Here is a 93,495-nt window from a genome sequence, read left to right as displayed (position 1 = left end):
GAGATCGAAAGTACATGTATGACGGGCAAGAGAACTAAGTTCTCTCCCTTTATAAATTAATACCCTATCCAATTTATAAACTTGAAAACATTGTAATGAACTTTTACACAGAAAAATGGACTTGACCTTATTCACACCCTGGACCGGCTAGAGAATCATCAAAACCAGGCCAAACCGTGCACCGCAAGTCCAAAATGGCTTGCTGAATGTGCAGAAACGGCAATCCAAGGGAAAAAAATGCATAATAGAAACGCCACAATCATTCGAAGGTCTCTGACCCCGCTTGCATTAATGCGGAGCCTGTCTCCATTTTCGCAGCCCTGCTGAAGCTACGGCAATTTCAGCTCTGCCGGCCCATGCTGCATAAGGCCTGACAGTGTCCGTTCCCAATTTCCCTGCCTTTTACAGCTGTAAAGATATTCCCGCATAACCGTCCGCTAAGTATTCTTAAGAACTGAACTTTTCCCGAGATCACCCTCCTTGACTTTATACCCCCTAAGGTATATTATGAACGTATTGAACCCGATGGCAGGAATATGGAAGCTATTCGGGAAGCAGCTGCTAAAACTTAATGTTTAAGGAGAGAGTGAATGGAATATCTTAATTATTTTTTTATCCTGATTGCGGTTATTCTGCTGATTCGTTTTTTAGCTCCTGTTAAAGGAGTGAGACAAATCACTGCAAGCGAGCTGAAGAATGAATTGAACGATAAAGACAAACAGTATATTGATGTGCGGACGCAAAGTGAGTTTAAAGGCAATCATATCCCAAGCTTTCGAAACCTGCCGCTTCATCAGCTTGGAGAAAAGTCAAAATCCCTTTATAAAGATAAAGAAGTCGTCATCATCTGCCAAAGCGGGATGAGAAGCAGCAAGGCGGCATCGGTACTGAAAAAACAAGGCTTTACGAAGATAACAAATGTTAAAGGCGGCATGAACGCCTGGTCATAAGGAGGAATGGGAAATGAAAGAAATGACAGCAGCCGAAGTTAAAGCGAAATTAGAAGAAGGCACCAATCTAAACATTGTGGATGTAAGAGAAACGGATGAAGTGGCAGAAGGGAAAATTCCAAATGCGGTGAATATCCCGCTTGGCCTTCTTGAATTCCGCATGAACGAACTGGATAAATCCAAGGAATATGTGCTTGTATGCCGGTCAGGCGGAAGAAGCGGCCGGGCCCATCAATTCCTTGAAAGCCAGGGCTTCAATGTGATCAATATGACCGGCGGAATGCTTGCATGGGAAGGTCGCACAGAGAAATAATAAAGGAATGGCCTATTACCGGGATCCTTTTTTAGAAAGGAGGCCAATATGGATATTTTCTTTATCACGGCAATTTTCCTTCTCGGAGGGATTGGGTCTTTTATGTCAGGTCTGCTCGGAATCGGCGGTTCCATCATTACCTATCCGCTCCTGCTGTTTGTTCCGGCTGCTGTGGGGGCTGCCCATTTTACAGCACATGAAGTATCAGGTATTACATCTGTACAGGTTTTGTTTGCTTCCATTGGCGGAGTATGGGTATACAGAAAGAGCAGTTTTCTGAACAAACAGCTGATTATCTGGATGGGCATCAGTGTTTTACTTGGGAGTACTGCCGGCGGGTTGGTATCAGCTGGAATGCCGGAAACAGTCATTAACTTCATCTATGGGATTCTGGCACTGCTTGCTGTAGTGATGATGGTTGTTCCTGGAAGCAAGCAGAATGAACAGCCTTTAGAGGGTGTGATATTCAATCGCTGGCTGGCAGCTGTTATTTCTTTTGTAATTGGAGCTGCGGCGGGGATTGTTGGAGCGGGTGGAGCCTTTTTGCTTGTTCCTGTTATGCTGGCTGTTTTGAAAATCCCTGCCAAAATGACCATCGCGTCGTCTCTTGCGATTACGCTTATCGCTTCGATAGGATCAGCGGCGGGGAAAATTTTCACTGATCAAGTAGAGTGGGGACCAGCCAGTATCGTTATTGCAGCAAGTCTCCTCGCTTCTCCGCTCGGGGCAATGGCCGGCAAAAAGGCAAATCCAAAGGTGCTGAAGGTTATTCTATCGCTATTGATTCTGGCTTCAGCTCTAAAAATCTGGGCCGATATTTTTATTCAATCTTAGTGTTGTCCGTGAAGCGGATGGAAGATGATTCCTTATAATATCACAGAAAACCAAGGAGGCAATGAATATGTTTTTACGTTATTTTTACGATGAAAAGCTGGCGCAGGCATCTTATATGGTCGGCTGTCAAAAAACGGGAGAAGCCATCATTATCGATCCGGCAAGAGACATCTCTCCCTATGTGAAAACGGCTGAAGAGCAAAGCTTTCGGATCACCGGTGCTGCAGAAACACACATTCATGCCGATTTTGTTTCAGGTGCTAGAGAGCTTGAGGATGCATTTAAGGCTAAGATGTATCTGTCGGACGAAGGTGATCAGGAATGGAAGTACGAAAACCTTTCTGGAGTGAATCATCAGCTCTTGAAGGATAAAGATACATTCACAGTCGGAAATCTGCTTTTTGAAGTCATTCATACGCCTGGACATACACCGGAAAGCATTTCTTATTTGCTCACGGATAAAGGCGGCGGAGCAAGTGAACCTATCGGGATCTTCACGGGGGATTTTGTGTTTGCAGGGGACATCGGGCGTCCGGATCTTCTTGAAAAAGCTGCTGGAAAACAAGGAACGGCTGAAAATGGAGCAAAGCAAATGTTTCAATCCCTTAAAAAGTTTAAAGAGCTGCCGGATTATTTGCAGGTCTGGCCCGGACATGGTGCTGGATCAGCCTGCGGTAAATCGCTCGGTGCGGTCCCTTCAACTACTGCAGGATACGAAAAGATGGTGAACTGGGCTTTAAACTATGAGAGCGAATCTGATTTTACGCGGGCCTTGCTCGAGGATCAGCCGGAACCGCCCGTCTATTTCGCTGAGATGAAAAGGGTCAATAAAGTGGGGCCTGCGCTCCTTCGCACTCTTTCTGAAGTGAAGCTTACCGGAAAATCCGAGCTTGAAGACGAGGGCATTCAAATTATTGACACAAGAACGTCCGCAGAATTTGCCAAGGGTCATCTGAAGGGGACCATCAACATCCCATTCAACCAATCATTTACGAATTGGGCAGGATGGCTGATCGATTACAGGAAGCCCATGGTATTCCTTACGGATATGGAAAACCCTTCTGAAATAACAAAAGCTCTCCGTTCAATAGGAGTGGATGAAGTACATGGCTATGGCCATGCTGGTGATATCGTGGCGAAAGCTTCATCGCTGGAATCCTATGACGAGGTTTCCCCAAAAGAAATCGAACAAAAAGTAAAAGAGGGCTCTGTTCATGTGCTTGACGTGAGAAGCCAGTCCGAATGGCAGGCAGGACACATTAAAGGGGCCCAGCATATTATGCTCGGTACCCTTCCTGACCGCGTGAACGAAGTGAAGGATGATAAAGAAGTCATCGTCCAATGCGGATCAGGAATGCGTTCCGCAATCGGGGTCAGCGTTCTGCAGGCTCATGGAATGAAGAACGTAAAAAATTTAACAGGCGGCTTCACTAAATGGAAAAAAGAAACCGATTCTGAAACGATTGAGAAGTGATGCAGCCGGGGCTGATTCTTACAGGAATCAGCCCCGTTGCTGTATGCAATTCACACTATAGAAAAAACCTTCTATGTTTATAGCTTGTAAACTATGATAAAAGGAGAAAGATTATGAGCAGCTGGGAAGAGAGATTTAAGGCGGACCATTACATATACGGAACAGAAGCGAACGCCTTTCTGAAAGAAATGCAGCCATTGCTAAAGAGTGATGGAAACGCTTTAGCCCTAGCGGAAGGAGAAGGGCGGAATGCGGTCTTTTTAGCCCAGCAGGGAATGAAGGTTACGGCTTGGGACTACGCTGCTTCCGGTCTGACTAAAACGGAGCGGCTAGCTCAGGAAAAAGGCGTCGAGGTCAAAACGGAAAAAGTAGACTTAAATGATGCGGTGTGGGAGAAGGGAAAATGGGATGCCATTACTTGTATCTTCGGGCACTTTCCTGAAAAACTTCGCAGACAAACGCTGGCTGGTGTAAAGGATGCTGTGAAGCCAGGGGGGTTTCTTGTGGCGGAGGTCTACTCTCCATATCAGCTATCCTATGGAACTGGAGGTCCTAAGGATGAACAGTTTCTATATAAGCCGGAGGAATTTCTGCAGGTGTTTCATGATTGGCGGATTGTCCATTTTTTTATGGGGGAAGCTGAGCGCCATGAAGGGGACCTGCATAACGGATTGTCCCACGTGATTCAATTTGCCGGACAAAAAAATAACTCCTTAATGAACCGTTAACATTGATCTGAAATGATAGAAGGAAAAAGGAGTGATTGTATGGATGTCAGCCTATGGTTTGCCTTCGCTGCAGGTGTTTTGTCTTTCTTTTCACCATGTGTGTTCCCGCTTCTGCCCGCGTATGTCAGCCACTTAACGGGAGGAAGCGGCCTGAGAGATAATAAAGCTGCCGCTGGGAGAGGGATTTTATTAAGCCGGTCAGCGGGCTTTATTATTGGCTTTTCTGCCATCTTCATCATAATGGGAGCCTCAGCGAGCGTAGTAGGACAATTCTTTTCTGACTATCGGAAGCTTATTGAACAATTGGCAGGGATATTGATTGTCGTCTTCGGTTTGCAAATGGCTGGATTGCTGAAGATCAGGCTGTTAATGACGGAAAAAAGAGTGATGACGGACAAACCGAGCATGAATTTGACGGGCTCCATTTTTCTTGGAATGGCGTTTGCGAGCGGCTGGTCCCCTTGTGTCGGTCTTGCCTTGTCTTCCATCCTTTTGCTGGCGAGTTCAACGGATACCCTTAACCATGGAATCCTGCTTCTTTCTGTTTATTCCCTCGGTCTTGCTATCCCGTTTGTCATCATATCGTTTGTTCTCTCTCATTCCCTTGCCATTATGAAAAAAATCAACCGGCAGCTGAACAAACTGGCCTACATAAATGGAGGCATTATGATTCTGCTTGGAATTCTTGTGTTTAGCGGACAAATGCAAGTAATCAGTGCTTGGCTGTCTTCTTATTCATTATTTTCTTTATAAGGATTGTGATGCTGATGGAGCAAAAACTAAAAGGGAAAACCATTTTAATTATTGAGGACAATGAAAAGATCCGGAATCTGATCGGAATTTTTCTTTCTAATGACGGCTATGAGGTTCTTGAGGCAAAGGATGGACTGGAAGGAAAGGAAATGATTGAAAAGTTCGATCCCTGTTTCATTGTACTCGATCTTATGCTCCCTTATATGAGCGGAGAGGAACTGTGTACTTGGATTCGGAATGATATAAGGAGCAATGTACCGCTCATTATGCTGACTGCTAAATCCTCGGAACAAGAAAGAATTAGAGGGCTTAGGCTGGGTGCGGATGACTATATTGTCAAACCATTTAGTCCAAGTGAACTTGTAGCGAGAATCGAGACAGTATTAAAGCGGACTGAGAATCGCTGCAACAAAATCAGCTACATGGGTTTGACTATCAGACCATATAAAAGAGAAGCGCGCTTTCAGGAGTTTCCGCTCGAGCTAACAGGCTTTGAATTTAATCTTCTATTAACCTTCATGAAACATCCGGGTCAGATTCTTACAAGGGAACAACTGCTGAATATCATCTATGCCAATCATGAAAAGTCCGTTACAGAGAGGACAATTGACGTTCATATTAAACATATTCGGGAAAAGCTTGCCGGTTATACAGATATTGAATTCATCCAGACAGTAAGGGGAATGGGGTATAGATTTGCAGCATGCTAGGAGCAGCAGCCTAAGTCTTTCGTTCAAATTGGTGATCTTGAATAGTATTGTCATCGGGCTGGTTATTTTTATTTCAGGCTATACCGTAAAGGAGTACGCCTGTTACGTCGTCAATTCCGGAAATGTAACAGGGCCTCAGCTGAATGCCATACTTGATCATTTTCTCGTTCAGGTGTCAATCCTGGCTTTTGTTATCGCAGGCTTGGTGCATCTGTTTATTTTAAAAAGAATATTTGCCCCGTTACACAAATTAAAGGAGTCTATTCAGAGTATTCAGAACGGATCCTTGCCCCGTAAAATTAAACCCTCTAAACAGGATGAAATTGGAGAGCTGACAGAAAGCTACAATGCACTGATTGAATCGCTCGTCGACATTCAGAAAAATCAGGATCAGATGCTAAAAGATCTATCTCATGAACTGCGCACTCCGCTTACAAATTTAAATGGATACCTTGAGGGATTGATGAAAGGAATCATTGAAGGAGATGCTTACCTGTATCAGTCATTGCTTGATGAATCAAAACGGATTACAAGACTGGCAGAACAGGTCTCGGAATTCAATGCATGGCATGCCCGCGAAGGATTTAACATTCCATCCTTTCACCCCATTTCTGCTGAAAAGTTAATCGGACAGTCTCTCTACGGATTTGAGCTTAAATTCCGGTCCCGAATCAAGACAACGGTCTCGGTCCAGCCTGCAATGATCCGTGTCCATGAAGATGGCATAAAGCAAGTCATCAGCAATATTCTTCAAAATGCAGCTGACTATGATACAGGCAGGTGGCTCTCTGTAAAAGGGTACGTAAAGGATGGCTTCTATCTGTTTGCATTTCAGCAGGAAGGAAAACGGATTCCACCTGCAGAATCTGAAGCGGTTTTTGATCGTTTTTACCGCACAGACATTTCCCGGATTGAAAAAACTGATGGGGCAGGGCTGGGTTTAGCCATTGCTAAAGAAATTACCGAAAAACACGGAGGAACCATCTATTTGGAAACAGATGGAAAGATCCATACATTCTATATCAGGCTCCCATTGGAAAACTCTTAGATTTCCCCCATTTTTAATCCATTCTTAACATTAATGGAAGAAGATACATACAGGGAGTGAACAGAATGGACTTTGTGATGAAAGAAAATGGTGAAATAGCAGGAGATTTTCCCTGTGGAACGCTGTCTATTTCTACAGAAGAAGAACGTGGACTCAAGCCGCTTCAATTATTTGTTTCCTCCATTGCAGGCTGCAGCGGGACTATTCTGGCAGCCCTATTAAATAAGAAACGAATTCCCGTAGAACACCTCCGCCTCTCAGCGAAGGCAGAAAGGGAACGCGGTGGGAAGGCAATAAAAGCTTTAAAACTTGTCGCCGTTCTAGATACAACTGCCGCCCATTCACCAGAGCAGCTCACCAAAATATGTGAGCTTGTCCTTAAAAACTGCGGAATGATTCAGACCATTCTTCCAAGAGTTGATGTGAAGTTCTCCATCGAATGCAAGGGAGTCAGTAAATGAATTACATTCAGTTTGGGCCTGTGACGCTGCCATCAGGCTGGATCAGCGTACTCATCGGTGTTTTTGCGGTCAGCCTTATTTTTCAATGGTTTTATAAAAAGGAATTGAATTGGCTGATCAACGCCTTTCTGCTTTTTATTCTGATCTGGAAGCTCAGTTATTTCATAATCGATTGGGAAATAGCCTGGAAAAATCCGCTCTCCGTTCTTTATTTTCACGGAGGGAAAGCTGGACTGGCAGCCGGTGCTTTGGGCGCTTCCGTATATATATGGCTAAATGACAAGAGAGAGAGGATAAATTTATACGAATTTGCACAGAGCTATGCTCTTTTCATGTTTTTTTATGAAATATCCTCTCTTATTTTATCCGGAAGGCCGGACGCTGTTCCGATCATCCAGTCCGCTGTCATTCTGATCGGCTGGCGGCTGATGAAAACAAGCAGCAGAAAATCCGGAAAGCAGGATTTGCTCCAGCTCGTCGTTCTATTCGGACTGGTTAATCTCCTGTTTTACAGTTTAAGGGGTTTATTCTTTGCAGTCCCATCCTACACCCATATATGGATTGTTGCTGTATTTCTGATTTTATTTAAACGGGAGGAACGAATTTGAAAAAAACCTGGTTTTCAATGGCCGTTGTTATTTTGCTCGTTGGTATTCTAGCCTTTAATATCGGGAAAGAATTTTCAAAAGAAGAGACAAAGCCTGCTGAACAGGCTGAAACGAAACCAGCTGTATCGGAAACGACGGATACAGTCCCGGCTGCTTCAGGAATTGCGGAAGGGGAGGCGGCACCCGACTTTGAATTGAAAACCTTAAGTGGTGAGAGTGCTAAGCTTTCAGATTACAAAGGCCAAAAGATCATCCTCAATTTTTGGGCTAGCTGGTGCCCGCCATGCAAAGCAGAAATGCCCCATATGGAAGAGTTTTATGAAAAAAACAAGGACAGCAAATTCACCATCCTTGCTGTTAATCTCACCAATATGGACCGCGGTGAAGACAGCATTAAGAGCTTTGTCGAGGACTACCAGCTCACCTTTCCTATCCTCCTGGATGAAAAAGGGGAAATAGGCGCAGAGTATCAGGCGCATGCCATTCCAACCAGCTATGTCCTGGATGAGGAAGGAATCATCCGAAATCGAATTACAGGCCCGATGAGTGAAGAAATGATGGAGGACTTGATCCTAAACATGGAGTAAACTAGCTGGTTTATGAAGCAGCTCTTATAATAAGGGCTGCTTTTTTGGCAAAACAAAATGACAACAATCATTTACATTTTGCAACGGATCATATACAATTTGGGTAGTGAAATGAAAGGAAGAATGTGGAATGCTGAAAAATTCCGTTCGTGAGCTGCGGGCAAGATGCCGGCTAACCCAGCAGGAATTGGCAGATAAAGCGGGGATCTCCAGACAGACGGTCGGGCTGATTGAAAAAGGGGATTATGCTCCGTCTATCACGCTTGCGCTTAAAATTGCCCAAACCTTCGGCGTTTCGGTAGAGGAAGTCTTTTATCTGGAAGGAGAAAACTAGCAAATGCTGAAAAAAATCTTTCAATCTCCCTTATTTAACGCCCTTCTTCTTGCAGGATTAGGCATTATTATGGTTGGCAATCATTATTCGGAGTATGTGCCGCCCTGGATCATTCTGGATCCGATGGTGCTTGGAATTCCTATCTTAGTGCTTCTCGGTGTGATCCCTTTTTACAATCGAAAAAACCCTGAAAATCCAATCAAGCCAAGTATTCTTCCGATGGAATTCAGGGAAGCGGATGAGGGGCAGCAATGGATTACGTTTAAAGCAACCAGAAAGGTGTACATTTTCTTTGCATCCTTTATTCCGGTTGCAATAGCGGTCACGGCTTATTTGAGCCACCTGCCTTACATGCCGGTTATTTTGCTTGCTGTAATGGGGATTGCTCAGTATTTGATTTACTGGAGGGAATTGCGCAGATATTCTTGAGGAGGAAGAGCACATGCTATATTCTGTAGTTTTTCTGGCAGCAGCAATGAACGGATTTCTCATCTTGCTCTTCATAAGGTATAAACAGGGAAAGCTCATCCGAAACCCGTTCAAGACAATCTTGATAAAAGAAGGAAGTATCTTATTTTATGCCTTTTTCCGCTGGAAAAGAAAGAAGAATAAACCAGCGGAATCGTTTTGTTTACATAAAAATTCAGGCTATTTCTTTTTGTTTCTCGCTCTTCTCCACGAGCAGGTGATTGAAATGGTCATCTTCCACATTTACCTTCACCATGAAGACCCAGCCTTCGCCTATATCTTTACAGCCTTGCACCTGTACAGCATCCTCTATATGCTTGGTGATTACAACTGGGTGAGAAACTCTCCAGTCCGCCTCAATCATAACCGGGTGGAGATGAAAATTGGAGCCAGGAGGGAACTGGTGTTTAATCTGGAGGATATCGCAACAATTGACAAAGCCTCGATCCAATACCGGAAAAGCGGCGAAATGATTCATGAAAAGCAAGTGTTCCATGCGACGGGCTTCCCAAGAATCCTAACGTTGATCTTTGGGATGAGCGACCCCTTGAAGTATGAGATTGTTTTTCATGAGCCTCAGCAGGCGATCGGTTATTTCGGCACGAAAAAGACCGTAACGAAAGCGCTCCTTTATCTGGATCAATCAGACGGGCTGGTCCGGCTTCTTCAGACACAAAGGGCAGAGCTCGGGAATAAAGCTGGGGGCACTTCCGTATCCTAAAGGGGACCATTTAGGATAGGGTGAGGTATGTGCAGAATGATTGGCTTTCGGTTATCCCCTTTTTAATTGCAATTCCTATTGCAGTTAAAACAAAACAAGTGCTGCCTGGTTTGTTTGCAGGTCTCCTCGCCGGTTCGTTTTTGCTTGAGCCCTCTTTTGCTGGGGGATTGGAAAAGATGATTGCGATTTTAGTTAAAGGGATTATTGACCCTGGAAATATTAAGATTTTTATGTTCCTCTATGCTTTCACAGGCTTAATTGGCATGATAAAAATCGCCGGCGGAATCCGCGGTTTTGTGGAAGCTGCATCAGCAAGAATTAAAACGAAGAAGGAAGCGCTGTTTCTAACCTACATTTCCACGATTGGAACGTTTGCTGCGCCGAGCTTCCGGTTTGTCACGATTGCCCCGATAATGAGAGCCCTGTTAAAAAAGGTAAAAATGTCTACCCAGGAGCTTGGCTTTGTCATTGAAACGACGGCCACCCCGATCATCGTCCTGATTCCAATTGCTACTGCGTTTGTCGGCTACATGACCTCCCTTATCGATCTTGCCACTGAAAATGAGCAGATCAAGTCAGATGCTTACCAGTTGTTTCTCCAAAGCATCCCATTTAATTTTTTTTCCTACGTGCTGATTCTCGTCGGCATCTATTTAAGCTTTTTTCACCATTCCAAATCTACAGAAGAGAGCGACCCTGAGAAGATTGGCGATGCTTCTGGACAGCAGGAGGACTGGCATAACTGCGACCCTTCTGTGGGGAAAGATTTGCCTGAAAAGCCGTGGAACTTGTTTCTCCCGCTGATTCTCGTCATTGGTCTGACCTTTATCTTTACATGGTGGGACGGATTTCAAAAAGAGAAAGGCTTTTTTACGGCATTTATCAAAGCAGATGTCATGACAGCTATGCTGACGGCTCTCCTGGTCGCTTTGATCCTGACCTTTCTGTTTTTCCGCTTCCAGAAAATCAAAACAGGAGAGCTGCTTAACAGCTTTATCCTTGGCGGAAATGATTTGATGTCTGTCATTATTTTGCTTTCCTTTGTATGGGGGCTTTCCTCTGCAAGTGAGGAACTCGGGTTTTCGCGTTTTGTCACAAGCCATTCGCAATGGATACCGCCGTCCCTCCTCGTTCCGATTCTCTTTGTTTTCGGGGCGGCCGTCTCTTATTTTATCGGATCCGCCTGGGGAACATGGGGGATTCTTATGCCGCTCGGTGTATCGATCGCAGTCGCTTCGGATTTATCCCTGCCGCTTGTTATAGGAACGGTATTCGCCAGCGGCACATTTGGAGCCTTTGCCTCACCCTTAAGCGACGATACCAACACCATTGCCCGGATTTTGAACTTGTCCGTTATAAAATATGCACGGTATAAGCTAAAGCCTGCGCTTATTGCAGCAGGAATAACGGTTGTTTTGTACGGTGCGGTATCATTTTTTTTGTAAAGTAGTGGGTGTAATTGTGGTTGGGGTCAGTCCCCAAATCCTTCACCGCAGAAGGCGACAGAGGTCTAAGTCATTGGAACCTTGTGTGCCAACGGCTTCAAGAGTCGGTGCCGGAGCTTTCTTTCTTTAGCAGACTGCGGGTCTGGCACACATATCTAAAAACTCGAGGCCTCGCTGGTGTACTGGCTGAGCGAGGCCTTCAGTATTGGCGGGAGAAGAGAATTCCCTTTTTAAAAAGGACTTTTGGAAGCCACTCTTGAAATGATTAATAATGAAAGGAGTGTATGTGCATGTCCAATCCAATTACACCATTCTTCAGGTTTTCCGGCCAGGCAGAGGAGGCGATGAACCACTACCTCTCCATCTTTGATGATTCAATTATTCAGCAGATTTTCCATCATGAAGATGGCAAAGTGATGTATGCTATTTTCACACTTAAGGGTCAAACGTTTATGTGCATCGACAACACGAATGGCGACCATCATGCTTTTACCCCGGCTTTGTCGTTGTTTGTGGCCTGCGAATCTGATGAGGAAATCGAGACCGTTTTTCAAAAGCTATCTGATCATGGACAGGTGCTGATGCAGCTTGCCCCAACACCCGTGAGCGAGAAGTTCGGCTGGGTGGAGGACAAATATGGTGTCTCATGGCAGCTGAATCTGGAGAAAAAACGATGAGCACAGTAATAGAGAGCCTCTTAAAGCATAGCGGACCAATAGCGGTCATGATGTGCGGAGTCGCGGGCTCAGGAAAGACGACCTTTGCCCAACAGCTTGAAAAGGGAGGTTTTACCAGAGTTTCTATTGATGAAGAAATATGGGCCGTTCATGGTAGGTTTGGAATTGACTACCGTGAAGATAAGTACGAGAAGTTCAAAGAGGAAGCAGAAATAAAGCTTCGTAAACAACTAGAGGAGCTAATACAAAATGGACAATCGGTTGTCATTGATTTTAGTTTTTGGCAGCGTGCTAGGAGAAATACATATAAACAGCTGATTGAAGAAGCAGGCGGTGAGTGGAAGCTCATTTATTTGAAGGTGCACCCGGATGAACTGAGAAAAAGGCTGAAGATACGAAGCAAGCGCTTTGATGCCAACGCAGCCTTTCCGATTACGGAAGAGATTCTAACTGATTTTTTAAATGGGTTCGAAGTACCGTCAGGGGAAGGGGAAATCGTGATTGAACCGTAGGCCCTGAATTGGGCTTTTTTTGTATTAGCTATGTTAAAGCTTGGTGTTGTTTTTTAACACCTGTTGATTGAAGTGGAAGACGTGAGACCCCGCAAGCGCTTGGCGCTGAGGAGGCTCACCACCCGCCCCGCGGAAAGCGAGCGTCTGCAGCGGAAATCAACAGCCAAATTTGACAGAGCCTTTATATTTATAAAATTCCTTATACATACTCTTCGATTTTCTAATTTGTATTATGGATCAAATGGGTCTAAAATAGGTCCTGTAAAACAAATTCAACTATTCACATGAGGAGGAACCAAATCATGGCGAAACATATATTAATGGTCGTAACAACGGCTGATAAAATGAATGAGGATCACAAAACGGGTCTTTGGCTTTCAGAATTCGGTGAAGCGTATGTCGAATTCAAAAATGCAGGATACGATGTAACAGTGGCAAGTCCGCTTGGAGGCAAAGCTCCAGTTGACGATCGCAGTCTGGAAGGCGGAGAAACTCCGCAGGAAATCCTTGATACAGCGAAACACCTTGAAAACACAATGAAGCTTGAAGACATTGAGGACCTTTCCATCTACGACGCAGTTTTCATGCCTGGCGGACACGGTACGATGTTTGATCTGCCGGACAACGTTAAGCTCCATGAAATTGTCCGCAGTCTTTATGAAGCGGATAAAATTGTCGCTGCTGTCTGCCATGGGCCAGCGGGTCTTGTAGGAGTGAAGCTTTCTGACGGAACTCCGCTTGTCGCTGGAAAAACCGTTACAGCTTTTACCGATGAAGAGGAAAGAGAAACAACACTCGACCAGTTTATGCCATTCCTTCTTGAAACTCGCCTTCGCGAGCTAGGTGCGAATGTTGTGGTAAAAGAGAACTGGGTGGACCATCTTCAAGCTGACGGAAAATTGATCACAGGTCAAAATCCGCAATCCACAACGAGTGTGGCAAAAGAAGTCGTTAAACAATTGGGATAATAGTTCCCGGGACCTTCTGGTTATAGCAGGAGGCCGGCTGTATAAAAGCACTCAGAGCATGTCTCTGAGTGCTTTTTTTTATTTGATATTTTCCTGGATGGTGCCGGAGCTTTACTGCTGTAAAGGGAAGAGGGTCAGAGACTTTGTGTTGTCAGCCCTTGTGCGCCAAAGCCTGCCGGATCAGGTGCCGGAGCTTTAGTACGGCAGCGAAAGTGGGGCCAGGCACGGTGCCTGGCCCGCACTGCATTAACGCGGTGCGGGTCAGAGACCAGTCCCTGTAAACCTTGCGGCACAACGGCTAGGAGAGATGGTGCCAGAGCTTTAGCTCTCTAGCAGAGTGGGGGACTGGCCCCTCTTAATACTGGCTGCAGGCCCGAAAAATTCATAGTGGATTCGATTATCCGGAATCCCCATCTCATGGAGAGCTGCAATCATTACCTCCATAAAGGGAATCGGACCACACACATAAAAATCCCCGGCTGTCGTCTCAAGAGTTCTGTGCAGACGTTCGGCGCTGATTCTCCCTTGCCGGTTTTCGTAAAAAATGGCTGCACTGGAATTTGGCATTCTTTGAAGAATCCCGTTAATTTCGTCTTTAAAGGCATGGACTTCTTCGTTTTGCGCGGCATGTATATACTGGACTGGCTTTTCTGGCTGAGTTTCGGCAAGCCGGTGCATCATACTGAGAAACGGAGTTGTGCCTACCCCGCCGCTAATAAAAGTAGCAGGCTGCACCGTCTGTTCGATGAGTACAAAATCACCAGCGGGAGGACTTGCATCCAGCAGACTTCCAGCATGGATGTGTTCGTGCAAATAGGCAGATACCGTTCCATTTTCTTCTTTTTTTACTGATATCCGCAAGCAGCCTGTTCCCGGTGCATTGGAAAGACTGTACTGGCGATTATGCCAATATTCTTCTCCCGGCGGCTTTACACGGATGGTCACGTATTGTCCGGGAAGAAAATGAGGAATGGCCCGGTCATCTGCAGGAGCTAAGTAAAAGGAAGTGATGACGCTGCTTTCCTTTACTTTCTTTATGACCCGGAAGGCTTTAAAGCCGCTCCATCCGCCGTTTTGATTCTCCGCACTCGCGTAAAGCTCTTCCTCCGCCTGAATAAATACCCCGGCGATTACTCCATACGCCTCTTCCCAGGCTGAAAGAATCTCATCTGTTGCTTTTTCCTGAAGAATTTCCTTCATCGCTTTCAGCAAATAATCGCCTACTATTGGATAATGTTCTTTCTTAACTCCAAGGCTTCGATGTTTGTGGGCGATTTTTTCAACAGCAGGCAAAATGGCCTCAAGTCTATCGATATTTGCCGCTGCAGCAAGCACAGCCTGGGCCAGGGCGGCCTGCTGCCTTCCTTGCTTTTGATTGGATTGATTAAATAGATTTAAAAGATCTGGATGGTCGTTAAACATATTCTTGTAGAAGGAAGCCGTAATGTCTAAGCCATGCTGCATCAGTGCAGGGACAGTGGATTTTACAAGCTGCTTCGTTTTTTCGTTCAGCAAAAGGACCCGCTCCTTAATTAAAGAAGTATTTTTTATACATCTTAAAGGTAATGCTTTGCCGGAGTTAAAACAATATCAAGAATACATCTTTAAGTGCTTTGTCATAAAGCTATGACGTTTTTGTGAAAAATCAGTTATTTAGGAAAATTGACCAATTGGTTATTGACAGAATAAAGACAATCCAATAATGTATTAAGTGTACTAATTGTATTAATACACGTAATTCAAATAAAACCATAAGGAGTGTTTGGTGTGACGTTTCGAAAGCTGGCGCTGAATAACGTGCTCCGCAACTGGAGGACGTATGCCGCCTATTTTTTGAGCAGTGCGTTTTCGGTATTTGTATTCTTTATTTATGCGGTTCTTGCCTTTCATCCAGAGCTGACTGCATCCAGGCTGAGAGATGCTTCCACAGGCATGCATTTTGCAGAATCCATTATCTATGTGTTTACTTTTTTCTTCATCCTATATTCCATGAGTGCGTTTTTGAAAACAAGAAAGAAAGAGTTCGGGCTGCTGATCATGCACGGAATGACAAAGCTTCAGCTCAGAAAGCTCGTCTTTCTTGAAAACATTGTGATCGGAATTCTTTCCACTTTATTTGGAATCGGGGCTGGAATGCTCGCTTCGAAGGGGCTTCTCATGCTCGGGTCATACGTGATTGGCCTCACTCCGGAACTTCCGTATTATTTTCCTCAAAGTGCCATTGTACTGACCCTGTCGGCCTTTACCCTTTTGTTTTTCACAATTTCGCTTTTTACCGCTGCCGTTCTGCGGGGGAATAAGCTGATTGACTTGCTGACCGGAACTGAAAAACCGAGACCTGAACCGAGGGCATCCAGATTTCGGACATGTCTTGCTGTTGTCTTGCTTCTGGGAGGCTATGGAGCGGCAATTGCTGTAAAAGGAGTCATGGTCGTAACGGCGATGATTCCAGTTACGATCGTGGTCGTCATTGGCACGTACTTTCTTTTTACACAAGCCAGTGTATGGGTTCTGACCAAGGTGAAAAAGAACGAACGCATCTATTTGAACCGAACGAATATCCTGACCTTTTCAGATCTCTCCTACCGGATGAAAGACAACGCACGAATGTTTTTTATTGTCTCCATCGTTTCAACGGTTGCTTTTGCGGCAATCGGATCGCTTGTTGGCTTCCGTGCGCTGATGACAAACTCGGTCATACAGCAGGAGCCTTATACATTTGTCTATCAATCCACTCCATTGGATCAGAAAAAATCAGAGCGGATCAGGGCGATTGAGAATGGGCTGAGCGGGCTGGATTATGAAAAGCTGAGCGTTACCTACAAGCATCTTGAAGATGAAAACCAAGCGTATACGTTCATGAGCCAATCTGATTACAATCGTGCGGCTGCATTATGGAAAGAACCCAGCCTGTCCCTTCAAGGAGGGGAAGCCGCCATTATGCAGGATGATCTTTTATATCCCAGGGGCGTAAGTCAGAAGGAGGAGCCTGGGCCGGTAAAAATCAATGGACTTCCGGGTGAGACGGCCAATCCTCAAGTATTGGATAAGCTTCTTTTTTCAATGGGATTGTTTAAAGGAGACTTAGTCATTTTGCCAGACCGGAAATTTGCACAAATAAAAGCAGATGAAAAATTCTACACGGCGTATCGGACAGAAAAACCTTCTGAATCTCTGGCAGCCGGGAAAAAGCTTGTACAATCTTTTAACCTGGAAGAGGATACAGCCTTTCTTTTTACTTCTTCAGCCGTACAGGTTGACCAAGTGAAACAGTCCATCAATCTATTTTTATTTGTCGGGCTGTTTATCGGTCTGGTGTTTTTCGCTGCAGCCGGAAGCTTCCTTTACTTCCGCCTTTATTCAGATTTTGAAGAAGATGTGAAAAAGTATCAGGCCATCTCGAAGATTGGTCTGACAGGCAAAGAAATGAAACGAATTGTCACTGTCCAGATCTCGCTGCTGTTTTTTGTCCCGGTTGGAGTAGCGGCCTTGCATGGATTTGTAGCGCTGATTGCCCTTGGCAATATGTTCGGTACGAGTATTTGGACAGAGATTGCGATGGTGCTTGGAAGCTTCATGCTGATCCAGCTTGTTTATTTCCTCATCATCCGCTTCGGTTATGTAAATAAAGTAAGGCATGCTATTTAAAGGAGGAGCTATTATGCTGGAAGTGAAAAATGTCTCAAAACTATATGAAGGGAAGGTTTCCTATCGGGCACTTTCCAAAATTGATCTGACTGTTCAGAACGGAGAATTTGTCGGGGTCATGGGTCCATCGGGAAGCGGAAAAACAACGCTTTTGAATATGGTGTCCACAATCGATGCTCCGACATCCGGGGAAATCCTGATTGACGGGGCAAATCCGAATCAATTGTCCTCAAAGAAGCTCGCGCTGTTCCGCAGAAGAGAGCTCGGTTTTATTTTTCAGCACTTTAACCTGCTCCCGACACTGACGGTTAAAGAAAATATCGTGTTAAGCCTTACGCTTGATGGAATTCCTGTTAAAGAAATGAACCAAAAAGCAGAAAGGATCGCCGAAAAACTTGGAATCGCATCGATTCTTGATAAACGAACCTATGAGATTTCCGGCGGGCAGGCCCAGAGAACAGCGATTGCGAGGGCTGTCATCTATCAGCCCAAGCTGATTCTTGCGGATGAACCTACTGGAAACCTGGATTCGAAATCAGCTAAAGATGTCCTTGGAATTATGGAAGCCATTCATAAAGAAGCGAATGCCACTATGATGATGGTTACCCACGATGCTTCAGCCGCCAGCTATTGCGACCGCGTTGTTTTTATTAAAGACGGCAAGCTGCACAACGAAATAAAGAAAGGTGAAAGCAAGGAACAATTCTATAAAAAGATTATGAAGGTTCTTGGACAGCTGGAAGCAGGGGCTGCAGATTCTGTGGTGAATGATTAGATGATGCCTTATAAAAGGCAATAAGGGGGAACCATTATGGGGAGAGTCATCGGTTTTGAATTGAACAGTCAGGAGCCTGAGGTCACGGCTTCATTCTATGAACGGATGTTTGGCTGGAAAGTCGGGAAGGCGAAGTGGGATTACCGTGCTGTCACGACCGGCAGTGGCAACAGCACGGGCATCGACGGGGGAATTGCTAAAGGTCCGGCAGAATTTCCGAACGGCATCCGTCTTCAGATTGAGGTAGAGTCAATCGATCAAACCATCGGGCAAGCGGTGAAACATGGAGCGGCAATCGTCAGGGATAGAATGGAGTTTGATGGGTTTTATCTGGCGTATCTGGAGGATCCGACGGGTTTAGGAATCGGGCTGATAGAAAACAAAAAATAACCTGGCGGAAAGCAAAAGTATTGCCCGGCTTAGACACAGAAGGAGTCAATGGGGTCTGGAGGGAACTTAGCAGGATTTGAGGACAGGCACACGGGGCCTGTCCTCTTCTCAGCTTTCTCTCAGTGTTTCCTTCAAAGCCTTATTCTGATAGTCTGCTACATTAATCGGATGGTTGTTCAGCACTTCGATCCCTTTAATCTTTTTCTCTGCGAAGATCCCATACCGGCCATTTGCCAGAGTATTGTTTGAAACGGTGATATTGGCGCCGGTTCTTGGCTTGTCAGATGTAATCGATACCACAGACGAGTCCCTGTAATTTGCCCGGTGACCGTTCTGGATATAGTTTGCGTCTATTTTTACGTGGCTTGCGTTGGCCACATCAATGATTCTTCCATAGTCCCCTGAGCCGCTGATTGAGTTTTGCTGAATTACCGTATGATCAGCGTATACCGATATCGCCGCCCACATGTCGTATTTGTGAGGGTCATAATAGGTTGTATAGTGATTGTTTTTCCGAAAACTGTTGTAGATGATGTTTTTCTTGATTACCGCTCCGGGGGACTGGATTTTGATTGCCCGCTTATGAACATTCGTAAAGGTGTTGCCTGAAATTATCAAGCCTACCCGTTCTTTAAAGCCTTGAACAACAATTCCGTCTCCATCATCCTTTGGTCCGATGCTTGTTATGGTTGAGTTGGAGATGGTGATGTTCCGGGCAGGAGGCTGATCGTCTGAGCCGGGGCTGATCAATACTCCGCGGGCTACTTTATGGTTCCAGCCTTTAATCGGATTTCTGGCAGCCGCGTTGGAGATCCGGCTTTGATCAAGCGTGATATCGCTGGTGCCGCCTTCCACCCGGAAAGCACTGACCGTCTGCTGTGATAATTCAGGGCCGTTCGGCTGGTTGAAATTTTTGAGAATACCTTTAGAAACGTGAACGCGGGAAGAGCCGGGCTCGACCGTGATCCCTCTAAGCGACTTTTCTTTTCCATCAATCGTTAAATCATGTATGTGCACGCTGCTGCCTTTAATCCGCATGACCGATTCCATGCCGGATGAAGGGAAAATGCCGGCATGGTCGCCGTATACTTCTGTATGGGAAGAGACCAATAAATCCTTGCTTACTTTATAGGTTCCTTTCGGAAAATAAACCCTTTTATGCGCTCCGTCTTTTAAAGCTTCCTGAATGGGTTTCGTATCATCCTTCTTCCCGTCGCCTGCAGCACCATACTCTTTTACATTGAGGATATCCGTTTTCTTTTCATCATCTTTTTGCATAACAAGTACAATCAGCGTCAGGATCGCAGCAGATATAATAATCAGCCCTGCTTTCTTCTTCAAAACGAACCCTCCTTGCGGTTTGCTCATCCCCAGTTTACCTCATTCCCCAGTGCGGCGAATCCAAACTAAGTCATAGGATGGGGGAGGACCATGCACATATTTTAGGAGTTCGACAAAAAGTACCAGGTTAAAATATCTATAATTTTTGAATTTTGTAGTTAGACAGCTATGATTTACTAGTTTATAATTCTAATGGAGTAGATAAAATGTACTATAAATCAGATTGAAGGAGTGATTTGTTATGGAACTGCAGAAATTATCCCTATTTAACGAGTGTTTTGGAGCTGTCGACGGTGAAGTGGAAAAACTGGAAAATGCGCCGCTTTCAAGAATGAATGCATCATCTTTAAAATATGAAACAAGCGTCCCTCAGCTGGAGTATATGTGTCTAATGATGGAGAATATGGTGCTGACGAAGAAGCTCAAAGGAAATGTGTACGCTGGATTTCAAAAGTTTTCCCGCACTAAAAATGTACTTGACCGGTTTCAGGCGATGACAGAGTTTGCCAATGTCCATATTTTTGGGGAAGAGGATGTCAAAATGGATTCTTCTGACGGCATCAGCTATATCGCCCTTCCTCCAAACAGCGAACTGATGAGAGAATGGTTTTTAATCATTGATTCCCCTATGTTCAAGTCCATGATGACAGCCTATGATATGGAAGGCTTCGGAGTTCATGAAGTAGAAGAAAGCCGTAAATTCAAGGGCATTAAAACATCCAGCCCGGCTGTTGTTAAACAGGCTGTCGGACTTCTTGCCCCTCATATTAAAACGCCGTTGGAAACTCGATAACCGGCAGCTGAAAAGCTGCCTTTCTTTTGAATCAGAGAGGTGTGTGAACGTGTCTAAATTACAAAAAATGACCTCAATTTCCATTATGGCATCGTGCAGCCTGGTGCTCTATTATTTTAAATTTCCTCTCCCGATTTTCCCAGCCTTTCTAACCTTGGATTTGAGTGATATTCCAGCTTTAATCAGCGCCATTACTCTTGGACCGGCAGCGGGGATTCTTGTCCAGTTCATAAAAAACATACTGGAGTATGTGCTTCATGGCAGCTACGTCGGGTTCCCGGTCGGACAAACGGCCAACTTTCTTTCCGGTTCATTAATGGTTGGCCTGATCGGTTTTTTCTATCATGCAAAAAAAACCATCACCTGGAAAAGCATAACGCTCTCTATCGTCCTGTTTTTAACCGCTATGTACGCTCTCAACTATTTCTTCATTTTGCCGGCGATTATGAATCTCCTTGGGTTGAGTGCTGAGCAATATACGGCTTCATTCACTCCATTTAACCCGCTCGTCCAAAATATGGAGACAGCTGTTCTTTTCATTATTGTGCCATTTAATTTAGTGAAAATTACACTCGTTTATTCAATTGGAATTCCTTTTGCGGTAAAACTTCAGGGAATTTTGCATAAAAGGAGACTTGTTTTATGAAGAAGGATATATGGATTATAGCCGGGGTCATCATCCTGGCAGCTGCCGTTTCGCTATACAATTATTATGTGCCTTCTTTAATTGCGGCTCTTGGAGGGACGATTGCGGCAGCCGGTATTCTGGCGGCTGTGTATAAAAAATTGTCCCAATCTGCTGAGGTTCAGATTGAAGCTGCTGAGACCCCATCGGATTCGGGCCTCCAAGCTTCCCTTGAAGAGCTTCGTCATCTGGAGGCGCATGGCGGTCATCTCCAGCTGATGAACACACAGGTCAGTTCGTCCTCAGAGCAGGTCGGAGGCCAGCTGATCGAAATGTCAGAAGATATTGGACAGCAGAAGGAAATCATACATTCCTTTGGAGACCGTTTAGGGAAAATTAATGGAATGATTCAAAATCTGGATTCCCTTATCGAAGTAACCTCCAAATCCGCGGCAGATGTAACAGAGTTATCGAACAGCGGGAAGCAGAAAACAGAGGCTTTCAATCTGGTTTTTAATAAAATTATTGAAATCACAAACGAGTTTGGGACCTATAACGAAGAGCTTGCTGTAAAAATGAAGGAAGTGACAAAGGCCCTTGGCGCCATTGACTACATTTCCACCCAGACCAATCTGCTTTCTTTAAATGCTGCGATTGAAGCGGCGCGTGCAGGGCAGCACGGTGCAGGTTTTGGAATCGTTGCCGATGAAATCCGCAAGCTCTCGGCACAGGTAAAGGAAAGTGCCGTCGCGATTGAATCGATTGTGGAGGAAGTTCATGAGAGCATAATGGTTCAGGAAACATCCTTTGATTTGAATAAAGAGGTGCTTGAGGAAGGCAAGCTCAAGGGGGCAGAGATGAATGAAATTTTTCAGGAAGTTCTTTCTGCCATCCATGTTATTGCTGAGCAGTCGCACGAAGTGAAAAAAGACTCCAACGAAGTAGGTGCGGAAAATCAGCAGCTTATTGACCGTATGAATGAAATATTGAATCTCACCGAAAACCTGAGCCTGCGAACAGAAGGTTCAGCTGAACTCACCATGGAGCAGCAATCCAATCTGATGGAATTGGAAATGACCGCATCCTCCATCCAGCAGCACATCCAAACCATCCAGCAGCATCTGGAGAAAAGGGCAGGCGTGGAAGGGGAAGTTGCCTGGATAAGGCCGGCGGACCTGGTGAAGCGAACCCAGATCGCAAACTAATTCAGCAGAATCAGCCAAGTAGAAGGGAAGGCGGCCGGGCTGTTACAGACAGAGGCTTTGCCGCCTCCTGCCGGCGAACAGTAAAAAAGTGCTCTGAGCCATTGCTCTGAGCACTTTTTGCTTTGAATGATCGAACAGCATCCAGGTCAGGCCTCCCGGAATAAGGAAAGGGAGGTTCACTTTGATGGATAGCAGACCTTTTCCAGCTCCTGGTGGAGGGAAGCACAGCCTTTACCTCCGACCCTCACTCTGCTAAAGCACTAAACCTCCGTCCCCGATTATGTCTACTATTCAAGCTCTGTCCCCTAAGCATCGGAAGTATTGGGAGAGTAAGGATAAGGAGCAGGTCCCTCCTGCCCCCGGTCCTTTACCGTAGCGGGGGACGGAGGCGTAAGCGAAACCGATTATAAAGCAGGAACCGCCTCCTTAAAATTTACCCAATCGCCTGCAGCCCGGCCTGGTTCAGGAAATTCCAAGGCTTGTTATAGTGAGGCTGGAAGAAAAAGTCGACAAAGCCGAGTTCATCAATGGTCATCTCGTTTTGGATACAGACGGAGAGCGTATTGACCGCCTGGGTGACATCCGCCTCCGACATCACTTGAGCGCCGACGATGCGGTTTGTCCCTTCTTCGTACACAACCTTCAGCATAATCTCTTTGTATTCAGGCATGAATTCCGGCTTATCATTTTCTTTAATTGTGATGGATCTCACATTCATATCTAAATGAGAAGCCGCTGCCTCTGTTACACCGGTAGAGGCAATGTTCAGATCGTAAATTTTTATGCCTGACGTTCCCTGGGTCCCCATATAGCGGACCGTTGGTTTCATAATGTTCTTCGCAACAAGCGTCCCCATGCGGACGGCGTTTGTGGCAAGCGGAATATACGCAGGCTGCTTCGTCGGATTATAACGGATAGCACAGCTGTCGCCTGCGGCAAAAATGCTGGGATCGCTCGTTCTCATGTATTCATCCACGATAATGGCGCCGTTTGGAAGCATATCCACTTCGCCTTTTAAAAGTCCGGTATTCGGTTTAAACCCGATGCAGAGAATGACAAGGTCCGCTTCATATTCTCCCGCTGACGTAATGACCTTGGATACGCGGCCTTCCATTCCTTCAAAACGCTGGACGGTTTGGCTAAGGGCAAGGTTTATTCCCTTAGATACGAGCTTCTCTTCAATAAGATCTGTATATTCAGGATCCAGATATTTGTTTAATATACGATCTTCTCCATCAATGAGCGTAACCTGTTTTCCGGCTTGTTCGAATGCTTCTACAAGCTCAATGCCGATGTACCCTGCTCCAACAACGGTAATGTTCTTTGCATCCTTTGCTTTTTCAATAATGGTTCTGGCGTGTGAATAATTTTTGCACAGCTGGATGTTTTCCAGACGAATTCCCTCAAGCGGAGGAATAATAGGCCATGATCCGGTTGTCACAACAAGCTTATCGTAAACATCCTTCCTTGATTCGCCTGTCTCCATATTCGTTACGGTAATTTCCTTGTTCGTCCGGTTTATATTTGTAACCTCATGTTTTAATTTCATTTGAATTCCCTGCGATGCCAGCTGTTCAGGAGAAGAGTAGAATAAACTTTCCGCTTTTTCTACAACCCCGCCCACATAAAGGGCAATTCCGCAGGAAAGGAAGGAGACATTATCATTTTTCTCATAAACCGTGATTTCTGCTTCCGGGTATTGCTTTTTCATATTCGAAACCGCTGCAGTACCAGCATGAGTGCACCCAATGACAATAACTTTCATAAAAGAAAACCTCCTAAAGTGTATGTTGTGAAGTTTTTCACAAGTATATGTGAAGAGTTTCACATGTCTTACTTACAGTATACTCCTTCAGACAAAAAATGCAACACCATGTGAAGAGTTTCACATAATAGACATATTGTTTAATTTTTTATGTTAAGGCATCATAAAAAGTAGAACAGCACAGGAGGAAGGAACCGATGATCCGCATTTTAGCAGCAGATGATGATGCTCATATTCTAAAACTAATCACCGTGTATTTAAAAAACGAAGGCTTTGTTGTTTTGCCTGCGAGAGATGGGGCTGAAGCCCTTCAGCTTCTGGAAAAAGAAAAGGCGGATTTGGCCATTATCGATTTAATGATGCCGAAAATGGATGGGTATGAGCTGTGCCGCGAAATCCGCACCTATTATGATATGCCGATTTTGATGCTTACTGCCAAGGGGGAGCCGGAGGATAAAATTAAAGGCTTTCAGCTCGGTACAGATGATTACGTTGTTAAACCCTTTGATCCAATCGAGCTCGTGCTGAGGGTAAGGGCACTATTGAGGCGGGCAGCCATTCAATCCTCACACAAACTTGAAGCAGCAGATATCACGATGGATGCTTTAAGTAAGGAAGTTTGGATGGATGGGCGCAAAATGATGCTCCCTTTAAAAGAATTTGAAATTCTTTTTAAAATGGCGAGCTATCCGAATCGGATTTTTACCCGGGGAGAGATGATCGAACAATTCTGGGGAGCTGATTATGAGGGGGATGATCGGACCGTGGATGTTCATGTGAAAAGGGTCCGGGATCGGCTTCGTGAAGCGGGTTCCTCAGTGAAAATAGCAACAGTTAGAGGACTCGGCTACAGGCTGGAGGCTTGGGAATGATTAAAAAGCTGTATTGGCAAATCGTTTTAACCTTTATAGGATCCATTTTATTAAGCCTTGTTCTGGCGTTTGCCATAGCCGATCACCTTTATTTGCAAAACAGGGTGGATCAGCTTAACGGACAGGTTACTTCTCTGGCTAAGGAAGTCGCCGGTGCTTATGAAGACGGGGACACCAGCCAGGGGAAACAATCCCTCGATTTGCTCGCCAAGCTGGATGTGAAATCTGTGATTTACAGGAAGGACGGGAGCGTAGAATACAGCAGTTCGTCATGGAGACCGGAAGAAAAAGCGGTAAAAAAAGTGTTAAACGGGGGCGTTTACAAAAGTGACTCGAACAGGCGGCCGGCTCCGCCTTCTCCGCTCGTATATAATGGCTATCCGATTTGGATGGGCGAGGAGCGCTTTGCCCTCTTTATTTCTCCCAATTTGGTTACGCTTCTTAGTGACTTTAGAAGGGTGCTCAGCATTATTCTTATATCGATCCTAGCCATCGGGAGTATGCTGTTTTTAATCACCAGCCGCTTCATCACAAAACCGATCCAGCAGCTAACAGCCGCCTCAAACGAACTTTCCAGAGGGAACTTTGCTATTCAGCTCGGTTCAAGAAGAAAGGATGAACTCGGCAATCTTACGGCAAGCTTTAATCAGATGACCCGGGAGCTTGGAAAGCTTGATTCCATGAGAAAGCAGTTTGTAGCAGATGTATCGCATGAAATACAGTCCCCGCTGACATCAATCCGCGGCTTTGCACAAGCCCTGAAAGATGGCGTCATAGAGAATGAGCAGGAGCAGAAAGAATATCTTACTATTATTGAAACGGAAAGCAGGAGGCTGTCGGAATTAAGCCAAAACCTGCTGAAGCTCGCAGCATTGGAAAGCGAGCATCCGCCTTTTGAACCCGAGAAGATCCAGCTGGATGAACACATCCGGAGAACGGCCGCATCCCTTGAGCCGCAATGGAAGGCGAAGCAGCAGAACGTAGATTTGAGGCTTAATCCGGTGGCGATTTCAGGAGATTCCCGGCAGCTGAATCAAGTATGGATGAATTTGCTGACAAATGCGATCCGGTATACTGACGAAAGGGGAACCATCTGTGTCACTGCTGAATCAGATGAAAAGCAGGCCATAATCCGGATTTCGGACAATGGAGCGGGTATTTCCAAAGAGCATCAGGAAAAAATATTCCGCCGCTTTTACAAAGCTGATCCAGCGCGGACCCGTGAAAATGGTGGCAGCGGACTCGGGCTATCGATTGTCAAGCGGATTGTGGAGCTGCATGATGGCGGCATTCAAATTGAAAGTGAGCCTGGAGAAGGGACGCTGGTTACAGTAAGATTGCCGAAGGATAAGAATTAATCACTGAAGGCTGCAGCTGATAAAAAGGATCACAAGTTCATATCCAGTTCATATTTCCGGACTATATTGAAGATGTTCCCAAATATAGAGGAGGAAAGAACATGAACTTGAACCGGTTTACAAAATTCAGTCTAAAAAATGCAATTGCCGTCCTGATCCTAACCGTGCTTGTACTGGCAAGCGGCTTGGCGGCAACTCAAAGCATAAAAACAGAAACGTACCCTGATGTCACGTTCCCGGTCATATCAGTACAGGCCGTTTACCCAAACGCTTCGACTGAGGAGGTTGAGGAATCCGTAACGAAGCCGATTGAGGAAAAGCTTCTCAACGTAAAAGGCTATGAATCGGTTTCGAGTGAAAGCTCTGAAAATGCAGCTGTCTTCCAAATCATGTACGAATACGGGAAAGACCTGGATGAAGCAAAAGCAGAAATAGAGGAAGCAATCGGACAGGCCAGCCTTCCTGAAAAGGCCAATGAACCAGAAGTCCGAACGCTTTCAATCGATATGCAGCCAATCTATAAAGCCGCCTTCTCAGGGAATGACCTGAGGGAAATGCAAGCCTATATAGAGGACACAGTCGTTCCAGAATTGGAGGAGAAAGAGGGAGTCCAGCAGGTGACGCTGACCGGTGTGGAGACTGACTCCTTAAAGATTGAAGTGGACGAAGAAAAAGCGGCCGAGAAAGGTATCAGCCTTGCAGACGTACAGTCTGCAGTGGAAAATCAGCAATACAAAATACCCGCAGGGACCCTTACAGAGGATGGAGAAAAAACACCGCTGCAGGTCGAAGGCAGCATCGGGGATTTGGAGGAGCTGAAAAATATTGAAGTGAAAAGCAGCGCCTCCCTCAGCCGGCAAGCTCAGCCCCCTCAGCAAGCTCCTGCTCAAGGTACGGAAACCGGCCAAGCCCGGCAGCAGAGCCAAGGTTCAGAACAGGCCCAGGGTGAGTCAGCCCCTGTTCTTTTATCGGACATATCGGACATTACCACGGTAAAAAATAAATCAAATATAGCCCGTTATAACGGTAAAGACAGTATTATTCTGCAGGTAACAAAGACGCAGGAAGGCAATACCGCGGAAACCGCAAAGCTTGTAAGAGAAACGGCAGAAAAAGCCGCAGCCGATCAGGACTACACCCTTCATACCGTAGCCGATCAAGGTGCGGAGGTGGAAGAATCAATCGAGTCCCTTCTAAAGGAAGGCGGATACGGAGCGCTGTTTACGGTTCTCATCATTCTGCTGTTCCTCCGTAATTTCAGGGCAACCATTATAGCGGTTGTATCATTGCCGGTCTCCATTCTCGGTACAATTCTTTTGCTCAATCAATTCGACTACACCTTGAACATCATGACGCTTGGAGGAATGGCGGTTGCCATAGGACGGATTGTAGATGACAGTATCGTTGTCATCGAAAATATATACCGATGGAAACAAAAGCATCCGGATATGCCTCAGAAGCCTCTCGTTTTCAAGGCCGTTAAAGAAGTAATGGGACCAATCGCTTCCTCTACAATAGCAACCTTGATTGTTTTTCTGCCGCTCGCTTTTGTAGGCGGAATTCTGGGAGAGTTTTTCCGGCCGTTTAGTCTGGCCGTCGTATTTTCCATCTCCATTTCTCTTATTGTCGCCATCATGCTTATTCCGGTTCTCGGAAGCGGGCTGTTTAAAAAAGTGAAGCCATTAGAGCATAAAGCGAAGTGGGCCGGAGCATATGAGAAATTTCTTCGTGGTGCGCTAAAGCGGAAAGTGCTTGTATTTGCGGCGTCTATTGTGCTTCTAATTGGTTCATTCGCAGCGATCCCTGTAATCGGGCTTTCCTTTATCCCGACCGGTCAGGCAACATCGCTAGAGGTGAAAGTGGAATTGCCAGAGAGTGCAACCCTTGAGCAAACGAATGAAACAGCAAAGAAAATCGAAGAGGATTTAAACGATGAAAAGGATATCGCCTACAGCCAGGCATCAATCGGATTCTCGGAAATACGTTCCTTTGAAGATGCTGGAAAAGGAAGCTCCGAAAACACAGCGGTCTTTTTCATTGAATTAAAAGAAGGAACAGATATGAACCAGGCTCTTGAAAAATATGAAAATAAAATCAGCAGCCTGGCAAAAGAAGATGCTAAAGAAGCAATCGTTACCGCTGCAGAAGTCCAGGAAGATGGACCGCCATCCGGCAACAGTGTTGAGGTAAGCCTTTACGGTAATCATCTCGAAAGCCTCCGCAGCGCATCCGGACAAGTGGAAGACTTGCTTGCAGAAGACGGACGTTTAAAAACCATTCAAAATGATATGGAAGAAACCCAGACAAAATATAGTTTCGCCTTGAGTGAAGAGGGCAGGAATCTGAACATCCAGCCAACCCAAATCTCACAGCCAATCAGTGAGCGCGTTAATGGCATCAAGGATGGCACGGTGACCATCAATGAAGAAGAATGGGATTTAGAACTGGCCTTTGACGAAACTCCCGCTTCAAAAGAGGACATACAGAGCTTGACGATCCAGACACAGGAAGGAGAAAAAGAACTGGGGGTATTAATGGAGATCACTGAGGCTGAAGTGCCAGTTTCGATCCGTCATGAAGATGGACGTACCCAGGCCATGGTTTCCGGTATCATCAAAACAGGAGACACTGCCCGGGTCACAGAGGACCTTCAGCAGGATCTTCAATCTCTGAAGCTCCCCGACAATGTAGATTTAGAGGTAGGCGGCGGACAGGAAATGATTTCTGAAGGGCTTGAAGACCTCGGACTTGCGATGCTTGCAGCAGTTGTCCTCGTCTTTCTGGTGCTTGGGATAACATTCGGAGGAATACTCACTCCGCTAGTCATTCTGTCATCCCTAATTTTTATTCCGGTGGGGTCACTTACAGCACTGCTCATTACCGGAGAAACGTTATCCATGCCGGCAATGATTGGTATGCTGATGCTCATTGGAATTGTTGTGACAAACGCCGTGGTGCTGCTCGACAGGGCGGAAAGCAACAGGAAAGACGGAATGGGGCTGACTGATTCCATTATAGAAGCTTCTGTAACCCGTCTTCGCCCGATTCTAATGACTGCACTTGCAACGATATTTGCGCTCGTGCCCCTTTCCTTATCTGATTCTGCATCAGGAGTCATCTCGAAAGGACTCGCTATTGCGGTCATCGGAGGATTGACAACATCCACTCTCCTGACGCTTGTCTTTATTCCCGCCCTTTACAATGCGGTTGGAAAATGGAGAACCATTTCTGCTGAGGATGAACTTGAAGACAGATAACATTTCATTTAACTCTTGATCGGAGGGTGCCGGAGATTTCGTGCTGTATAGGAGTGAGGGGACCCCGCAAATACGGAAAAAGTGCTCAGAATACTCTGAGCACTTTTTTTGCATCGGAAGACCGGGGTGGAGGCGCCCCCCACGTTTGAAAACTGCCGGATTTCACCCCTGAAATCGATTACTTCAGTTTAATCTGAACAGGCTTCGATTCCTGATTAATGGTTTTCGGCTTTGGCTTCTGAGCCGTAGCCCTCTTTACGGAGCTTGTTACATTCTGGATGACCTCGCCAACGTCATGTGCTGATTCCACTAATGGATCCACTGCTTTCATTTTTCCTTTTAAATCATCCGAAATCTGGTTCGCAGAATGGATTAAACCTTCCGCTTCTCCCGTCAGACTGTTTACAGCGCCCCGTGCATCAGATAGCGTCTTTTCTGTTTCGGCAAGGGTTTTCATGACCTTGCGCAGCGTACGAATCAGGTAGAGTACCAGAATCGTAAAGGCGGCCGCCGCTATAGCAGCACTCCACTCAAGCATCTGTCCCAGCTCCCTTCTGTACTCTCAGTCTATGAGGACAGCATCTTAGACATTCCTTTTACCTGCTTTCAGGAAAAGGTATGATAAAGAAGTATCTTTCTAGATAAAGGAGCGAACACAGTGCTTTCTTCCTTAAACGCTATCAGCAGCCTGAAATCCGGTCATACCCTATTGCTGCGGGAGTATCCATGGCTAAAATACCTTTCTTTGACTAAAGAAAAAAATGTGAACCTCGAGCAAGTGGAATCATTGGGATCCATTGCCGAAAATCCAGTGCTGGATTACGTCGAGCAAACCTTGAAGATTTTAAACAGCCTCGCATTGAAGGAAGAGGAAAAAAGGATAATCGAGGAGGTCCTCGTCTGGAGTGAAACCGCAAAATGCGGCCTCCCCCATCAGCGAAGGGAGTGGCTGGAGAAAGGCTTTCAGCTGGCCATCCATAATATCGGATCTGCTCAAATTTACGCGGATGAAATGGAAAAGCTCCCTGCATGGAAAAGAAGCAGAGAACGGGAAGAACTGGTTTACCTTCTAATATTGACTCACGGTTTGGCTGGCCAGTACATCCGGGGAGAGGTCCGCTATACCTCTATTATTCCGCTGGCACAACGGGTGACGGAGAGCAAGGAAAATATGAAAGACCTTCTTTTTGCTTTAAATCGCTGCATTGTTGAGGGAGTGGCAAAAGAAATCTGGAAATCGGCCGAGGGGGAAATGGAACAGGTTATCGGCTGGATTAGTGCGGGGGAAACGGACAGGGAGCAGAGCCTTGAAGAAAGAATGGGAAGACTGAGAACAAAAGCATCTCATTCCGGCGAAGACTTTTCTGCCGTTTATCAAACGTACATAAAAGAAATCCCTCACGCGGAAGACCGGCTCTCGGCTTTTTTTAAAGATGTGGACTTGTGGTATGTAGAAGCGGCACTCCATGATTTTACCTTTGAAGAATTCGTGAAAATCTTTCTGCTGTCTGAAAGCCAGACGCGCGGCTACATCGTTAAGCAGCTTTCCTTTGAGCTCATGATGAAGGAGCTTTACTATGATTACAAAGGGAAGAAGACCGTGAACATCTACAAAAAAAGAATCATCGAATCCTTTTTGGCCGAGCGTTCGATTGAGGACATCCTTGCCGGCAGCTGGCCCGCAAATGCCCATGTCCAGCTCTCGGCTGTTCCTTTGCATCCCGGGAATGAAATGATGGCCGTCCGTTTTGCTTTCTCATCAGCAGGAGAGAAGCTGATCGAGTTTTGCCAGGAGGCCGAGAAATCACCGCTATATGATCGTGCCATTGTTCTCCTGTATGATTTGTTTCGTTTTAGGAAGGATGCGTATGACCGCCTTAACAATGAGCAGACGTACTTGAATGATATGAACAGCTCCCATGATTTTAAAAAGAAAATTTCAGATTACGCAGTCGGAAGGACAATGATTGACATTGGCCCTGGGGGTGGGGTGATGCTGGACCTTCTCACCCGCCATCATCCTGAAGCAAGGGTGATTGGAATCGATATTGCCGTCAATGTCGTTGAAGAGCTGAAGCGGAAAAAGCAAAGAGAGAACGCAGCATGGGAAGTTATGCAGGGGGATGCCCTGAAGCTTGAGCAAAATGTATGGGAACAGGGAGTAGATACCATTGTTTTCTCATCTATACTCCACGAAATGTTTTCCTATATTCCCTATAATGGAAGGAAATTCAATCATGAGGTGATTGCCGAAACCTTGCGGAGCTCGTTCAGGACCCTTAGCAGCAAAGGCCGGATTATTATTCGTGACGGCATCATGTCAGAGCCTGAAAATCAGGAAAGGATCATTCGTTTGCTGGAGCCGGATGGCTTTCCCTTTTTCGAAAGGTATGTTCAGGATTTCAAAGGAAGGCAGATCGATTACCGCGGAGCTGGAAAAGACACCATCCTCTTGAATATAAACGATGCAATGGAGTTTCTCTACACGTACACATGGGGAGAAGAAGCGTATCCCCATGAAGTGCAGGAACAATTCGGTTACTTTACACCGTCCGGTTTTCGGCAGTTCATTGCCGAAACGCTCGGGAGCGAAGCTGAAATCCTGGTTTTTGAGCATTATTTGCAGGAAGGCTATGAAGAGCATTTACTTAAAAAGATTGAGATTTTTGATAACGGCATGAACCGGGTCAGTCTTCCAGACAGCACCTGTTTTATCGTCATTGAGAAAAAATAGCAGAACAAAAAGCCGTCCTGTCTTCTAGCGCTGGACGGCTTTTGCTTCAATCGGTACAGCAGCGTGCCGAACGCTTATTTGATGGGCTCTGTAAAGCAGCGGAACGCCAATGGCCGTCATCAAAGCAAGTAATCCAAAAAGGAGAAATGGCTGCGCAGCTCCGAAAAAATCAAGCAGTACTCCTCCCGCAAAAGGGCCGATCACTCCACCCAGTCCTGTGAAGCCCATGGCTCCAAAATAAGAGCCCTTGAGCCCGGGTTTCGCGAGCTGGTCTACAAAAAGATCGGTCATCGAAAACATTAAGACCTCTCCAATAGTAAACAAAACAACAATGCCAAGGATTCCAGCAAGCTGATCCGTTAAGCTGAAGCAGATAAGGCTAATCGATATGAGAAGGTTGCCGGCCATGATCGAAACAACAGGGCTGTATTTTTTCCCGAACCGGATCAGCGGATACTGAATCAAAATCACAATGACCGCATTGAATGTCAGCATATACGAAAAGAACTGGGCGCCATCCTCTATTTTAGGCGAGCTCGCGAAAAATTGCGGCAAAGTAGAGCTGAACTGTGAAAATCCCGCAATCGATAAAATGATCCCAATCAATCCGAGTAAATAAACCGTATCTTTTCTCAGGACGCCGACTGCTTCCTTCACTGTTACAATAGGTTTTCCTGCGGAAGGTGACCCGATTTTGTAAGCAGTCAGCATATAAACAAGAGTCAGCCCGTAAAGAAAACTGGTTCCGGCTGCATAATAAAAGGGTGTGAGATCCGTAGAAGCGCCAAGGTGCAGTCCGATGATCGGACCGAATACAACCCCGACATTAATAGCCGTATAGCGAAGATTAAAAATCACCAGCCTGTTTTTCTCCTCTGTAATTTCCGATAAAATGGCCCTTGAGGTCGGCTCAAATACGGCCCGGCACAATCCATTCAGCATATTCATGATAAAAAACATCCACACACCTGAAGACTGGGCAAAGCCCGCAAACACGAAGCTCCATAAGAAAATAGAAATCAGCAGCACAGGCTTCTGGCCAAACCGGTCCGCCAAATACCCCCCATAAAAACTGGCTCCAATCCCGACAAGCGAGCTGGCGGCGATAATGGTCCCTGTCATTGAAGGGGAAACCCCCAATTTGCCGGTTAAATAGATGGCCAGAAACGGAATGCTCATAGACGTCGCCATTCGGCTGAACAGCGTGCCCAAAATAATATTCCATGCAATCGGGTGAACCAATCTCAGCCTGCTCACATTCATGTAAAAAACTTCCTTTCCAACTCCTGACTCTATTCTAGCAGACCGATTTATCCCCGTCATCCATTCAGCGATGGAGAGGCTGACGGAAAATAAGTGGAGGATCATACAGGATTTTTTCGCCCAAAAGGACTGGCATCACAAGCTTAAATCGTTTAAACAAACGTTCAATTAACGCATCCGCCAAACAGGTTGTTTGAACGCAATGCTCGTTTTTGCCAAAATAGGGACAAGCTAAAAACAACTGAAGGGAGAGGAATAAGATGAAAGTATTAATCGCAGGTGCAAATGGACAAATTGGAAAGCAGGTTGTCGACATCCTTAAAAACGAAGGGGAGCACACCCCGGTGGCGATGGTTAGAAAACAGGAACAGGCAGACGCTTTTGCTGAAAACGGCGTAGAAACGGTACTGGCTGATCTGGAAGGAACAGTCGGAGAACTTGAAAATGCGGTAAAGGGGCATGACGCAGTCATCTTTACAGCGGGCTCAGGAGGAAGCACAGGCTCGGATAAAACGCTTCTAATTGATCTTGATGGTGCGGGAAAGCTGATTGAAGCCGCAAAAAACAGCGGAGTTCAGCGGTTTATCATGGTGAGTGCCTTACAGGCCCATAACCGTGAGAACTGGAATGACAAGCTTCTTCCTTACTATGCGGCTAAGCATTATGCGGACAAGGAGCTTGAGCGGAGCGGTTTGGACTATACAATCGTCCGGCCCGGAGGCCTGCTCAATGAAGCAGGGACCGGAAAAATAGCCGCTGCTGAAAACCTGGAGCGCGGTTCCATTCCGCGTGCAGATGTAGCGAGAGTGATTGCAGAATCGCTGACTGCTGAAACCACGATTAACCGGTCTTTTGATTTAATCAGCGGCAGCAAAGATATAAAAGAAGCGCTGCGGGATATATAAAGCTAAAGCCGGGACATTTCCCGGCTTTTTACATTCAAAAACAGATGATTAGACAGGCTCCACCATCCTTTTTACAATAAGTTTATTGCCCGGTAACACAATCCGGGAATAAGGAGGAAGAGAAATTGGCTGCTAAAAAATTAACGATTTATTCAGATTTTATCTGCCCGTTTTGCTATATAGGAAAAGTAAATGCAGAACGTGTCCAGGAAATGGTTCCAGATCTTGAAATTGAATGGAAGGAATTTGAACTCCATCCTGAAGGTCAGCCGGATCCAGGCAGTCCTTATATGAAGCAAGCCCAGGATAGTGTAAATCATTTGGCTGAAAAGTACGGAATTGACATGAAGCCGGATGTACTGACAACGGTAACGAGCGATTCCAGAATAGCTATGATGGGACTTCATTATGCTGAAGAAAAAGGGAAATCAGCTGAATACCGCAATGCCGTTTTTCATGCTTACTGGATTGAAGGGCATGATATAGGAAATCTTGACGTACTAGGCGGTGTGGTTTCCTCATTGGGTATGGACGAAAGTGAATTTTTAGAAGCACTCAGACAGGAAAAATATTTGCCGGCTGTACTGGAAGAAATTGAACATGCTCACAAAATTGGGGTGCAGGGTGTACCAACCTACGAGTATGAAGGTGAAATGACAATGGGTGCTCAGTCACCAGAGAGATTGAAACGCTTCGTTGAGGCGGTAGATGACTTAAAACAAGCTAAAAACTCTGATGATGCAGCGCCAGCTTGCGGTCCTGAGGGGTGTTAAATAGCTGTTTATTGCTTCTTGGGGAGTGAAACAAATGTCTAAAAGAGAAGAGATCATCAGGCAGGCAAGAGAAGTCATCCATTCAAAGGGCTATAAGGCTGCCGGGGTAAATGATATTATGACTTACGCCCACATTGGAAAGGGCCAGTTTTATTCTTCGAAATATGATTTAGGGCTGGCTGTCGTTGAACAGCTTACACGGAAGTGGGAAGAGAAGATTGTGGGAATCATTCAAGCGGATGGTGCTCCTCAAGAAAAATTGAGTGGAATGCTAAACTGGATTATTGGATATCATAAGCAGGCAAACGACTATTCGGAGTGTCCAATTGGGAATCTTGCATTAGAAATGAGTGAGCACGATGAAGAATTCAACGCTTTTTCCGAAAGTGGGCTAAAGCTCTGGAGGCCGTGCTAAAAGATTTGTCTGAGTGCACTTCATTTAAGCCTTTTGTCAATCTTCGCAGTCATGCCTTATCAATTGTAGCGCAAATAGAAGGCGGGATTATGCTGATGAAAAATGACAGAGATTTGAAAACCTTAGAAGAGGTAGTTTCTGTTATTCGCAGCCAGCTAGAGCTTAAGAAAGTATAAGCATTTTCTTCGCTCGGAGAGAAACAAATATGATATTCTCACATTGTACCTACCAGTTGGTACAATGTGATGTTAAGGAGGAAGAATAATGAGTAAAATGATCGAACGTATAACATCCGTTTCTGAAGGTGTACAAACGAAAGTAACCTCAAAAAACCATACCTTGATTATAGATGAGCCTGCCTCAATGGGAGGAAAAGACGAAGGACCTAATCCACTGGCAACACTTCTTGGTGCACTATCAGGCTGTGAAACAGTCGTTGCAGGAATGGTGGCAAAAGAAATGAACTTTGACTTGCAGGGCATTGATTTTGATATCAGCGGTGAATTGGACCCAAGAGGCATGATGGGTGATGAAAACGTACGCCCTTACTTCAACAAAATTACAATTAATGCGAAAGTTAAAACAACTGAATCCGATGACCGCATTCAGGAATTAAAAGAAAAAACAGATTCAAGATGTCCGGTATTTACAACCCTCAAAGCAGCGGATATTGAAATGATCGCAAATTGGGTCAAAGAGTAATCATTATCGGATATCAGGAAATAAAAAAGGGATCAGAGCCTTACGCTCTGGTCCCTTTTTACGTTACGCCGGATGAAAAGAAGCGCTGAGCTTATGTCCTTAACGGCGGTGTCATCTTATCTAATCAGCCCATCAGCCCGGCTGCAATGAAGTTCGGGTTTATTCGTTTTCAAAATTTAGAATGGGGTATCTATATAATAAGCTATTGTCATGATCTCTTAAAAACGGTTTTGGAGGTGGGAACTGTGGCTCAGGACGTATTGTGTGAAGTCAGCAATTGTGTCTACAACATGAAAGGCAGCAAGTGCGGTGCTAAGCAAATCTACGTAGTCAGTCATAAAGGAACCAAAGCCGATTCAAGTCATGAAACGGATTGCCAAACATTTAAACCGGAAGAATAATATTCGGGAAAGAAGGAGCTGATGATGTCAGCTCCTTTTTGGTTCCAAAAGGAAAGAAATGACGAATTTTGTCGAAAAGTCTTTATATTGAAAGTACCGACAATAAAAAGGAAGTTGAGACAATAAAAGCAAAGTACGGACAATAAAATTCGAGTTCGGACAATATATCCTGCAATACGGACAATAAATGAAAAATTCCTTCTGAAATAGGAACACGAACCGGTCGAATTTCTGTCATCCCGGGGCAAATCCGCTGATATCAGTTGGATTCGGTACTCGTGCAGCTGAAAAAGCCCTTTAAAATAAAAAAAGCCCATTCTTCAAGAAAAAACTTCGAAAAATAAGAGACACCACCCTTTCTGATAAATAGGCATCCCCCGTATCCCAATGACCCAAGATAAGCAGTCTCGAAGTGTTCAAAAACCCCTTGACAGCGTTCTCACCATTCACGGGTATACAGCAACAGTGGGGCACGTTTCAAAACCCCGCAAAAATCGTCAGCTAATAGAAAAGAGGCTTCCTTAACCAGGAAGCCTCTAACCATTTATAAAAACAGCAATCCCAGGGAGATGATGATTCCGCTTGCGAGAAGAACAAAGACGCAGAACCCCATAATGTCTTTTGCTTTCAGTCCCGCAATGGCAAGGGCTGGGAGTGCCCAGAATGGCTGGATCATATTGGTCCAGGCGTCGCCCCAAGCAACAGCCATAGCCGTTTTAGCCATAGAGACATCAAGGGTTTTCGCCGCATCCAGCATAACCGGTGCCTGTACAGCCCATTGCCCTCCACCGGACGGAACGAAGATGTTCACAATTCCTGCACTCCAAAATGCGAATAGCGGAAATGTCTGAGGATTTGAGATGGACACAAAGCCTTCAGAGATGACAGCTGCCAGGCCCGATGTCACCATCATACCCATAATACCCGCGTAAAAAGGGAACTGAATGATAATCCCGGCTGCTCCTTTTACTGCTTCATTTACAGCAAGAAGGTACTGTTTAGGTGTACCGTGAAAGAGAATCCCGAGGAACAGGAAAAGAAAGTTTACTATATCGAGATTAATCAAGAACCCTTCGCTGATGAAGTAGCTGATTAGGAAAACCAGACCTAACCCCCCAATCAGAAGGGAGAGGAGCCGGCTGTTTTCAAGACGAAGAGCGGGAGTCATGGCCTCTTTTTCTATGGCTGCGGCTTCATATGACGATTCCTCCAAAAGAGCAGGATCAACCGATACGGTTTCATCTCTGCCCGGCATCATAAGCCTGTTAACGATGGGGAGAGTAATGAATAGCGCAGCCATTATCATCAGATTAAATGGGGCGAAAATCGTTTCACTTGTCGGGATGACTCCGATTAGATTTTCAGAAAAGTGGCCTTCTGTTGCAATCGTAAGCGGAATCGAACCGGAGAAGCCCCCATGCCAGATTACAAAGCCGCTGTAAGCACTGGCAATCAGCAGGCGATAGTCTACTTTCTCTACTTTTTTGGCCAGCTCTTTTGCATAAAGGGCCCCGATGACTAATCCAAATCCCCAGTTGATCCAGCTGGCGGCCATAGAAACGAGGGTTACATATACAATGGCCTGGCCAGGCGTTTTTGCGGTACTGGCCATCGCACTCAACACCTTTTTGAAAAATGGGCTGCTGGCAAGAACATGCCCGGTCACTAAAACCAAAACCATTTGCATGGAAAAACTGAGAAGCGCCCAAAAACCGTCTCCCCAAAACTGAACCATTTGCAAAGGAGAGCTTGGGGTGAACAGGAGTCCCAGCAAAAAGACAGCGAAAGTCAGGATGACGACAAACAAGAATGGGTCGGGCAAATAGCGCTGCATCAATCGGTTGGATAATGAAATCATTGTTTTCAAGGTAGCATCCCTCCTATAGGCACTCTCTAATGTATTCGCTTACAAAAGTGGATTTCCTTGTTGTTTATTAATTCTGTAAAATATCCCGCCGGATTCAGCACCTGAAATACAAAAGAACGAGAGCCAAGGCCCTCGTTCTGCTTTTCATTTTTCAGTTTTATCTTTTATTCCCTGATCGATGGTTCCGGCTGAATAGTGGTCACTGATTTGATCGTGGGTAATCTCTAAACCTGTTGACGTATGCTCCTGCGTTTTCTCTGCCGGATCGAATGACTTGCCTGCTACCTCTTCTGCCAATTCGGTAAGTTTGGTGCTCAAGCTGAATCGCTCCTTTCGATGTCCATGCACCGTTGCTAAGATGCATAGTAAACCATTCCCTTTTTGCCTTCCTCATACACACGATATTTCATTGTCAGTGGAAGTTGTGTATAATCCGGGTGAAAGGATGGTGCAAAAAATGCTTGCGATTAAAAGCCATGAAGCCGAATTGCTTGAGGATCCGTTTGGGATTTTACCAGGTGAACGGTATGAATTTTTGCTTGATCTGGAGGTTCCTGAGGACGATGAGCTCTTCTCTGAAAACGGAATTTACTTACGGGTTATTTATCTGATAGAGGATGAACAAGGACGCATAACCCACTATCAATTTTATGAAAAAGAAACCGGACAAAGCTTTGACTTTGCTCTCGATGAGGAAGAGGAAGCAATAGTTGCCGCATACTGTCTTCAGCATTTGCCTGAGGAACCGGGAGAAGAATAGAAAAAGGCTGCCCGATTTGTGCAGCCTTTTTGCTTAGATGGATTTATTTGCTTCTTCCACAATATGAAACATCAGATGAGCCAGATGATGAATCGGTCCGTACACTTCCTCATCTTCGCCGGCTGCTTCCTGTTCTTCGTTAAACTCCAGGTCGTTCAGATAAAGAGCGGTGAACTGATAAAAGTCTTTAAGTTCAAAGCCATAGCATGCAGATGGGTCCTCTTCGTTTTCCTCATAATGAAGGACCAGGTAGGATTCCTTGCCATTTTGGTCTGCCGCATCAAAAAATACGAAATACCCTACATTTGTATCCAAATCGAATAAATGGCGGGTGCCGCCCTCCGTTTGCGTGCTGAAGTCTTCCTCTGATAAATGGTAAACCGTCATATCCTCTGTTTGATCTTCTTTGTGGAACGTTACCGTAAATGGTTTCATTTTTTCAGCCTCCATCATTGTTTTTTCTTGTGTAGTATACCCTTTTTTCAAGTACTGCAGATCAGTTCACCTCTCAGGGCTTGAAAAAAACGTGTTTAGCATATATTTCTTCTTCCAGCCTTATGATCCCATATGAAAAAAGGGCCTGTCTTCTTTTATCCGTAGGAGAGCCGGGATTAAAAAGAAGAACCCCATCCTGCTGTTTGCTGATGGGAATATGGGAATGGCCAAAAATCAAACTGTCCAGCTTCTCGTTACCGAAGGCATTCAATGCCCGCTTTTCGGTAGTTGCCCCTTTTCCCTCATGCCCGTGGACAACACCGAGAGCAAAACCATTTAGGTTCAAAATCAGCCGGGATGGAAGCACTTCTTTCAGTTCTTTATCATCGGCGTTCCCATAAACAGCATATACGGGAGGTCCATATCTGCACAGATCATAGTACGCATCCAGGTTAAGGAAATCCCCAGCATGAATAATCGCATCAGCAGATTTAGCCTGAGCTTTAACGTGGTCCGGGAGAGCTTTGGCCCGTTTCGGTATATGAGTATCGGAAATGACGAAAAGGTTCATTTCTTCACCTGCATGCAAAAAGCTGACAAAACTGTCAGCTTAGCTTTAGCCAAGAGAATTTAAATTGGCCCATTCTTCTTTGCTTGGGCCATATACCCCCGGCACTTTAAGGCCTGCCTGGCGCATCAGAACAGTCATTTGTCCTCTGTGATGGGCCTGGTGCTGAATTAAATCACGGAGGATGGATTGAACAGGACGCTCGTTTCCGAAGAACTCCCGGGTTTCATTTAATGTTTCGTCAGACCATTGTTCCTGAACGGCTTTAACCATTGACTTGCTGGTGCTGCTGTAGGCGGAAGCAATTTCTTCAGCCGATTCCGGCACCGTTTCAATATGGGCGGGATGCTGGAATTGAAGTCCTGTTTGAGAAAGCAAGCTGTGTATGGCTACGGTTATGTGCCATCCCAGTCCCCCGAGATGATTGTAGCCCGGAGAAATTTCCTGTGCCAATGACTCATCGGTAAGCGTGTTCAAAATTCGTTCTGTCGCCTGGGCTTCCCGGTTCCATTCATCTATAAACTCCTGTTTTGCTGTAAACATCCAGCATTCCTCCTTTAAGATAAACTCTGTGCAGAGTGGTCAGATTTTAAGTTCATACTCTCTTTATACCCGTTTGCTGCGAAAAAAGGCAAGCAGAACCAAATTTAAGCCGGAATGCCCAAGTAAGTTATAATGGGAGAAAAAAGAAAGGGAGGGCATCCGTTTGTTTTTGAGAAGCATCCGACTAAGGCATTCCAACAGCAGCTTACCGAATGCCTATCCATTCTCGATCCCGGCAATCCGGAATATAAAAGAGCTTGTATTTGACTCCAGTGTGACTTTTTTCTGCGGTGAAAATGGATCCGGGAAGTCAACGCTGCTCGAAGCCATTGCCTATCAATGCGGATTTAATACAGCAGGGGGAAGCCGCAGCAATTTTTACGATGCGGATGCTTCCCAATCGGATCTCGGGGAGTACCTTCAGCTGTCATGGTTTCCGAAAACGAGCAGCGGGTTCTTTTTTAGAGCGGAATCGTTTTTTCAATTTGCAAGCCACATCGATGAGCAGGCAAAAATGCATCCGTCCGCACTGGAAAGCTATGGCGGCAAATCCCTTCATCATCAATCCCACGGGGAGTCTTTCCTGTCTCTTTTCACGAACAGGCTCGGGAGCGGAAATGCCATTTACCTCTTAGATGAACCGGAGGCCGCATTATCCCCTCAACGGCAGCTCAGCTTAATAAGGATCATCCATGATCTGACCAGAGAAGGAGAAGCGCAGTTTATCATTGCGACCCATTCTCCTATTCTGCTCGGTTACCCTAATGCCTCAATCCGTCTTTTTGGTGATGGGGAAATTGTTGAAACGGAGTATGAGCGAACGGAGCATTATCAGCTGACCAAGTATTTCCTGGATCACCGGGAGAAGCTGCTCGCAGAAATCTTTAAGGATGAAGAATGAAATGATAAAAAGCCCCAAGAGCCTATGCTCTCGGGACTTTGAATTAAAAGGTCACGTCTTCTCCATAATAAGCAGCCTGGAAAAGCTTCTTCATTTCGTTTTCTGATGTTTCGCGAGGATTTGTTGACGTGCATGGATCCTCTAGTGCATTTTTAGCCATTTCATCCACATGTTTAGTGAACAGCTCTTCTGAGATGCCGTATTCTTTCAAAGAGTTAGGGACATTCATTGCTTCATTCAATGAACGAACCCAGTTTACAAGTGCATCCGTCAATTCTTCGCTCGTTTCGCCGTTTAAGCCGAGCCGTTTTGCGATAGCCGCAAACCGGTCTGCAGAAACGGTACGGTTAAACTGAATGACATATGGCAAATAAATGCCGTTTGCACAGCCATGCGGGACTTCAAAGGTCGGGCCGCTTTTATGCGCCATGCTGTGCACGTTTCCGAGGACGGCGTTGGAAAAAGCCATTCCAGCCATTGCCTGTGCATAGTGTACCTGTTCCCGGGATTCCTTATTGCCTTTATAGGAAGACACAAGATGATCCTTCAATATTTCAGCTGCTTCAATGGCAAGGGAATCGGTGAAAACCGTTCTGGGCTTCGCCACATATGATTCAATACTATGGGTAACGGCATCCATTCCACTGTAAGCAATCAGTTTTTCAGGTAAATCTTCTACCATGACCGGATCAATAATTGCCATATCCGGAGTCAGCTCAAAGCTTGCAATCGGATATTTGATTCCGGTTTTTCCATCCGTAATGACGGATAGATTTGAAATTTCAGATGCCGTACCGCTCGTGGTCGGTATGCCGATGAATTTAGCCTTCTTCCGAAGCGGAGGCAGATTGAACAGTTTAATGGTTTCTTCAAATTCTATTTCCGGATATTCATAGAAAATCCATATGGCTTTGGCAGCATCCATAGGGGATCCGCCGCCGACACCAATGATCCAATCCGGGTCAAAGCCGTCAAGCTCTTTCGCCTTTTCGCGTGCCATCTCAACTTCAGGTTCGCCTGAAAAGCCTTCAATGACTTTTGTTTCAATATCTTTCTCAGAAAGATAGGATAGAATTTTATCCAGGTGCCCGTTTTCTTTAACGGAGCCTCCGCCGATGACAACGGCTGCTTTTTTCCCCTCAAGCTCCTTCAGTTTTTCAAGAGCATTTTCTCCAAAAAAGATGTCGCGGGGTATAGTAAACCGATTCATGTATAAAACTCCTTTTTATTAAGTGACTTTTAGCCATAGTGTTTGAATAACCGAGTTGGTGAAAGATTAAACATTGGAATGTACAAGCAGATGGTTACCTAACCCGGAGTATTTTGTTTTATAGTGAAATCGTAAAAGCTAGGAGGAATGAGCATGTCCCAAATCACGATCAACGCCATCATGAAGGCAAAACCTGGAATGGAAGAGAATCTTTTTAAAGAAATGAAAAAAGTGATTGCCCCTTCCAGAGCAGAAGAAGGCTGCATCAGCTACGATCTTCACCGCTCAAAGGACGACCCGGCCATTTTTGTCTTTTATGAAAACTGGAAAGATCAAAAGGCAGTAGACGCCCACATCGCTTCAGATCATTACAAAGCTTACCGGGAAACCATCGCACCTCTTATCGAAACGAGAAATGTGTATTTTCTGGAAAAAGTATAGTGAGATGCGCACACCGTATTGGATACGGTGTGTTTTTTTGTTGTGTAGGAAAGGATGAAACAGGTCCTAGCGGATGCATCGCATTTCCTGATCCAGTTCAAGGGACTAGCCCCTCGAAGTGCTGAGGACCTCAGGATGCTGGTCAGTTAGTTCTTTACTGCAGAAGGACGTCGCGCATTTAGCAGAACTTCATTCCTTCCAGGCGCTTGCGGTTTGTCCCGTCCTGTTGAAAAATTAAATGAAAAGATTATAATAAGAAATGCTTAAAGTAAACTTTTAGTAAGGGAATACAAAACTTCTTCAAGCCATTCTAAAAAGAAAAGAAGGATCCTGTATGCAAATTGGGAAGAAAATAAAGAACCTGCGATTAAAAAGCGGATTGACTCAAGGGGAGCTTGGGGAACGCACAGATTTAAGCAAAGGGTATATTTCGCAGCTGGAAAGAGATTTAAGTTCACCTTCGCTGGATACATTTTTTAATATACTGGAAGTTTTGGGGTGCAGCCCGGAAAAGTTCTTTCATGCAGGAGATGACGTTCAAAAAGTCGTTTATGCTGAAGAGGAACAAACCGAATATAAGGATGAAGAAAAGGGCTATTCCATAAGATGGCTGGTTCCTGAATCCAACGAAAAAGAAATGGACCCGATTATCCTCTCTTTTGAAGAAAAAGGAGAGTTTAAACAATTCGAAGCGTCTTCCTCTGAAACATTCGGATATGTGCTGAAAGGAAGGGTATCCATACGAATTGGCACCCGCTCCTATCAGGCAGAAGCAGGGGAATCCATCTATTTTTCTGCTTCCGATTCCCATCAATTTATCAATGATTTTAGTGGCGAGACAGAGATCATCCTCGTCGCAACTGAATCCTACTTATAATCAAACGTTTGTTTAACCACTAAAGGGAGGCTGCTATGAATAACGAGACGATCATACGATTTGAGGGAGTAACAAAGCAATTTGATGAAGCGGCTGTGCTGAATCATGTCAGCTTTGAAATTGAGCGGGGCAAATTTTATACACTGCTTGGACCATCAGGATGCGGGAAAACAACCATTCTCCGCCTGATTGCCGGATTTACCGAGCCGACTGGCGGCAGCATCTATTTTAACGATAAATTAATCAACAAGATACCGGCCAACAAGCGCCAGGTAAACACGGTTTTTCAAGATTACGCCCTTTTCCCGCACTTGAACGTATTTGAAAACGTTGCGTTCGGATTACGGATTAAAAAGGTGAAAAATGAGAAGATTACAGAAAAAGTGAAGGAAGCCTTAAAATTTGTTAATTTAGAAGGCTATGAAACCCGGGAAATTGCAGAGATGTCCGGTGGGCAAAGGCAGCGTGTAGCCATTGCACGGGCTATCGTCAACGAGCCGGAGGTCATTTTACTTGATGAGCCGCTATCTGCCCTTGATCTTAAGCTTCGGACAGAGATGCAGTACGAATTGAAAGAGCTGCAGCGAAGACTTGGCATTACGTTCATTTTTGTTACACATGACCAGGAAGAAGCGCTCGCAATGTCCGATGAAATCTTTGTTCTGAACAAAGGGAAAATCCAGCAGAGCGGAACACCGACAGATATATACGATGAACCGATCAATCGGTTTGTTGCAGATTTTATCGGCGAATCCAATATTGTCCCTGGAACAATGGTGGAAGATTACCGGGTGGAATTTGCAGATAAGGTCTTTGAATGCGTGGATCGCGGATTTCATCCGAATGAAAAAGTGGAAATTGTAGTAAGGCCGGAGGATTTAGCCATTACGGTAAAAGATGCCGGGAAGCTTCAGGTTCAGGTAGATTCCCAATTATTCAGAGGCGTTCATTATGAAATTTGCTGCTACGATGAAGCCGGCAATGAATGGCTCGTTCATTCTACGAAAAAAGCGTCTGTAGGAGAAGAAATCGGACTGGACTTTGAGCCTGAAGCCATTCATGTCATGCGGTTTAATGAAACGGAAGAAGAATTTGATAAGCGTCTCGAATCCTACGAGGGAGACGGCTATGCAAACTAACACCCGCAACCTGTATTTAATCCCTTACATTTTATGGATGGTGCTGTTTGTAGCAGCGCCGGTCGTTCTCATTTTTTATTATTCCCTCTTTGATATTGAAGGAAATCTGACACTATCCAACTATGCGAATTTCTTTACGCCTGTTTACATGCAAATGACACTGAGCTCTTTCTGGTATGCATTCCTGATTACATTGTTCTCGCTGCTCATTGCTTACCCGACAGCCTATTTCCTTACAAAAACGAAGCACAAACAGCTTTGGCTGCTGCTCATCATTCTGCCTACCTGGATTAATCTTCTGCTGAAAGCTTATGCGTTCCTGGGAATCTTCGGCACATATGGAACGGCCAACAATTTGCTGGAATGGCTAGGAGCCGGAAGACAGCAGATTCTGTTTACTGATTTCAGCTTTGTCTTCGTTTCCGTCTATATCTTTATCCCTTTCATGATTTTGCCGATTTATAATTCGATTGAGAAATTGAATCCATCCTTACTGGATGCAGCGAGGGACCTCGGTTCTTCCTCATGGACAACGTTTAAACGGATCATTTTCCCGTTAACCATTTCCGGTGTGAAATCAGGCTGCCAGGCTGTATTCATTCCAGCCCTCTCGCTGTTTATGATTACAAGGCTGATTGCAGGCAACCGTGTCATTACTCTTGGAACGGCCATTGAGCAGCATTTCCTTGTGACCCAGGACTGGGGGATGGGAGCCACCATTGCCGTATTCCTGATCCTCGCAATGGCGATTATCATTCTATTTACCAACACGGGAAGGAGGAGCGCAAGATGAGGAAAAACAGCAAGCTTTCAAACCTTTACTTAGTCCTGGTCTTTGCCATCCTCTATGCGCCTATTTTTTACCTTATGTACTACTCCTTTAACAGCGGCGGAACAATGAGAGAATTTGAAGGCTTTACACTTGATTGGTATAAAGAGGTTTTCCAGGATACGAGGCTTCTGATCATCGTTCTGAACACACTGATCATCGCTTTGCTTTCATCTGCCATCTCTACAATCATCGGGGTACTGGGAGCATTAGCGATCACCTATGTGAAAAGAAGGCGTATAAAAAACACACTGCTTACCTTAAATAATGTCTTGATCGTTAGTCCGGACGTTATCATCGGTGCTTCCTTCCTGATTTTGTTCACCATGATCGGCATCAGGCTTGGATTTACATCCGTTCTGCTTTCCCACATCGCATTCAGCGTTCCCATCGTTGTCATCATGGTCCTGCCAAAGCTTGAAGAAATGAGCTCAAGCCTTGTCGATGCGGCAAGGGACTTGGGAGCAAGTAAATGGGAGGTCCTGTCCAAAGTCGTGATCCCCTACATCACACCAGGCATTTTCGCTGGCTTTTTTATGGCGCTGACCTACTCGCTGGATGACTTTGCCGTCACATTCTTTGTAACCGGCAGCGGCTTCTCTACCTTGTCGGTCGAAATCTACTCGCTGGCAAGGCAAGGGATTTCACTAACCATTAATGCGCTCTCCACTTTAATTTTCCTGGTAACCATTAGTCTGGTCATCGGCTATTATTTCATTACTCAGCGCAGCAATCGCATGAAAGGGGTGGAAATCCGAAAATGAATCAGCTTCTGCGTGCTTTTCTTATCATTTCCATCCTTTCTGCCGTTTTATTAATTTCCATTAATCAGCTGAACCGTTCCCAAGGCTATTCAGGCGGAAACACGCTCACCATCTACAACTGGGGGGACTACATTGATCCCGAGCTCGTGGATCGGTTTGAAAAAGAGTCAGGTATTAAAGTAGTCTACCAAACCTTCGATTCCAACGAAGCTATGATGACAAAAATCTCCCAAGGCGGAACAACGTTTGATATCGCGGTCCCGTCCGAATACGCCATCAGCAAAATGAAGGAAGAGAACCTGCTGCTCCCGCTCGACCATACGAAGATTCCTAATCTGAAAAACATCGATGAGCGGTTTCTGAATTTATCCTTTGATCCCGACAATCAGTACTCCATCCCTTATTTTTGGGGAACGGTCGGCATCGTTTACAATCCCGGCATGCTCGGAGGAAAACAAATCACGAGCTGGGATGACTTGTGGAGAAAAGATTTGGAAAATCAAATCCTGCTGGCTGACGGAGCAAGAGAAGTGATGGGAATGGGCTTAAACAGCCTCGGCTATTCACTTAACGACACCAATGAAGCTCATCTTCAAGAAGCGAAAACGAAGCTGACTGAGCTCACCCCTAACGTCAAAGCCATCGTCGGTGACGAAATCAAAATGCTCCTCGCCAGCGAAGAAGCCGCTGCAGGCGTCGTCTGGTCAGGAGATGCCTCAGAAATCATGAGCGAGAATGAGAAGCTTGACTATGTCGTACCGGAAGAAGGCTCCAACTTGTGGTTCGACAACATGGTCATTCCAAGCACCGCCGCCAATACGGAAGCAGCCCATCAATTCATCAACTTCATGCTTCAGCCCGAAATCGCTGCTCAAAATGCTGAATATGTCGGTTATTCCACACCGAACAGAGAAGCCCTCCCGCTTCTTCCCGAGGACATTTCAGGAGATAAGCGCTTCTACCCGGATCCGGAAACAACAGCTAAGCTCGAAGTCTACGACAACCTCGGCAAAAAAATGCTCGCTCATTACAACGAACTGTTCCTGGAATTTAAGATGCACAGGAAGTAAAGAGTCCGGGCGGCAGAACGTGAGCTTTACGGAAACTTTTTTATGGCTCGTTTTTGCAGACATTAAACAGCAGGCAGGTTTCTTCTGCAAACAGGGCATGTGGCTCCTCCGACCCCCGGCGCGGTAAAGCATTGGGGGCTGGAGGGAGAAACCCCTGATTCCTACTCCCCCAGCGCTTTTAAGGGTTAGGGGACGGAGCTGGATTAGTAGACATAATTGGGGTCGGAGCCATGCTCCGACCCTGTTTTTCTGCCTTTTGGGGGACAGAGCAGAGACCTTGGGAATCCTTGTGCTGCAGCATGTCAATCAGATTGGGGACGGAGGTTTAGTGCTTTAGCAGAGTGGGGGCCGGAGGCAGTAATGGCATCCGGAGTTATCAAACGAAGTCAGACGCCTGGCAAAGAGATAGCACAGAACGGTACCGAAACTTTACTGCTGTAGAGGGGCGAGGGATGGAGGCGTCACGGGGTCGGGCCTTTCTCACCAAGAACTGGCAGGCTTGGTGCCGGAGCTTTAGTACGAGCCAGCGAAAGCGGGGTCAGGCGCGGTGCCTGTCCCCTGCTGCTTCACCGCATCAGGGGACAGAGGCGTGACTTCGCAATCCCTTGTCCGCCAACGTTTAAGAGAAATGGTGCCGGAGCTTTAATACTTTAGCGAAAGCCGGGCCAGACCCCACCCGAAAAATCCCGCTCCAAAACCCAGAAAAATTTACCACAAACCTCATTTCATCAAAAAACGAAACCTTTCGTCAGGCTTGGCCGTATAATCAGCCTATAGGCGTTATCACCCGCAGGAAAGAACGGGAGGATTGTCGCTCAAAGTTGAATGCTTTGGAAAATATGTGGTATCATTTTCTTGGAATGCTGTATGCAGCTTCATTACAGTTTGCATGCTTGCTGGACAAGGTTTTAAAGGCTTTATAACTGGGAAGGAGTGTTGAAGAATGGCTATATCCTTGCAAAAAGGACAGAAGATTGATTTAACAAAAGGCAGAGCCGGTTTATCTTCCATAACGGTTGGGCTAGGCTGGGATCCAGTTAAGAAAAGCGGCGGGTTCTTTGGTTTCGGCGGAGGAAGCAGCAATATCGATTGTGATGCATCTGTGCTGATGCTGAATGAGAACGGCAAGCTGGCGGATAAAAAGGATTTAGTTTATTTTGGAAATAAAACAAGCAGCTGCGGGAGCGTCCAGCACTCAGGGGACAACCTGACTGGAGAAGGGGAAGGCGACGATGAGCAAATCAGAGTGGACCTTGGCCGCATCCCTGCACATATACATAGGCTGGTTTTCGTTGTAAATATTTATCAGGGTGTTCAGCGCAAGCAGGACTTTGGGATGATTCAAAATGCGTTTATCCGTGTCCTGGACAACTCAAACAGCAGTGAGCTTGTTCATTTTAACCTGACAGACAATTTTTCCGGGCTGATGGCTCTTGTTCCAGGCGAGATTTACCGTCATAACGGGGAGTGGAAGTTCAACGCGGTTGGCGATGGAACAAAAGATGCGTCGATCAGCGAGATTGCGAACCGTTACGTTTAATAGAATAACAGTCTGATAAAAATCCAATTAAAGCGAGGTTATTAAAATGGCAATCAGTTTAGCAAAAGGACAAAAAGTAGATTTAACTAAATCAAATCCGGGTCTGACGAATATTGTTGTAGGTCTTGGATGGGACGTAAATAAGTATGACGGCGGACAGGACTTTGACCTTGATTCCTCTGTATTCCTTTTAAACGCGGAAGGAAAATGCTCTTCCGAAGCAGATTTTGTTTTCTACAACAATACAAAAGGTGCGAACGGTGCGGTTGAGCATACAGGAGACAACCGTACTGGCGAAGGGGAAGGCGATGATGAGCAGGTAAAAGTGAACCTGCCTGGCGTTCCGGAAAACATTCAGAAAATCGCATTTACGATTACGATTCATGATGCGGAAACACGCAGCCAGAATTTTGGACAAGTCAGCAATTCTTATGTGCGTATCTTAAACGAAACAAATGGCGAAGAGCTGATCCGCTACGATCTTGGCGAGGACTTCTCTATTGAAACAGCTGTTGTTGTAGGTGAGCTATACCGTCATGGCAGCGAGTGGAAGTTCAGTGCAATCGGCAGCGGCTATCAGGGTGGCCTTGGTTCACTGGTAAGCGACTACGGCTTGAACGTCTAAACGGCGATTGCATGAAACAGGGGTGACTTTACGCGAGCGGTCAGCCTTCTCTATTAAGCTGGGCATCACGGATCTGACAGGTGTACAGCAAAGGGGGGGCTGCTGTTTGCAGGTCTCCCCTTTTTTAAACTGCAGAGCGAACATTAAAAATGAATGGAGGATACCCATGACACTCTCGTTATCTAAGGGACAGCGCATTGACTTGACGAAAACCAATCCAGGGCTGACTAAAGTAGTGGTTGGGCTTGGCTGGGATACGAACCGTTATAGCGGAGGCAATGATTTTGATTTGGATGCAACTGCATTTATGGCGGATGCTTCAGGAAAAGTTCAAAATGACAGTGAATTTATTTTTTACAATCAGCTGAAAAGCCCGAATGGTGCAGTAGAGCACACAGGAGATAATCGTACAGGTGAAGGGGACGGGGATGATGAGCAGATTCTCGTAGACTTCTCGCTAATGCCTGCCCATATCCAAAAAATTGGAATTGCCGTTACCATTCACGATGCAGAGTCCCGCAGACAGAATTTCGGACAGGTTTCCAACGCGTTTGTCAGGATTGTGGATGCCCAAACGGATAAAGAAATCCTCCGCTACGATTTAGGAGAAGATTTTTCCATTGAAACAGCTGTTGTTATTTGCGAGCTTTATAAACATGGTTCTGACTGGAAATTCAATGCAATCGGCAGCGGGTTTTCAGGGGGGCTGGCATCTCTTTGCCGAAATTATGGTTTAGAAGTTTAAGATGTATGCGGGGAGACAGCATGTCTTCCCTTCTGCCTTTTAAAAGCGTTTTTCAAATAGCAGATCATTAGAAGAGGAGGGATTCAATGAGACATTTTCAATATTTGCCGTCCCCGGCGCTGGATGAGATTTTTTTCCGCAAGCCGGTTTCTTTCAATTATTCCTCCTCTAAAGAACAGCTGGCTTATGCACTGGGCGCTACACTGTACATGCCGGGAACAAGAGAGCAAATTTCTAGTGATGTGCTATCTGGAAAATTTCTTGAAGGCAAACACGAAGGGTTGACAAGCATGGCCATCTGTCTCGAGGATTCGATCGGGGATGACGAGGTGAAGACGGCAGAAGCTAACACCGTTCTGCAGCTTAAAACCATTCACACCAGTACGAAAAATGGTGCTTTCAATACAGATTTTCTGCCGCTTATCTTTATAAGGGTAAGAACTGTTCAGCAAATGACGGAGATGGTCAGCCGGCTTGGCGATGCAGCCTCACTTCTTTGCGGCTTTATTTTTCCGAAATTCACAGCAGTAAACGGAAGGGTTTATTTGGAGGCACTTTCTCAAATAAATGAAGCTTTTTCTATGAACCTTTACGGAATGCCAATTCTTGAATCCTATGAAATTATTTATAAAGAAACGAGAATGGAATCGCTGCTGAGTATTAAACAGCTGCTGGATGAGTATTATTCCCTTATTCTTAATGTCCGGATCGGAGCCACTGATTTTTCCGGACTGTTCGGAATAAGAAGAAGCAGTGATACGACGGTTTATGATATTTCCGTGATCCGTGACTGCATTTCGGATATCATCAACGTGCTCGGGCGCAGTGCCAGCGAGTATGTCATTTCCGGCCCCGTATGGGAATACTTTTCCGGTTCAAAAAGAATTATGAAGCCCCAGATCAGGCTGTCGCCCTTTCAGCAGGCCTTTGGCAGGAACGGACTGCAAGTGCGGACGGAAATGATTAATCGGTTTGAGGACGCCCTGATTCATGAAATCATGCTGGACAAGACAAATGGGCTAGTCGGCAAAACGGTTATTCATCCCTCGCACAGTAAAGTTGTACATGCTCTTAATGTCGTCACCCACGAAGAATATATGGACGCGAAGTCCATCCTTGACAGCCATGATGGTTTGAACGGGGTTTTCAAGAGTGCTTATGCCAACAAGATGAATGAAGTCAAGCCACATACAAACTGGGCGCGGAAAGTGCTGCTCAAATCTTCCATTTACGGGGTGCTCCATGAACAACAATCCTTCATTGACCTACTTAACACAAGACAAGGGGAGCATGGTTTCGCTGGAAATCTTAAATAAAATCCAGGTGAGCATCGAAATGAACGAAAACCCTCTTCAGCTTTCACTGTCCAGCCTTTTTCAAATGGGTGCGAGAATCAATAAGAAAAGAAGCTTTTTGTTCATCAGCAAAGTCCTGGGCAAGCATTTGCCTGTTTCTCCAAAGGTTTCTCTCATTGCGGGAGCGGCGCTTGCCTCCAGGTATATGGAAGAAGTGCATGGTGCTGTTCATCCCGCCAGGCAGGAAATGCACGGGGCAATTGAAGCGGGCGAAGCGGGAGAACAGCTGCTGCAGACTGTTTTGGAGGAAACGTATGCTTTGCCGGAAGAGACCGTTTTTATCGGGTTTGCTGAAACTGCAACCGCACTAGGACATGCCGTTTTTCGGTGCTTTGAAAATGCGAAATTTCTCCACACGACCCGTGAAGAGATAGAGGGGCTGCGCTCCGCAATAAACTTTGAAGAAGAGCACTCCCATGCGACTTCCCACAGATGCTATGCAGGAACGGAATTTTTTGATCATCACCACCCGATCGTGCTTGTCGATGATGAATCCACAACGGGGAAAACAGCTTTGAATATCATTGAATCGATACAGGAGGTGTATCCGAGAAAAGAATACGCCATCCTGACGCTTCTGGACTGGCGGACGGAGAAGCATCGGGAAGCCTTTAAGAAAATGGAAGAAAAGCACGGAATTACGATTACTGCCATCTCGCTGTTATCCGGTTCAATGGAAGCGGAAGGCAATTCGATCGAGGAGGAATTTGTCTTCACATCTGATGCCTCGGAAGGAAAGCCTGGAGATGCAGAAGTGACCGTCACCGGGCTGGACGCAGCCGCCGCTTATCAAACGGAGTGGGTATCCAGAGGCGAAGGTCCGGAAGCCCCTTCCTATCTTTCTGTGACCGGCAGATTCGGGATGAGTGACCGGTTCGAAAAGGAAGCCGGACAATTTGTGAACCGGGCTGCAGAGGAACTGCGGATGAGAAGAAAAGGGGTGCGTACACTCTGTCTTGGAACCGGTGAATTTATGTACATACCGATGAGAATAGCGGCGGAAATGGGCGAAGGGATCCGCTACCAGTCTTCCACAAGGAGTCCAATTCACTGCACTAAAAAAGAGGGGTATCCGATTTTTTCAAAGTTTGCCTATCCGAATCCAGAGCAGCCAGCCGTGCAGCATTTCTTTTATAATATCGAGCAGGGCATGTACGATGAAGTCTTTGTTTTTCTTGAAAGAGAGGTTCCAATCGAGCAGCTTGAGCCGATGCTCAAGCAGCTGAAAACGGTTGTTCCGATTATTCAGGTTGTATACTTCTGCAGAAGGAAAGGTGATCAGCATGTCCGTTAAAACAATGCTCCCCCCCACTCCAATGGGGAGCTACTCCGAAAAAGATGTCATCTTTTTACTGAAAGATATCAGCAGCGTCATGCCTGAGAGCTCCACACAGGACAGGGAGGAAGCGGTTCAATCCGGAACACATTATTCAGAAATGCTGCCGATTGAATATAAGCCTTCAGAGGACTATATTAATCTCTTCCACCTTTCACTTGCGCAATATAAAGAGAGGCTCGCCATAGCTGCCGGTGTCGTAGCTGAGCAGATTATCAGAGAAAGAGGAAAAGGCGCCGTCCTTGTCTCCCTTGCCAGGGCAGGAACACCGATTGGAATTCTTATTAAACGGTATATTCAATTTAAATATGAGATTGATGTCCCCCATTACAGTGTTTCGATTATCCGCGGACGCGGAATCGATGAGAACGCGATGAAATACATTTTTGAAAATCACCCTTCAGAATCCATTCAGTTTGTGGACGGCTGGACGGGAAAAGGCGCAATTAAAAAAGAATTGAACGAGGCTGCCGCCCATTTAAACAAAAAGTACGGAACGAACGTAAGCGACACCATGGCCGTTCTTGCGGACCCGGGGTATTGCGTTTCCATTTACGGAACGAGAGGTGATTTCCTTATTCCGAGTGCCTGCCTGAATTCGACCGTATCCGGGCTTGTCAGCCGTACCGTATTGAACAGCGCATACATCGGACCCGATGATTACCACGGTGCCAAATATTACCGCGAGCTGGAAGAAGAAGACTTGTCCTTGTATTTTATTGAGACGATTACTAAGCAATATCCGCTTGTAAAAGAAGAAGTAGACAGGCATCTGGATAGCCATCATGTCAGCGAGCCAACCTGGAAGGGGCTTGCGGATATCAAAAAAATTCAGGATGACTATGGGATTGAAAACATCAATCTGATCAAACCGGGTGTAGGGGAAACGACAAGAGTGCTCCTGCGCAGGGTCCCTTGGAAAATTCTTGTGAAAAGCGCTGAAAATCCGGAGCTTGGGCATATTCGCCTGCTTGCGGAGGAACGGAATGTACCCATTGAGGTTTATCCGGACATGTCCTACTCGTGCTGCGGACTAATTAAGCCTCTGAAGGAGGAAAGCTGATGTTATTCGCAAGCGATCTTGACCAGACCCTGATTTATTCAAGAAGGTCTTTCAGACACGAGGCTGCAGAAGAGGACATCCGCCTTATTGAAGTGCTTGACGGCAAAGAAATTTCCTTTATGACTCATAAGGCGATCTCCCTGCTTAAGCAGGTTTCTGAAAAAGCTTTGTTCGTTCCTGTGACGACAAGGACAATCGAGCAGTTTAAACGCATATCCATTTTTCAGTCAGAGCTTGCAGCCGAATATGCAGTCACGAGCAATGGCGGAAACATCCTGATAAACGGCACTCCTGATTCCGGCTGGAATGCGAGGATTGCCGAACAGCTGAAAGACGGTATGCCGCGAGAAGAAATGCTTGAAAAATTTCAGGAAATCGTTCATGAAGAGTGGGTATTAAAGCAGAGAACAGCTGATGACCTGTTCAGCTACTGCATCATCGACAGAGAAAAAATACCCGCTGAACTCGAGTCCTTTACACAGTGGCTTAGTGAAGCAGGCTGGACCCATTCCATGCAGGGAAGAAAGCTGTATTTTGTGCCAAAGCCGGTCAGCAAGTGGGCGGCAATTGAGTACATTAAAAATCTGGTCGGGGAAGATACGGTCTCGGCAGCGGGAGATTCTCTTCTCGATTTGTGCCTGCTTGAAAATGCTGATTATGCGTTTGCCCCAAGGCATGGAGAGCTGCAGGAAAAGGGACAGGATTCGCAAGGGAAGATCACCAGAACGGAATGGGAAGGCATTTTAGCATCAGAAGAAATTCTCGCCGGCGTTCTGGAAAAAACGGATCATCATTTAAACGCTGTCCAGCGATGACGGGCAGATTCAAAAGGACAGGAAAGGATGAGGGAAATGGTAAAAAAAATCAGACCAATCAAAGCCGATATAAATGAGAAGGACTGGCTTAGTTTGTTCAAAACGCCATTATCCCGCCGGAATTCCTTCCTGCATTCTGAAGAAGAGCTGTCCTTTACTCAGACAGCTTTCCGTATTCTCGGAACGTATCCCGATGAAGATGAGTATCAGGAAGTCCTCTACGGCCTCATTCATGAGGAAGAGCTTTCCGTCGTATTGCTGAGCGAAGGGCTGGATAAGTCCATTCAGCAGGAGCTCTTTCAGGCCATTCAACGGGTATTAATGATCAATACTGAAGAAAACGGCCTCTCTGTCAATCGCCTCCTCGCCTTTATGCAAGGGGAGAGTCTGATGCCAAAAGCGGAAAATCAGGCTCTGGCTGTCCACTATCGCGAGAGCTGGAAAACCTTGCTTGAGCATTTTAAGGCAAGCCATGACAGCGGTTTTTTGCACCCTGAGTTCAGAAGGGTGTTTACGGATCTGATAAAATGGAGCCATAACCATCTTGCTTCCTGGAATGCAGGCCTGACAGAGGAGCCGCCGAAAATGATCTGGTATGGCGATGCGTCCAAAAGCGAAGCGTATTTTCTTTACTATTTGATTCTAATTGGTGCGGATGTGCTCGTTTTCCATCCGGAAGGCTCGGATATACTCGCTCCATACGATCCGGATGAAAAGCAGACCAGCAAAATCCGGCTCGGTTCCAAAGGAAAACCGCTTCCTTTTCCGCATCAAAAGCCAGTCCGAAAAGGTACGGTTGCCTTCCGCGCTTCAAAGGAAATTGAGCAGATGCTCCATTCAGATGATTCAATGCTTTATAAACCATGGCAATTCCGCTCTTACATCCCTCAATCCATCACGCTTAAAACAACGTATGACGAATTATTTATTCTGATGAAGGAAAAAGCATTTATCCGGCCGAATTTTGAAGCTTCGGGTCAAACGGTGCAAATTCCGGCTCTCTTCGCAAAAGTAGCAGGTGTTTCTAAGAACAGAAAGGAATATTGGGCCAGAGTACAAGACGTCACCGATCATGAGCTGGCCTGGACAATCCGGTCCTTTCCCTTCACCAAAACGATTCCCGGGAATAACCATTTTCATTTCCAGGCTGCCCTCGGCAGCGACGGGCGACTGGATCCGGAGAAGATGATGTCGAGTAACTGGTGGTCCTATAAGGAGCTTCCCACCGGGCTGCAGCAAGGCCTGGCCGCCGCCATTTCCCGTTGCTGCGCCTATCCAAAGCTGAAGGCACCTGATCACGAAACCGAATACCAGACACAGCTTTATTTGTTTAACCAGGCTCTATACCTTCCCCCGGATCTGTTAAAGCTCGTCCAGAAATTTGACTATGCTCAGGATATACCGAAGATGGTCCTTTACAACATGGAAAAAAACGGACCCTTCAGCCGATCTGACGCTGCACTCGTTTTGTTAATGAATGAGCTGGGGATGGATATCATCGTATTTAATCCGCCGGGACAAAATGATCTGGAGCTATATATTCAAGAAGGCTGCTTTGATATCCACTGGCTGGAGGACGTCAGCTTTGAAGAAGAGTTTAAAGAAGCTTCTCTGATTAAAAAGATGTTTAAAAAATGGTTTTAGAATGGAGGAATGACTGTGAATACGAACGAATTGCAGACGATGAACCTGGAAAAAAAAGAAGAGCTTCTTGAAAAGGGAACGAATGAAATAAAAGCAACGCTGAGAAAAGAACCCGAGGTACAGAAGCTCGCCAAGAACATCGATCATAAAAACCAGCTGGCACTCCTTGAGTACGGAAAAGAGCCCGCGAACGAAATATCAGCGTTTTCCGGAAGGATTCTGAATACGATCAAATCAAGCAGCATGGAAGAATCCAGCGCCCTGCTAAAGCATCTTGGGAAAATCATGGACCGCTTTGACAGCAAGGATTTCGTGGAGAAAAAAGGCCTGATGGCGAAAGTTTTTAACCGGGGCCAGAAGGTGATGGACAAGCTGTTTTCAAAATATCAGACAATGGGCTCTGAAATTGACAAGGTGTATGTTGAAATCATGAAATACGAAAATGAAATGAAAGGCTCTACACAGACGCTGGAACAGCTGTATGAGCAGAACTTTCAATATTACACAGAACTTGAGAAGTACATTGTGGCAGGAGAAATGAAAACGGAAGAGCTGCGCGCCAGAGTGCCTGAGCTCGAGAGCAAAGCAGCTACCGGGAACCAGCTCGCGGGCATGGAACTGGATACGCTGAAAAACGCGATCGAACTGATGGAGCAGCGAGTATATGATCTGGAGATGGCCAAGCAGGTTGCCTATCAGGCCGCCCCTCAAATCCGTCTCCTTCAAAGAGGAAATACGAAGCTGATTGCAAAAATCAATTCCGCATTCGTGACGACCATTCCGATTTTCAAAACCGGTTTGATCAATGCAATCGCAGCAAAAAGGCAAAATCTCGTAGCCCAATCCATGAGTGAATTGGACAAGAGAACCAATGAAATGCTTTTGAAAAACGCCCAGAACATTTCCAAGCAAAGCACCGACATTGCCAGAATGGCCGGCAGCCCGAGCATTAAGATCGAAACAATGGAAGAAACGTGGAGCATCATCATGAAAGGGATGCAGGAAACGAAAGCCATTGAAGATGAAAATAAAAAGATGCGGGAGGAAGGAAAAGTCCGGATCGAGCAGCTTCAGGAAAATTTTAAGCGCCTCGAACAGCAGCGCTAAAGGGAAGGGGAAAATCGGATGAACTCTATTAACCTGCTGAAGAAAAATGTCCAAATTGTCCTTGAAAAAAAGCAGCTGAGCGGTGTAACAGCCAGAGTCGGCCTTGTGCTTGATATCTCAGGATCCATGAGGAAGCTGTATAGGAATGGGACGGTTCAAAAAGTAGTTGAACGGATCCTTGCGGTAGCGAGCCAGTTCGACGACGATGGCATGCTCTATGTATGGGTTTATGACAACGAGTTTGCCAGACTGAAGCCGGTTACCGAAAGAGATTTTAATCAATACGTTGAAAACGTCATTTTATCCGATTCCCTTATTCATAAGTTTGGCCGAAACGATGAACCCCCCGTTATGGAGGATGTAATCCGGAAATATACGAGGGAGGAATCAAGTAAGGATCCGGCATTTGTCGTGTTCATTAATGATGGCGGGTGCAAAAAGACCATAAAAAAACCGGTCATCGAATCCTCTGACCAGCCAATCTTCTGGCAATTTGTCGGAATCGGCGACAGCAATTTTGAAGTGCTTGAAAACCTTGATTCCATGGAAGGCCGTTTTATCGACAACGCCAACTTTTTTCATATCCAGGATCCTGAAAGCATTTCAGACGAACAGCTGTACAATCAGCTGCTCCACGAATTTCCTTCCTGGATTGAAGAGGCAAAAAGGAAAGGCGTGCTATAGGGAGAAGCAAAGCGCTTGGGGATGCACCCGGGCGTTTTTCTGTAGATGTCCCATATGCCTCCTGGATTCCGAACCGCGTTGACTGCTGCTGAAAACAGGTCTTAGGCCAGGAGCATTCGATAAGCTGCAGAAACCTTCTGAAATTTGTCTACCTCAGCAGCAAGTCTTAAAATGATTATAAATACGAATCAGGAGGTCCTTCCCGTTGAATACGCTCCACCACGGCTTTTGGACATACATGATATTCCGCAAAAAAAAGCAGGCTGTAAAGTATTTTGTGATTGGGAGCATGGCCCCGGACTTTATTTACTTCATTATGTTTTTTTATTTGCTGCTCAAAAATATTCTGATGAACTGGCTTGGACTGAACGAGACCGCTTTTTCCCTTAGAGAGGCGGTTCATGGACTGTTCGATGAGCCTGTTACGATTGTCTTGAGACAGGGTGGCCATTCCCTTTTCATCTGGACGGCTGCCTTTGTGATCATTGCTGCCATTTCCCGCAAAATATGGCTGAATGGCTGGCTTGCCTTTGCTTACGGCTGGCTCGGTCATATTCTGATTGATCTGCTTACGCATGTGCAGGACGCGGTTCCGGTTTTTTATCCAATCAGTGATTATATTTTTAGAGGCCCTATTTCCTATTACGACCGCGATTTTTTCGGCCGTGAATTCAGCCTGATGAACAGCGTCCTGATTGCCATTGCAGTTCTCTATTTACTTATCGGAAAAATCCGGGAAAAACGGCGGATTAAAAAGAATTCATATACCTCCGGTCAATAGCGTGCTTGAGCTTCCATGCGGTTTTTCCATGATAATGAAGCCCGCCGTACGTGAGAAAGCCTTCCCGGTCACCGGTGGATACTATTCCGAGAAACCGCTTCTGGGGTTTAAAGGAAACCAGCTCCTCGCCTTGAATCGCCCTGTACAGATTTTTCCAAAGAACTTCCGATTGCCGGACCGCATACACCCCGTTTTTCGGAAGCTTAGGGTAACAGTCGATGGACGCACAGTCTCCGGCTGCAAAAATCGATTCATTGTAAGATAACTGTTTATCCACGAGGATAAACCCGCGCTCGTCCACCCTCATCTTGGATTCTCTGAAAAGAGCTGGTGCTTCAGGACCGCTAAGCCACAGCAAGTCCGAAAATGGAATCCTCTCACCATCTGCTTCAACAGCTCCAGCTGAACTCAAGCTGGCTTTCTTGTTTAACAGAACGCGCACTCCTTTTGATTCGCAAATCTTCTGCAGCCGGTCAGAGTGTGAAGGGGACAGGAGGGAGCCGCCGCTGATCAGTGTAACAGGAGACCTGTTACCGGATTTTCTCCTGTATGCTGCAGCCGCTAAAGAAAGCTCCACTCCGGAAGCGCCTGCTCCGGCAATCACCGGAGACCGGCCTTCACGGAAAGACCGGATGGTGTCAGGAAAGGAATAGTTCGGTTTTACCGGCAGAATGGAGGAAGCGGTTTTCTGACTGGAACCAATATCGATCGAAAGCCAATCGTAAGCGTATTGATTGCCTGAATCAGTGTGGACTTTTTTGCCGGCTGCAGAAATGAAAGTCACCTTTTCTTCTGAAAACGTAAACTTATGCTTCTCGGCGAGGGCTGCCAAATCAATGCGGATTTCTTCTTCCGTATAAATTCCTTCAGTAAAACCGGAAAACATACCGGAGTAGTATTGGTAACGGGAAGGAGAAATCAGAATAACCTCGGAGTCTGCCAATGAGGATAAGGCTCCTTTTGAAATACCGGCCAGATGGGCATGTCCCCCGCCTGCGAGAATAATCCTTTTCATATACTGCCCCCTCTGCAAGATCATCTCTTCATTTTGGCTGAATCTTAAATTCATAGCAAGAAAGAAGGTTTTATTTGATGAAAATAAGAGCCTATCAACACGATGATTTAACGAATATCGTTTCTTTGTTCTATGATGCTGTCCATAGCATTCCGTCATCTGACTATTCGGCTGACCAGCTTGAGGCATGGGCGCCTGAAAGCGAACGCAACGCAGTAACGGAACGGTTGAGGAAGGCGTTTTCCGCCAATATCGTTCGGGTAGCTGAAGGACGGGATGGGATAATGGGCTTTTGCGATATGACGAGCCAGGGATATTTGGACCATATGTATGTGGGAAGCTCGTTCCAGAGAAAGGGGACGGCAGGAGCGTTATTGAGAGAGCTGGAGAAAAGCGCCGAGGAGCTTGGAGTGAGCCGGATCACAACGGATGCCAGCATAACGGCCCGGCCCTTTTTTGAAAAAAGCGGCTTTCATGTTCTTCAGCCCCGCATCGCAGAAAGACAGGGAGTTCAGCTGAAAAACTTCCGCATGCACAAAATTCTCGTTTAAGTATTCGCGCTTTTGTTTAAACGGAGCCGTTTCGTGATAGTAATAAGTAAAACGAAACGAAGAGGTGCGTTCATGTTCAGCATAATTAAAAAGAACTTCAGCAAGCCTAAAGGATGGATTGGGGTCGTGACTGGAAAGATTATGGCCCAGGAAAATAAATTCATCAACAAATGGACCATTTCCAGCCTCGGAATCCGCCGGGGGGACAAAGTGCTGGAAGTGGGATACGGGCCCGGTTATGCGCTCGAATACATTCTATCCAGATATCCTGTCCTTAAAGCGGATGGTCTCGATATTTCTGAAACAATGAAAGAGCAGGCATCAGTGAGGCTAAAAGAATATATAGATGCAGGCAAAAGCGAACTCATGGCAGCGGATGTGGGAAAAGCGAATCTGCCGGATCACTCCTATCACAAAATTCTATCAGTTAATAACTACACCATTTGGGATGAACCGAGAACAGGGCTGGCTTCATTATACGAGGCCCTCATTCCGGGAGGCAGCATTGCCATAACCATGCAGCCCCGGGAGGAAAACGCGAGCCCCAACAAAACAAAAATGTTCGGAAAACAAATCTATGACGACATGCGTGCGTGCGGATTCGAAAAAATGTCAATGAAATTCAAACGGGTGAAGCCAGAGATGACCGTCTGTGTGACGGCCCGGAAACCGCTGCGGTAAAGGGAAGGGGTGGCCTGGGGCTACGTACGTATATGGTGGCGGGGTCTGCGCGCTGTATATAGGGAGAATCCTTGAATTGGCGGGGGCAGAGCACTTGGCGGGGTCTGGCCCGCACTCTGATAAAGAACTAAAGCTTCGGCACCATCTTTCCAATCCATTGTCCGGCAAGGTTTTAGAAGGAGCAGTCTCCGTCCCGCTCTGCGTTAAAGCAGCAGGGGCCAGGCACCGTGCCTGGCCCCACTTTCGCTGCCGTACTAAAGCTCCGGCACCTGATCCGCAGAGGCTTGAAGTACAAGGGCTGACAGCATCAAGTCTCTGTCCCCCGTTCCTTTACAGTGGAAAAGCTCCGGCACCGCCGCGCCTGGTTAACTTATATTTTAACCTCCTGACCTCCGACCCTCACTCTGCTAAAGCACTAAACCTCCGTCCCCAGTTTGTAAGACGCCTTGCAGCCCAATGGATCACAAGGTTTCCTCTCCGTCCCCGAAAAGACAAAAAAAGGGGTCGGAGCACGCCTCCGTCCCCAATTATGTCTACCAGTTTTGCTCTGACCCCTTAGCGTCAAAACCGCTGGGAGAGTAAGTGTGAGAAGGTTCTGCCTCCGCCCCCTGGTGCTTTACCGTAACAGGGGACGGAGGCGCAGCCCCAATCAAAGCCGCATCCCCAATCGCACCCACAGCCCCAATCAAAGCCGCATCCCCAATCGCAACCGCAGCCCCAATCAAGGCCGCATCCCCAGTCGGAGGCACAGCCCCAATCAAAGCCACAGCCCCAATCAAAGCCACACCCCCAGCCAACCCCAAACCCCAGCAACAGCAAAAAAGCTGAACCCGTTCAGAGGGTTCAGCTTTTGCATGGCAATCTGCTGATTATTCAGCTTTGCCGGATAAATTTACATCAATGTTGCCGCGGGTAGCTTTAGAGTATGGGCAAACCTGGTGAGCAGCTTCAATTAGCTCCTGTGCGGTTGCATCGTCCACACCTTTGACGATTGCTTCCAATTCAACCTCTAGTTTAAATCCGCCGTCTGCTTCATCTTTGCCGATGGAAACGTTAGCTGTAACCTTTGTGCCTTCCGTTTTGATTTTCTTTTGACGGATGACGAGGTTTAGGGCGCTGTCGAAGCAGGCAGAATATCCGGCTGCGAAAAGCTGCTCAGGGTTTGTGCCTTCTCCGCCTTGGCCTCCGAGGCCTTTTGGCATTGAGACAGGGAAATCAAGCTGTCCGTCTGAAGATTGGATTCGTCCTTCGCGTCCGCCTGTTGCCGTTGCAGTTGCCGTATAAAGTGCATTCATAATTCGTTTCCTCCTTGTTTTAGATGAATCGTCAGGTTTTTTAAGGTTTTCAGAAGTAGCTGATATTCCTCAACAGATAGTCCAAGTTTCGGGGCTACCTCATCCGGGATGCAGGCTGCTTCTGTTTTTAGACTTTCCCCTTTCGCCGTCAAACTAATCGTCACTTTGCGCTCGTCCTCTTTTGCCCTGGTTCTTGCTACAAGTCCGGCTGCTTCCAGCCGTTTAAGCATGGGGGTCAGAGTACCGGAGTCGAGCATAAGGTGCCCGCCGATTTCTTTAACCGTCAGGCTTGGATGTTCCCATAAAACCAGCATGACCAGGTATTGCGGAAAGGTTAGGTTGAGAGGTTCTAGGATCGGTCTGTAAAGGCTTGAAATTTCCTTTGAGCTGGCATACAGAGCAAAGCACAATTGGTTTTCAAGCTTGAGTTTTTGGCTGTTCTCCATGATCATGGTCTTCCTTCGCTGAATAAGTTGTGCACAATCGAATTGTATCCGATTTAGATAGAAAGCACAATTATTATGCTTCGTCCATCTGCAATTTTTTAAGAGGCTTGTCTGCGGGGCCCTCCATGACTTCTCCGTCAGTGGAAAAGCGTGAGCCGTGGCATGGACAATCCCAGGACCTGTCCCCGCGGTTCCATTCAACCTCGCAGCCTAAGTGGGTGCAGGTTGAGTCCACCAGATGCAGGCAGCCTTGCTGATCCTTGTAGGCGGCGGCTTTTTGGCCTTTATAGGAGACGAGGGCGCCTTCATCATTGCGCAGTTCTTCGATTTTTTTTCGTGAACCAAAGTCCAGCTTTCCTCCAATTAAGTGTCCGGCTACATTGGCATTTTGGACAAGAAATGTTTTGATGCTTGGGTCTGCAATGAATCGGGAAGGGCAGAACACCTCCTGATAAGGATTCTCTCTCTCGAGCACCATATCCCTCATCATCATGGCAGCGGCCGTGCCGTTTGTCATTCCCCATTTGCGGTAGCCTGATGCAGCGAGAACGGACGGCTTCCCTTTTGTCACCGGACCGACATAAGGAATTTTATCCAGGGTAATTAAATCCTGTGCAGACCACTTATACACAGCTTCTTTTAGCCCTAAATGGACTTTTCCAAACAGCTCAAGGGCTTCGTAATGTTTTTGCGTATCGAATCCCTGGCCGGTTTTATGGCTATCCCCGCCAATGAGAATGAGATCCTCACCGTCCATTGGAGTGGAGCGGATTGAGCGGGTCGGATTGTCCGCACTTAAATACATTCCGCCCGGATAAGGCTTCCTTGTTTTAACGCCCAGGACATAGGATCTTTCCGCATACATTCGTGCGAAATAAAAGCCGTTTCCATCAAAAAAAGGAAAATGGGAGCAGGAAAGAGCGTGCTTGGCCTTGACTTCGAAGCCGTCCCTCGTTCTGACCTTTGCTCCTCCCTCAAAAACCTCCGCATCTACGGCAACTGTATTTTCGTAGATTTCCACTCCCATCTTTTGCAGCTCACCTGTCATGTGGCCTAAATAGGAAAGAGGGTGGAACTGGGCCTGATTTTTTATCAGAATGGCATTTTTAATAGGCAGGTCAAAAGGGATTGAGTCTGCCATCCCGCAATCGATTCCGAGTTTGACGTAGGCTTTGTATTCTTTTTCAAGCTTCGTGGCATTTTTGCTCTCTGCTGTATAAATATAGGCATCCTGGTTTGAAAAATCACAGGAAACACCTGCTGCGTAATCTCTCATAAACTCGAGCGCCTCATGGTTCGCAGCAAAGTATTTTTTTGCTTTTTCTTCCCCGATATGCTGAATCAGCTCATCATAAATCAGGTCATGCTGGGTGGTGATTTTGGCTGTTGTATGGCCGGTTGTTCCGTTCAGCAGCCCATCGGCTTCAAGCAGGACGACGTTAACTCCTTCTTTGGCAAGTAAGTAGGCAGCTGTGATTCCGGTGATGCCGCCTCCGACAACAACTGCATCCGTATCGAGATTTTTATCAAGCTTTGGAAAGGAGGGAAGCCCGGCTGATTCTCTCCAAAAAGGTTCAGGGGATGAAGGGATTGATTTAGTAGACAAGGGAAAGCCTCCTTCGATATGTACTCTAAGATAATTTTTCCAACATCAAGAAAATCATGTACCAAAATAAAAAGAGTGCGGATTTCCGCACTCTTAACGATTTTTCCAATTCTGACTGATAAAAGCCTCGCGTCCGGATTCCTCACGCTCCTGCTTGTATTTTTCAGGGTTTTTTTTGTAAAAGCCCTGATGATGCTCTTCAGCCGGATAGAAGGCACTTGCTTCCTTGATTGGGGTTACGATCGGTTCTTTAAATTTTCCGCTTTCAGCCAGGAGCTGTTTTGAAGCTTCGGCAGCCTGGCGCTGTTCTTCCGTATGATAGAAAATAATGGCCCGGTAAGATTCCCCGCGGTCGATAAATTGGCCCTCATCATCCGTAGGGTCAATTTGCTGCCAGTAGAGCTCAAGCAGTTTTTCGTATGGGAAAACCTCTGGATTGTACCGGATTTGAACGGCTTCGGCGTGCCCTGATGTTCCGGATTTTACTTGCTCGTATGATGGGTTATCGATGTGCCCGCCTGTGTATCCGGAAACGATCCCGTGAATTCCGGGAAGTTCATCAAATGGTTTTACCATGCACCAAAAGCAGCCTCCCGCAAATGTTGCCGTTTCAATTTGAATGGCAGTCATGTCTTTTCCTCCTTTGATTTAAGAAACTGTAAAAACCCCTCTTCCTGAGCAGAAGAGGGGGGAATAATCTGAAAAGCAGACCGGCTCTTCTCTCATCTGCCGGGCAAAAAGCATATGCCCGCAGGAATTAGCACGGTTTCACATTTGCCGTGATCCGCTGCCGAGGCTTCGCAGGGCCATGTCCCTCCGCCTCTCTCGATAAGAGTGAATGAAATTAAAACGAGCATAAAACTGATTGAAAGGAAAGTCAAGGATTCTTACTCGTGCTGCCCAACCCGGGCAAAAGGTTGTTTGATCGGAAAGCAAAAAACACAAGCCGGAGCTTGTGCTTAAAGTTTTTCTGTAAGAAATTCACGAACCTGATCAGGTGTTTTGGCATTGGCGCTGTGCAAGTGACCGAGCTTTTCGCCGTTTTTGAAAATAAGAATGCTTGGAATTCCCATAACCTGATATTTTTCAGCTATTTCAGGGAACTCATCCTTATTGATCTCGAACCATTGAAAGTCCTTATATTCTTCAAGAATTTCATCAATGAAAAAGTTCATTCGCGTGCAATCGGGACACCAGTCAGCGAAGAATTTAACGAGAACTTCCTTATCAGATGAAATGAGCTTTTCGAATTGTTCGGTTGATGTAATTTTTTCCATATGCATAATCCCTCCTGCCACTATTTTAATACAAACTGCAGAAATAAACGACATTTTGATTTCGCACAAAAGTTTACAGATGTTCGAATGCTATAAAAGAATTGCAGGGCCAAAGATAACAAACAGGCTGGAAAATGATAAAATAGGAAGAGTGATGAAAAAAACGTGTACGTGATAGATTGAGGGGGAAATAAAACATGAAAATTAAACTCGGGCTTGTATACGGTGGAAAATCCGCAGAACATCAAGTCTCATTGCAAACAGCACTTGCTGTTATTAAAGCGCTGGATCTCAAGCAATTTGATATACATCCTATTTATATTACAGAAAAGGGAGAATGGATCCGCGGTGCACAGCTGTATGAGCCGGCATCCAGTGTATCTGCCCTGAAGCTTGGCGATTCTGAAGGGAAGGCGATTATGCCGTCTGCTCTGAATGCAGAGCTGTTTCCGTCTGCATCTGCTGACCAGGAGGAGAAGCCGTTTGATGTCATTTTTCCGCTTCTTCATGGACCTAATGGGGAAGATGGAACGATCCAGGGCATGCTTGAACTGATGAACCTTCCGTACGTTGGAAACGGAGTGCTTGCTTCAGCGGCGGGCATGGATAAAGTCGTTATGAAAAATCTATTTGCCCAGGCTGGTCTTGCGCAAGCCGATTATGTATGGCTGATCCGCAGCGAATGGAAAAAAGATCCGGAAACTGTTTATGCGAAGGTTGAAAACAACCTCGGCTACCCATGCTTTGTAAAACCCGCTAATCTTGGCTCAAGCGTTGGAATCAGCAAATGCAAAAACCGTGAAGAGCTGGAAGCGGCTTTTGAGGAAGCTTTCTCCTATGACCGTAAAATTATCATTGAAGAAGGAATCATTGGACGCGAAATTGAAGTAGGGGTAATCGGAAATGATGAACCGCAATGTTCCGTAACAGGAGAAATCGCTCCTAAAAAGGAATTCTACGATTATAAAGCGAAATACGTTGACGGTGACACCGATATGATGATTCCGGCTAAAGTGACGGACAGTGAATACGAGATGATTGAAAAAATGGCCGTTGCAGCCTTTAAAGCAATCGATGGCTCAGGTCTTGTGCGTGCCGACTTCTTTTTGACTGAGGATGGCAGAGCTTTAATAAATGAGGTTAATACGATGCCGGGCTTCACCCCGTTCAGCATGTTCCCGCTGCTTTGGAAGCACACCGGTCTTGAATACCCTCAGCTTATAGAAAAACTCGTTTCCCTGGCCATTGAACGGCATGAAGAGAAACAGCAGATTAAGCATACATTTTAATCATTGAGCGGCTGGCTGCCCGCTGCCTATTGAGTCTGCTTCAGGAGGTTCATTGAGGCAGAGGGAAGCCGGCCTCTTTCTGAAGGGAGATAACCGTATGATACAAAGAACATTAAAAGATATTCAAAGGATGGCGGGCGGAGAAGGCCTGTCTGATTCTTTTGAAGAAAAATCCGTAAACGGTGTTTCGACCGATTCGCGGAGCATCCTCCCCGGCTCGCTGTTTGTACCGATTACAGGGGAAAACTTTAACGGCCACCGCTTTGCCGGCAAGGCTATCAGTGAAGGTGCAGAAGCTGTCCTTTGGGATAGGAACGAGCCGAATCCGCCTGAAAATGCCCCTGTGATTTTTGTGGACGATACGCTCGTAGCACTCCAGACATTGGCTAAATCCTACAAAGAACAGCTTAACGTCAAGATAGCCGGAGTAACGGGGAGCAATGGAAAAACGACCACCAAGGATCTGCTCGCCTCTGCACTTTCTTCAGCGTATAAAGTACATAAAACTAAAGGGAATTTTAACAACCATATCGGACTTCCTCTCACCCTGCTTTCCATGCCGGAGGATACGGAAGTGGCCGTGCTGGAGATGGGGATGAGCTCCCGGGGCGAAATTGAGTTTTTATCAAATCTTGCCTGCCCGGATGCAGCCATCATCACCAATATCGGAGAATCCCACATGATGGAACTTGGTTCCAGAGAAGGCATTGCAGAAGCAAAGCTTGAAATAGTTTCCGGCTTAAAGGAGGATGGAATTCTTTTTTATTTTGGAGATGAACCTTTGCTTCAGGAAAGAGTGCCTTTAATGGAGATAAAAACCGTCACCTTCGGAGATAAGGCCACCAACAGCTTATATCCGGCAGACATCGTTCAGTCAGATGAAGGTGTGGCGTTTACCGTACAGCCCGGGGGAGAACGGTTTATGATTCCGGTTCTGGGAAAGCATAACGTATGGAATGCGCTTGCCGCGATTGCGGCCGCCCGTCATTTGGGGGTTAGTGATTCGGATATCAAAAGCGGATTAAGCAAGCTTGCCATGACTTCTATGAGACTTGAGCTGACTAAATGTGCTAAAGGCTGGACCGTCATTAATGATGCATACAATGCAAGCCCCACCTCGATGAAGGCTGCGATTACGCTAACAGAAGATCTTGAGGGATATGCACGTAAAATCCTGATTCTTGGGGATATGCTTGAGCTGGGTGAAAATGAGGCTGAATTTCATCTGGAAACAGGCGAACATATCACCAAAGGCAAAATCGACCGTGTGTTCACCTATGGAGTCCTCGGCGAAAAGATAGCAGAGGGAGCGGCAAGGAAATTATCTGCTGGAGAGGTAGAAAGCTTTACAGATAAGTCGGATCTGATTGCTGCCGTAAAACGATTTGCCCGGCCAGGTGACCTGTTCCTTGTCAAGGCATCAAGAGGCATGAGGCTGGAAGAAGCGGTAGAGGCACTAAAAGAAGAGAAGGAATAAAAAAAGCCCCGGAAAACATTTTTATTTTCTCCCCGGACGGGTAAACCTGTATATGAGGTTTATTATGGGAGGGATAGGATGAATGGCTGTCTGTTCATACATGGATTTACGGGTGCCCCCTATGAGGTAGAGCCGCTTGCTGATTATGTCAGAAAGAATACCGATTGGGAGGTTCGAACGCCATGCCTTCCGGGGCACGGCGATTCGGACTCGCTCAAAGGAATTGCTTTTGAAAACTGGATTGACTGTGCGGAAGAAGAATTGAAGAGCCTTTTGGAGCATTGCGGGGAAGTATATGTTATTGGTTTTTCCATGGGAGGCATGATCGCTTCCTATCTGGCTGAGAAATATCCGGTTAAAAAACTCATTCTCCTTAGTGCAGCCGCTTATTATGTGAATCCTCGGCAGTTCATTAAAGATATCCGGGGAATGGTCCAGGATCGCTTCAAAGGCCTCCTCCATGAAAATGAAATCTACTTGCGCTATCGAAAAAAAATACTGGAAACTCCGATTATGGCTACCCTGCAATTCCGAAAACTGGTAAACTATGTAAAGCCAAGGCTTCCTGGTATTCGCATCCCCGTATTGATTGTTCAAGGCGAATGCGACGGGATTGTGCCGGTGAAAAGCGCCCATTTTCTGTACAAAAAAATCGGCTCACAAAAGAAAAAACTGTGTTTCCTCCCTTCCTCAAAGCATCTAGTCTGCCACGGGGGGGACTTTGAAGCATTGGCAGAAGAAGCCGGGGAGTTCCTCGGAATCACACCCTCTCACAGACGAGAGCACCAAAAACAAGAGGGATAAATATTGGATTTTTTACCTGATTGTATTCAGTGTCATATCATGGTATGATTAAATTTAAGTGTTTACGGGCTTCTTAAAAGAAGATATGAACTGGAACTTAAGTCTGTGAAGACTATAACTAAGTCTGAGAAGACTGGATAAATAAAGGAGTATGAATAAATTTGAATACAAAGTTTCAAGATCTAGGTTTAAGCGAAAGTCTAATGAAGGCAATTAACAAAATGGGTTTCGAAGAGGCGACCCCGATTCAAGCCCAAACCATTCCTCTAGGCCTTCAAGGGAAAGACATTATTGGACAGGCGCAAACCGGTACAGGTAAAACTGCAGCATTCGGCTTACCGTTAATCGAAAAAATCGAGCCTGAAAACCAAAACATCCAAGCGATCATTATCGCACCGACTCGCGAGCTTGCGGTTCAAGTATCTGAAGAGCTTTACAAGCTAAGCTACTACAAGCGCTCCCGCGTTCTTCCTATCTATGGAGGACAGGACATCAGCCGTCAAATCCGTGCGCTGAAGAAAAATCCTCATATCATCGTGGGAACACCTGGACGTTTGCTTGATCACATCAACCGCAAAACATTAAAATTGGACGGCGTGCATACAGTCGTTCTTGACGAAGCAGATGAAATGCTGAACATGGGATTCATTGAAGATATCGAATCCATCCTTTCCAATGTTCCTGATAATCATCAAACTCTTCTTTTCTCAGCGACAATGCCGGATCCAATCCGCCGCATTGCGGAACGATTCATGAAAGATCCTGAAGTTGTGAAAGTACAAGCGAAAGAAGTAACGACTCCAAACATTCAGCAATTTTACATTAATACACATGAAAAACAGAAATTTGATGTTCTGACACGCCTTTTGGACATCCAGTCTCCGGAGCTTGCGATCGTTTTCGGACGTACGAAGCGCCGTGTAGATGAACTGACAGAAGCTCTTAACCTTCGCGGATATACAGCTGAAGGCATTCACGGTGACCTGAGCCAGGCACGCAGAATGTCCGCGCTCCGCAAATTTAAAACAGGAAATATTGACGTACTCGTTGCAACGGATGTAGCAGCGCGCGGATTGGATATTTCCGGCGTTACTCACGTTTACAACTTCGATGTGCCTCAGGATCCTGAAAGCTATGTTCACCGTATCGGACGTACCGGACGTGCAGGAAAAACCGGTATGGCCATGACATTCATTACATCAAGAGAAATGGATATGCTGAAAAGCATTGAGCGTACAACAAAACGCAAAATGGACAAAATGAATCCTCCAACTCTTGACCAGGCACTTGAAGGCCAGCAAACGATGACCTCCGAGAAAATTCGTTCTGTTATTGAAGAAGGAAACCTTTCCTACTATTCAAAAGCAGCAACTCAGCTTCTCGAAGAATTCGATGCAGAAGCAGTTGTATCAGCAGTCATCAAACTTATGACAAAAGAGCCGGATCAAACTCCGATCAAATTGACAGACGAACCGCCTGCATTCTCTAAACGCGGCGGCGGAAAAGGCTCAGGCGGAGGCAACCGCAATCGCCGCGACGGCTACAACAGCCAGCGCAGCGGAGCGAAAAAAGGCAACCGTTCTTACAATGATAAAGGCCGTTCCCAGCAAAGAAGAAGCGGCACAAGCGGCAGCAAAAACAAAGCTTACTCTAACTAATCACCAGTAAAACAGCACTCCGATTGACGGGTGCTGTTTTTTTTGATCAGTAAGCGGAGTGTGGGTCTTCATCAGCACCAGGGCGCTTTTACTTGAGTGCCCTTACAGCAGCAGGCCGGTTGGATATATGGTGCGCTGCTGGAAAGTACCGGAAGGCTGTCACCCGCTATCATCCTTCTGTTTTTAAACTCGCCTCCAGACTCCTGACGTCACTCCTTTCTGGACATACTAACTGAAATCAGATAAGAGGAGGCCGGTTTCCGTATGTATATCCGGTTAGGTTACGCAGCCATGAGTTCTGAGCTTCACAACGCTTCCCCATCCAAAACGATGACGTATGCTCAATTTAGCCGATTGAAGAATCGGGAGGCAGCGCTGCTAAAGCTCGAAAGGATTGCGCTTGAGAACATTCGGAACTGTTTGAGGCTGCTGAAGCATAACGCTTGGAGTGAGATTCATTTTTTTCGTTTCAGCTCAAGGCTTGTGCCGCTTGCGAATCATCCTGAGCTGAAGGATTGGGATTTTATGAAGCCCCTGCTGCCCGAGTTTGCGGAGGTGTCCCGATTTTTGTCAAAGCATCCGATGAGAACAGACTTTCATCCGGATCATTTTGTGCTGCTGAATTCCTCTAAACCGGAGATTTTGAAAAATGCGCTGCAAACGCTGAAGATGCACCGGGACATGCTTAAGGCGATGGGCATTAATGAAGAGCACCGGTGTGTTCTGCATACAGGTGGAGCACATAAAGACAAGGACAAGGCTTTGGAGCAGTTTATTCACAACTGGGGGTTTGTTCCGCATTCCCTTCAAAAACTGATTATGCTTGAGAACGATGATTCAGCTTTCCATGCGAAGGATGTTCTTTATTTATGCGAAAAGCTGGGAATCCCGTTCGTGTTCGACTACCATCATCATCTTGCTCATCATGAATCACCCGAATGGGAAGAGGACTGGCTTCGAGGCTTGGAAACCTGGAAGCGTTCGAGTCTTCCTGTTAAGATGCATATCTCAAGTCCGAGGAGTGAGAAAGAATTCAGGGCTCATTCTGATTTTGTCGATCCTCAAATGTTTGCTGATTTTTTAAATGGTGTAAAAGGGAGTGCAAGCCACATTGACTGTATGGTTGAGGCCAAACAGAAGGATGGGGCTCTGTTCAGACTGATGGAGGATTTAAAATCCGAGTCATCCTTTGAAAAAGTGGATGGAAGCAGTTTTTATTGGAAGTGAAGGCCTTTGCCCGTACAATGGAAAATGAGGAACTTTTTTCTTTTTTAAACCGTATTTCATACAGGAGGGGGAATCGGAAATGAGAGAGAGACCGCAGCATCAAATCAGCAGAAAGGCCAGGACGGTCTGGCAGATAACCGGCCTGTTAACAGCTTTAGTCTTCATCTTGGCGGATGTTGGAATTGGTTTTTTAATTGCCTACGGCGTATGGCCGTTTTGGACGGCTATGATAGGAGCAGCAGGTACGCTGCTGTATTTGGTGATCGGAGTGTGGCTCGTGCCTATGTACCGACAGCGTTTTTGGAGGTACGAGGTTCATGAGCATGAAATCGATTTGCAGCATGGATGGCTTAATGTGCAAAGAACCATAATTCCGATGGTGCGTGTTCAGCATGTGGATACGAAGCAGGGGCCGCTTTTGAGGAAATACGAGCTTGCCACTGTAGAAATTTCCACCGCTGCTACGAAGCATGAAATTCCGGCATTGGACATGGAGGAGGCGGACCGTCTCAGGGACTTTATTTCGAGGCTCGCCAGGGTGACCGATGATGATGTCTGAACCGAAGCGGCTCCATCCGGCAGCAGCGATCATCAACTTTTTAAAGCTTTTGAAGGATATGATTATTCCGCTTGTAATCTTTATCTTTGTTAACCGCGCACCTGGCATGCTCGGCCTCCTTTTATATGCCGGGGCAGGACTGTTTCTGGTGGTGCTCATCGTGTTCAGTGTGATTAAGTGGCTGAAGTTTACATATAGAATTGAAGAGGACGAGCTCCGGGTTGAGCAGGGGCTGTTTGTAAAGCAGAAGCGTTTTGTGCCGATTGAAAGAGTGCAAACCATTAACACCCGTGCGGGAATTATTCAGCAGCTGTTCGGTCTTGTCAAGCTTGAAATTGAAACGGCGAGCGGCGGGGCTGAAGCGGAAATAGAGCTTACAGCCATATCAAAATCCGAAGCAGCGGCCATTCAGAAGGAGCTGAGCGAGAGAAAGATAAAAATTAAGGCTGGGCCCGAGGAAATGGAGGATGCTGCACCTGAATGCAATGCCGGAGAGGAAAAACGGAAGACGTATAAAATGACCGGTAAAGAATTGCTGATTGGGGCGGCTACCAGCAGCGGAATAGGGGTTGTTGTCTCAGCGGTTTTTGCGTTCGGCTCCCAGATCGATGAATTGCTGCCGGTTGAGTCCATCCTGAAGCGGTTTGAATCATTGACCTCTGCGGGAATCCCCTTTCTAGCCTTTCTGATTTTTCTTGGATTTCTCCTGGCCTGGCTATTGAGTATGGCAGGTATTTTATTGAAGTATGCGAATTTCACAATGGAACGAAGAGGCGATGATTTTATCATCTCAAGAGGACTTCTAGAAAAAAACCAGCTGACCATTCCCATCAAAAGGATTCAAGCTGTTAAAATTACCGAGAATCCTTTGCGGCAGCCGCTTGGCTATGCAACTGTCCAGCTGATTTGTGCAGGGGGAAAGCAGGACGCTGACGGTTTATCCGCCGCTATCTTTCCGTTCGTCAAAACCAGTCAAATTGGTTCCTTGCTGGAGTCATTTTTGCCGCAATACGCGTACCGGACTGAAAAAGTCCCGGTTCCGAAAAGAGCGCTCAGAAAGTATTTGCTTCGATACGGGTGGCCTTTTATTATCCCTGCGGGCATCATCATTTATATGTTTCCGCCTTGGGGATGGCTTTCTCTCATCCTGCTTCCGCTTTCTGCGCTATTCGGCTATTTCGCCCACAGGGATTCTGGCTACCGGCTGGAAGAGGAGCAGCTGATTCTTTATATGAGGGCGATATCCAGATCCTCTGTGATTCTCCCTATTAAAAGAATGCAGCAGCTTCAAGTGAATCAAACCGTTTTTCAAAAACGGCAGAAGCTAGTAACAGTGAAGACTTCGGCCATGGCAAATGTGCTCGGGGCTCATTTTTCGGTGAAAGATCTGGAGCTTGAGGATGGAATCGTCCTCTATGACTGGTATTCGAACAGACCCCCGGAGCGGGCGGGCGGCAATGCGGACAGCGGAAAGGATTGAAAGAAGATAGCAGCGTTTGTTTCCGCAAGCGGGCAAACGCTTTTTTCTTCAAATATTTCTTTTCAACAAAAGCGCAGAGAGCACAAACCCTGCTGCCAATCCAAAGATATGAGCAGTCACATTAACGGACGGAGAGAGGAATGATGCGGCAAGGCTCATGGCTAAAATGATAAAAAGGACTTGTGATTGTGCAGGGCTGATCCGGTTTTTGCGGTTTAATGCCATAAACAGCCAGCATCCGAACAGTCCGAAAATGGCTCCGGATGCACCGACATGGCTGTACTCCGGAGGGAGAAGGATAAAGGTCGCTGCATTTGCGGCGATCCCGGATCCGGCATAGAGTAAAGCGAGCCTCGCCTTGCCAAGCATCTCTTCAAGCGGCGGTGCTGCAACAGCAAGTGAAAACGAATTAAACAGGAGATGGGTAAAGCCTGCGTGAAGAAAAATTGGAGTGATCAGCCTCCACCACTGGCCGTGTGCAATGGCAGAGTTGAACCCATCTGCCTGTGAAAACCAATAAGGGCTGTCCTGAAAAGGGAGGGAAAAGAATCCCCAGATCAGAATGTGCAGACCTATTATAAAAGAGGTTAACGGAAATTTGGAAAGATAGGATGAAAAGCTTTCGTTACGAATAAACAATCGGACTCGCTCCTTTCGAGGGTTACTTCATTTATATGGAGCGATTGGCTGAATAGTACAGGGGGACCCGATGATTACAGGAATTGGACTGGATATAGTGGAAATCAACAGAATACGGGCTTTGGAGGATCGGCAGCCCCGTTTCGCAGAACGTATTCTGGGCGAAAAGGAGCTGAAGATTTACCAGGGGTTAAAAGGTTTGCGGAGGACAGAATTTCTGGCAGGCCGGTTTGCGGGAAAAGAAGCTTTTGCTAAAGCATCCGGCCTCGGAATTGGAAAATCGCTAAGCTTTCAGGATATTCAAATCACAAAAGAAAAAAGCGGCAAACCGGTTGCTGAATCCCCGCACTTAGGCGGAACCGCCGTTCACGTTTCCATTACCCATACGAAAGAATATGCTGCCGCACAGATTATCCTGGAGAGCCTGTCAAGCTAGTCTGCATATTCACCCGCTCCGCCTCATATATTTGTATCGGAATGAGAGAGACAAGTGTTATAACACTGTTTTTCTGTGAGATAAAACAAAGGGGCTGAAAAAGGGTGAAAAGAAGCTTATGGTTATTGCTTGCAGGACTTATGGCTGTTTTTCTATTGTCTGCATGCGGGGACAAATCCCAGAATGACGTGGTCAAGGGGCTGGATAAGAAGGTAGAGGAGCTGAAAAGCTACAAAACCAATGCGAAAATGACACTGCAGACGGGAAGCGAGCCGCAGGTATATGATGTGGAAATCTGGTTTAAAGAGCCATCCTTTTACCGCGTCAATTTGAAAAACCCGGCTAAAGAACAGAGCCAGATGATTCTCCGGAATGAAGAAGGTGTCTATGTATTGACGCCGGCACTGAACAAAAGCTTCCGTTTCCAAAGCGAGTGGCCGAAAAACAGCAGCCAGGCCTATCTGTTTGAATCCCTCGTAAAAGATGTGATCGCCGATAAAAAAGCAGTTTTCAAGGCAACAGATAAGCAGTATGTATTCGAAACAAAAACCAATTATCAAAACAATTCAATGCTTCCAATGCAGGAAATCACCTTCAATAAGAAAGATCTGTCACCAGCGAGTGTAAAGGTGATGGACCCGGACCGCAACGCTCTTATGACCGTAGAGTTCAAAAACTTTGAATTTAATCCTTCCTTTGATAAAGATTCCTTTAATATGGAGAAAAACATGTCTTACGGAATGATGGATATGCCGGCAGCAGCGCCGGTGAACAAAGAGCCTTTTGCTGTCAAATATCCGATGGAATTCCCTGAAGGGGTCAAGCTCATTCAGGAAAAAGAGCTTGAAACAAGCAACGGGAAGCGCATTGTCATGACATTTGGCGGTGAGAAGTCCTTTACGATGATTCAGGAAAGAGCCCGTGTATCCCCGGCTTCCGCGAAGGCGGTTGCAGTAAGCGGGGACCCGGCTGATCTCGGATTTACAGTCGGGACGATTACAGAAAACTCCATCTCCTGGATTGCCGACGGAGTGGAATACATGATTGCCTCCGAGGATATGACACAGGATGAAATGATGGATGCGGCGAGGTCCGTACAAGGTCAGGCAGCGAAATAACGTGCGAAAAAGTGCTTAGAGCTGGCTCTAGGCACTTTTTTTACGCCTGCTGTACGGTTTAATAAATGGCCCTTCCTCCGTCCCCCGCCCCACTAAAGCGCCAAACCTCCGACACCGCTTTGATGTGCACCTTGAAGGACTAGGGTTTGCGAAGTCTATGCTCTGTCCCTGAAAAGCCTGAAAAATGGGGTCGGAGGCAGCCTCCGACCCGGCTTATGTCTGCTTGAATTCCTCTGTCCCCCATGACCAAATATAGCTGTGGGAGTAAGGATGCGGCGATTCTGCCTCTGTCCCCCTGTCCTTTAACGTAACAGGGGTCGGAGGCATCAGACAGGGCGATCTGACCAGCCAATCGTTCAGTCATTCTGCTGCACTGTTCTTAAAACGTTTGGTTCATAAACAAGGCCGGGTAATCTCAGTAAACGCCATCGCCGGAAAATCATTTTTGTTCCAGCCCTCTGTTTGACAAGTGCAGTGCCGGAATCGGATAATCGTTAATAGGTTAAATTTTGGCGGAGGATGAGCAGGGAATGAATGAGAATGTTTCTTTTTACCGTGATACTTGGGCAGAAATTAATTTGGACGCCATTGAATACAATGTAAAGAGCATGGTGGAGCATCTTGGAGGGGAAGGGACGGTCATTGCGGTTGTTAAGGCAAATGCATATGGGCATGGAGATTATGAAGTTGCCTGTGCCGCTCTTGAAGCAGGGGCTGATATGCTTGCTGTAGCATTCGTAGATGAAGCTATTTCCTTAAGAGAAAAAGGGATGAAGGTGCCGATTCTTGTTCTGGGTGCTTCAAGACCAGAGGATGTTCAGGTAAGCATAGACTATGACATCACACTCACAGCAATCTCACTGGAATGGGTAAAAAAGGCAGAGCAGTTTGCAAAAGAAGGAGTTCTACAATTTCATATTAAGCTGGATACAGGCATGGGGAGGCTTGGGATTACTGAAAAAGAGGAATTGGACGAACTCATTCAGTTTGCTGCCGATTCTTCGAGTCTCAGCGTCCGTGGAATCTTTACTCACTTTGCTGCAGCGGATGAGCTGGAATCAGATTATACCGACTGCCAATTTGCTGCTTTTAAAAAGCTTTTGGGAGGGATCAGCAATAAAGAATGGCTGATTCACTGTGCCAACAGTGCGGCCGGTCTCCGGTTTAAGGACCGTATTTTTAATACTGTCAGACTTGGAATTGCGATGTATGGCCTGTCCCCTTCAAAGGAAATGAATAAAGAGCTTCCCTATTCACTGCAAGAGGCCCTTTCGCTCCATACGAAAATCGTTCATGTTAAAAAGCTTCCAAAGGGCGGAAAGGTAAGCTACGGTGCCACTTATACAGCGCAGGAAGATGAGTGGATCGGGACGCTGCCGGTCGGCTATGCGGACGGCTGGCTGCGGCAGCTGAAAGAGTCGGAGGTAATTGCAGGGGGAAAGCGGGTTCAAATAATCGGCAGAATTTGCATGGATCAGTGTATGATCAGGCTTCCGGAAAAAATGCCGGAGGGGACTAAAGTTACGCTGATTGGAAGACAGGCAGAAGAATATATTCCGATTGACGAAATAGCAGACCGCCTCGAAACGATTAATTACGAAATCCCTTGTATTTTGTCGGCCCGAGTCCCCCGTATGTTTTTGCGGAATAAGAGTATAATGGAAGTTAGGAACCCCATTATCCAATCACATTCAGCTTTGAAAGGCTGATGGATAGGGCCTGGTCATGGCTGCTTTCCATTAAGAGACAATTTAGAAAATAGTTTGCTTCTCTCATGAATAGTGGTATGATTGACTATGGAATGGAATAACGGGTGTGCAAGTTTGGTGGAGGTGTATGTTTGTGTCTGAATCCAGCGCAACGACTGAAATTATGATCCGCTTACCGCAGACATTAGTGTCGGAATTGGACAGTCTTGTCAAACAAGAGAACGGAAATCGAAGCGAGCTTATTTATCAGGCGACAAAAATGTATCTTCGTGAACGCAAAAAACGCCAAATCCGTGAATCCATGAGACGCGGATACATGGAAATGGCCAAGATTAACCTCAATATTGCTTCCGAAGCTTTCATGGCAGAATCAGAGGCTGATCATACCGTAGACCGCTTAGTAAGCGGAGGTTGATCCTTTGATTGTTAAACGCGGCGACGTTTATTTTGCTGATTTATCTCCTGTGGTGGGTTCTGAACAGGGTGGCGTTCGTCCAGTTTTAATCATTCAAAACGATATCGGGAACCGGTTTAGTCCTACTGTCATTGTTGCAGCGATAACTGCTCAGATTCAAAAGGCAAAATTGCCGACTCATGTCGAGATTGATGCAAAGCGCTATGGGTTTGAACGGGATTCTGTCATTTTGCTTGAGCAAATCCGTACCATAGATAAACAGAGACTAACGGATAAGATTACTCATCTTGATGACGAAATGATGGATAAAGTGGACGAAGCCTTACAGATTAGCCTCGGACTTATTGACTTTTAAGCACATACGAATGGTAAAAGGGAGCTGCTCTATCCGGCAGCTTCCTTTTTACTATATTTTATTCTATTAAGGGAAGCGGGGCCCGGCTATGACTGGGATTAGCCCAAAGCCCACAAGTTGGAAACAAGTTTTACCGGCAGATTCCTTTTTTTTGTTTACATAAATAGGTATAATATGAGCAGTATGGTTATTTAACCTATCGGGAATAAGGGGGGTTTAACATGGCGCAGAACGACCAATCAATTGCAGATTATATACGCGGGAACCAGACGGAAATTCTTGAAGAATGGCATGAAGCGCTTAAAGAGCTGGATGACCGTAAATATTCAGAGCTTATGTCTGAATCAGCCTACCGTAAAACAGCGCAGGAATTTTTAAGTATTCTTCTTCAGCATATGGAAGGGTCCGCTGAAAACCTGGAGGATCTTCTTTCCGGTTTCACAGCGCGCCTGGTCCAGGCAGGCTGGTCGCTTACTTTTATCACAAAAGGAATGAAAAAGCTCGGCCTCATTATTTTTTCCGGCATGACAAAGGATGCTTCAGAAGACCGCAAGATGCAATTGGTCTGGGAATTTGACCGGGAATTCTCCCCATTGTCAGAAGAACTGCTTTTTGAATATGCATCTTCATGGGAAAGGACGGTCTCCCTGCAGAAAATTGCCCTGCAGGAATTATCCGCCCCTCTTATTCCTGTTTTCGAACATATAACGGTCATGCCTTTAGTCGGCACGATTGATACTGAAAGAGCGAAACGAATCATGGAAAACCTGCTCGATGGCGTTGTAAAGCACCGCTCGCAAGTCGTGCTGATCGATATAACCGGTGTACCGGTAGTGGACACAATGGTCGCTCACCATATTATTCAGGCATCAGAAGCGGTTCGGCTGGTAGGGGCAAAGTGCCTTCTTGTCGGTATTCGCCCGGAAATCGCTCAGACAATTGTGAATCTCGGAATCAGCCTCAATCAGATTACGACGAAAAATTCACTTCAAAAAGGTATTGAAGCGGCATTAGAAATGACCAATAGAAATATTGTTTCAACGGGGGAATCAGAATGAGAACGCCTAGAATACCTATCCTTAAATTAAAAGATTGTCTGCTCATCTCCATACAATGGGAGCTGGATGATCAAACCGCCCTGCAATTTCAGGAAGATCTGCTTCACAAAATTCACGAAACAGGAGCAAATGGAGTCGTCATTGATCTGACTTCTGTTGATGTGATTGATTCGTTTATCGCCAAGGTTCTTGGAGATGTGATCAGCATGTCCAAATTAATGGGCGCGGCGGTTGTTCTTACAGGCATTCAGCCTGCTGTAGCTATAACGCTGATTGAGCTCGGCATTCAGCTGGAGGATGTAAAAACCGCACTAGATTTAGAAAAAGGACTTGAGACACTTCAGCAGGAATTGGGGGAATAGCCAATGGACAACCAATCCTGCGTGAAAATAGTGACTGAGTGGGATATCGTTGCAGCGCGGCAGCTGGGGCGCAATGTAGCGAAGGAGCTTGGCTTCGGAACGGTCGACCAGGCAAGAATAACCACCGCCATCTCTGAATTGGCAAGAAACATTTATTTATATGCCGGCCAGGGCCAGCTTTGTATAGAACAAATAGAAGAATACGGCAAAAGAGGACTGAAAATAATAGCCATTGATAGCGGTCCTGGAATTCCTGATATCAGAAAGGTAATGGAAGACGGATTTTCGACCTCAGGAGGACTTGGCGCCGGATTGCCAGGTGTGAAACGGCTGATGGATGAATTTAACATTCAGTCTGCTGCTGGAGAAGGGACCGACATAAGGGCGGTCAAATGGCTTCGCTAGGAGGCTGATTATGGAATTCAAGGAAGTTGTAGAAACGAAGTATCGTGAATTGCTTCATAATTATATAAATGAGATGACCGAGACAGCACTTTATCAGGGGCAGAAATTCAGCAGGCAGACGCTGCAGCAGCAAATTCCGCCTGAAGAGATTGTCAGCATCCACAGGAAGGTCCTTCAGGAACTGTATCCGGACATCCAAAATGATGTCCTGAATTCCCTGGATTTCCTTCTTGAAGTGATGATAGGATACGGGCTTGCTTATCAGGAGCATCAGATTTTGAGGGATAAGCAGCTGGAGATTAAATCTGAGATTGAGATTGCTGCCAATGTTCAGCAGACCCTGCTTGAAACGAAAATTCCTGTGTGCGATGCTCTCGATATCGGAGCTGTAAGCATTCCGTCCAAACAGATGAACGGAGACTATCATCATTTTGTTCAGGATGACAAACATATTAGTATAGCGCTGGCGGATGTGATTGGGAAAGGCATCCCGGCTGCCCTTTGTATGTCGATGATCAAATACACAATGGACAGTCTTCCCGAATCAAGGAAAGATCCTGGGTATGTTTTGGAAAATTTAAACCGGGTAGTAGAACAGAATGTGGACCCGAGTATGTTTATCACGATGTTCTATGGAATGTATGATCTTCACTCCCACGAGTTTTCCTATGCGTCAGCCGGCCATGAGCCGGGATTTTATTACTGCAAGGAAAAAGACCGTTTTGCTGATCTGGATGCAAAAGGTCTTGTGCTTGGCGTTGACCAGAATGTGAAGTACATGCAGTATGACCTTAAGGTAGAAAAAGGAGATATGGTCGTTCTGCTGTCAGATGGCGTCTCCGAAAGCAAATCGGAGGAAGAGTTTGTTGAGAGAAGTCATATTACTGACATGATCAGAAAATATGAGCATCTCCCGGCTCAGAAAATTGCAGACACGATTTATAAGGAATTCTTATCTATGCAGGACTTTCAATTAAGGGATGATTTTACCTTTATTATTATCCGCAGAAATGTTTAATAGTTTTTGGCAAAGGGTAGGAAACTAGTAGCATAAATTGTATTGGTCTGAGGTGACTATAGATGAATTTAAAGACAGTTATTGAAAATATGGATCAGCACACGAAGGTAACGGTTGCTGGTGAAATTGACGCTTATACAGCTCCAAAGCTTAGAGAGGAACTGCTCCCGCTAGCAGATGAAAGCGAACCGAAGCTCGTCATCAATCTAAGGGATGTTTCGTATATGGACAGCACAGGGCTCGGAGTATTTGTTGGACTCCTCAAAAATGTGCGCAAGAATAACGGCGAACTGCAGCTTGTCGAGTTATCAGAACGACTGGAAAGACTATTCACAATCACAGGTCTTAATGACATCATCGATATTTCATCAAAAGCAGAGGGTGGGGTACAATGAATTCAATTGTGGACTACATTGAAATGAAGATTCCTGCAAGACCAGAATATGTCGGCATTGTAAGGCTTACACTTTCCGGCATTGCGAGCCGCATGGGTTACTCATATGATGAAATTGAAGATTTGAAAATTGCCACAAGCGAAGCGTGCACGAACGCAGTGCAGCATGCTTATAAAAATGTAGATAAAGGTGAAGTAACCATTGGTTTTGGGTTATATGAAGACCGGCTTGAAGTAATGGTTTCTGATACTGGACAAAGCTTCAATTTTGAAGAGAAGAAAAAGGAGTTAGGGCCTTATTCTTCAGGTTCCAGTGTAGATTCCCTGCCGGAAGGAGGGTTAGGCCTTTACTTGATGGAAACGCTCATGGATGAGGTCCGGGTGCAAATCAGCACAGGAGTCACCGTATTTTTAACCAAGTTCTTAAATGGGGAGCGGGTGAATCATGACACAACCATCACAAACTACGAAGCTAACTAAGGAGCAAGTAAACGAACTGATCACCGCTTACCAGGAAACACAGGATGACCAGGCTCAGACGGATCTTGTCCATCACTACAGAGGGCTTGTGGAAACGCTGGCTAAGAAATATTCCCGCGGTAAAAGTTTTCACGAAGACCTGCTGCAGGTAGGAATGATCGGTCTTTTAGGCGCTATCAGAAGATACGACTCAGAGGTCGGAAAATCCTTCGAGGCTTTTGCGATTCCAACCATTATCGGGGAAATCAAGCGGTTTCTGCGCGATAAGACGTGGAGCGTTCATGTGCCAAGAAGAATAAAAGAGCTCGGACCGAAGATTAAAGCAGCTGTAGATGAACTGACAAACAGTCTGCAGCGCTCACCGAAAGTTTATGAAATAGCAGATTATCTTCAGGTGACAGAGGAAGAGGTCCTTGAAACGATGGAGATGGGAAAAAGCTATCAGGCGCTTTCCGTTGATCACTCCATTGAAGCGGATCCTGACGGCAGCACCGTTACCATCCTGGATATCGTCGGTTCTCAGGATGACGGATTTGAACGGGTTAATCAGCGAATGATGCTGGAAAGCGTTCTTCACGTTTTATCTGAACGGGAAAAACAAATTATCCAGCTTACGTTTATCGACAATAAAAGCCAAAAAGAAGCAGGCGAAGAACTGGGTATCTCGCAAATGCATGTTTCACGCCTTCAAAGGAGAGCCATTCATAAGCTGAAGGAAGCTCTGGCAGCTGATAAGTCAGTGGAGTATTATCAATGATCGTCCGTGAAACGAACGAACGCATTCAAGCTCTGGCTTTTCAGCTGCAGAAAAAAGGAAAGTCCCAGTGCGGCGACAGTTTTTTTATGAAAACAACGGATAAGTACTTCGTTTGTGTATTGGCGGATGGACTGGGAAGCGGGGAACTGGCTCATGAATCTTCGCAGGCCATCAGTGATATAGTGGAGAGATACCATGAAGAAGACATAAACCAGCTGCTAATCCGCTGCAATGAGGAACTGAAAACGAAGCGGGGCGCTACGGTATCCATATTTAAAATGACGTTTTCCGATCAGCGGCTAGCTTATGGATCGATTGGCAATATACGTTTTGTCATGTACAATCCTGCAGGAGACTTCGTCTATCCACTGCCCGTCCTCGGATACATGTCCGGCAAACCTCAAAAATTTAAAGTAAACTCCTACCAATATCAGCCAGGTGCAAAATTCATTGTCCATTCAGATGGCTTAAAGGTATCTGCCATAAAGTCACTTCTGCGTGACTATGCAACGGTAGAAGACATTTCTGAAGCGTTAATGTCCCATACGGAAGATCGCGATGATGATCTCACTTATATAGCCGGTCAAATTTTTTAACAACCTTAAAAAATTTACCGGCTATTTATTTTGCAATTGCTTAAGACCCTGCTATTTTTGATATGATAGAACCATCTCAGTTATCGGAGGATGTATTATGGAACTGGAAAATCAGGAACGTTTATTGAAAGTATTAAATGAAAATTTGGGAATCCCTTATAAACAAGTGAAAAGTGTGATTGATTTGTTGGAGGAAGGGAATACAGTTCCTTTTATAGCACGCTACCGGAAAGAAAAAACGGGTGCGCTTGATGAAGTGCAAATCCGCGACATATCTGAGTCATGGCAATACATGCTGAACCTCGAAAACCGTAAGGAAGAGGTAATCCGGCTAATCGAGGAGCAGGGAAAGCTCACTGGTGAATTGAAGAGCGAAATCTCGTCCGCAGTCAAGCTTCAGCAAGTGGAAGATCTGTACCGGCCTTTTAAGCAAAAACGGCGCACAAAGGCCACAGTTGCAAAGGAAAAGGGGCTGGAACCGCTGGCTGAATGGCTGATCCAGCTTCCAGCCTCTGAAGAGCCGCTGGAAAAGGCGAAAAGCTTTATTAATCCTGATAAAGAAGTTGAAACAGCTGAAGCTGCCTTAGAAGGGGCGAAGGATATTGTAGCGGAAAAGGTTGCAGATGAACCGGTTTACAGAAATTGGATCCGGGAGCAAACCTTAAAAAAGGGCATCCTTGCTACATCTGCTAAAGATCCGGCGAAAGACGAAAAAAATGTATACGAAATGTATTATGAGTACGAAGAACCTGTACATAAGGCTGCACCGCATCGGGTATTAGCCATGAACCGCGGGGAAAAAGAAGGGATACTAAGAGTAGTGGTCAATCCGCCAGCCGACCAGATCCTTTCCTACTTATTCAAAAAACAGCTCGGATCTAAACAAACCTCTGTTAAACAGCTCATGGAAGAAGCGATAGAGGATGCATATAAGCGCCTGATCGAACCATCCGTGGAAAGAGAAATCAGAAAAGAGCTGACCGAAAAAGCGGACGCACAGGCTATCCACATTTTTTCAGAAAACTTACGAAATCTCCTTTTGCAGCCGCCTTTAAAAGGGAGAGTCGTACTTGGGCTGGATCCCGCTTATCGTACTGGCTGCAAGCTGGCCGTAGTTACAGAGACCGGTAAAGTGGAGCATATTGGCGTCATCTATCCTCATGCACCAGTGAATAAGCGGGAGGAAGCGCTCAAAGCCATCCTTAAATTAATCGATGGCCATAACGTTGAAGTGATAGCTGTAGGAAATGGAACAGCTTCAAGAGAAAGCGAACAGCTTGTGGCAGATGCGATTGAACAGTCCGGCAAAGACGTTGCCTATCTGATTGTCAATGAGGCAGGAGCAAGTGTTTATTCCGCATCTGATTTAGCAAGAGAAGAATTCCCTGATTTAAAAGTAGAAGAAAGAAGTGCTGTATCAATAGCCCGAAGGCTCCAGGATCCCCTTGCAGAGCTGGTGAAAATCGATCCAAAGTCTGTTGGAGTCGGTCAATACCAGCATGATGTCAGTCAGAAAAACCTGAATGACTCCCTTACATTTGTCGTGGAAACTGTAGTTAACAGAGTAGGTGTCAACGTAAACACCGCATCCCCTGCTCTTCTTCAATATGTATCAGGGCTGTCAAAAACAGTGGCACAGAACATTGTGAAGAAAAGAGAAGAGCTTGGAAAAATTACAAACAGGACCCAGCTGAAAGGAATTCCCCGACTGGGAGCGAAAACATACGAACAGGCGGTAGGGTTCCTGAGAATTATAGACGGAGACCAGCCTTTGGACCGCACGTCCATTCATCCGGAGAGCTATAAAGAAGTATCAGGCCTGCTTAAGCGCCTCGGTGCTTCCGCTGAAGATTTGGGAAGCGCAAATCTAAAAGAACAAATACAAGGTTTGAATCTTAAGGAGACGGCAGCAGAATTTGGAATAGGCGAGCTTACTCTTAAAGATATATGTGACGCTTTAATTCAGCCCGGCCGTGACCCGAGGGATGAGGCGGCAAAACCATTACTGAAGAAGAACGTTTTAAAGCTTGAGGATTTGAGCAAAGGGCTGGAGCTCCAGGGTACTGTTAGAAATGTCGTGGATTTCGGCGCATTTATCGATATTGGGGTAAAACAGGACGGATTGGTCCATATTTCGAAGCTTAGCCGGCAATATGTAAAGCATCCGCTGGATGTTGTAAGCGTTGGCGATGTCGTAACTGTATGGGTGGACTCGGTGGATGTTCAAAAGGGCAGGGTTTCACTGACGATGCTCTCCGGCGAATAGCAAATAGAGTGCATGATTTTCGTTGGCATCGATTGTACCCGGAACAAGGACACCTGCAGGGTTCGTCGCTAAAGGGCTCTTCCATATGACCCAAGTACTCTGCCAGCAAAAAGTCGAAGTTCCCACCCGAAAAACTTTTCCAGGCTGGATGACCGGCCACTTTCAGCCGGCGATTTTTGGCCGATCACCTTATTTTTATCGCAAGGCCAACACTGCTTCCTTTCAGCAGTGTTTTTTTCTGTAAAAATACCAGCATTGATTCAGGAGCTTGATCTGGTAATGATTTTTTTCATAAAAGGCTCTCATCATCTGATTTTTAAGCCAGGATGGCATTGCTCATACCTCCTTAATCGTTATAATGGAGTATGGGTATTAGCTAGTGTATGCATGGAGGAAATGTCCTGTTCTTAGCCCAAGACCGGTAATAGAAAGGTGTTATCAATGGATCAGCAAAAGCTTCAGGCGTTAGTGGAAGAAATCTCTTCCAGCTGTTTTAATAAACCATTTACCCATAAAGCTGTCTTCAATAACAGACTGCGTTCAACCGGGGGAAGATATATGCTCTCCTCCCATGACATAGAGATCAACCCGAAGCAACTTATTGAGCATGGCGAAGAAGAACTCAAGGGCATCATTAAACATGAGCTGTGCCATTACCACCTTCATCTTGAAGGAAAAGGGTACCGCCATCGGGATAAAGACTTCAGACACCTGCTCGCAGAAGTTGGAGCTCCGAGATTTTGTACCCCTATACAAGCTGCAAAAGCGATGAAAACCATTCATTTATATACATGCAATTCCTGTCTCCAGCGCTATGAGCGAAAAAGGAGAATGGATACGCGAAAGTATGTTTGCGGGAAATGCGGCGGTCCAATCAGACACATGATTTAAAGGTTGACTGGAAGCGGGGTTATATGATAAATTATAAAAGCCGTCGGGGAAGACGAGCTTCATTTAAAAGTAATTTTCTTACGAGCATTGACTTTTAGTCATAATTTGTCTATAATCAAAGAAGTCTGCTGTTTATTATTCCGCAGTAGCTCAGTGGTAGAGCTATCGGCTGTTAACCGATCGGTCGCAGGTTCGAGTCCTGCCTGCGGAGCCATATTATTTCAGTCAGCACACGGATGGGGAAGTACTCAAGTGGCTGAAGAGGCGCCCCTGCTAAGGGTGTAGGTCGCGTAAGCGGCGCGAGGGTTCAAATCCCTCCTTCTCCGCCATCTATTATTAATACGGCCCGTTGGTCAAGCGGTTAAGACACCGCCCTTTCACGGCGGTAACACGGGTTCGAATCCCGTACGGGTCATTTTTTATTTTATGGCAGCTATTTTTCAAAGCCGGCCGGGAAATTGAGGCATTGTTCTCAGCCTGAGCCATCTAATAAGCAATGGGCTATAGCCAAGCGGTAAGGCAACGGACTTTGACTCCGTCATGCGTTGGTTCGAATCCAGCTAGCCCAGCCATCCGAGCCATTAGCTCAGTCGGTAGAGCATCTGACTTTTAATCAGAGGGTCGAAGGTTCGAGTCCTTCATGGCTCACCATTTTATTTTTTATACGCGGGTGTGGCGGAATTGGCAGACGCACCAGACTTAGGATCTGGCGCCTTCGGGCGTGGGGGTTCGACTCCCTTCACCCGCATTTTACTCTTACTAATTCAAGCGGTCGTGGCGGAATGGCAGACGCGCTAGGTTGAGGGCCTAGTGGGGGCAACCCCGTGGAAGTTCGACTCTTCTCGGCCGCATCATAAACGTGTTAAAATTTTATCAAAACACTAAGTACCAGGGCTTCTATAAGCTTTGGTACTTTTTTATTTCCGAACAAGCTGACCCTGTTGTAATCTTGACAGGAGTATCAGGTGCGTTTAAAATAAAAACTGAACAGTCAATCAAGATAAAAAATAAGCAATCAAATTCACTAAGGCGGAGAATGGATGAAAAACAAACAGTATTTAATAGCTGATGCGCGCAAAGAGCAAATTATTAAAGCTGCTATAGAGGTATTGAGAGATAGTGGTTATGTAAACACAAGCCTCTCTAAAATAGCCAGTAAAGCAAAGACCAGTACAGGACTGATTTCATATCATTTCTCAGGTAAAGAGGATTTAATGAACAATATCCTCGTCTATTTGGTTGAAGATGAGAAAGCTTTTATTAAGGGAAGAGTAGAAAATGAACAAACGTATTTGGGGAAATTAATGGCGTTTGTAGAAGCGGGCATAGAGTACCGGGATAAATACCGCGGAAATATCACTGCATTACTTGAGATCGTTTTTAATGTACGCACACCGGACAATGTCCCATATTTTCGGATGGAAATGAATCCAGAGGAAGAAGTGCAAGTTTGGTTAGAGGGGATCCTTTCTGAAGGAAAAAAATCAAATGAATTTAGTGACTTTGATAGCAGGGCAGTTGGGATGATGATCAGGGGGGCTATTTCATTAGCCGTGTCCTTGCCTCGAAATGAAAATGATTTAGGATTTAAAGATTACAGTGAAAAGGTAAAGGAAAACATTATGAAAATGATTAAATAAATTTGTTTGATAAAGAAAGCTCATTTCAATCCAGATAGAGTGTAAGGCTTTCTTACACTCTTTATGAGCAGAAGGATTGACTATCTATTTATACCTAAAAACTGATTGATTAACCAATATTTAAATTAGTTATTCACTAAACAGACTATAGAAAGTGATTTTAAAGGAGAGAGTTGTTCTTGAACAATAAAAAGAGGTGCCTGCTGGGGATCGCACTGATTGTCTTGAGCTTCGCTGGAACGGCTTGTCAGCCGCTAAATTATGTCGACAAGTTGGCCGCGCACGAGCAAAAATGGGAGTTTACACAGGACGAACTGAGTGCGCTCACCATCGAGAGTGAATATGACGTGAACATGGAGTTCATCGCCAGCCCCAATGACACCAACTATGTGGAAGTCAGGGGCAATATGCAGCAAAATACGATCGATGAGTTGAAAAAGACAGAGATCTCAGGGAATACTTTAGAACTTCAACTGCAAAAGGATGTGAAATTAGTAGCACCTGCCTATAAGTCTATTAAGACGAGGGTAATTGTAGCGCTGGCGGATAAAACCAGACTGCAGCAGATTAGCTATAAAGCGAACTTCGGCGACACCAGCTTTACTGGTTTAAAGGCGGAAAATATCGACCTGTCCGTTTCTTCGGGGAAACTGCGCACGGAAGCTATCAGCGCCGGGCGGTTGAAGTTAACTTCAAAATCCGGGGATATTACGGCGGAGCGAATCCAGGGGGATGCGAAAATCCAGATGCACTCCGGCGATATCAAGGTGGATGGGCTGAAGGGCACTCTGGCAGTGCAGTCCACTACCGGCAACGTTAATGTAACGGGGCAGCGTTCGGATAGCATGGATATCTCCGCTCGCAGCGGAGATGTGACTTTGTCACCCGATCCGGAGTTCAAAGGATTTTTTGACTTGAAGACCACTTCCGGAAACATCACAGCGCCCGAATCCCCTCAAGGGACGACAGACGTTATTAAGGTAAGGACAGTTTCGGGTGATATTCGGATTGGCAGGGTTTCGCCAATATAAATATACAAAAGGGAGTTGAAGAAATGTTCAAAGAGATACGCAGACGTAAAGCAGCGCGACGGGTCAAGGTCGGTAATGGGCGTCCGCTAAAGGACTTCCGCTGGTGGCAGCCGCTATCCCGTGCACTGTTTTACCTCACATTGACAAACGATGCCGGCCGGCAAGAAGTGTTCGCAGTTGACGTCCCGTATTGGCAGCAGTTTTTCTCTGCAAATGATGATAAAGGGACTGCCCACCTTTACCTCGATGGCAAACATTACGCCGAGTCTAAACTCCCTGCTGCCTTCCCCGTGGCTGGAGGAACGATCGAAGTAGCGTCCACGGTTTTTGGCCTTAGACGCTGCCATTTCGTAACCGACGAAGGTACGGTGCACCAGCTTATCCCGGATGAGAGTTCTGCTGAAGGACGGCGTGCGCGTCTCGATCGCGAACACCCCGGTTTGAGCCGCTGGATCCGTTTCATTTCGCTGATTATGCTCATTGTTCCGATGGTTCTAGCCATCCCTCAGATCCTCGATGCGGTCACTCAGGTACCCGAGATCGCTCAGCGCTTCGGGACCTTCAACTCACCTATTACCCTGCCGGTGTGGATCAACATTGGACTCGGTTTATGCGCCGCGGCAGGGAGCGTGGAGCGCGCAACGAGACTGCGCTGGAATGCATTGCTAGACGGGAACTTGTAGAAGGCAGGAGCACGTGTGAGTCAATTTATTTACGCATCCAGGGGTTCTTCAAGGCTCAGCCTTGTAGAAGGGCCTTGAGCTTTCCTATGGAAAAAAGGAGAGAGTGATGAACGACATGTCAAAATTCACATCGCTAATTTACTTTCTATTGGGTACAGTATTACTTGCTGGGTGTGCCAGTAATAATGATGTTCCATTAGAAAAAGAAGAATTAAATCAGCAATCGATCACTAAGAAAGTAAGGGAAACTGCACCAGATTATGATGCCGATGGGGGGTTCTTATGGAAAGTAACGAATGGAGAGACAACCATATATGTGCAAGGAACCTCACACTTGGGTCATGAAGACTTTTATCCGCTTGCTGCTGAAATTGAAGAAGCTTACGAGAGTTCAGATGTTGTCCTTCCGGAGGTCAATATGCTTGAGGTGAAAGTAGAGGAAGAAGAAATGAACAAACTCGCTATGTTCAAGGATGCCACGACTCTGAAAGGCGTTTTATCTGAGAAGTCTTATGCCGGGCTCTCTGATATATTTGAAGAGAATGATATGGCGATAGAAGATTATAACAGCTTTCAGCCGTGGTTTGTGGAGAGTTTGTTAAGTCAGATTAGTGTGAAGAAAAGTGATCTGGCTCCAGAGCAGGGGGTTGATTTATATTTTCTTAAACGTTCTTTAGTGGATAAAAAAGATATCGTTGAATTAGAAAGCGTTGAAATGCAAAATAAAGTGCTAAGTAATTTTAGTATGGACACACAAGTGCGGATGCTAGAGAGTTCCATAAACGCTCACGACGAGGCAGCAGCTTCATTAAACCGATTAGGGTATAACTGGATTCAAGGCAAAGAGGATGCTTTTACTGATCAGGTTTCGGAAAGTTTCAGGGAAATTGGAGAAGAATATAAACGGGAGATGAATGATACCCGTAATATCAATATGGCAAATAAGCTTGATGAAATCTTAAAGAAAGATGACGGGCAGACCTACTTTGCTATGATTGGTTCAGCTCATGTTTTGATTAAGCCGAGCGTTCCGGGTGAGCTTGAAGACAAAGGATATAATATTGAACGAATCTATTAACGGTTAATGGGGAAAAGACTGGATCATTCATAGGATGCAGTCTTTTTTAGCTATCAATATAATAATTGCCTAAGACGAACATAGATTGAATTTTCATCATTCAGGATGTGCCGGCCGCAGCGCTTCTTGCTAAAGTAAGTTCCAGAAAAGAGGGTTTTTTAATAATGTAAGTACACAGACAAAGAATGATAATTGAATGGAGCGGTGCTGTCAGATTCTATGATGGTTATCAGAATGGTGATGGCGTGGAAGCGGAGGGAGGGGTTCGGCTATTCCTGGCCGCGCTAAAAACATTTTGAAAAATGATGTTGACAAGAAAAAAACGATTTGATATTATATGTAAGTCGCCGATACGCACACAGCGCTTTTGGCTTCTGATCAGAAGGTTAGAATTTTACCTATTCTCGGCCAGATGAAAAAACAGTTTAAAAAATTGTTGACAAGAAATCGAAAATTTGATATTATGTATAAGTCGCCGATGCGCCCGTAGCTCAATTGGATAGAGCATTTGACTACGAATCAAAAGGTTAGAGGTTCGAGTCCTCTCGGGCGCGCCAATATAAATTTTAAACTTGCGGTAGCGGGAAGTAGCTCAGCTTGGTAGAGCACTTGGTTTGGGACCAAGGGGTCGCAGGTTCGAATCCTGTCTTCCCGACCAGAAAGTATACATATTATATGCGGGTGTAGTTTAATGGTAAAACCTCAGCCTTCCAAGCTGATGTCGTGGGTTCGATTCCCATCACCCGCTCCAATTTACTTAAAAATGATCTTTGAAAACTAAACAAATCGAAGTGCCAACGTTAATTCTAAAGTTTTAAACAAGAGCTAGTCAAACTACTTTTTGGAGAGTTTGATCCTGGCTCAGGACGAACGCTGGCGGCGTGCCT

The 93,495-nt window shown here is 45.9% G+C and carries 101 protein-coding genes, 10 tRNA genes and 1 riboswitch; of the genes, 91 read left to right on the top strand and 20 right to left on the bottom strand.

Translation table 11 applies throughout. The features are described from left to right. Window positions 1-590 precede the first annotated feature (590 nt). The 18 genes from ACQCVE_RS16350 to ACQCVE_RS16265 all read left to right on the top strand — a co-directional run bounded on the left by ACQCVE_RS16350 (window position 591) and on the right by ACQCVE_RS16265 (window position 13,591). A complete protein-coding gene (locus ACQCVE_RS16350) occupies window positions 591-950 on the top strand; it encodes a rhodanese-like domain-containing protein (protein ID WP_426845514.1) in 360 nt (119 codons plus the stop codon). A 13-nt stretch (window positions 951-963) separates the two neighbouring features. Next, window positions 964-1,263, top strand: coding sequence for a rhodanese-like domain-containing protein (locus ACQCVE_RS16345; protein WP_426845512.1), 300 nt, complete (start codon window positions 964-966; stop codon window positions 1,261-1,263). 48 nt (window positions 1,264-1,311) lie between these two features. Then, the gene (locus ACQCVE_RS16340) at window positions 1,312-2,097 is read left to right on the top strand and encodes a sulfite exporter TauE/SafE family protein (protein ID WP_426863428.1); all 786 of its coding nucleotides are present in this window, start codon (window positions 1,312-1,314) and stop codon (window positions 2,095-2,097) included. Window positions 2,098-2,164: 67 nt separating this feature from the next. Then, window positions 2,165-3,571, top strand: coding sequence for a rhodanese-like domain-containing protein (locus ACQCVE_RS16335; RefSeq protein WP_426863427.1), 1,407 nt, complete (start codon window positions 2,165-2,167; stop codon window positions 3,569-3,571). A gap of 113 nt (window positions 3,572-3,684) precedes the next feature. Beyond that, a complete protein-coding gene (locus ACQCVE_RS16330; protein ID WP_426863426.1) occupies window positions 3,685-4,299 on the top strand; it encodes a class I SAM-dependent methyltransferase in 615 nt (204 codons plus the stop codon). A gap of 39 nt (window positions 4,300-4,338) precedes the next feature. After that, complete coding sequence (locus tag ACQCVE_RS16325) at window positions 4,339-5,052, top strand: cytochrome c biogenesis CcdA family protein (protein WP_426863425.1); 714 nt, start codon at window positions 4,339-4,341, stop codon at window positions 5,050-5,052. Window positions 5,053-5,066: 14 nt separating this feature from the next. After that, window positions 5,067-5,762 carry a response regulator transcription factor gene (locus ACQCVE_RS16320; protein WP_426863424.1) on the top strand — a complete coding sequence of 232 codons (696 nt, stop codon included), beginning with the start codon at window positions 5,067-5,069 and terminating at the stop codon, window positions 5,760-5,762. After that, entirely contained in the window at window positions 5,749-6,810 is a 1,062-nt protein-coding gene (locus ACQCVE_RS16315; protein WP_426863423.1) for a sensor histidine kinase, read from the top strand. The genes ACQCVE_RS16320 and ACQCVE_RS16315 overlap by 14 nt, the downstream gene beginning before the upstream one ends. 65 nt (window positions 6,811-6,875) lie before the next feature. Next, window positions 6,876-7,271, top strand: coding sequence for an OsmC family protein (locus ACQCVE_RS16310; RefSeq protein WP_426845498.1), 396 nt, complete (start codon window positions 6,876-6,878; stop codon window positions 7,269-7,271). After that, on the top strand, window positions 7,268-7,879 hold the full coding sequence (locus ACQCVE_RS16305; protein ID WP_426863422.1) for a hypothetical protein: 612 nt from the start codon (window positions 7,268-7,270) through the stop codon (window positions 7,877-7,879). The genes ACQCVE_RS16310 and ACQCVE_RS16305 overlap by 4 nt, the downstream gene beginning before the upstream one ends. Then, complete coding sequence (locus ACQCVE_RS16300; protein WP_426863421.1) at window positions 7,876-8,466, top strand: TlpA family protein disulfide reductase; 591 nt, start codon at window positions 7,876-7,878, stop codon at window positions 8,464-8,466. Before ACQCVE_RS16305 ends, ACQCVE_RS16300 begins: the two co-directional genes overlap by 4 nt. Window positions 8,467-8,596: 130 nt before the next feature. Then, a complete protein-coding gene (locus ACQCVE_RS16295) occupies window positions 8,597-8,800 on the top strand; it encodes a helix-turn-helix transcriptional regulator (protein WP_426863420.1) in 204 nt (67 codons plus the stop codon). A gap of 3 nt (window positions 8,801-8,803) precedes the next feature. Next, window positions 8,804-9,229, top strand: a complete 426-nt coding sequence (locus ACQCVE_RS16290) for a hypothetical protein (RefSeq protein WP_426845491.1) — start codon at window positions 8,804-8,806, stop codon at window positions 9,227-9,229. A 13-nt stretch (window positions 9,230-9,242) separates the two neighbouring features. Then, window positions 9,243-9,989 carry a hypothetical protein gene (locus tag ACQCVE_RS16285; RefSeq protein ID WP_426863419.1) on the top strand — a complete coding sequence of 249 codons (747 nt, stop codon included), beginning with the start codon at window positions 9,243-9,245 and terminating at the stop codon, window positions 9,987-9,989. A gap of 29 nt (window positions 9,990-10,018) precedes the next feature. Then, window positions 10,019-11,434 (top strand): Na+/H+ antiporter NhaC family protein, encoded by a 1,416-nt coding sequence (locus ACQCVE_RS16280; protein ID WP_426863418.1) that lies wholly within the window; start codon window positions 10,019-10,021, stop codon window positions 11,432-11,434. 290 nt (window positions 11,435-11,724) lie between these two features. Further along, window positions 11,725-12,111, top strand: a complete 387-nt coding sequence (locus ACQCVE_RS16275) for a VOC family protein (RefSeq protein ID WP_426845485.1) — start codon at window positions 11,725-11,727, stop codon at window positions 12,109-12,111. Continuing rightward, complete coding sequence (locus ACQCVE_RS16270; RefSeq protein ID WP_426845483.1) at window positions 12,108-12,623, top strand: AAA family ATPase; 516 nt, start codon at window positions 12,108-12,110, stop codon at window positions 12,621-12,623. Before ACQCVE_RS16275 ends, ACQCVE_RS16270 begins: the two co-directional genes overlap by 4 nt. Window positions 12,624-12,925: 302 nt before the next feature. Then, window positions 12,926-13,591 (top strand): type 1 glutamine amidotransferase domain-containing protein, encoded by a 666-nt coding sequence (locus ACQCVE_RS16265; RefSeq protein ID WP_426845481.1) that lies wholly within the window; start codon window positions 12,926-12,928, stop codon window positions 13,589-13,591. 321 nt (window positions 13,592-13,912) lie between these two features. On the opposite strand, the gene hmpA is transcribed toward ACQCVE_RS16265, so the two are convergent. Then, a complete protein-coding gene (gene hmpA / locus ACQCVE_RS16260) occupies window positions 13,913-15,106 on the bottom strand; it encodes an NO-inducible flavohemoprotein (RefSeq protein ID WP_426863417.1) in 1,194 nt (397 codons plus the stop codon). 252 nt (window positions 15,107-15,358) lie between these two features. Between hmpA and ACQCVE_RS16255 the strand changes: the two genes are divergently transcribed. The 3 genes from ACQCVE_RS16255 to ACQCVE_RS16245 are packed head-to-tail and all read left to right on the top strand — an operon-like array spanning window position 15,359 to window position 18,404. Beyond that, window positions 15,359-17,239 carry an FtsX-like permease family protein gene (locus tag ACQCVE_RS16255; RefSeq protein WP_426863416.1) on the top strand — a complete coding sequence of 627 codons (1,881 nt, stop codon included), beginning with the start codon at window positions 15,359-15,361 and terminating at the stop codon, window positions 17,237-17,239. 13 nt (window positions 17,240-17,252) lie between these two features. Further along, a complete protein-coding gene (locus tag ACQCVE_RS16250) occupies window positions 17,253-18,014 on the top strand; it encodes an ABC transporter ATP-binding protein (protein WP_426845475.1) in 762 nt (253 codons plus the stop codon). A gap of 36 nt (window positions 18,015-18,050) precedes the next feature. Beyond that, the gene (locus ACQCVE_RS16245; RefSeq protein ID WP_426845474.1) at window positions 18,051-18,404 is read left to right on the top strand and encodes a VOC family protein; all 354 of its coding nucleotides are present in this window, start codon (window positions 18,051-18,053) and stop codon (window positions 18,402-18,404) included. A 108-nt stretch (window positions 18,405-18,512) separates the two neighbouring features. Here the strand turns inward: ACQCVE_RS16245 and ACQCVE_RS16240 are convergent, their stop codons facing one another. Further along, complete coding sequence (locus tag ACQCVE_RS16240; RefSeq protein ID WP_426863415.1) at window positions 18,513-19,745, bottom strand: glycosyl hydrolase family 28-related protein; 1,233 nt, start codon at window positions 19,743-19,745, stop codon at window positions 18,513-18,515. Window positions 19,746-19,986: 241 nt separating this feature from the next. On the opposite strand from ACQCVE_RS16240, the gene ACQCVE_RS16235 reads away from it, so the two are divergent. From ACQCVE_RS16235 to ACQCVE_RS16225, 3 genes are read left to right on the top strand one after another with little or no spacing between them, the layout of a single operon-like run. Further along, window positions 19,987-20,538: a DICT sensory domain-containing protein gene (locus tag ACQCVE_RS16235; protein WP_426863414.1), complete on the top strand. Its 552-nt coding sequence runs from the start codon at window positions 19,987-19,989 to the stop codon at window positions 20,536-20,538. Window positions 20,539-20,587: 49 nt separating this feature from the next. Next, the gene (locus tag ACQCVE_RS16230; RefSeq protein ID WP_426845468.1) at window positions 20,588-21,184 is read left to right on the top strand and encodes an ECF transporter S component; all 597 of its coding nucleotides are present in this window, start codon (window positions 20,588-20,590) and stop codon (window positions 21,182-21,184) included. Beyond that, entirely contained in the window at window positions 21,181-22,368 is a 1,188-nt protein-coding gene (locus tag ACQCVE_RS16225; RefSeq protein WP_426863413.1) for a methyl-accepting chemotaxis protein, read from the top strand. Before ACQCVE_RS16230 ends, ACQCVE_RS16225 begins: the two co-directional genes overlap by 4 nt. Before the next feature lie 433 nt (window positions 22,369-22,801). Here the strand turns inward: ACQCVE_RS16225 and ACQCVE_RS16220 are convergent, their stop codons facing one another. Further along, window positions 22,802-24,133, bottom strand: a complete 1,332-nt coding sequence (locus ACQCVE_RS16220; protein WP_426845465.1) for an FAD-dependent oxidoreductase — start codon at window positions 24,131-24,133, stop codon at window positions 22,802-22,804. Window positions 24,134-24,330: 197 nt separating this feature from the next. Between ACQCVE_RS16220 and ACQCVE_RS16215 the strand changes: the two genes are divergently transcribed. The 3 genes from ACQCVE_RS16215 (at window position 24,331) to ACQCVE_RS16205 (ending at window position 29,620) form a co-directional block, all read left to right on the top strand. Then, on the top strand, window positions 24,331-25,005 hold the full coding sequence (locus tag ACQCVE_RS16215; protein ID WP_426845463.1) for a response regulator transcription factor: 675 nt from the start codon (window positions 24,331-24,333) through the stop codon (window positions 25,003-25,005). Then, window positions 25,002-26,363, top strand: coding sequence for a sensor histidine kinase (locus tag ACQCVE_RS16210; RefSeq protein WP_426863412.1), 1,362 nt, complete (start codon window positions 25,002-25,004; stop codon window positions 26,361-26,363). The genes ACQCVE_RS16215 and ACQCVE_RS16210 overlap by 4 nt, the downstream gene beginning before the upstream one ends. A 101-nt stretch (window positions 26,364-26,464) precedes the next feature. Further along, window positions 26,465-29,620, top strand: coding sequence for an efflux RND transporter permease subunit (locus ACQCVE_RS16205; RefSeq protein WP_426863411.1), 3,156 nt, complete (start codon window positions 26,465-26,467; stop codon window positions 29,618-29,620). Between the two features lie 178 nt (window positions 29,621-29,798). Here the strand turns inward: ACQCVE_RS16205 and ACQCVE_RS16200 are convergent, their stop codons facing one another. Beyond that, a complete protein-coding gene (locus ACQCVE_RS16200) occupies window positions 29,799-30,158 on the bottom strand; it encodes a DUF948 domain-containing protein (RefSeq protein WP_426845457.1) in 360 nt (119 codons plus the stop codon). Between the two features lie 120 nt (window positions 30,159-30,278). Between ACQCVE_RS16200 and ACQCVE_RS16195 the strand changes: the two genes are divergently transcribed. Further along, on the top strand, window positions 30,279-32,354 hold the full coding sequence (locus tag ACQCVE_RS16195; protein WP_426863410.1) for a class I SAM-dependent methyltransferase: 2,076 nt from the start codon (window positions 30,279-30,281) through the stop codon (window positions 32,352-32,354). 24 nt (window positions 32,355-32,378) lie between these two features. Here the strand turns inward: ACQCVE_RS16195 and ACQCVE_RS16190 are convergent, their stop codons facing one another. Continuing rightward, window positions 32,379-33,722 (bottom strand): MDR family MFS transporter, encoded by a 1,344-nt coding sequence (locus ACQCVE_RS16190; RefSeq protein ID WP_426845453.1) that lies wholly within the window; start codon window positions 33,720-33,722, stop codon window positions 32,379-32,381. 155 nt (window positions 33,723-33,877) lie between these two features. Here ACQCVE_RS16190 and ACQCVE_RS16185 point away from each other — a divergent pair, with 155 nt between their 5' ends. The 6 genes from ACQCVE_RS16185 to ACQCVE_RS16160 all read left to right on the top strand — a co-directional run bounded on the left by ACQCVE_RS16185 (window position 33,878) and on the right by ACQCVE_RS16160 (window position 36,813). Beyond that, window positions 33,878-34,522: an SDR family oxidoreductase gene (locus ACQCVE_RS16185; RefSeq protein ID WP_426845451.1), complete on the top strand. Its 645-nt coding sequence runs from the start codon at window positions 33,878-33,880 to the stop codon at window positions 34,520-34,522. Between the two features lie 125 nt (window positions 34,523-34,647). Further along, window positions 34,648-35,295 carry a DsbA family oxidoreductase gene (locus ACQCVE_RS16180; RefSeq protein ID WP_426845450.1) on the top strand — a complete coding sequence of 216 codons (648 nt, stop codon included), beginning with the start codon at window positions 34,648-34,650 and terminating at the stop codon, window positions 35,293-35,295. A gap of 34 nt (window positions 35,296-35,329) precedes the next feature. Beyond that, window positions 35,330-35,710, top strand: a complete 381-nt coding sequence (locus tag ACQCVE_RS16175; protein WP_426863409.1) for a TetR/AcrR family transcriptional regulator — start codon at window positions 35,330-35,332, stop codon at window positions 35,708-35,710. Next, window positions 35,704-35,886, top strand: a complete 183-nt coding sequence (locus tag ACQCVE_RS16170) for a hypothetical protein (RefSeq protein ID WP_426863408.1) — start codon at window positions 35,704-35,706, stop codon at window positions 35,884-35,886. Before ACQCVE_RS16175 ends, ACQCVE_RS16170 begins: the two co-directional genes overlap by 7 nt. An 88-nt stretch (window positions 35,887-35,974) precedes the next feature. Beyond that, window positions 35,975-36,412 (top strand): OsmC family protein, encoded by a 438-nt coding sequence (locus ACQCVE_RS16165; RefSeq protein ID WP_426845446.1) that lies wholly within the window; start codon window positions 35,975-35,977, stop codon window positions 36,410-36,412. A gap of 245 nt (window positions 36,413-36,657) precedes the next feature. Next, window positions 36,658-36,813, top strand: coding sequence for a DUF1540 domain-containing protein (locus ACQCVE_RS16160; protein WP_426845445.1), 156 nt, complete (start codon window positions 36,658-36,660; stop codon window positions 36,811-36,813). A 544-nt stretch (window positions 36,814-37,357) separates the two neighbouring features. Here the strand turns inward: ACQCVE_RS16160 and ACQCVE_RS16155 are convergent. Beyond that, the gene (locus ACQCVE_RS16155; protein WP_426863407.1) at window positions 37,358-38,680 is read right to left on the bottom strand and encodes a short-chain fatty acid transporter; all 1,323 of its coding nucleotides are present in this window, start codon (window positions 38,678-38,680) and stop codon (window positions 37,358-37,360) included. A 144-nt stretch (window positions 38,681-38,824) separates the two neighbouring features. Then, window positions 38,825-38,998, bottom strand: a complete 174-nt coding sequence (locus tag ACQCVE_RS16150) for a YozQ family protein (RefSeq protein ID WP_426845441.1) — start codon at window positions 38,996-38,998, stop codon at window positions 38,825-38,827. Window positions 38,999-39,137: 139 nt separating this feature from the next. Here ACQCVE_RS16150 and ACQCVE_RS16145 point away from each other — a divergent pair, with 139 nt between their 5' ends. After that, complete coding sequence (locus tag ACQCVE_RS16145; RefSeq protein ID WP_426863406.1) at window positions 39,138-39,440, top strand: DUF6509 family protein; 303 nt, start codon at window positions 39,138-39,140, stop codon at window positions 39,438-39,440. Between the two features lie 33 nt (window positions 39,441-39,473). Here the strand turns inward: ACQCVE_RS16145 and ACQCVE_RS16140 are convergent, their stop codons facing one another. The 3 genes from ACQCVE_RS16140 to ACQCVE_RS16130 form a co-directional block, all read right to left on the bottom strand. After that, window positions 39,474-39,875: a cytosolic protein gene (locus tag ACQCVE_RS16140; RefSeq protein WP_426845437.1), complete on the bottom strand. Its 402-nt coding sequence runs from the start codon at window positions 39,873-39,875 to the stop codon at window positions 39,474-39,476. Between the two features lie 73 nt (window positions 39,876-39,948). After that, entirely contained in the window at window positions 39,949-40,446 is a 498-nt protein-coding gene (locus ACQCVE_RS16135; RefSeq protein ID WP_426845435.1) for a metallophosphoesterase family protein, read from the bottom strand. Between the two features lie 45 nt (window positions 40,447-40,491). Beyond that, window positions 40,492-40,986, bottom strand: coding sequence for a DinB family protein (locus tag ACQCVE_RS16130; RefSeq protein WP_426845433.1), 495 nt, complete (start codon window positions 40,984-40,986; stop codon window positions 40,492-40,494). A gap of 163 nt (window positions 40,987-41,149) precedes the next feature. Between ACQCVE_RS16130 and ACQCVE_RS16125 the strand changes: the two genes are divergently transcribed. Continuing rightward, a complete protein-coding gene (locus ACQCVE_RS16125; protein WP_426863405.1) occupies window positions 41,150-41,887 on the top strand; it encodes an AAA family ATPase in 738 nt (245 codons plus the stop codon). A gap of 43 nt (window positions 41,888-41,930) precedes the next feature. Here ACQCVE_RS16125 and ACQCVE_RS16120 read toward each other — a convergent pair whose 3' ends face one another. Further along, window positions 41,931-43,097 (bottom strand): iron-containing alcohol dehydrogenase, encoded by a 1,167-nt coding sequence (locus ACQCVE_RS16120; protein WP_426863404.1) that lies wholly within the window; start codon window positions 43,095-43,097, stop codon window positions 41,931-41,933. A gap of 153 nt (window positions 43,098-43,250) precedes the next feature. On the opposite strand from ACQCVE_RS16120, the gene ACQCVE_RS16115 reads away from it, so the two are divergent. The 17 genes from ACQCVE_RS16115 to ACQCVE_RS16035 all read left to right on the top strand — a co-directional run bounded on the left by ACQCVE_RS16115 (window position 43,251) and on the right by ACQCVE_RS16035 (window position 59,912). Further along, window positions 43,251-43,538 carry a putative quinol monooxygenase gene (locus ACQCVE_RS16115; protein WP_426845428.1) on the top strand — a complete coding sequence of 96 codons (288 nt, stop codon included), beginning with the start codon at window positions 43,251-43,253 and terminating at the stop codon, window positions 43,536-43,538. Window positions 43,539-43,872: 334 nt separating this feature from the next. Continuing rightward, the gene (locus tag ACQCVE_RS16110) at window positions 43,873-44,415 is read left to right on the top strand and encodes a helix-turn-helix domain-containing protein (RefSeq protein WP_426845426.1); all 543 of its coding nucleotides are present in this window, start codon (window positions 43,873-43,875) and stop codon (window positions 44,413-44,415) included. Window positions 44,416-44,450: 35 nt separating this feature from the next. Then, window positions 44,451-45,554: an ABC transporter ATP-binding protein gene (locus ACQCVE_RS16105; protein WP_426863403.1), complete on the top strand. Its 1,104-nt coding sequence runs from the start codon at window positions 44,451-44,453 to the stop codon at window positions 45,552-45,554. Next, window positions 45,544-46,347, top strand: a complete 804-nt coding sequence (locus tag ACQCVE_RS16100) for an ABC transporter permease (RefSeq protein ID WP_426863402.1) — start codon at window positions 45,544-45,546, stop codon at window positions 46,345-46,347. Before ACQCVE_RS16105 ends, ACQCVE_RS16100 begins: the two co-directional genes overlap by 11 nt. Further along, window positions 46,344-47,147 (top strand): ABC transporter permease, encoded by an 804-nt coding sequence (locus ACQCVE_RS16095; RefSeq protein WP_426845420.1) that lies wholly within the window; start codon window positions 46,344-46,346, stop codon window positions 47,145-47,147. The genes ACQCVE_RS16100 and ACQCVE_RS16095 overlap by 4 nt, the downstream gene beginning before the upstream one ends. After that, on the top strand, window positions 47,144-48,217 hold the full coding sequence (locus ACQCVE_RS16090) for an ABC transporter substrate-binding protein (RefSeq protein WP_426845418.1): 1,074 nt from the start codon (window positions 47,144-47,146) through the stop codon (window positions 48,215-48,217). Before ACQCVE_RS16095 ends, ACQCVE_RS16090 begins: the two co-directional genes overlap by 4 nt. 943 nt (window positions 48,218-49,160) lie before the next feature. Continuing rightward, the gene (locus tag ACQCVE_RS16085) at window positions 49,161-49,757 is read left to right on the top strand and encodes a TerD family protein (protein ID WP_426845417.1); all 597 of its coding nucleotides are present in this window, start codon (window positions 49,161-49,163) and stop codon (window positions 49,755-49,757) included. A gap of 46 nt (window positions 49,758-49,803) precedes the next feature. Continuing rightward, entirely contained in the window at window positions 49,804-50,382 is a 579-nt protein-coding gene (locus tag ACQCVE_RS16080) for a TerD family protein (RefSeq protein WP_426845415.1), read from the top strand. A 166-nt stretch (window positions 50,383-50,548) separates the two neighbouring features. Further along, window positions 50,549-51,127 carry a TerD family protein gene (locus ACQCVE_RS16075; protein ID WP_426845413.1) on the top strand — a complete coding sequence of 193 codons (579 nt, stop codon included), beginning with the start codon at window positions 50,549-50,551 and terminating at the stop codon, window positions 51,125-51,127. A gap of 86 nt (window positions 51,128-51,213) precedes the next feature. Further along, window positions 51,214-52,443, top strand: a complete 1,230-nt coding sequence (locus tag ACQCVE_RS16070) for an HpcH/HpaI aldolase/citrate lyase family protein (RefSeq protein WP_426845411.1) — start codon at window positions 51,214-51,216, stop codon at window positions 52,441-52,443. After that, window positions 52,370-53,776 carry a phosphoribosyltransferase family protein gene (locus ACQCVE_RS16065; protein WP_426863401.1) on the top strand — a complete coding sequence of 469 codons (1,407 nt, stop codon included), beginning with the start codon at window positions 52,370-52,372 and terminating at the stop codon, window positions 53,774-53,776. The genes ACQCVE_RS16070 and ACQCVE_RS16065 overlap by 74 nt, the downstream gene beginning before the upstream one ends. Further along, window positions 53,766-54,881 carry a cysteine protease StiP family protein gene (locus ACQCVE_RS16060; RefSeq protein WP_426845407.1) on the top strand — a complete coding sequence of 372 codons (1,116 nt, stop codon included), beginning with the start codon at window positions 53,766-53,768 and terminating at the stop codon, window positions 54,879-54,881. The genes ACQCVE_RS16065 and ACQCVE_RS16060 overlap by 11 nt, the downstream gene beginning before the upstream one ends. Next, the gene (locus ACQCVE_RS16055) at window positions 54,881-55,696 is read left to right on the top strand and encodes an HAD hydrolase family protein (RefSeq protein ID WP_426863400.1); all 816 of its coding nucleotides are present in this window, start codon (window positions 54,881-54,883) and stop codon (window positions 55,694-55,696) included. Before ACQCVE_RS16060 ends, ACQCVE_RS16055 begins: the two co-directional genes overlap by 1 nt. Window positions 55,697-55,732: 36 nt before the next feature. Beyond that, entirely contained in the window at window positions 55,733-57,340 is a 1,608-nt protein-coding gene (locus ACQCVE_RS16050) for a YceG family protein (protein ID WP_426863399.1), read from the top strand. A 9-nt stretch (window positions 57,341-57,349) separates the two neighbouring features. Then, a complete protein-coding gene (locus ACQCVE_RS16045) occupies window positions 57,350-58,447 on the top strand; it encodes a toxic anion resistance protein (RefSeq protein ID WP_426845401.1) in 1,098 nt (365 codons plus the stop codon). An 18-nt stretch (window positions 58,448-58,465) separates the two neighbouring features. After that, window positions 58,466-59,131 (top strand): vWA domain-containing protein, encoded by a 666-nt coding sequence (locus ACQCVE_RS16040; protein WP_426863398.1) that lies wholly within the window; start codon window positions 58,466-58,468, stop codon window positions 59,129-59,131. Between the two features lie 205 nt (window positions 59,132-59,336). Further along, window positions 59,337-59,912: a DUF4184 family protein gene (locus ACQCVE_RS16035; RefSeq protein ID WP_426863397.1), complete on the top strand. Its 576-nt coding sequence runs from the start codon at window positions 59,337-59,339 to the stop codon at window positions 59,910-59,912. Here the strand turns inward: ACQCVE_RS16035 and ACQCVE_RS16030 are convergent. Then, window positions 59,881-60,927 carry an NAD(P)/FAD-dependent oxidoreductase gene (locus tag ACQCVE_RS16030; protein ID WP_426863396.1) on the bottom strand — a complete coding sequence of 349 codons (1,047 nt, stop codon included), beginning with the start codon at window positions 60,925-60,927 and terminating at the stop codon, window positions 59,881-59,883. The two genes, ACQCVE_RS16035 and ACQCVE_RS16030, sit on opposite strands and share 32 nt — an antisense overlap. Window positions 60,928-61,004: 77 nt before the next feature. Between ACQCVE_RS16030 and ACQCVE_RS16025 the strand changes: the two genes are divergently transcribed. Together ACQCVE_RS16025 and ACQCVE_RS16020 are read left to right on the top strand one after the other, a co-directional pair. Beyond that, complete coding sequence (locus ACQCVE_RS16025; protein WP_426845579.1) at window positions 61,005-61,478, top strand: GNAT family N-acetyltransferase; 474 nt, start codon at window positions 61,005-61,007, stop codon at window positions 61,476-61,478. 72 nt (window positions 61,479-61,550) lie between these two features. Beyond that, window positions 61,551-62,159 (top strand): class I SAM-dependent methyltransferase, encoded by a 609-nt coding sequence (locus tag ACQCVE_RS16020; RefSeq protein WP_426863395.1) that lies wholly within the window; start codon window positions 61,551-61,553, stop codon window positions 62,157-62,159. A gap of 533 nt (window positions 62,160-62,692) precedes the next feature. Here ACQCVE_RS16020 and ACQCVE_RS16015 read toward each other — a convergent pair. From ACQCVE_RS16015 to ACQCVE_RS15990, 6 genes are all read right to left on the bottom strand, one after another. After that, window positions 62,693-62,938, bottom strand: coding sequence for a hypothetical protein (locus ACQCVE_RS16015; RefSeq protein ID WP_426863394.1), 246 nt, complete (start codon window positions 62,936-62,938; stop codon window positions 62,693-62,695). Between the two features lie 90 nt (window positions 62,939-63,028). Then, window positions 63,029-63,454 (bottom strand): organic hydroperoxide resistance protein, encoded by a 426-nt coding sequence (locus ACQCVE_RS16010; protein ID WP_426845390.1) that lies wholly within the window; start codon window positions 63,452-63,454, stop codon window positions 63,029-63,031. Then, window positions 63,451-63,900, bottom strand: coding sequence for a MarR family winged helix-turn-helix transcriptional regulator (locus ACQCVE_RS16005; protein ID WP_426845388.1), 450 nt, complete (start codon window positions 63,898-63,900; stop codon window positions 63,451-63,453). The genes ACQCVE_RS16010 and ACQCVE_RS16005 overlap by 4 nt, the downstream gene beginning before the upstream one ends. Window positions 63,901-63,973: 73 nt before the next feature. Next, window positions 63,974-65,506 (bottom strand): FAD-dependent oxidoreductase, encoded by a 1,533-nt coding sequence (locus ACQCVE_RS16000; RefSeq protein ID WP_426863393.1) that lies wholly within the window; start codon window positions 65,504-65,506, stop codon window positions 63,974-63,976. A gap of 93 nt (window positions 65,507-65,599) precedes the next feature. Continuing rightward, window positions 65,600-66,136, bottom strand: a complete 537-nt coding sequence (gene msrA, locus ACQCVE_RS15995) for a peptide-methionine (S)-S-oxide reductase MsrA (protein ID WP_426863392.1) — start codon at window positions 66,134-66,136, stop codon at window positions 65,600-65,602. A gap of 89 nt (window positions 66,137-66,225) precedes the next feature. Continuing rightward, a riboswitch (SAM riboswitch) is annotated at window positions 66,226-66,341 on the bottom strand. A 124-nt stretch (window positions 66,342-66,465) separates the two neighbouring features. Beyond that, window positions 66,466-66,783 (bottom strand): thioredoxin family protein, encoded by a 318-nt coding sequence (locus ACQCVE_RS15990; RefSeq protein ID WP_426845382.1) that lies wholly within the window; start codon window positions 66,781-66,783, stop codon window positions 66,466-66,468. A gap of 197 nt (window positions 66,784-66,980) precedes the next feature. Here ACQCVE_RS15990 and ACQCVE_RS15985 point away from each other — a divergent pair, with 197 nt between their 5' ends. The 7 genes from ACQCVE_RS15985 (at window position 66,981) to ACQCVE_RS15955 (ending at window position 75,277) form a co-directional block, all read left to right on the top strand. After that, window positions 66,981-68,072 carry a D-alanine--D-alanine ligase gene (locus tag ACQCVE_RS15985; protein WP_426845380.1) on the top strand — a complete coding sequence of 364 codons (1,092 nt, stop codon included), beginning with the start codon at window positions 66,981-66,983 and terminating at the stop codon, window positions 68,070-68,072. A 97-nt stretch (window positions 68,073-68,169) separates the two neighbouring features. Continuing rightward, a complete protein-coding gene (locus tag ACQCVE_RS15980; protein ID WP_426863391.1) occupies window positions 68,170-69,549 on the top strand; it encodes a UDP-N-acetylmuramoyl-tripeptide--D-alanyl-D-alanine ligase in 1,380 nt (459 codons plus the stop codon). 78 nt (window positions 69,550-69,627) lie between these two features. Continuing rightward, a complete protein-coding gene (locus ACQCVE_RS15975; protein ID WP_426845376.1) occupies window positions 69,628-70,353 on the top strand; it encodes an alpha/beta hydrolase in 726 nt (241 codons plus the stop codon). Between the two features lie 161 nt (window positions 70,354-70,514). Continuing rightward, the gene (locus ACQCVE_RS15970; protein ID WP_426845374.1) at window positions 70,515-72,011 is read left to right on the top strand and encodes a DEAD/DEAH box helicase; all 1,497 of its coding nucleotides are present in this window, start codon (window positions 70,515-70,517) and stop codon (window positions 72,009-72,011) included. A 264-nt stretch (window positions 72,012-72,275) separates the two neighbouring features. Continuing rightward, window positions 72,276-73,238 (top strand): UV DNA damage repair endonuclease UvsE, encoded by a 963-nt coding sequence (gene uvsE / locus ACQCVE_RS15965; protein ID WP_426863390.1) that lies wholly within the window; start codon window positions 72,276-72,278, stop codon window positions 73,236-73,238. 79 nt (window positions 73,239-73,317) lie between these two features. Then, on the top strand, window positions 73,318-73,797 hold the full coding sequence (locus ACQCVE_RS15960; RefSeq protein WP_426845370.1) for a PH domain-containing protein: 480 nt from the start codon (window positions 73,318-73,320) through the stop codon (window positions 73,795-73,797). Further along, window positions 73,787-75,277 (top strand): PH domain-containing protein, encoded by a 1,491-nt coding sequence (locus ACQCVE_RS15955; protein ID WP_426863389.1) that lies wholly within the window; start codon window positions 73,787-73,789, stop codon window positions 75,275-75,277. The genes ACQCVE_RS15960 and ACQCVE_RS15955 overlap by 11 nt, the downstream gene beginning before the upstream one ends. Before the next feature lie 48 nt (window positions 75,278-75,325). Here the strand turns inward: ACQCVE_RS15955 and ACQCVE_RS15950 are convergent, their stop codons facing one another. Further along, window positions 75,326-75,916 (bottom strand): rhomboid family intramembrane serine protease, encoded by a 591-nt coding sequence (locus ACQCVE_RS15950; RefSeq protein ID WP_426863388.1) that lies wholly within the window; start codon window positions 75,914-75,916, stop codon window positions 75,326-75,328. A 70-nt stretch (window positions 75,917-75,986) separates the two neighbouring features. Here ACQCVE_RS15950 and acpS point away from each other — a divergent pair, with 70 nt between their 5' ends. The 14 genes from acpS (at window position 75,987) to ACQCVE_RS15880 (ending at window position 87,285) form a co-directional block, all read left to right on the top strand. Then, a complete protein-coding gene (gene acpS / locus ACQCVE_RS15945; protein WP_426863387.1) occupies window positions 75,987-76,352 on the top strand; it encodes a holo-ACP synthase in 366 nt (121 codons plus the stop codon). 104 nt (window positions 76,353-76,456) lie between these two features. After that, window positions 76,457-77,470: a LolA family protein gene (locus tag ACQCVE_RS15940; RefSeq protein ID WP_426845362.1), complete on the top strand. Its 1,014-nt coding sequence runs from the start codon at window positions 76,457-76,459 to the stop codon at window positions 77,468-77,470. A 530-nt stretch (window positions 77,471-78,000) separates the two neighbouring features. Beyond that, window positions 78,001-79,179: an alanine racemase gene (gene alr / locus ACQCVE_RS15935; RefSeq protein ID WP_426863386.1), complete on the top strand. Its 1,179-nt coding sequence runs from the start codon at window positions 78,001-78,003 to the stop codon at window positions 79,177-79,179. Window positions 79,180-79,312: 133 nt separating this feature from the next. Further along, window positions 79,313-79,594 carry a CopG family ribbon-helix-helix protein gene (locus tag ACQCVE_RS15930; protein ID WP_035404384.1) on the top strand — a complete coding sequence of 94 codons (282 nt, stop codon included), beginning with the start codon at window positions 79,313-79,315 and terminating at the stop codon, window positions 79,592-79,594. A 4-nt stretch (window positions 79,595-79,598) separates the two neighbouring features. Next, window positions 79,599-79,949, top strand: coding sequence for a type II toxin-antitoxin system endoribonuclease NdoA (ndoA, locus tag ACQCVE_RS15925; protein WP_035404386.1), 351 nt, complete (start codon window positions 79,599-79,601; stop codon window positions 79,947-79,949). A 221-nt stretch (window positions 79,950-80,170) separates the two neighbouring features. Further along, window positions 80,171-81,007, top strand: coding sequence for an STAS domain-containing protein (locus ACQCVE_RS15920; protein WP_426863385.1), 837 nt, complete (start codon window positions 80,171-80,173; stop codon window positions 81,005-81,007). After that, complete coding sequence (locus tag ACQCVE_RS15915) at window positions 81,004-81,369, top strand: STAS domain-containing protein (protein ID WP_123913333.1); 366 nt, start codon at window positions 81,004-81,006, stop codon at window positions 81,367-81,369. The genes ACQCVE_RS15920 and ACQCVE_RS15915 overlap by 4 nt, the downstream gene beginning before the upstream one ends. Before the next feature lie 3 nt (window positions 81,370-81,372). After that, complete coding sequence (locus ACQCVE_RS15910) at window positions 81,373-81,774, top strand: anti-sigma regulatory factor (RefSeq protein WP_123913334.1); 402 nt, start codon at window positions 81,373-81,375, stop codon at window positions 81,772-81,774. Between the two features lie 10 nt (window positions 81,775-81,784). Further along, on the top strand, window positions 81,785-82,792 hold the full coding sequence (locus ACQCVE_RS15905) for a PP2C family protein-serine/threonine phosphatase (protein ID WP_426845355.1): 1,008 nt from the start codon (window positions 81,785-81,787) through the stop codon (window positions 82,790-82,792). Window positions 82,793-82,854: 62 nt separating this feature from the next. After that, on the top strand, window positions 82,855-83,187 hold the full coding sequence (locus ACQCVE_RS15900; RefSeq protein WP_426845353.1) for an anti-sigma factor antagonist: 333 nt from the start codon (window positions 82,855-82,857) through the stop codon (window positions 83,185-83,187). Further along, window positions 83,184-83,666 (top strand): anti-sigma B factor RsbW, encoded by a 483-nt coding sequence (gene rsbW / locus ACQCVE_RS15895; RefSeq protein ID WP_426845351.1) that lies wholly within the window; start codon window positions 83,184-83,186, stop codon window positions 83,664-83,666. Before ACQCVE_RS15900 ends, rsbW begins: the two co-directional genes overlap by 4 nt. Then, window positions 83,632-84,423, top strand: coding sequence for an RNA polymerase sigma factor SigB (gene sigB, locus ACQCVE_RS15890; RefSeq protein WP_426845349.1), 792 nt, complete (start codon window positions 83,632-83,634; stop codon window positions 84,421-84,423). Before rsbW ends, sigB begins: the two co-directional genes overlap by 35 nt. Continuing rightward, window positions 84,420-85,019 (top strand): PP2C family serine/threonine-protein phosphatase, encoded by a 600-nt coding sequence (locus ACQCVE_RS15885; RefSeq protein ID WP_426845347.1) that lies wholly within the window; start codon window positions 84,420-84,422, stop codon window positions 85,017-85,019. The genes sigB and ACQCVE_RS15885 overlap by 4 nt, the downstream gene beginning before the upstream one ends. 103 nt (window positions 85,020-85,122) lie before the next feature. Then, the gene (locus ACQCVE_RS15880) at window positions 85,123-87,285 is read left to right on the top strand and encodes a Tex family protein (RefSeq protein WP_426863429.1); all 2,163 of its coding nucleotides are present in this window, start codon (window positions 85,123-85,125) and stop codon (window positions 87,283-87,285) included. A 222-nt stretch (window positions 87,286-87,507) separates the two neighbouring features. On the opposite strand, the gene cmpA is transcribed toward ACQCVE_RS15880, so the two are convergent. After that, entirely contained in the window at window positions 87,508-87,618 is a 111-nt protein-coding gene (gene cmpA / locus ACQCVE_RS15875) for a cortex morphogenetic protein CmpA (RefSeq protein WP_426845345.1), read from the bottom strand. Between the two features lie 108 nt (window positions 87,619-87,726). Between cmpA and ACQCVE_RS15870 the strand changes: the two genes are divergently transcribed. The 15 genes from ACQCVE_RS15870 (at window position 87,727) to ACQCVE_RS15800 (ending at window position 93,359) form a co-directional block, all read left to right on the top strand. Beyond that, window positions 87,727-88,176 (top strand): SprT family protein, encoded by a 450-nt coding sequence (locus ACQCVE_RS15870; protein WP_426863384.1) that lies wholly within the window; start codon window positions 87,727-87,729, stop codon window positions 88,174-88,176. Window positions 88,177-88,315: 139 nt separating this feature from the next. Then, window positions 88,316-88,390, top strand: a tRNA-Asn gene (locus ACQCVE_RS15865). 24 nt (window positions 88,391-88,414) lie between these two features. Continuing rightward, a tRNA-Ser gene (locus tag ACQCVE_RS15860) sits at window positions 88,415-88,505 on the top strand. Between the two features lie 14 nt (window positions 88,506-88,519). After that, window positions 88,520-88,591: transfer RNA gene (locus ACQCVE_RS15855), tRNA-Glu, on the top strand. Window positions 88,592-88,673: 82 nt separating this feature from the next. Beyond that, window positions 88,674-88,748 (top strand) — tRNA-Gln (locus ACQCVE_RS15850). A 3-nt stretch (window positions 88,749-88,751) separates the two neighbouring features. Then, a tRNA-Lys gene (locus tag ACQCVE_RS15845) sits at window positions 88,752-88,827 on the top strand. A 15-nt stretch (window positions 88,828-88,842) separates the two neighbouring features. Beyond that, a tRNA-Leu gene (locus ACQCVE_RS15840) sits at window positions 88,843-88,924 on the top strand. A gap of 20 nt (window positions 88,925-88,944) precedes the next feature. Next, window positions 88,945-89,027, top strand: a tRNA-Leu gene (locus ACQCVE_RS15835). 189 nt (window positions 89,028-89,216) lie between these two features. Continuing rightward, window positions 89,217-89,816: a TetR/AcrR family transcriptional regulator gene (locus ACQCVE_RS15830; protein WP_426863383.1), complete on the top strand. Its 600-nt coding sequence runs from the start codon at window positions 89,217-89,219 to the stop codon at window positions 89,814-89,816. A gap of 179 nt (window positions 89,817-89,995) precedes the next feature. Then, a complete protein-coding gene (locus ACQCVE_RS15825) occupies window positions 89,996-90,847 on the top strand; it encodes a DUF4097 family beta strand repeat-containing protein (protein ID WP_426863382.1) in 852 nt (283 codons plus the stop codon). A gap of 23 nt (window positions 90,848-90,870) precedes the next feature. Then, on the top strand, window positions 90,871-91,530 hold the full coding sequence (locus tag ACQCVE_RS15820; RefSeq protein WP_426863381.1) for a hypothetical protein: 660 nt from the start codon (window positions 90,871-90,873) through the stop codon (window positions 91,528-91,530). A gap of 106 nt (window positions 91,531-91,636) precedes the next feature. Beyond that, window positions 91,637-92,608, top strand: a complete 972-nt coding sequence (locus ACQCVE_RS15815) for a TraB/GumN family protein (RefSeq protein ID WP_426863380.1) — start codon at window positions 91,637-91,639, stop codon at window positions 92,606-92,608. A gap of 480 nt (window positions 92,609-93,088) precedes the next feature. After that, window positions 93,089-93,165: transfer RNA gene (locus ACQCVE_RS15810), tRNA-Arg, on the top strand. A 24-nt stretch (window positions 93,166-93,189) separates the two neighbouring features. Next, window positions 93,190-93,266, top strand: a tRNA-Pro gene (locus ACQCVE_RS15805). 19 nt (window positions 93,267-93,285) lie between these two features. Next, window positions 93,286-93,359 (top strand) — tRNA-Gly (locus ACQCVE_RS15800). Window positions 93,360-93,495: the final 136 nt, after the last annotated feature.

Source organism: Metabacillus sp. 113a (genome assembly GCF_050107635.1).
In the GTDB taxonomy this organism is placed as follows: domain Bacteria; phylum Bacillota; class Bacilli; order Bacillales; family Bacillaceae; genus Metabacillus_B.
The sequence above is the reverse complement of the archived record's forward strand: the minus strand, read 5'-3'. Positions and strand labels throughout refer to the sequence as shown.

Coding starts and splice junctions, on each gene's coding strand:
- ACQCVE_RS16350 (WP_426845514.1), top strand. CDS start 591: ATGGAATATCTTAATTATTTTTTTATCCTGATTGCGGTTATTCTGCTG.
- ACQCVE_RS16345 (WP_426845512.1), top strand. CDS start 964: ATGAAAGAAATGACAGCAGCCGAAGTTAAAGCGAAATTAGAAGAAGGC.
- ACQCVE_RS16340 (WP_426863428.1), top strand. CDS start 1,312: ATGGATATTTTCTTTATCACGGCAATTTTCCTTCTCGGAGGGATTGGG.
- ACQCVE_RS16335 (WP_426863427.1), top strand. CDS start 2,165: ATGTTTTTACGTTATTTTTACGATGAAAAGCTGGCGCAGGCATCTTAT.
- ACQCVE_RS16330 (WP_426863426.1), top strand. CDS start 3,685: ATGAGCAGCTGGGAAGAGAGATTTAAGGCGGACCATTACATATACGGA.
- ACQCVE_RS16325 (WP_426863425.1), top strand. CDS start 4,339: ATGGATGTCAGCCTATGGTTTGCCTTCGCTGCAGGTGTTTTGTCTTTC.
- ACQCVE_RS16320 (WP_426863424.1), top strand. CDS start 5,067: ATGGAGCAAAAACTAAAAGGGAAAACCATTTTAATTATTGAGGACAAT.
- ACQCVE_RS16310 (WP_426845498.1), top strand. CDS start 6,876: ATGGACTTTGTGATGAAAGAAAATGGTGAAATAGCAGGAGATTTTCCC.
- ACQCVE_RS16305 (WP_426863422.1), top strand. CDS start 7,268: ATGAATTACATTCAGTTTGGGCCTGTGACGCTGCCATCAGGCTGGATC.
- ACQCVE_RS16295 (WP_426863420.1), top strand. CDS start 8,597: ATGCTGAAAAATTCCGTTCGTGAGCTGCGGGCAAGATGCCGGCTAACC.
- ACQCVE_RS16290 (WP_426845491.1), top strand. CDS start 8,804: ATGCTGAAAAAAATCTTTCAATCTCCCTTATTTAACGCCCTTCTTCTT.
- ACQCVE_RS16285 (WP_426863419.1), top strand. CDS start 9,243: ATGCTATATTCTGTAGTTTTTCTGGCAGCAGCAATGAACGGATTTCTC.
- ACQCVE_RS16275 (WP_426845485.1), top strand. CDS start 11,725: ATGTCCAATCCAATTACACCATTCTTCAGGTTTTCCGGCCAGGCAGAG.
- ACQCVE_RS16270 (WP_426845483.1), top strand. CDS start 12,108: ATGAGCACAGTAATAGAGAGCCTCTTAAAGCATAGCGGACCAATAGCG.
- ACQCVE_RS16265 (WP_426845481.1), top strand. CDS start 12,926: ATGGCGAAACATATATTAATGGTCGTAACAACGGCTGATAAAATGAAT.
- ACQCVE_RS16250 (WP_426845475.1), top strand. CDS start 17,253: ATGCTGGAAGTGAAAAATGTCTCAAAACTATATGAAGGGAAGGTTTCC.
- ACQCVE_RS16245 (WP_426845474.1), top strand. CDS start 18,051: ATGGGGAGAGTCATCGGTTTTGAATTGAACAGTCAGGAGCCTGAGGTC.
- ACQCVE_RS16235 (WP_426863414.1), top strand. CDS start 19,987: ATGGAACTGCAGAAATTATCCCTATTTAACGAGTGTTTTGGAGCTGTC.
- ACQCVE_RS16225 (WP_426863413.1), top strand. CDS start 21,181: ATGAAGAAGGATATATGGATTATAGCCGGGGTCATCATCCTGGCAGCT.
- ACQCVE_RS16220 (WP_426845465.1), bottom strand. CDS start 24,133: ATGAAAGTTATTGTCATTGGGTGCACTCATGCTGGTACTGCAGCGGTT.
- ACQCVE_RS16215 (WP_426845463.1), top strand. CDS start 24,331: ATGATCCGCATTTTAGCAGCAGATGATGATGCTCATATTCTAAAACTA.
- ACQCVE_RS16210 (WP_426863412.1), top strand. CDS start 25,002: ATGATTAAAAAGCTGTATTGGCAAATCGTTTTAACCTTTATAGGATCC.
- ACQCVE_RS16205 (WP_426863411.1), top strand. CDS start 26,465: ATGAACTTGAACCGGTTTACAAAATTCAGTCTAAAAAATGCAATTGCC.
- ACQCVE_RS16200 (WP_426845457.1), bottom strand. CDS start 30,158: ATGCTTGAGTGGAGTGCTGCTATAGCGGCGGCCGCCTTTACGATTCTG.
- ACQCVE_RS16190 (WP_426845453.1), bottom strand. CDS start 33,722: ATGATCCTCCACTTATTTTCCGTCAGCCTCTCCATCGCTGAATGGATG.
- ACQCVE_RS16185 (WP_426845451.1), top strand. CDS start 33,878: ATGAAAGTATTAATCGCAGGTGCAAATGGACAAATTGGAAAGCAGGTT.
- ACQCVE_RS16175 (WP_426863409.1), top strand. CDS start 35,330: ATGTCTAAAAGAGAAGAGATCATCAGGCAGGCAAGAGAAGTCATCCAT.
- ACQCVE_RS16165 (WP_426845446.1), top strand. CDS start 35,975: ATGAGTAAAATGATCGAACGTATAACATCCGTTTCTGAAGGTGTACAA.
- ACQCVE_RS16145 (WP_426863406.1), top strand. CDS start 39,138: ATGCTTGCGATTAAAAGCCATGAAGCCGAATTGCTTGAGGATCCGTTT.
- ACQCVE_RS16140 (WP_426845437.1), bottom strand. CDS start 39,875: ATGAAACCATTTACGGTAACGTTCCACAAAGAAGATCAAACAGAGGAT.
- ACQCVE_RS16135 (WP_426845435.1), bottom strand. CDS start 40,446: ATGAACCTTTTCGTCATTTCCGATACTCATATACCGAAACGGGCCAAA.
- ACQCVE_RS16130 (WP_426845433.1), bottom strand. CDS start 40,986: ATGTTTACAGCAAAACAGGAGTTTATAGATGAATGGAACCGGGAAGCC.
- ACQCVE_RS16120 (WP_426863404.1), bottom strand. CDS start 43,097: ATGAATCGGTTTACTATACCCCGCGACATCTTTTTTGGAGAAAATGCT.
- ACQCVE_RS16115 (WP_426845428.1), top strand. CDS start 43,251: ATGTCCCAAATCACGATCAACGCCATCATGAAGGCAAAACCTGGAATG.
- ACQCVE_RS16110 (WP_426845426.1), top strand. CDS start 43,873: ATGCAAATTGGGAAGAAAATAAAGAACCTGCGATTAAAAAGCGGATTG.
- ACQCVE_RS16105 (WP_426863403.1), top strand. CDS start 44,451: ATGAATAACGAGACGATCATACGATTTGAGGGAGTAACAAAGCAATTT.
- ACQCVE_RS16100 (WP_426863402.1), top strand. CDS start 45,544: ATGCAAACTAACACCCGCAACCTGTATTTAATCCCTTACATTTTATGG.
- ACQCVE_RS16095 (WP_426845420.1), top strand. CDS start 46,344: ATGAGGAAAAACAGCAAGCTTTCAAACCTTTACTTAGTCCTGGTCTTT.
- ACQCVE_RS16090 (WP_426845418.1), top strand. CDS start 47,144: ATGAATCAGCTTCTGCGTGCTTTTCTTATCATTTCCATCCTTTCTGCC.
- ACQCVE_RS16085 (WP_426845417.1), top strand. CDS start 49,161: ATGGCTATATCCTTGCAAAAAGGACAGAAGATTGATTTAACAAAAGGC.
- ACQCVE_RS16080 (WP_426845415.1), top strand. CDS start 49,804: ATGGCAATCAGTTTAGCAAAAGGACAAAAAGTAGATTTAACTAAATCA.
- ACQCVE_RS16075 (WP_426845413.1), top strand. CDS start 50,549: ATGACACTCTCGTTATCTAAGGGACAGCGCATTGACTTGACGAAAACC.
- ACQCVE_RS16070 (WP_426845411.1), top strand. CDS start 51,214: ATGAGACATTTTCAATATTTGCCGTCCCCGGCGCTGGATGAGATTTTT.
- ACQCVE_RS16065 (WP_426863401.1), top strand. CDS start 52,370: ATGAACAACAATCCTTCATTGACCTACTTAACACAAGACAAGGGGAGC.
- ACQCVE_RS16060 (WP_426845407.1), top strand. CDS start 53,766: ATGTCCGTTAAAACAATGCTCCCCCCCACTCCAATGGGGAGCTACTCC.
- ACQCVE_RS16055 (WP_426863400.1), top strand. CDS start 54,881: ATGTTATTCGCAAGCGATCTTGACCAGACCCTGATTTATTCAAGAAGG.
- ACQCVE_RS16050 (WP_426863399.1), top strand. CDS start 55,733: ATGGTAAAAAAAATCAGACCAATCAAAGCCGATATAAATGAGAAGGAC.
- ACQCVE_RS16045 (WP_426845401.1), top strand. CDS start 57,350: ATGACTGTGAATACGAACGAATTGCAGACGATGAACCTGGAAAAAAAA.
- ACQCVE_RS16040 (WP_426863398.1), top strand. CDS start 58,466: ATGAACTCTATTAACCTGCTGAAGAAAAATGTCCAAATTGTCCTTGAA.
- ACQCVE_RS16030 (WP_426863396.1), bottom strand. CDS start 60,927: ATGAAAAGGATTATTCTCGCAGGCGGGGGACATGCCCATCTGGCCGGT.
- ACQCVE_RS16025 (WP_426845579.1), top strand. CDS start 61,005: ATGAAAATAAGAGCCTATCAACACGATGATTTAACGAATATCGTTTCT.
- ACQCVE_RS16020 (WP_426863395.1), top strand. CDS start 61,551: ATGTTCAGCATAATTAAAAAGAACTTCAGCAAGCCTAAAGGATGGATT.
- ACQCVE_RS16010 (WP_426845390.1), bottom strand. CDS start 63,454: ATGAATGCACTTTATACGGCAACTGCAACGGCAACAGGCGGACGCGAA.
- ACQCVE_RS16005 (WP_426845388.1), bottom strand. CDS start 63,900: ATGGAGAACAGCCAAAAACTCAAGCTTGAAAACCAATTGTGCTTTGCT.
- msrA (WP_426863392.1), bottom strand. CDS start 66,136: ATGACTGCCATTCAAATTGAAACGGCAACATTTGCGGGAGGCTGCTTT.
- ACQCVE_RS15990 (WP_426845382.1), bottom strand. CDS start 66,783: ATGGAAAAAATTACATCAACCGAACAATTCGAAAAGCTCATTTCATCT.
- ACQCVE_RS15985 (WP_426845380.1), top strand. CDS start 66,981: ATGAAAATTAAACTCGGGCTTGTATACGGTGGAAAATCCGCAGAACAT.
- ACQCVE_RS15980 (WP_426863391.1), top strand. CDS start 68,170: ATGATACAAAGAACATTAAAAGATATTCAAAGGATGGCGGGCGGAGAA.
- ACQCVE_RS15975 (WP_426845376.1), top strand. CDS start 69,628: ATGAATGGCTGTCTGTTCATACATGGATTTACGGGTGCCCCCTATGAG.
- uvsE (WP_426863390.1), top strand. CDS start 72,276: ATGTATATCCGGTTAGGTTACGCAGCCATGAGTTCTGAGCTTCACAAC.
- ACQCVE_RS15960 (WP_426845370.1), top strand. CDS start 73,318: ATGAGAGAGAGACCGCAGCATCAAATCAGCAGAAAGGCCAGGACGGTC.
- ACQCVE_RS15955 (WP_426863389.1), top strand. CDS start 73,787: ATGATGTCTGAACCGAAGCGGCTCCATCCGGCAGCAGCGATCATCAAC.
- acpS (WP_426863387.1), top strand. CDS start 75,987: ATGATTACAGGAATTGGACTGGATATAGTGGAAATCAACAGAATACGG.
- alr (WP_426863386.1), top strand. CDS start 78,001: ATGAATGAGAATGTTTCTTTTTACCGTGATACTTGGGCAGAAATTAAT.
- ACQCVE_RS15920 (WP_426863385.1), top strand. CDS start 80,171: ATGGCGCAGAACGACCAATCAATTGCAGATTATATACGCGGGAACCAG.
- ACQCVE_RS15915 (WP_123913333.1), top strand. CDS start 81,004: ATGAGAACGCCTAGAATACCTATCCTTAAATTAAAAGATTGTCTGCTC.
- ACQCVE_RS15910 (WP_123913334.1), top strand. CDS start 81,373: ATGGACAACCAATCCTGCGTGAAAATAGTGACTGAGTGGGATATCGTT.
- ACQCVE_RS15905 (WP_426845355.1), top strand. CDS start 81,785: ATGGAATTCAAGGAAGTTGTAGAAACGAAGTATCGTGAATTGCTTCAT.
- ACQCVE_RS15900 (WP_426845353.1), top strand. CDS start 82,855: ATGAATTTAAAGACAGTTATTGAAAATATGGATCAGCACACGAAGGTA.
- rsbW (WP_426845351.1), top strand. CDS start 83,184: ATGAATTCAATTGTGGACTACATTGAAATGAAGATTCCTGCAAGACCA.
- sigB (WP_426845349.1), top strand. CDS start 83,632: ATGACACAACCATCACAAACTACGAAGCTAACTAAGGAGCAAGTAAAC.
- ACQCVE_RS15885 (WP_426845347.1), top strand. CDS start 84,420: ATGATCGTCCGTGAAACGAACGAACGCATTCAAGCTCTGGCTTTTCAG.
- cmpA (WP_426845345.1), bottom strand. CDS start 87,618: ATGCCATCCTGGCTTAAAAATCAGATGATGAGAGCCTTTTATGAAAAA.
- ACQCVE_RS15870 (WP_426863384.1), top strand. CDS start 87,727: ATGGATCAGCAAAAGCTTCAGGCGTTAGTGGAAGAAATCTCTTCCAGC.
- ACQCVE_RS15830 (WP_426863383.1), top strand. CDS start 89,217: ATGAAAAACAAACAGTATTTAATAGCTGATGCGCGCAAAGAGCAAATT.
- ACQCVE_RS15820 (WP_426863381.1), top strand. CDS start 90,871: ATGTTCAAAGAGATACGCAGACGTAAAGCAGCGCGACGGGTCAAGGTC.
- ACQCVE_RS15815 (WP_426863380.1), top strand. CDS start 91,637: ATGAACGACATGTCAAAATTCACATCGCTAATTTACTTTCTATTGGGT.